Genomic DNA, 109,690 nt, shown 5'->3' with positions numbered 1-109,690 from the left:
CACCAGTACCCGAGAGCAGACTGATCGACATCGCGACAAACGACCTCGGAATCAGCATGTAAGGGGAGCGGACCGGGAAAGACAGGTTGCATCGATGTCCAGTTTCTCGCCGGCGGTTCCGGAGTCCTGGTGGGAGTTCGACATCCGTCCCGAAGGTCGTGACACCACGATCAGGGCCCTTGTCGACGATCGAGTCCGGGCGTCTCCCGAACTCGCTCCGTACCGAACCGACATGAGCGCCATGCTCCGCAAGGTGGCCAAGGACGCCCACGACTCCGGCGCCCTCTACATGGGCTGCATGGCCGAGAACTTCGACGGGTTGCCGCTGTCCGCGGCCGTCACCGTCCTCGGGGCGAAGGACAAACAAGGTGTGACCCTGTCCACTGACCCCCGTACCATCGCCGGCAGCCTGCGCCCCATCACCCCCCGGCGTGAGGGTGACGCCTTGCGCAAGGTCACCACCGTCGAGATCCCGGACGTGGGCACCGCGGCGCGCGCCTACGGCGTGGAGGACGTGCCCGTCGCCGAGGGCGACACCCGTACGCTGCGGATGGTGCTGACACAGAGGTACGTTCCTCTGCCGGGGACCGACAACCAGGTCGTGGTCACCTCGGGGGCCAGCCCCGTGCTGGAGGCTGAGGCCTTCCACGACATCTTTCGACGCTGTGACGAGTACGTTCCTCTTCGTCTGACCGTCCGACCTGCTGGGGGAATCCACATGGGCAAGGGCAAGAGCGACCTCGCGCTCCCGCTGACCGAGCTGGAGAGCTACGGGCGCCGGCTGCGGTCCATCAAGACCCGTCTGAATCACACCAAGAAGCTTTTCGAGTCCTACAGGGACGACATCGGCGACGGCAGCGTCAATGACGCGCTCGACGATTTCGAGTCCAACTGGGAGGACGGGCGTGAGGACATCACGCAGCAGCTGGACGCGCTCGCGAGCATGTCCGATGCCGTGGTGCGCGAGTTCAAGAAGCTGGACGACGAACTCGCCAAGAAGGTGAACGACGCCGTGAAGACCGAGGACAAGCGGGGCGGAAAAGGCGGCAAGGGGGACGGCGGGACGAAGTAGACCGCTGCCCGAGGGACGCGGAAAAGCCCCGGATCCGGAGATCCGAGGCCTCTTGCCGTGCGTGCGTCAGGAAGCGACGGCCGCGTTGAGGTGCAGGTCCGCCGCGATGCCCTGCGGCGAGACGGCGAGGCCCACGCCGCCCCCGACGCCGGCGGTGAGGCCTGCGGCAGTGGTCTCGACGTAGAGACCGGCTGCGGCGCCGGCACCCGCGGTGGCGCCACCCGCCTGACCGCCGGCGATGGTGTCCAGATCGGCGTCGGACATCTGGGCGGTCTGGATCTGCGGGGTGAAGGCCATGGAGGGCGGTTCCCTTCGTTCAAGAATTCGAAGTGCTCGAGCGCGACCGATCAAAGCACGTCGGAAGAAGGCACGGCCAGTCAGTGGTTATGGGTGGGTGTCGGATTTCGGCGACCGAATTCACGGGTGTGACCGTTCGGCCACCGAGGACCTCACGGCCTTCACACCCTCTGCCACTTCGCGATACAGGAATGCGGTCCACGGCGCGAAAACAGGCCAGGATCGGTTTCCGCCCGGCACCACCATGACCTCGTGGTGAACGGTGTGCAGATTCGCCGAATGTTCCGGATCGGCTCAGCCGACCTCGTTCCGCGCCACCGCCTGGCCGCGGACCACCACGTCGCCGCCGTAGAACATGCCCGTGAAGACCGGGGAGTACGTGAGCTGGACCTCGACCTCGACCTGCTCGGCGTTCGCCGCCACGCAGTGGGTCGCTCCGATGTCCGCGCCCGTCATGTCCATCTCGCGGGCGAAGGCCTTCACGCGGGCGTCGCAGTTCTCGAAGTTGATCGGGGCCGGACCACCCTCGTTCTCGTAGAGGGCGTCGCGGTCGATGTCCTGCGCGGCGTAACGGGCGGCCTGTTCTGCGATGTCGGCGGCGCGTTCCCGCTTGGAGATGGACAGGCCGCCGTCGATGACGAACGCGGAGAGGGAGAGGAAGACGAGCGTGAAGATGATGACCGCGCCGGCACCCGAGCCGCGGTCGTCCCACTGTGCGCGGCGGGCCGCCCAACGCGCCCGCCCATACGGCCGGAGGTGTCTCACGCCGACCTCCGGAACGGATCGAGCGGGGAGCTGAAGCTCGACGACAGGGTCGTCGGGACGTCGAGGCCGAGCATGGCGAGCCCCCGCACCTGGCAGCTCACCTCGACCGTGAAGATGGTGTCCGGTTCGAAGCCCTGGCTGGTCTGCGTGACGGACACCGGGCCCGAGCAGACGTCCGCCAGGTTCGCCTCGGCGGCCTTCCTCGCCTCGGCCATGGCCGTCGCGTGGTCCTTCTGGATCGACCCGGCGCGGGCCGCGTCCCGGGCCGCGCCGTCGAGCGCTCCGCGGCCGTCCACGAGCTGGCCGAAGGCCACCAAAACCAGGATGAACAGGATCATCACCGGCGCGAGGATCACGACCTCGACGGTGGACAGGCCGCTGTCGTCCGCGAACCGGCGGCCCTCCTGAACCGAGGGGACGGACACGTCAGTTCCCCTCTTCCTGCACGAACCGCTCCACCGGCCCCACCGACTGCGCGTGCACCGTCAGGTCCAGCCCGGGAAACACCGTCGGTACCCTCGCCTCGATCTCCACGCCCACCGTGTTCTGCTCCGGCTGCACCATCGTCACGTCCGGGGAGAGGACCAACTGCGGGCCCAACTGCCGAATGTAGCTGTCCACGACATCCCGTGCCTCGCCCCGCCACGCGCCCGGCCGCTCGTCGGCCGTGGCACGGGCCTTGCGGGCTCCGGCCTGGGCCGCCGCCTGGGCGACATGGTCGGCGAAGAAGTACAGGGCGAACTGCACGGTCGCGAAGATCATGAAAAAGAGGACCGGGGTGAGCAGCACGAACTCGATCGCGGTCATGCCCGAGTCGCCGCGGGTGGCCGCCCGTCTCCGTGCGGCCCGCACCCAGCGGCGTGCCCGTCTGCTGACGTCTGCCGGCATCCCCGTGAACCCCGTAGCTCCTGAGACGGTCAGCAGGTCTTGCCCGCGTCCGCACCCTTGATGCAGTCGCCGACCTTGTTGGCGCCCTCGCTCAGCGCGGCGTTGATGATGGCGGCCACCACACCGACGATCGCCACGACGACCGCGGAGATGATGACCCACTCGACTGCGGAGGCACCGCGGTCCAGCTCGCCGGAGCGGGCACGCTCGGTGCGGGCCTGGAGGAAGGTGACGAGGAAGTCCACGGCGGGGATGCCGGTGTGGAAGTTACGTCCGTTCATGACGTCTTGTCCTTTCGAAATCGGGTCACGGAGGTTCTGGAGTTGTGAAGGTCGCTGCAAGGCTCATGCACGGCTCACTGCACCTGGAACACCCGCATCGCCGCCGGAAAGATAAGGAACACCAGGAACCCGGCGCACAGCAGCAGCTGCGCCACGAGCATCGACTGGGACTTCTCGCCCGCGCTGCCCTCGATCTCGGCGAGCTCGCGGTGCCGCATGGTCTCGGCACGGGAGGCGAGGGACTCGCGGACCTTGGCACCGTCGTCCGCGACCAGGGCCAAGGAGGCCGAGAGGTCCTTGAGTTCCTCGACGCCGATCTCCTCGCCGAGCGCGCCGAGCGCCTGCCACTGGCTGACGCCGGTGATACGGGCGTCGGACAGGGCGTTGCGGATGCGCTGGTTGGCCCAGCCGTCGGAGACCTCGGCCGCCGCCATCAGGGCCTCGGGCAGACCGCGCCCGCCGGCCAGGCTCATCGACACCAGGTCGAGGTACGCACCGATCACGCGCCGCAGGTCGCGCCGCTTCTCGGCGGCGTCCCGCCGTACCTCCAGGTCGGGCAGGAAGAAGAAGATCACCGCGAAGAGCAGGGCCAGCCAGACCGGGATGATCGGGCTCCTGCCGAAGCCCAGCGTGTAGACGATGGCGAACAGGAACGGGCCGAAGAACAGCCCGGCCACGCCCAGCAGCGCCTTCGTCGCCAGGAACTTCTCCCAGCTGCGGTCCAGCACCGCGAGGTCCGCGCGCAGCGAGCGCTGCTCCCATCCCTGCTGGAGGTAGAACTCCGAGACGCGCAGGCCGACTTCGGCCCGCAGGGCGCCCAGGCGCCCCTTTTCCCGCTCGACGCGGGCCGACTCGTACGCCGAGCCGCGGGCCCGCATCGCGTCGATGCGCGCCACCTGTGAGATCGCGCTGCGCTTGCCGGGCATGAGGGCGCGCACGAGGGCGTAGAGGCCCAGACCGAGGACGGCGCCGACGACGAGCGGCATCGTGAGGTCCATCAGCGAACCCCCTCTTCCTGCGGCAGCCGCTGCGGGGACTGCGCCCCCGACGGCGTCCTCGGACGGACGAACTGGACGGAGGCCTCGTCGCGGACCAGGAAACGCTCCGGCGTCTCGATGGTGGACAGCTTGCGCAGCCACCAGAAGCCGAGCGCGAACAGGCCGCAGACACAGGCCAGGACGAGCTGGCCGACGGCTGTTCCGTACGGCGCCACGAACTCGCGGTTGAAGATCGACAGGCCGAGGACGAAGGCGACGGAGACCGCCACCACGATCTGCACGGACCTGCGGGTCGACGCGCGCTGGGCCATGACCCGCTGACGCATGTCGACCTCCTCGCGGGCCGACTTGGCCAGGGCGCCCAGGACTTGGCGCAGGCCCGGGCCGCGCAGCCGGGCGTTGAGGATGAGGGCCGCGACGATGATGTCGGCGGAGGCGTCGTCGATCTCGTCGGCGAGCTGCTGGAGCGCCTCGGGCAGCGGGGTGCGGGCGCGCAGCCGGTCGACGAGGGCGTCGAGGTGGGGTCGCAGGACGGGGGCCGCGGCGCGGGCGGAGGCCGGGATGGCCTGTTCCAGGCCGACGGCGCCGGCGATGGTGTCGCGCAGGGACTCCGTCCAGGAGGCCAGGGCCTCCACGCGGCGCATGGCGGCCCGCTCCTCACCGGCTCCGCCGAACAGGCGGTCCCAGAAGAAGACGAGGACACCGGCCGCGAGGCCCGCGACGGCCCAGCGGGTGAGCACCAGGACGACCAGGCCGACGATGGCGGCGAGCGAGCCGCGCCGGCCGGCGAAGCGGATGAGCTCGCTCGCCCGCGCGGCGGCCTTCTGCTTCTCGTGGTCGGGCTTGACGGGCAGCCCGCGGACGGCGACGACAAGGAGGGCTAGTCCGCCGCCGACGGCGACACCGCTCCCTATCGAGTACAGGACGGTGGTGGAGAACAGACCGCCCATGGAGCCGAGCGAGCCGATGGCCGCGTACGTGGTGTTCATGCCCGGCTCACCCCCAGGTCCCGGACGGCCGGTAGCCGTGTGCCATCAGTTCCTCCAGGCAGGCTATGGGGGCGTGCGGCACGATCCGGCCGTCGGCGGCCTCCGCGAACACCTCGCTGGACAGCACGCGTCCGTCGACGCCGTTGACCTCGCGGACGGAGGTCACCATGCGCTGGAGGCGGCCGCCGTTGCCGTAGTTGTTGCGCCGCTGGATGAAGACGACGAAATTGACCGCGCCCGCGATCAGCATCTGGCTGGCCTCGATGGGCAGTCGTTCCGTGGCCTGCAGCGCGTAGGTGGAAATACGGTTGAAGACCTCGTGCGAGCTGTTGGCGTGGATCGTGGACAGTGAGCCGTCGTTGCCCTGCGACATCGCGTTGAGCATGGTGACGATCTCGTCGCCGAGGACCTCACCCACGATGACGCGGGAGGGGTTCATACGCAGCGAGCGGCGCACCAGTTCCGCCATCGAAATGGCGCCCTGGCCCTCGGAGTTGGGCAGGCGCTCCTCGAAGGCGACGACATTGGGGTGCAGGTCGGGAAAGGTGTCGAGGCCGAGCTCCAGGGCCCGTTCGACGGTGATGAGGCGCTCGTGCGGTGGGATCTCGTTGGCGAGGGCGCGCAGCAGCGTGGTCTTACCGGCGTTGGTGGCGCCGGCGATCATGATGTTCTTGCGGGCGCGGACCGCGCAGGCCATGAAGTGGGCGACCTCGGGCGACAGCGTGCCGTTGCCGACGAGGTCGGAGATGAACACCTTGCCCATGCGCGCCCGGCGGATGGACAGCGCGGGGCGCCGCGTGACGTCCATGACGGCCGACAGACGCGAACCGTCGGGGAGCCGCAGGTCGAGCTGCGGGTTGGCGGAGTCGAAGGGACGCGAGGACAGACCCGAGTACGCGCCCAGCACCTGGATGAGCTCGATGAGCTCCTCGTCGGTCTCGGCGACGGGATCGCCCTGCACCTCACGGCCGTCGGCGTACCCGACGAACACCTGGTCGCAGCCGTTGATGTCGATGTTCTCGACCTCGGGGTTGTCCAGCAGCGGCTGGAGCCGGCCGACCCCGAACAGCGCGGCGTGCACGGCGGCCGCGTACTGCTCCTCGGTCTCGGCGTCCAGCGGCGTACGGCCCGCGTTGATCTCGGCGCGGGCGTACTCCTCCAGGATCTGGGCGATGACGGCGCGGGCGTACTGCCGCTCGTCCTCCGTGGACATCGGAGTGACGCCCGCGACCTGGTCCTGCCGGCGCTGCTCGGCGATACGGTCGCCGGCGTCCTGGCGGAACCGCTTGACCAAAGTGTGGTCGACAGCGGTCATGCGCCGGCCCCCGCGTGGCCCTGGGCGGGCGGGACGTGGTGGGGCTGGGGTGCGTGGTCGGCCTGGGCGGAGGCGGCCCAGGCCGCGCCGTACTGCTGGTAGAGGTCGGCGGCGACCTTGCGGGCCGAGCGGATCAGCAGCGACTTGTCGAGACGGCCGCGCTTACGGCCGGCCAGCTGGTCGGCGCCGGCCGGGTCGTCGGCGATGGTGCCGACCACGCGGGCGCCGGTCTGGGCGTGCACGAGCATGTCGTTGACCTGCGAGGCGAGCTTGCCGGCCGTGCCGGTGTCGGCGATCAGGACGACGCCGATCATCGGAATACCGAGGCTCGCGGCGCCGCGCGGTCCGCCGTGCAGCTTGCCCGCGAGGGCGGCGGCACGGTCGCGGACACGCGCGATGGCCTCCGGCTCGGTGCGCGAGATGAGCAGCACGAGCGCGGCGTGCGGGAACAGTTCGACGGCCGGGGTGTCGCCGCTGATGCGCCCGCAGTCGGCGATGACGTCGGCGGCGGCGTGCGGGGAGTCCGCGAGGGAGCTGAAGGCGTGCCCGAGGGTCGGCCACAACCCCGCGAGTCCGGCGGCCTGTTCGGCGATCCCGAGCCCGACGAGCACCTCCAGGCCGCCGCTGAGCGGCTGCACGTGGTCCCAGAGCTGGTCGGGCACGAGGCCGCGACGCGCGGTGGCGGCGATGGAGAGCATGCCGGTGTTCGGGTTGAGCGGCCCGCCGTGCGCCGCGGCACTGCGGTAGACGAGGTCACCGCCCGCCGGGTCCGCCTCGGCGAGCAGGACACGCCGCGGCCAGACCGCCGCCAGTGCGACGGCCGCGGTGGTGACGCCGGGGGAACCCTTGTCGGCGGCGAGAGCGATGAGCGCCATGGGTGGAGTGCCGCCTTCTAGTTGCCGGGAACGTGCACGACGGCGACCTGGTTCGCGGCGGCCGCCGCGGCGAGCGCGGCCGCGTCGGCCTGGTCGACGAGAAGGGTGAGCGAGAGGTTGCCCGTGCTCACCGTGGCGTCATCGTCCTCGGCGACGGTGTTCACGCGCGCATTGTCGACGAGGGCGCCGCCGGAGGAGGTGCCGCCCGAACCGCTGTTGCCGTCGGAGCTGTTCGAACCGGAGCCGGTGGAGTTGACGCGGTAGGCGGAGACGATGTCGCCGGCCTTGATGTCCGCGGGGTACGTACCCTCCTTGAGGGCGAGCCCGACGGAGGCCTTGCCCGCGGGGAGGCCGGCCTTCTTGGCGAACATCTGGCCCATCACGACCGTGTCGGAGTAGATCGTGGACTTGGCCTTGAGGGTCTTCAGCGTGTCCAGCTGATCCCACGTGACGTAGTTGATGCTGTCGTCGTCGGCGACCATCACCGGGGTCACGTCGCTGTTGGTGACGGACTCCCCGGCCTGGATCTCCTTCGTCACCTTGACGACCTCGACCCGGTTACCGACCTGCAGCACGAGCATCGTCACGCCCAGCGCGCCCACCAGGATCAGCAGCACCGCCAGCGCGGCCAGCGCCGGTTTGCGCTCGCGAGGAGGGGTGGGAAGCCGGTCACCGACCGACGGCTGAGCCGGAACGGCAGAACGACCTGCGCCCGCCCCCGTACGCTCTTGGATCTTCACGCAACCGCTCCCCGTACACCCAAGAAGATGTCTGTCATGTGCCTTCGCATAGGGACACTTCACCCGCGTCGACCCACACGGAGAAGCACGGGACGGGCCGGACGTACCCGCCCGGCCTGGGCGAATAGCCAGCACTGGGGGTGAGTGTCAAGCCATGGCACCGTATCAGCCGCACATAAGCCCCTCAAGGCGCGCCCGGCCCCACGGGGCGCAGGATGCGGCCTGTTATCCATCTGCAACATCACGGCCATTCAACCCGGCCGCGGCCAGCTCCACATGACGGCAGCACCTGTGCGTCAGCGAACCGGCGTCATCCTCAACACCCCTGCCGCTACGACTGGTTCGTCACCCGTCGACCACCATGCCTGCACGATTCACTCACGAAGTCGGAGTGAGGCGTGGCACAGCCCTGCCACCTGAGGGTGACGGCCGCGAGCGTCGGAGCCGCCCTTTCAGGGCATCGAGACCCAAAAGGTCCAGAAGGTTCACGAGGCCAAGTCCCGGACGACATCACAGTCAACAAGCCGGCCCGTACGCCGTTGGTCCTCGCGATGAACCAGCTGGCCACCGGAGAGCCGCAGACGGATCTGACCCACTGCGCCCGCCAGGGGAGCCGACAGGCCGCGACAGGGACACCCCCCGGCGGTCTCGCGCTCGGTGAGGGCAGCCTCGTGCAGCGTTCTTACTTACATCACGCTCATCACGCACGTCTCCCCGGGCAAGGCCGAGTCGGCGTTTCGGCGGGCTGCCCGAGGGCATGGACACGGGCGGCGAAGCGAACGGCACGGCCTCCTGCGGCTCCGTCACCGCCGAGAAGCCGGTGGCGCAAACCGGCGACGAGTCACATGGGTTCCGCACTACGACGGCCCTCCTGGGCATCACCCACACCGTGCACGCCCAGACCGGCATCAGCGGTGACGTCGTCGCCGTCCACTTCTCCGTCGACGTCCTGGCCATGGTCCAGGGCAGGCCGGGGAACCGCGAAGCTCCCGCCGGCGGTGACGACGGCGCAGAGAGGCGAAGCTGGACTGAAACCACCGGTACGCGAAACCCGTGGGATCTGGAGACGAGTGTGGCCACCGTTGATCATCGGTGTGTGAAGACAAACGATCAGGCGGTGGCCGCAGGTCACAGGGTAGACCCTGCCTGCCGGCAGGAGGCGTTCGAGGGCCTGATGAGCCGGATGGCGGGACGCTTCACACGGGTCGAATCCCGACGCCGGGCCCGGAAAAGCGCAGCAAGGTCGAGATCCTGACCGACGCGCTCAACCCCGTGTCCTTCACGTCGGCGTATCCGCAGAGCAGTTGCCCGAGGTGCAGGGCACCGCATTAGCGAATCGAGCCACCTCGCACCACGGCCCCGGACCCCACGCACCGCGCCATCCAGGGCCGATCCCCACTCGGGCACGATCAGGACACACCGAGCACCCCGAGCGCCCCATACACCTAGAATTGCCCCTCTTCTCGCGGAAGTTCGCGCTGGTGAAACAGGAAACCTCACCGGTACCGTCAGTCCTCAAACTGAACTCTTGTCTCTCACGGGGGAGTCACTTTGAAGCACCGCTCATTGCCCGTTGCTGCCGCACTCATGGCGACGACAGCACTGCTCTTGACGGCTTGCGGCAGCGGGGACGGCGAGTCCGGCAACAACGACAAGATCGCCGGGGTCGGCCAGGGGTCGGAGACGCCGGAGGAGTCGGCGTCCGCCTCGGGGACACCCGCAGGGGACAAGCCGGACGGCGTGGACGTGTCCCTGCCCAGCGACATGGAGTTGGTCTTCGACTGGGAGAAGCCGAAGGACAAGAACGAAGCGGCTGCGATGGACGATGCCGCGAACTTCCTCCGGGCCATTTATCGGGGCGTCGACAAGCGCACGACCAAGGACGCGGCCGTGACGGCATACGCCACAGGCGATGGGTTGCACTATGCCCAGGTGCAGATCAACGAATGGATCAAGGGTGGCTGGACCGCCACCGGAACATTGCGTCACTACGATGCCATCACTCGCTCCGCTGTGAACGGAAAGTCGGTGGAGGTGGCGTTCTGCGCGGACGCAACCGAGTTCTTTGGCAAGGAAATCAAGACCGAGAAAATCCTCAAGACCAAGCCCAGCATTGAGGACTTCGACTATTTCAAGATCGTCATGGTCAAGTTCCCCACCGGTACGAACCTGTGGCAGGCGTCCAAGGTGTTCGTCGAGACGAAGGCGACGAAATGCCAGTGACCGGATCACGACGCACACTTCTCGGAACGGCAGCGCTGACTCTGGCCCTCAGCACCCTCGTCCTCACGGAATCCGCCTACGCGGCAAAGCCGGTGGGATCCGGCAAGGGAGCCAACACGAAGGAGCAAGGCGGCACCAACGAAACCGGCATCTACGCCGCCGCCCGCATCCAGTACTCCGGATCCGTAGCCAAGGGCGGCGGCACCGGAAACGTGACGTCCTCGGACGTCAACTGGACTCCACCGCCGTGCTGGTACGCCCCGTACCTCGGAGCCAAGGACTTCAAGGAGAAGATGTCCAAGGACATCGAGCGGGAACTGAACACACCCGGGATGGGCGGGACCGCGGGTTCGGCGATCGGCGAGAAGAAGCGCCACTACGAAGACGGCTACGGCTGGACCGGCACTCCCGGTTACAAGGACTACAACGTCGAGAACGACGGCAAGGGTATGTTCTGGGCCGGCGTCGAGAACCCCAACGAGCCGGACTACCTCAAGCGGACCTCGTGCACCGACCTCCCCTTCTGGGTCGAGAACGGTGAGGCCCCGCCGCCCCAGTACGAGGAGGCGATCTCACCGGAGATACTCGCCGCTCTCGCCTACCAGCACATGCAGCTTCCCGACACCAAGGTCACCCTCGCTCCGGAGGCCAACACCAAGGTGAACTTGCCCACCTGGGCCTGGCTCGACAAAGCTGTCTTCGACGAGGTCCAGGCAACCGCAGCCCTCAACGTCCCGGGCTTCAACATCCAGGCCACCACCACCGCCAGGCCGGTGTCCCTCAAGCTGGAGCCCGGCACGAAGGACGCCGAGACCTACCCGGCCTCCGGCGAGTGCGTCATCAACGCGGACGACTCCATCGGCGAGCCATACGCCAAGGGCAAAGCCGACCAGACCCCGCCCTGTGGCATCAAGTACCTCCGCTCCTCCGGCGACGGCACATACAAGCTCCGGGCCACCATCACCTGGGAAATCAACTGGACCGGCACCGGCGGCGCCGGCGGCGACCTCCCGAACGGCACCTTCGGCAACGAACAGGCGGTCACCGTCCAGGAGATCCAGGCCGTCAACCGGTGAACCAAAAGCAGCGAGCACACATACGGGGGAAGGGTCATCCATGAGCGACTCGGACCTGACGGTCGACTACGACTTCCTCGCGGACTGCGAGCGCAAGCTAGGGCAGCTCAAGAAGACCTTCGAGGACATCGAGAACCGTCGCGACGACATGGACAAACACTGGGGATCCGGTGAAATAGCCGACGTGATGCAGGACTTCGTCGACAACTGGGACGATTACCGCACCCGGCTCGTCGAATCGCTCGAATCGGTCGGCAAACTCGTGGCCGGTACCAAGAAGGCGTTCGTGAGCTTGGACGACGAGTTGGCCAAGCAGAACAAGAAGAAGCAGAAGAAGTGACACCGACATCCAAGCGCCGTCCGGTCGACTGGCAGCCGCTCTGTGACTCCGACCCCGTGCCCGGTGACCCGGAGGAGATCCGCGCCGAGGTCAAGCACATGGTCTCGGTCGCCGAGAAACTCCGGGAACAGGCCAAGAACCTCAAGGCGATCAGCGACGAGGACACCCTCAAAGGCAAGTACGTCAAACGCCTGCGTGAGGAGTCCGGCACGCTGGAGAAGCACATGCGGGAGGTGGCCGACCGGTACGAGCGCGTGCACGGCCATCTGACCAAGTGGTCGAACGAACTGGAGGACTTCCAGTCGGACGCCGACAAGGTTCTGCACCAGGCGAAGGAGAAGCAGGGCGAGATCGAGGCGGAGAAGAAGAAGGAAGCCGGATCCGCCGAGAAGGGCACGCCCCAGCCCTCCGTCAGCGGCACCGACCACGACCCCCTCCAGTCGTACCGGAACCGGCTGAACAACATCACTGGAGACCGGGACACGCGCGCCGGCCACCACGCCGGGAAGATCCGCGACGAGATCGAAGACGTGATCGAGGACTCATTGTGGGACGACGTCAAGGGCTGGGTCCATGACAATGCCGACCTGATCAAGGCTTTTATCGATGTTCTCGGCTGGATCGCGACGATTGCGGGCTTTGTGGCGCTCGCCATTCCCGGCTTGAATCTTCTCGTCCTCGGCATCGCGGCGCTTACGATCGGGCTCAGACTTCTGCTGGTGGCCTCCGGTGACGCTACCTGGACGGATGTCATCTTCGATGTCGTGGGTGGATTGCTCGTCGTGGGTGGCCTCGGGGCAGCCTCGAAGCTCGCCAAAGGCGCAAAGGCCACCGTGGGTGCCGCTCAGGCCGCAAGGACCGCCGGCCTGAGCCGAGGGCTCAGGGGCGTCAAGAGCGTTCTGGACGACACGGGGCGGATGATGACCAAGATGCCGCAAGGACCGGGGCGGCAAGCCCTCGGAGCGGCTCGTAACGCGATGCGAAAGTCCATCTCCCAGAACGTCGGCTTGGTCGCCAAGGGGCCGCTGAGAGTCAGCCCGTTGTCGACGCTGGTGCATCTCGGTGACAAGGAGATGGCCGGCGTGGCGAAGATGCTGCAGGCGAACAAGGCTGCCTTCCCGGAGGCCGCGGGGGCCGCCGCGGACAAGGCGTACAAGGCCTACCAGGCGGGCCTCGGCGTCGCCTGGACCGGCATGGCGATGGACGTCACGGACAAGGCGCTAGGGAAGAGCGACCTGACAAGCTTGACCGACGAGAAGTTCGGAACCGGCGAAAAGCCATACAACGCGGCGTACTCGGACTGGAAGGACAACACCCTGAAGCCCGCCCCCGACACCCACTGGTGAGGAATGATCATGGACCTCTACTCGGCGCAACGCATCACTGAAGCCGAAGCCGCCCGCACCGGTATCGGCACCGGCCCCAACCGGCGGCTCCGACTGACGCTTTTCATCGGAATGCCCCTTTTTCTACCAGTTTTGGGCATTATGATCCTGGTGCCGAAGTCTCTGATGAATGACGTGCTCTACGTCTATGAGGCCGGGATCGTCGGCTGCCTACTGCACTACGTCTGGGTGTTCGCAAAGTACCCCCGTCATGCACGCCGTCCGCCCTACCTCACACGGGATCTGGCCATGGGCGGCGGCTTCTTTCTGCCCTCACTGTTCTTCGGCTTCTGGCCGGGTATGATCGCCGCCCCGGCCTGGGCCCTCTTCGTAGGCGTTGCCTATGCCGTGGAGGTCATGCGGGGGCGCAATGACCACCGTTGAGCAACGCCGGGCCCCAAACGGCTTCAACCTGGTGCCGCCGCCTGGCTGGGATGTGATTCCGCTGCACACGGGCACCCGGGAAGCGATGGACCGCATCGTCCGCAAGGCCGTGGCGCAGTTGCCCGCCGGATTTCCCAAGGACGACATTCCCCAGGCCCGGCTCAAGCTGACCCAGGAGATGAAGAAGGTCGTCCGCCGGGCCAGCGCGAAGGGAGGAATGACTCTCTACCTCCCCACCGAACGCCTCCACGGCGTCGCCCTGCCCGTCTCGATAGTGGCCTCCGAGCCGATCGAGATTCCGCGGGTAAGGCCCACCAGCGGCCCGGAAGCGGTCCTGGTCGCGCTCGCCTCTGAGACCCCCGGAGCCGAGATACGGGAGCTCGACGGCACCGCGGCACTGCGCTCGGAGCGAGAGGTACCCGCCGACGCGGCCCAGGGCGTCGACGTCGCTCACCGTCGGGTCGAGTACTTCGCACCGATCCCGGACAGCTCGCCTGACCGCTACCTCACCTTTTCCTTCAGCGCCCTGATCGCGCCCGGCTCGGATCCCGCCTTCTACGACACCCTGGTGGAACTGTTCGACGCCGTCATGAGCACATTCCGCTGGAGCTACTCCTGAGGACCTCCCCCACTGCCCACCCCCCGACGAAAGAGACCGCTCATGTCAGACGGCACCCTCTGGAGCGCCGACCTCGGCGCCCCACTCCACATCGACACGGATGCCGACCCATATCTCTGGGGTTATCTTCATCTCCAGATCGACAGACGGACCTTCAAGGAATGGCTGGATCAGCACCTGACCGGCTTGGCCGCCATTCACAACATCGAACTCACCCGTAAGCTCCGCCGCTTCCACAAGGATTTCTACGAGCAGACGATCGTCATCCTGCGGGACAAGCTCCAGGCCGACGAGGCGTTCATCTACCACCCCGTTCCGCTCACCTACATGCCCCTGGTGATGCACGCCACCCGCATCCACTGCGAAGCTCCTGATGCAGCTTCCTGCGAGGGGTTCAGCGCGCCGACCGTGCCGCACCCGGACATTCCCGAGTGGCAGCAGCGCAGCGGCAGCGTTGCTTTCGCCTCCCCGCATCTGGGCGAGGACGGCGTCCGGGTCACCCGCTCCTACCCGGCGGACAGCACCATCATGATGACGTCGGTGACCTATCACTGGCACACCCCGCCCGGCACCCCCGACGTGTGCCTCCGCGGACACCACGACGATCCCGAAGTGATCGCCGCGGCATTGGAGCCACTGGATGACTTCGCTCGGACACTCCGACTTCCCGCGACGGCTCACTGACCGGTGCCCCAACGGCACCATTCGAGCGGTGAGCCGTGACGCCTCTGTCGCTCATGCGGGTCGAGATCACCGGGCCGGCACGGCAGCCCAACTCTGCCAGGAGTACGAGCGGCAACGAGCCGGAGAGGTGGAGCGACCGCCTCTCCGGCCGGCTCGTCCGTCTCCACCCGGCGGCGATTCCGTCGGCGCTGAAAGTCTCTGCAAGCCAGTCCAACGAGATGACGGGGACTGTTCATCGGGATGAATCGGATCGACTTCCAGGATCGCCAGCGCGACGTCGAAGCCGTCAGGAAAGAAGGCGACGCGTAGAAGGGATCCCGCTGCGGCTGTCGTCGGCCCGAGTCCGCAGTTCCTTCCCCAACATCCGTTTGTCCAGATCGCAGCCTGCCGCCCTGCTGCGATCGCACAGCTCCGCCGCGGTGCTCTTGGCCCAGTCCTTGACGTCGTCCGGCGGCTCGAGCGGGAGCGGCACCCAGTCGGTGGGGACGACAATGCCGCATGCGCTGATCTCGCTCATGTCCGCTGTCACCGCCCGCACGACACCCCTTGATGCGCTCGGTATCGGCGCCCGATGGGGCGGGCCACGTGAGCCCGCCCCATCGCTGTGGATCTCCTAGCAGACCGTCACTTGCTCCGAGCCTGCTTGGCCAGTTCCTCGTCGATCTGCTCGAACTTGTCCGCAGCCATGGTCAGGTAGTCGCCCATGCCGTCGAGACCGTCCAGCGTGTCCTTCATGCCGCGCACGAACTCGTCGAAGTTCTCGTCGAACGCCTTCGACGAGCTCTTCGTGACGTAGCCGCCCTGCACAAGGTTGTTGATGTACTTCTTCAGGCCCTCGAGCCTCTCCTGGAGCTTTTCCTTCTCCTTCACGACATGCTTGGCTGCATCCCGCATGTCCTGATAAGTGACATCAAGGTCCTTGGCCATGAAGCCGCTTCCTCTCGCAACGCCGCAGGGCCAACCCCCGTGGCTTCCCTGTTTGCGGACTCACCGACCCGGAAGCCGAGTTGCCGGTCACAGCCGGCCAACCGGTGTGATCGTCCGCTCTTGCGTCAGCAGCTTACGGGTGTGGCATGTGGGGCCACATCCCCGGCTTGTGAACGAGCCGTCATGAAAGCGTGGACGCCGTTGCCATCGGGAACGGCGCGGCGCCTCCCCATTGCCCCGCCGTCGTACCGAGCGGATATCGTCCCTGTACCACTGGGACCCGCGTGACCGAGGGCAGCGGCACGGCGGACCAGCGACAGACACCACAGCGGCCACACCGGCCCAGTGGCACGGGGAGGACAAGTCGTGCGCCTGACTCTGACCGTCGTCGACCCGTACGGCGGTGGCACCGCCGACGTGGTACTCGATGCCGATCCTGAGTCCACCGTGGGGGACATCGCGCAGGAACTGGCCAAGCAGGTGGGGCACAGCGGGGCGCAGGTCATCCCGCTCGGGCAGCACCGGCACGCGCCGGCCGGCAACGCGCCCCTTGTGTACGTGGACGGGTATGCCGTCGATCCCAGCGCAACTGTCGTGGGGTCGCCCCTGCGTGAGGGTGCCGTGGTCAGTCTGCAGGATCCGTCCGGGTGTCTTCCGGGGGAGCCGACCGGGCTCGTCGAGCTGCGGGTCGTCGGCGGGCCCGCGGCCGGGTTCGTGCACCGGCTCGGCGTCGGGCGCTACGACATCGGCAGCGGGGCGGCGTCGTACGTCCGTGTCGACGACCCCGAGGTCGACGCCCGGGCTCTCACCCTCTCCGTCGCCACCGACGGCACCTGCCAGGTCGCCGTGCACATGGACAAGGAGCACGTCACCCTCGACGGCACCCCCCTCGCGCAGGACGAGGACAAGGACAAGGACGAGCCCAGCGGCAGGAAGCGCGGCAAGAAGAAGGAACCGAAGGAGAGAGAAGAGAAGAAGACCGGGCCCACCGAGTGGCCCCTCGGCGCTCAGATCGGCCTCGGCAACACCCTTCTCGAACTCACCCGGTACACACCCCCGAACGCCGCTCTCAAGTGGTCCGACGACGGTATCGGCCTGGACTACAACCGGCCCCCGCGGCTGCGTCCGCCCGAGCGGCAGACCAACTTCCGGCTGCCGTCGTCGCCCCGCGAGTACGAGGCCAGGCCACTGCCCTGGCTGATGGCGCTGACGCCGCTCGTCGGTGCCGTCGTGTCAGTGATGATCTTCCAGCGCTGGTACTACCTGATCATGGCTGCCCTCAGCCCGATCCTGCTCTTCGCCAACTACTACAACGACAAGAAGCACGGGCGTAAATCGCACGCCAAGCAGGTCAAGGAGTACGAGGAGCAGAAGGAGCGGATCGAGAAGGACGCTCAGGACGCCCTGGTCGCCGAGCGGAACGACCGACGGCAGGCCATACCCGACCCGGCGACCGTGCTCGCCCTCGGGACCGGGCCGCGTACGCGTCTGTGGGAGCGGCGGCGCACCGACCGCGATCACCTTCTGCTCCGTTTCGGGACCGGGCAGTTGCCGTCCGAGGTGGTCCTCGACGACCCGGAGCAGGACGACCACCGCCGTCAGGTGACCTGGAAGATCGAGGACGCCCCGGTCGCGCTGCATCTGCGCACGCTGGGTGTCGTCGGTCTGGCGGGGCCCGGGGATTCCGCCCGTGCTCTCGGGCGCTGGGCGGTCGCGCAGACCGCGGCCCTGCACAGCCCGATGGACGTGCAGTTCTACGTGCTGAGCGACAACGCGGCGCGGGAGTCGTGGGACTGGGTGCGCTGGCTGCCGCACGCCCGGCCGTCCGGCGGGCAGGACGTGAACGCGCTGATCGGGACGGACGCCGAGACCGTCGGTGCCCGTATCGGCGAGCTGACGCAGATCCTCGACGCGCGCAGGAAGGCCGCCGAGGAGAACAAGTCGCAGGGCAATTCGAGCTTCGGCGATCCCGACATCGTCGTCGTGTGGGACGGCTCGCGACGCCTGCGGTCCCTGCCGGGTGTGGTGCGGCTGCTGCGCGAGGGGCCGTCCGTGTCCATGTTCGCGATCTGTCTGGACGCCGAGGAGCGGTTCCTGCCCGGCGAATGCCAGGCGTACGTCGTGGCCGAGCCGAAGGCCGAGGAGTCGCAGCCGGCCGCCCAGCAGGTGCAGTCGTCCCAGCAGGTCGCTGGTGGGTTCCCCTCGTTCCAGGCCTGGCACACCACCGCCCATCAGCCCGAACAGGCCCAGCAGAGCGAGAAGTTGCGGCTGCGGGTCGAGGAGGCCGGTGCGGAGCGGCTGAAGGACGTACGGCCCGACTTCGTCTCCGCTGCCTGGTGCCTGCGGCTCGCCCGGTCGCTGTCGCCGCTGCGGGACATCAGCGGTGAGACCGAGGACTCGGCGTTGCCGGGGTCGAGCCGGCTGCTGGACGTGCTGCAGTTGGAGCCGCCGACCAGTGACGCGATCGTGGCCCGCTGGCGGATGGGCGGGCAGTCGACGCTGGCCGTCATCGGTGAGTCGTACGACGGGCCGTTCGGCATCGACATCCGCAAGGACGGGCCGCACGGTCTGATCGCGGGTACGACCGGTTCGGGCAAGTCGGAGCTGCTGCAGACCATCGTGGCGGCGCTGGCGGTGGCGAACACGCCGGAGAACATGACGTTCGTGCTGGTCGACTACAAGGGTGGCGCGGCCTTCAAGGACTGTGTGCATCTGCCGCACACCGTCGGCATGGTCACCGACCTGGACGCCCACCTGGTGGAGCGGGCCCTGGAGTCGCTGGGTGCGGAACTGCACCGGCGCGAGCACATCCTGGCCGCGGCCGACGCCAAGGACATCGAGGACTACCAGGACCTGGTGCGCCGGGATCCGTCGCACCGGCCGGTGCCCCGGCTGCTCATCGTGATCGACGAGTTCGCCTCGATGGTGCGTGACCTGCCGGACTTCGTGACGGGGCTCGTGAACATCGCCCAGCGTGGTCGTTCCCTCGGCATTCACCTGCTGCTGGCGACGCAGCGGCCTTCGGGTGTCGTGTCCCCCGAGATCCGGGCCAACACCAACCTCCGTATCGCGCTGCGGGTGACGGACGGCGGCGAGTCGTCGGACGTCATCGACTCGCCCGAGGCGGGGCACATCTCCAAGAACACCCCGGGTCGCGCGTACGCCCGGCTCGGGCACGCCTCCCTGGTGCCGTTCCAGTCCGGACGGGTGGGTGGCCGTCGGCCCGGTGCGGCCGACCCTGCCCTGCTGATGCCCTGGGTTGGCCCGCTGACCTGGGAGGATCTGGGGCGGGCGGCGCTGGTCAAGCCGAAGGCGGAGTCGCGGGAGGACGAGGAGATCACCGATCTGAAGGTCCTCGTCGACACCATCCGCGACGCCAACCGCTCCCTCGGCATCCCGCCGCAGCACAGCCCGTGGTTGCCGGCGCTGGACGAGACGCTGCTGCTGGACGAGGTGGAGGTGCCCGCGTTCGCCGGTGGGCCCGGGAAGCTGCCGCCGGCGCCGTACGGCATCGAGGACCTGCCCGCGAGCCAGTCGCGCCGCCCGGTCGCCGTGGACTTCTCCTCCTTCGGCCATCTGATGATCGGCGGCGCCCCGCGCAGCGGCCGCTCCCAGGTGCTGCGCACCCTGGCGGGTTCCATCGCCCGTACGCACTCGGTCGCCGATGTGCACCTCTACGGCATCGACTGCGGCAACGGCGCGCTCAACGCCCTGACGCGGCTGCCGCACTGCGGTGCGGTCGTGAGCCGTAACCAGACCGAGCGGGTCGTGCGGCTCGTCAACCGGCTCAAGGGCGAGATGAGCCGTCGTCAGGACCTGCTGTCGGAGAAGGGCTTCGCGGACATCGGGGAGCAGCGGGCGTCGGTCGCCGAGGACGAGCGGCTGCCGCACATCGTGGTGCTGCTGGACCGCTGGGAGGGCTGGGTGCCCACCCTCGGCGAGGTCGACCACGGGTCGCTGACCGACGAGTTGCAGACGATGATGCGCGAGGGCGCGAGCGTCGGCATCCACCTGGTCCTGACGGGTGACCGGACCCTTCTGGTGGGCCGGATCGCGACCCTCACCGAGGACAAGTACGGACTGCGGCTCGCCGACCGCAGCGACTTCTCGGCGCTGGGTATCCCGGCGCGCAAGGTGCCGGAGGAGATTCCGCCGGGGCGTGCGTTCCGCAACGAGTTCGGTACGGAGACGCAGTTCGCGCTGCTCGCGCAGGACACGACCGGTCAGGGGCAGGCCGCGGCGCTGGCGGCGATCGGTGAGGCGGCCACGGCCCGCGACGCCGCCGTCCCCCGCTCACGCCGCCCGTTCCGCGTCGACAGCCTGCCCAGCCGCATCTCCTTCCCGGAGGCCTGGGAGCTGCGCGACCCGGAAGCGTCCCGTTCACGCCTGTGGGGTCTGGTCGGCATCGGTGGTGACGAGATCATCGGCTTCGGGCCCGATCTGGCCGAGGGCGTACCGGCGTTCGTCGTGGCGGGCCCTGCCAAGTCCGGCCGCTCGACGGTGATGATGAACTTCGCGCAGTCGTTCCTGTCCCAGGGCACGCGTCTGGTCGTCGCGGCCCCGCGCCAGTCCCCGCTCCGCCAACTCGACGGCACGGACGGCGTGCTGAAGGTCTTCACCGGTGACGACATCGACGAGGACGAGTTCGAGGAGCTCATCGACCAGGCGTCCCTGGAGGAGCCGATCGCCGTTCTCGTCGACGACGGCGAGCTTCTGGAGGACTGCGACGCAGAGAGCCAGATGAAGAAGCTGGTCTCCCGCGGTGCCGAGCGCGGGCTCGCGCTCGTCATCGCCGGTGACGAGGAGGACGTGTGCAGCGGCTTCTCGGGCTGGCAGGTCGACGCGAAGAAGGCCCGGCGGGGCCTCCTGCTCTCCCCGCAGGAGTCCTCCAGCGGTGACCTCGTCGGTGTCCGCCTCAACCGCGGCATGGTCGGCGGCCAGGTCGTCCCCGGCAAGGGCATGCTGCACCTCGGCGACGGCGAGCTGCGCACGGTCGTCATCCCGGGGTGAGGCGGCGGGCGGGGCGGCCGGTCCGAAGCGGGACGGCTGCCCCGGTCACCGCACCGCCGGCATCCGAGGCTGCGACCGCCCCGACTCCGCGCTCTCCGACCGGTACTGGAGGTCGTCGCCCACCGGCCTGATGCGGACGGTGGTGGCGGCCGGGTTGGCGGCCGGGTTGCAGCCGCTGTGGTGCGTCTTCGCCGTCGCCACCCACGGCACCGCGCCCCCGGGTCGGCGTCCAGGACGGGCGCCGTCCTGGTACCGCCGACCCGGCGCGCGGCCTCGACCTCGCGCCGATGGGGGTTCCCCTGCTGGAGCGCAGCGAGAGTTCGGGGGAGGGCCCGGAACTCCTCGTCCGGCGCGAGGTCGCGAAGTGCGGATGCACGGTCTTCACGGTGACCGTGCGGCCTGGCGACGCTGCGGCCCAGGTAGAGCCGGCCCATGCCGCCGCAGCCCAGCCGGCCGAGCAGCCGGTGGGGCCCCACGGCCGTGGGTTCGTCGACGTCGAGCGGCCGCATGGCGTCGCTCCTCCCCCGCAGGCCCGCGGGGACGCATCCCGGCCCCCGGCACGCCTGCGCTCTCCGGCACAGGGGTGCCGGAGCACCGCCCGGCTCACGGCTGGAGGAGGTCCACCTTCACATCCGCCGGGAAGCCGGTCGTCGGGCCGACCCGCCGCGCGAACTCGGCGACCGCCGCCAGCTGCGCGTCGCCGAAGCGGAAGTCGAGGGTGGTGAAGTAGCGGGCGAGGGTCTCCTCGTCGAAGGCCTCCCAGCGGGCGGCCTGCTCGGCGACCTTGCCGACCTCCTCCAAGGAGAGGTTGCGGGAGTGGAGGAAGGCCTCGTGCACCCGGCGGGTGATGACGGGCTCGCGCTCCAGGTAGTCGCGGCGGGCCGCCCAGACCGCGAAGACGAACGGCAGGCCCGTCCACTCCTTCCACAGCGCGCCCAGGTCGTGCACGGCCAGGCCGAAGCGCGGCCCGTCGAGCATGTTCGCGCGCAGTGCCGCGTCGCCGATGAGGACGGCGGCGTCGGCCTCCTGCATCATCAGGCTCAGGTCGGGCGGGCAGGTGTAGTAGTCCGGCTGGACGCCGTAGCGCTCGGCGAGGAGCAGCTGGGCGAGGCGGACGGAGGTGCGGGAGGTCGACCCGAGGGCGACGCGGGCGCCGTCGAGCTGGTCCAGGGGGACCTGCGAGACGATCACGCAGGACATCACCGGCCCGTCGCAGCCGACGGCGATGTCGGGGAAGGCGACCAGGTCGTCGGCGTGCCGGAGGAACTCGACGAGGGTGATCGGACCGATGTCGAGTTCGCCCTGCACCAGCTTCTCGCTGAGCTTCTCCGGGGTGTCCTTGGAGAGCTCGAAGTCGAGGAGCGTGCCCGTTCTCGCGAGCCCCCAGTACAGGGGCAGGCAGTTCAGGAACTGGATGTGGCCGACGCGCGGCCGGGTGCGAGGATTGTCCACATCGCGAGGCTAGCCCTCGGGGCGCGCGGACCGGCGCGCGGGCCCGCGGTCGGGGTGCGGGCCGCGGTGAGCACCCCTTCCGCCAGTCGGCCGAGGGATGTTCAAACATTCGGGTGACGTGATCTTGACCCCTATTGCATTCCGGAGTCTGCGTGCTAGGCTCGTCGCAAGTTGCAGTTTGGTTTCCCTTGCAGTACAGAGCCTGCGGAGCATGTGACCGCGGGCTCTCGTCATTCTCAGACATATGCACTTGTGCAGAATTCATCTTCACACTTGCTGGTTCTGGAGCAGGGCAACCCTTTTGAAGCCCAAGGAGGGCTTATGGCTACCGGAACCGTCAAGTGGTTCAACGCCGAAAAGGGCTTTGGTTTCATCGCCCAGGAGGGCGGCGGCCCCGACGTCTTCGTCCACTACTCCGCGATCAACGCGAGCGGCTTCCGCTCGCTCGAGGAGAACCAGCAGGTGTCTTTCGACGTCACGCAGGGTCCGAAGGGCCCGCAGGCTGAGAACGTCACGCCGGTCTGATTTGTAGTACCCAAGGAGCCCCGCGCCGCCAGGCGACGGGGCTCCTGCCCTTTTCGGGCCCTTCCGCTCGGTGAATTCTCGGCGAATACAGGCCATGCGACGATGGGCGGATGCGCGACGATCCGGAGAACAGTGGGGAGGCCGGCGGCACCCCTGCCGACGAGTCCCGGGATGGCTCCCCCGCCGACAACGCCCTGGCCACGGGCCTGTCGATAGGCCTCGCCCTCGGCACGGCCATAGGCCTCGTGCTCGGCATGACCGTCTTCGACAACCTCGGCCTGGGGTTGGCCCTGGGCATCGGCTTCGGCACAGCGATCGGAGCCGGAGCGGGGGCGGGTATCGACGCGGGGCGGACCCAGCCGGACCAGAGGGACGGGGAGCCGGGCGAGGGCCCGGTTGTCGGCCCATCGGGCGAGGGCCCGGTTGTCGGCCCATCGGGCGAGGGCCCGGTTGTCGGCCCATCGGGCGAGGGCCCGGTTGTCGGCCCATCGGGCGAGGGCAGGGGAAACACCTCGCCGAGCGAGGACCGCGGAGACCAAGGGCCGCCCCAGAGCTGAGGAGCGCGAGGGCCAGGAAGACGCCTCGCAGAGCGAGAACCGACGAGACCAAGCGCCGTTTTCCCCGAGCTGGGCTGAGGAGCGCGAGGGCCGGGGAGACGAAAGGGCCACCCCAGGGCTGGGCTGAGGAGCGCGAGGACCACGAGCCGGTTCGGCCCGTACGCGCCGGTCGGAGGGACAGGGCTCGCGCTAGGGTCTGCGGCCATGGCCGATGCCGACTTCCTGATCGAGACCCGCAAGTTCTACGACACCGTCGCCGAGGCGTACGCCGTCCACTTCGGCGACCTGGGGGCGGGGACACCACTGGACCTCGGGGTGCTGTCCGGGTTCGCGGGGCTCGTGGGTGAGGGGGGCGAGGTCGCCGATCTGGGGTGCGGGCCCGGGCGGGTGACGGCGTTCCTGGCGTCGCGGGGGTTGTCGGTGTTCGGGCTGGACCTGTCGGAGTCGATGCTCGCGGTCGCTCGTCGTGAGAACCCCGACCTGCGGTTCGTGAAGGGCTCGATGCAGGAGCTGGACCTGCCGGACGGCTCGCTCGACGGTGTCGTGTCCTGGTACTCGACCATCCACACGCCCGAGGAGCACCTGCCCGCCCTCTTCGCCGGTTTTCACCGTGTCCTGCGCCCCGGCGGCCACCTCCTCCTGGGCTTCCAGTGCGGTGACGAACCCCGCCACTACGAGGAGGCCTTCGGCCACCCGGTGGCGCTGACCTTCCGCCGCCGTCGGCCGGAGCACATCGCGGCGCTGCTGGAAGCAGCCGGTTTCACCGTCCGCCAACGGACCGTGCGCGAGCCGGACGAGACGAGCGGTGAGCCGGTCGCCCAGGCGAGCCTCGTGGCCCGCAAGCCGGGGCCGTAGGTCACCCGGGCATCGCCCCGGCCCCACGTGCGACGCCCGGGCGACCGCCGCAGCCGGGCGTGCGCTCCCCAGAGCGAGCCCGCTGCCGACCACGCTGCCGGCGGCTCCCGGCCGTCTCCCGCGCCGACCGGCGCCGGCCCCGGCCCCGCTCCGACCCTGACCCTGGCCCTGGCCCTGGCCCTGGCCCTGGCCCCGAGTCCGACTCTGGCCCCGGCCCTGCCCCAGCCCTGCCCCGGCCCCGACCCTGCCCCGGCCCCGCCTCAGCCCTGCCCCAGCCCCTGCCGCGGCCCCGCCTCAGCCCTGCCCCGGTTCTGCCCCGGCCCCGCCTCAGCCCCGCCTCAGCCCTACAGAACCCCCGCGATGTCCCGCGCCGCGATGTACCCGAACGTCATCGCCGGGCCGATCGTCGAACCCGCGCCCGCGTAACTGTGGCCCATCACGGCCGCGCTCGCGTTTCCCGCCGCGTACAGGCCCGGGATCGCCGAGCCGTCCTCGCGCAGCACCCGGGCCCGGGCGTCCGTGCGGAGGCCGCCCTTGGTGCCGAGGTCGCCGGGGACGATGCGGAAGGCGTGGTACGGGGGGAGCCAGAGGGGGGCCAGGCAGGAGTTGGGGAGGACCGACGGGTCCGTGTAGTAGTGGTCGTAGGCGCTGTCGCCGCGGTGGAAGTCGGGGTCCTCGCCCCGCCGCGCCTGGGCGTTGAAGCGGCTGACGCTGGTGCGCAGGGCCGCCGCGGGGACGCCGATCGAGGCCGCCAGGGCGTCCAGGGTCCACTCCTTGTGGGCGGCGCCGGAGTCGTACCAGGTGTCGGGGAGGGGCAGCGTCGGCAGGACGTCCTTGAAGAGGTAGCGGTTGCGGTAGTTCTGGTCGACGACGAGCCAGCACGGGATGGCCGGTTCGGTGGCGTGGACGTCGTACATGGTGTGCACGACGTCGCTGTAGGGCGCGGCCTCGTTGACGAAGCGCCGGCCCGAGCCGTTCACCAGCAGTCCGCCGGGCAGGGTGCGTTCGGCGAGGCAGAAGTAGGGCTGGCCGGGGACGGGGACGGCCGGGCCCCACCAGGCGTCCTCCATCAGGTCGAGGGCCGCGCCCAGCCGCTCCCCCGCGCGGATGCCGTCGCCGGTGTTCTCCTTGGCTCCGACGGTCCACTCGGTGCCTATGGGCTGCCGCTGGAAGCGTTGCCGCATGGCCGCGTTGTGCTCGAAGCCGCCCGAGCCGACGATGACGCCCCGGCGGGCGCGGACCAGGCCGGGAGCGCCGTCGCGGGTGACGACGGCTCCCGTGACCGTGCCGTTCTCGACGTGCAGGTCCGTCAGGGGCGTGTTCAGCCAGACCGGGACCCCGGCCGCTCGCAGCCCGGCGCGCAGGCCCGCCGCGAGCGCCTGGCCCATGGTCAGGGGTTTCTGGCCGAGCGTCGCCGCCTTGGCGCCGCGGGCGAGGCACTGGGCGGCGACGGCCGCGCCCCGGGCGTTCACGGCGGCGAGGGCGATCCACTTGTAGTCGGCGCTGAAGACCACCATGCCGGCGGGGACGTCCATGTACGGCGGGTTCAGGCGGGCCAGTTCGGAGCCCAGGAGGTTGCCGTCGAACTGGTCCGGCTCGATGGAGCGGCCGTTCGGCAGGCCGCCGGGCAGTTCGGGGTAGTAGTCGCTGTAGCCCTCCATCCAGCGGAACCGGAGCGGGCTGTTCGCCATGACGAAGGAGATCGTCGCCGGGCCGTGGGTGAGGAAGGCCCGCTGCCGGTCGGCGGGGACGTCCGGGCCGACGACAGCGGCGAGGTAGGCGGCGGCCTTCGCGGGGGTGTCGGGCACCCCCGCCGCGAGGAGCACGGGGTTGTTCGGGATCCAGATCCCGGCTCCGGAGCGGGCGGCCGAGCCGCCGAAGGTCGGGGCCTTCTCCACGACGACGCAGCTCAGGCCCTGGCGCGCGGCCGTCAGCGCGGCGGTCATGCCGGCGGCCCCGGAGCCGATGACGACGACGTCGTAGGTGCCGAGCGGGGGTAAGTCGGCTGCCCGGGCGCTCTGGTGCACTCCCGTGGCGACCGCGAGGCCGGCGCCGGCGGCTCCGGCCAGTAGCCGTCTGCGGGACGGTGTGCCGGCAGTTGCTGCGGTGTCCGTGCGTGTGGTCATGGCCGCTCCAGCCCGACGAGAACGCGAAAGGGGTGGGGACTGTCGCGCGAGGGTCTTGCGAAGTCAAGACCCGTGCGGCCCCCACCGCGCCCGCTGCTCGATGCCGATGCCCGCTACTCGAGGCCGATGCCCGCTACTCGAGTCCGATGGCCGCTGCTCGAGTCCGATGGCCGCTCGAGGCCGATGCCCGCTACTCCAGGCCGATGCCCGCTACTCGAGGCCGATGCCCGCTACTCGAGGCCGATGCCCGCTACTCCAGGCCGATGCCCGCTACTCGAGGCCGATGCCCGCTACTCCAGGCCGATGCCCGCTACTCGAGGCCGATGGCCGCGCAGTCCGCCTTGTACTCGGCGGTGCAGATGTCCTTCACGGTGTAGACGCCGTCGGTGATCACCGTGTCCTTGATGTTGTCCTTGGTGAGGGCGACCACCGGGACGAGCATCGCGGGGATGTTCTTCTGCGTCGGGCTGTCGACGGTCTCGCGGGTCAGTGCGGCGAACTCGATCGTGCGGCCCTGGACCTTGGCCACCGCGATCTTCGCGGCGTTGGTCGCCTCCAGCAGGAAGGACTTGTACACGGTCATGTACTGCTCGCCGGAGACGATCCGCTGCACCGCGTCGAGGTTGGCGTCCTGCCCGGTCACCGGCGGCATCTTGGTGGCACCGGCCTCTTGGAGCGCCTCGATGACGGCGCCCGCCATGCCGTCGTTGGCCGAGTAGACGGCGGCGATGTTGTTCAGCCCGACGGCCTGGATCGCCTCCTTCATGTGCTCCTTGGCGATCGCGGGCTTCCACTCCTTGGTGTCGTACTGCTTGACGATGTTGACCTGGCCCTGGAGTTCGCTGAGCGCGCCGTCCTTGAAGCGTGCGGTGTTGGGGTCGGCGGGGTCGCCGTTCATCATGACGACCTTGCTCTTCTCGGCCTTCTCGCCGAGCTCCCCGATGATGGCGCGGCCCTGCACCTGGCCGACGAGTTCGTTGTCGTGGGAGACGTAGGCGTCGATGGGGCCCTCGGCGAGCCGGTCGTAGGCGATGACCGGGATGCCGGCGTCCTTGGCCTTCCGGACGTCCGTGGCGATGGTCTTGGAGTTCAGCGCGTCGACGAGGATGACGTCGACCTTCTCGCTGATCATCTTCTGGAACTGCTCGCTCTGTCTGGACACGCTGGCCTCGGCGTTGGCGTAGCGGACCGTGCCCTGGCCGTCCGTGAGGGAGGCGACCTCCCGCTTGATCAGCGGGTAGTCGAACTTCTCGAAGCGTGCCGTGTCCCGGTCGGGCAGCAGGAGTCCCACCGTGATGTCGTTGCCCTTCTTCGCGGCGGTGTCGTCACTCCCGCCGTCGCCGCATGCGGTGAGGGACAGGGCCGATACGGAGACCGCCAGGGCCATGGAGAGGTGCCGAACGGCGGCCTGACGGGGGTTGCGCGCTATCACTGGTGGTGCCTTCCGATGGGGGAGCATCGTGACGAGGTGGTCGAAAGCCAACGGGCAGACGCCTGGCGTCGTCAAGAACCACGTGTGAAGACATCGCAAAGGTGCCTCACCGCGTATACAAGGCCTCCACCTCGGCGGCGAACGCGCGCAGCACGGCCTCCCGGCGGAGCTTCATGGACGGGGTCAGATGGCCCGCCTCTTCCGTGAAGTCCTCGGGGAGGACGGCGAAGCGGCGGATGGATTCCGGGCGGGAGACCATCTTGTTGGCCTCGTCGACGGCCCGTTGGAGCACGGCGCGCAGTTCCTCGTCGTCGACGAGGAGCCCCGGCGGTACGGGGTGCTTGCCGTTCATCTGGCGCCAGTGGGTGATCCCGGCCGGGTCGAGGGTGATCAGCGCGGAGACGAACGGGCGGCCGTCGCCCAGGACGAGGCACTGGGAGATCAGCGGGTGCGCGCGCAGCCAGTTCTCCAGGGGGGCCGGGGCGACGGACTTGCCGCCCGCGGTGATCAGCAGTTCCTTCTTGCGGCCGGTGATCGTCAGATAGCCCTCGTCGTCCAGTTCGCCGATGTCGCCGGTGGCGAGCCAGCCGTCGGGGGCGGCGGGGGTGACGCCACCGGCCTGCGGGTCCCAGTAGCCGCGCAGCACGTGATCGCCGGCGACGAGGATCTCCCCGTCGGCGGCGATGCGCACGCGCGTGCCGGGCAGGGGCCAGCCGACGGTGCCCAGGCGGGGTTTCAGGGGCGGGGTGACGGTGCTCGCGCCGGTGGTCTCCGTCAGTCCGTAGCCCTCGAAGATCTCGATGCCGGCACCGGCGTAGAACGCGGCGAGGCGGCGGCCGAGCGGGGAGCCGCCGCAGATGGCGTAGCGGACTCTGCCGCCCATGGCGCTGCGGATGCGGCGGTAGACCAGCGGGTCGTAGAAGGCCCGGGCGGTCTTGAGGGCGCGGGTGGGGCCGGGTCCGGTGCCCGTCTGCTGGGCCTCCAGGGCCTCTCCGTAGCGCTGCGCCACCGCCACCGCGCGGTCGAAGGACGTGACCCGGCCGCCGGCCTCGGCCTTGGCGCGGGCGGAGTTGAAGACCTTCTCCAGCATGTACGGGATGGCCAGCAGACAGGTCGGCCGGAAGCTCGCCAGGTCCGGCAGCAGGTGCTCGGCCTTGATGCTGGGCGCGTGGCCCAGCCGTACGCGGGCCCGGACGCAGGCGATGGCCACCATGCGGCCGAAGACGTGGGACATCGGCAGGAACAGCAGGACGGAGGCCTCTTCGCTGGTCTTGGCCCGGAAGACGGGGTAGAGCAGCTCGATGGCGTTGTCGACCTCGGCGAAGAAGTTGCCGTGGGTGAGTGCGCAGCCCTTGGGGCGGCCGGTGGTGCCCGAGGTGTAGACGAGCGTGGCGAGGGTGTCGGGGCCGAGCATGCCGCGCCGCACCTCGACCTCCTGGTCGGGCAGGTGGGCCCCGGCTTCCGCGAGTCGCGCCACGTGGCCCTTCTCGACGACCCACAGGTGCTTGAGGTCGGGCAGGCGTTCACGTTCGGGGCCGAGGGCGGCGGCCTGCGCGGCGGTCTCGGTGACCAGGGCGACCGCGCCGGAGTCCTGGAGGATCCAGCGGGCCTGGAAGACGGAGGAGGTGGGGTAGACGGGGACGGTGACCAGTCCGGCCGCCCAGGCGGCGAAGTCCAGGACCGTCCACTCGTAGATGGTGCGGGCCATGACGGCGACCCGGTCGCCCGGCATCAGGCCCTCGGCGATCAGGCCCTTCGCCACGGCCGTCACCTGGCCGGCGAACTGTTCGGCCGTGACGTCGCTCCAGCGCCCGTCGGCGTCCTTGCGGCTGAGGGCCACGGCACCCGGGTTCGCGCTCGCGTTGTCGAAGGGGAGGTCGGCGAGGGACCCGTGGGTCCACGGCGGGGCCAGCGGCGGTACGGAGGCCTCCCGCACGGCCCCGTCCAGCCGCCGTACCTCGGGCTCGACCAGTACGGGCCCTCCGTACGCGTCACCGTAGGCGGAGGAGGGATACGCAGTGGACACGGGCGGCTCCTGGGGCGTGCAGCGGAAAAAACTGCTTGCTGCATGACGTACGTGCCTCGCACGTCGAGGCGCTCAACCGGCGGAACCCCCAGAAAGGGGTTACTGCCGGTAGGAACGGGATCGTACGGTGCTCACGTGGCGGGTTCGTGCGGGTTCGGGGATGGTCCGGAGCCAGGCCTGTGCATTATCGGGGGTTAGGTGAAGGTTCTTCAGGTTCCGCCCGCCCGCGGCCCTCAGGCCCGCTCCAGGATCGCCGTCACCCCCTGCCCGCCCGCGGCCCTCAGGCCCGCTCCAGGATCGCCGTCACCCCCTGCCCGCCCGCCGCGCAGACGGAGATCAGCCCCCGGGCGGGGGCGTCCCGTTCGGTGAGGAGTTTGGCCAGGGTGGCCACGATCCGGGCGCCGGTGGCGGCGAAGGGGTGCCCGGTCGCGAGGGAGGAGCCGGCGACGTTCAGCCGGGCGCGGTCCACCGTGCCGAGGCCGCGCTTCTCCCAGGCGGCGAGCGTCGCCAGCACCTGGGAGGCGAACGCCTCGTGGATCTCGACGAGGGCGAAGTCGTCCAGGCCGAGTCCGGCCCGCTCCAGCATGCGCGGGACGGCGCGGGCGGGCGCCATGAGCAGCCCGTCCTCGCCGCCGGCCACGTCGCCGCCCACGAAGTCGACGGCCGCCGTCTCGTACGCGGTGAGGTACGCCAGTGGCTCCAGGTCGCGTTCGCGGGCCCAGTCCTCGCTCGCCAGCAGCACGGTCGCGGCGCCGTCCGTCAGCGGGGTGGAGTTCCCGGCCGTCATGGTCGGGTCGGGGTGGTCGAGGCCGAACACCGGCTTCAGGGAGGCGAGTTTCTCCACCGTCGAGCCGGGGCGCAGGTTCTGGTCGCGGGCCAGGCCGCGGAAGGGCACCACCAGGTCCTGGAAGAAGCCGCGTTCGTACGCCGCCGCCAGCCGCTGGTGGCTGGTGGCCGCGAGTTCGTCCTGTGCCGTGCGGGCGATGCCCCAGGCGCGGGCGGTGACGGCGGCGTGTTCGCCCATGGACAGGCCGGTGCGCGGCTCGGCGTTGCGCGGGATGTCGGGGACGAGGTGGGCCGGGCGCACCTTCGCCAGGGCCTTCAGGCGCCCGCCCGGCGACTTCGCCCGGCGGGCCTCCAGCAGGATGCGGCGCAGGGAGTCGTTGACGCCGAGGGGGGCGTCGCTGGCGGTGTCCGCGCCGCCCGCGACGGCCGATTCCGTCTGGCCGAGGGCGATCTTGTTGGCGGCGGCGATGACGGCCTGGAGGCCGGTGCCGCAGGCCTGCTGGATGTCGTAGGCGGGGGTGCGGGGGTGGAGTTTCGAGCCGAGGACGCTCTCGCGGGCGAGGTTGAAGTCGCGGCTGTGCTTGAGCACGGCCCCGGCGACGAACTCGCCGACCGTGCCGGGCTCCTGGAGTCCGTACCGCTCGACGAGGCCGTCGAGGGCGGCGGTGAGCATCTGCTGGTTGGAGGCGGTGGCGTAGGGGCCGTCGGAACGGGCGAAGGGGATGCGCGCTCCGCCGACGATCGCCACGCGCCGCACCGACGGCGACAGCTGCTGAGGGCTCATCTCGACCTGCTCCTCGTCTGTGACGTAGCCTTACCTCGGGTAACCTTACTCCAGAGTAAGCAACTGTGGGCTTCTGTGAGCCGTCCTCGGAACTGGGAGTTGGACATGGCCGACCGCTATCTGCGCTTCACCGGTACCGCGCCCGGCCGCTTCCTCACCCGCCGGCTCGGTCTGCCGCAGCCGGCGGCGCTGACCCGCTGGTCCCCCGAGCGGCCCGCCTTGGACGGCGGTCTGCTGCATCTCACCGCCGGCCGGTCCGCCCTCGGCCTGGCGCCGGTCCTGGCCCGCACGGGCCCCGGCCCGGCCGGCAGCGGCCGCACGGCCGCCGTCGTCCTGGACGCGACCGGCGTACGGGACGTCGAGGGGCTGGCCGAGGTGCACGCGGCCCTGCATCCGGTTCTGCGGTCGGTCGCCCCGAGCGGCCGCGTGGTCGTGCTCGGTGCGCCGCTCGACCCCGCCGACCACCACCAGGCCGCGGCCCAGCAGGCCCTGGAGGGCTTCACGCGCTCCCTCGGCAAGGAGATCGGCCGGGGCAGGACGGTGAACCTGCTCCGGCTCACGGACGCCGCCGCCGCGGAGTCCACTCTGCGCTTCCTGCTGTCGCCGAAGTCGGCGTACGTCAGCGGGCAGGTGATCGAGGTGGGAACACCCCACGAGAGCACTCCCCCCGACGGGGAGCGCCCCCTGACCGGCCGCACCGCCCTGGTCACCGGCGCCGCCCGCGGCATCGGTGAGGCGGTCGCCGAGACCCTCGCCCGGGACGGGGCCCGGGTCGTCGTCCTGGACGTGCCGCAGGCCGAGCAGGACGCCCGGCGGGTCGCCGATCGGCTCGGCGGCACCGCGCTGCTGCTCGACATCACGGCCGCCGACGCGGGCGCGCGGATCGCCGACGCCCTGCCCGACGGCCTGGACCTGCTGATCCACAACGCGGGCATCACCCGCGACCGGCGTCTGGTGAACATGCCGGCCGAACGCTGGGGCTCCGTCCTCGAGGTGAACCTGGGGAGCGTGCTGCGCACCACGGACGCCCTGCTGAAGGACGGGACGCTGAAGCGCGGCGGCCGGATCGTCGCCACCGCCTCGATCGCGGGGATCGCCGGCAACGCCGGCCAGACCAACTACGGGGCGAGCAAGGCGGGCGTCGTCGGGCTGGTCCGCTCCCTCGCCCCGCGCGCGCTCGCGGAACACGGCGTGACGGTCAACGCGGTGGCGCCCGGCTTCATCGAGACGAAGATGACGGCCGCCGTCCCGCTGTTCATCCGCGAGGCGGGCCGCCGTATGAACTCCCTCGCCCAGGGCGGCCTCCCGGCCGATGTCGCCGAGACCACCGCCTGGCTGGCCCACCCGGCCTCGGGCGCGGTCAACGGCCAGGTCGTCCGCGTGTGCGGCCAGAGCCTGCTGGGGGCGTGATGGCCTCCCCCGCCGATCTCGCCCTCCCCCGGTCCCCCTCCCTCGCCCCGCTCCTCGCCCGCGGCGCCCTGCTGTCCCCCTTCAAACGCCCGCGCTCCGACGCGGAGTTCGACCGCACCCGGCTCGTCGTGCCCGGGCTGCGCGTCGACCTCGCGCGGCTCGCGGCGTACGAGCGGGTCTGCGGGTTCCCGACCGGGGAGGACGCGCTGCCGGTGACCTATCCGCATGTGCTCGGGTTCCCCCTGGCCATGCGGCTGATGAGCGGCCGGGACTTCCCGCTGCCGCTGCTCGGCCTCGTCCACACGTCGATCACCGTGACGCGGCACGGCCGGATGCCGGCGAGCGAAGCGTACGAACTCTCGGTGCGTGTCGACGGGTTGGCGCCCCACCGACGCGGCACGCAGGCCACGGTCGTCACCGAGGCGCGCGACGGCGGGGACGTCGTGTGGGAGTCGAGGAGCACGTACCTGGCCCGGCACCGCACGCGGCACCCGGCCGCGGCCCCCCGGGAGACGCGGGCGCGCGAGCCGCTGCCCGAGGTCGCCGAGTGGCGGCTCGCCGGGGACGTCGGGCGCCGCTACGGAGCCGCGTCCGGCGACCGCAACCCGATCCACCTGCACCCGCTCACGGCCCGGCTGTTCGGCTTCCCCCGGGCCATCGCCCACGGCATGTGGACGGTGGCCCGCTGCCTCGCCGCGCACGGCGTCACGGAGTGCTGCCATCTGCGTGCGGAGTTCAGGGCACCGGTCCTGCTGCCCGGGACGGTGACGTACGCGGCGCGGGACGGCCGGTTCGAACTGCGCGGCCGGCAGGACCGGATCCATGTGACGGGGGACGTCTACCCGGCGTGAGGGCCCGGCTGCTCCTCCGGCGGGGCCCAGGGCCGTCCCGCCATGAGGTCGCCGAGCCCGGCCCAGGCGAAGTTCATCATGGTGGCCGCGGTCTGGCGGGCCGTGACGCCGGGGGTGGCGTTGGCCCAGGCGGCGAGCGACTCGGCGGCGCCGACCAGGGCCTCGGCGAGCCCGGCGACCTCGCCCTCGGGCAGGTCGGGGTCGCGGTGCGCCTCACGGGCGCCGGCGAGGATCAGCTGCGTCACGAACGCGACGATCTCCTCGCGCATCGCGGTGACCTCGGCGGCGAACGGCTCGCCGTGCGTGCGCGCCTGGAGGTGCAGGACGGACCACGCGTCCGGGTTCTCGCCGGTGTGCGTGAAGAAGGCGCCGAGGCCTTCCCACAGCTGCCGGTCGGCGGGCAGGTCGCGGTGGACCCCGGCCCGCACCGCCTCGACGAGGGCCCCCGCCTCCCGGCGGATGCAGGCGGTGAAGAGGTCTTCCTTCGAGTTGAGGTACAGGTAGACCAACGGCTTGGACACGCCGGCGAGTTCGGCTATCTCGTCCATCGACGCGGCCATGTAGCCGCGTTGGCCGAAGATCCGCACGGCGGCGTCCAGCATCTGCTGCTCACGGACCGCGCGCGGCATCCGCTTGGTCTTCACGGCACCCATGGCGCTTAGCGTACGGGCCCCCTGGACGGCCCTCGCCCGCGAAACCGGGGAAGGACCGCCCAGGGGGCCCGTCGACGCGTGCGGCCGGTCGGCCCGTCAGGCGGCCGCGGTGACCGGCTCCGCCGCGTCGCGCGGCTCGTCGAGCGGCTCGTCCAGGGAGGAGCCGTCGGCCGTGGCGTACGCCGTACGGTCGAGCAGGTTCTCACGTGCGGAGACCAGAACCGGGATCAGGGCCTGCCCGGCGACATTGGTCGCGGTGCGGATCATGTCCAGGATCGGGTCGATCGCGAGGAGCAGGCCCACGCCCTCCATCGGCAGGCCGAGGGTGGAGAGGGTGAGGGTCAGCATGACCGTCGCGCCGGTGAGACCGGCCGTGGCGGCGGAGCCGACCACCGAGACGAACGCGATCAGCAGGTAGTCGCCGACACCGAGCTGGATGTCGAAGATCTGGGCCACGAAGATCGCGGCGATCGCCGGGTAGATCGCGGCGCAGCCGTCCATCTTGGTCGTCGCGCCGAACGGCACGGCGAAGGAGGCGTACTCCTTCGGCACGCCGAGCCGCTCGGTGACCTTCTGCGTCAGCGGCATGGTGCCCACGGACGAGCGGGAGACGAAGGCCAGCTGGATCGCGGGCCAGGCGCCCTTGAAGAACTGGACGGGGTTGACCTTGGCGACGGTCGCGAGCAGCGTCGGGTAGACGCCGAACATCACGAGGAGGCAGCCGATGTAGATGTCGGCGGTGAACGTCGCGTACTTGCCGATCAGGTCCCAGCCGTAGGTGGCGATGGCGTGACCGATCAGGCCGATCGTGCCGAGCGGCGCGAGCCGGATGACCCACCACAGCGCCTTCTGCAGCAGGCTGAGGACGGACTCGCTCAGGGCGAGGATCGGCTGGGCCTTCTCACCGAGCTGGAGCGCGGCGATACCGGCGACGGCGGCCATGAAGACGATCTGGAGCACGTTCAGTTCGGTGAACGGCGTGATGACGTCGGTGGGGATGATGCCCGTCAGGAAGTCGATCCAGGAGCCGGTGTCCTCGGGCTTCCCGCCGTCCTTGGGCGTGAGGCCGGTACCGGCACCGGGGTTGGTCAGCAGGCCGATGACCAGGCCGATGCTGACGGCGATCAGCGACGTGATCATGAACCAGAGGAGGGTGCGCGAGGCCAGGCGGGCCGCGTTGTTGACCTTCCGCAGGTTGGTGATCGAGACCAGGATCGCGAAGAAGACGAGCGGGGCGACCGCGAGCTTCAGCAGCCCGATGAAGGTGTCGCCGACCTTTTCCAGCGTCGTGACCAGCCAGGACAGGTCCTGGCTGCGGGCCAGCCAGCCGAGCAGCACACCCAGGACGAGACCGGCGAGTATCTGGGCCCAGAAGGGCACCTTGAAGGACTTCGTGTGTGAGGACACGGACTGACTCCGTTGGGGGACGCGTAGGGGAACTGACGTGGGAGACGGCGGGGGGGCGTTACGTCAGGGACGACAGAAAGCGGACGCGCACCGACAGAGATCCACGTGCAGGCGCGCCACGAGCGGAACGCTCAGGGGCGAATGGGACGCGACTGCTGACTTCATACAACGACCTTAACACCGGAGCTTTGAGGACCTCAAAGCCTGGCTTTGACAGGTGACGACTCACACACACCCATACAACGCAAAGCGCCCCGTTTCCGAGCATGTACGGAAACGGGGCGTTGTGAACGCGTGTGAGGGACCCTACGAGGCCTGCCCCTGGACCCGGGTCGTGTCGTCGGCCCCGTCCTCCTGGCTGCGGTTGGCGTCCAGGTTGGCCTTCATCCGGTCGACGCGCTGCGCGACCTGCACGGACGCCCGGTCCCGCTCCTTGCGCAGCACGACGAAGCTGATCGGCGCGGAGATCAGCAGGGCGAGCAGCACCACCCACAGCCCGTTGCTGTCGCCGAGCCCGCGCGGGGCGATGCCGGAGTAGACCGCGCCCCAGACGACCACGAGGCAGCCCACGAAGATTCCGAGGCGCATCAGCGTGTAGCGGAGCATCTCAATCCACTCTTCCGGTTCGAACGGTCGGAACGCACCCAAAGGGGCACCGTCCAGTGAAGCACGACGGGCGGCCGATCCCGCAGGGGGGTCAGGCCAGGGGCAGCAGCATGATGACGTCGTCGCGGTCGTCCCCGGGGGCCACACGGATCGCCCCGGGAATCCGCCCGACCTCCTTGTAGCCGCAGGTGGCGTAGAACCGCTCAAGACCGACACCGCCCCGGCAGGTCAGCCGGATCGCCTCGATCCCGTCCATCCCCCGGGCCGCGTCGGCGGCGGCGGCGAGCAGGTCGCGGCCGTAGCCCCTGCCCTGGTGACGGGGATGCACCATCACGGTGTACAGCCACAGCCAGTGGGTCATCAGGTGGTGCGTGTTGAAGGTCAGGAACGCGGTCGCCGCGACCTGCCCCGCCTCGTCGTGCCCGACGAGCAGTTTGACCCGCCCCTCCGCCATCGAGGCGAAGTGCTGCACCAGCGCGGGGCGGATCTCCTCCCGCGTCACCGGCGGCACGTACCCGACGGCGCCACCGGCGTTGGAGACATCGGTCCACAGATCGAGCAGGCCGTCACGCAGCTCGGGGGTGACGGCGGGATCGAGCGTGAAGGTAAGGGGCATGCCGGGATTGTAGCTATTACGCCAGGGTGTCCGCCGCCACTTTCAGGTCCGACACCAGCCCTCGGTAGGCCGCCTCCCGGTCGTCGGACCGCAGCACCGACGACGGATGCACCGTCGGCACCAGCCGCTCCGGCCTCCCGTGGATCTCCTCCTCCAGCACGGTGCCGCGCACCTGCGTGACCCGGAAGGAGGACCCGAGCAGCGCCTTCCCGGCGGTGGCCCCCAAGACGACGATCAGCTCCGGCTCCACGACCGCGAGCTCCGCGGCGAGCCAGGGCCCGCACGCGGTCATCTCCCGCAGGTTCGGCGCCTTGTGGATCCGCCGCTTGCCGGGCTCGGCCCGTGTGAACTTGAAGTGCTTCACGGCGTTGGTGACATAGGCCTCGGAGGGGTCGATGCCGGCCTCCGCCAGAGCCCGGTCCAGCAGCTTCCCGGCCGGCCCGACGAACGGCTTCCCCTGCCGGTCCTCCTGATCCCCGGGCTGCTCCCCGACGAGCATGACCCGGGCGTCCTTGCTCCCGTCGCCGAACACGGTCTGGGTGGCGTCCCGGTGCAGCGGGCACCCCCGACAGTCGGCAGCGGCCTTCCGCAGAGCGGGAAGACCGCCGCGCTCGGGCAGAAACGGCTCGGCGGTGTAGGCATCCTCAGGTGCCCCGGTGCTCACCATGCCGTCCGGGTACCCCCCTCAGGGGCGCGGGACCCTGCCGATGTACGGCTCCGCCGCGGGGCGCGAGCAACCCCCACGCACCCGCACCCGCACCCGCACCCGCACCCGATCAGACCCGCATCGGCACCCGCACCCGATCAGACCCGCATCGGCACCCGCAAACGATCAGACCCGCATCGGCTGCGGCGACTCGCGGCGCTCCGGGTCAGGACCCTCGTACTCCCGGATGATCTCGTACCGCGTGTTCCGCTCCACGGGCCGGAACCCGGCATCGCGGATCAGATCGAGCAGATCCTCACGCGTCAGCTTGTTCGGCGTCCCGTAGTTGTCCGCGTCATGAGTGATCTTGTACTCGACGACCGACCCGTCCATGTCGTCGGCCCCGTGCTGCAGGGCAAGCTGCGCGGTCTGCACGCCGTGCATGACCCAGAAGACCTTCACGTGCGGCACGTTGTCGAACAGCAGCCGCGACACGGCGAAGGTCTTGAGCGCCTCGGCGCCCGTCGCCATCTGCGTCCGTGCCTGGAGCCGGTTGCGGACCTTGCCGTCCTGCATGTCGACGAAGTCGTGCTGGTAGCGCAGCGGGATGAAGACCTGGAAGCCACCGGTCTCGTCCTGGAGCTCGCGCAGCCGCAGCACGTGGTCCACGCGGTGCCGGGGCTCCTCGATGTGCCCGTACAGCATCGTGCACGGGGTCTTCAGACCCTTCTCGTGCGCGAGCCGGTGGATGCGGGACCAGTCCTCCCAGTGGGTGCGGTGGTCCACGATGTGCTGCCGGACCTCCCAGTCGAAGATCTCGGCGCCGCCGCCGGTCAGGGACTCCAGACCGGCGTCGATCAGCTCGTCGAGGATCTCCGAGGCGCTCATCCCCGAGATGGTCTCGAAGTGGTGGATCTCCGTCGCCGTGAAGGCCTTCAACGACACGTGCGGCAGCGCCGCCTTCAACTCCCGCAGCGACCGCGGGTAGTACCGCCACGGCAGGTTCGGGTGCAGCCCGTTGACGATGTGCAGCTCGGTGAGGTTCTCCGACTCCATCGCCTTCGCGAGCTTCACGGCCTCCTCGATCCGCATCGTGTACGCGTCCTTCTCCCCCGGCTTGCGCTGGAAGGAGCAGTACGCACAGGAGGCCGTGCACACGTTGGTCATGTTGAGGTGCCGGTTGACGTTGAAGTGCACGACGTCGCCGTTCTTGCGGGTGCGCACCTCGTGCGCCAGGCCGCCGAGCCAGGCCAGGTCGTCCGACTCGTACAGCGCGATGCCGTCCTCACGGGTCAGGCGGACGCCCGCCCTGACCTTCTCCTCCAGCTCGCGCTTGAGCCCGAGATCCATGCCCACACCTTTCATCGACAACGCCCCAACCGTACGACTACTCCTCTTCCGGCAGCTCTCCGACCCGGTTCTCCCACTTGGTGGACAGCACGATGGTGGTACGCGTCCGCGAGACACCCTTCGTGCCGCTGAGCCGCCGGATGATCTTCTCCAGGCCGTCCACGTCCGCCGCCCGCACCTTGAGCATGTACGAGTCGTCGCCCGCGATGAACCAGCAGTCCTCGATCTCCGAGAGGTCCTTCAGGCGCTGCGCCACGTCCTCGTGGTCGGTGGCGTCCGAGAGGGAGATGCCGATCAGGGCGGTGACACCGAGGCCGAGCGAGGCGGCGTCGACGGTGGCCCGGTAACCGGTGATGACTCCGGCCGCCTCCAGCCGGTTGATGCGGTCGGTGACACTGGGTCCCGACAGTCCGACGAGGCGTCCCAGCTCCGCGTAGGAGGCCCGGCCGTTCTCCCTCAGGGCCTGGATGAGCTGCCTGTCCACCGCGTCCATTGCGATCGAAGCCTTCCGCTGAAGTTGTCGTTGAGTCAGATGAGGTTCGGGTGCCGCTCAGCCGTCGCGGTGCGCACCGCCGCCGAGTTCACCCTGCCAACGGCGGTAGAGCCGGTGCGGCACGCCCGCCGCGTCGAGTACGCGTCCGGCGACGAAGTCCACCAGGTCCTGGATGTGCGTCGCGCCCGCGTAGAAGGCGGGTGAGGCGGGCACGACCGTCGCGCCCGCGTCGTCGAGAGCCACCAGGTGCCGCAGGGTCTGGCCGTTCAGCGGGGTCTCGCGCACGGCCACGATCAGCTTGCGTCCCTCTTTGAGGGTCACGCTCGCCGCCCGCTGCAACAGGTCCTTCGACAGACCGAGCGCGACCCCGGCCACACTCGCCGTCGAGGCGGGCACGATGAGCATGCCCTTGGTGGGGTACGACCCCGAGGAGGGCCCGGCGGCCAGGTCGCCGGCGCTCCAGTGGCGTACGGCGCCGATGTCGACGGAGAAGGTGTCCGGCTTGCCGTCGGCGCCCCGGGACAGCCATTCCCGCAGGTCGGCCTGCCAGTGGGCGTCCCGGAAGGAGATCCCGGTCTCGTCCAGCAGGGTGAGCCGGGAGGCCCGGGACACCACGAGGTCGACACTCTCGCCGGCGGCGAGGAGGGCCCGCAGCACAGCAGCGGCATACGGGGTGCCGGAGGCCCCGGACACCCCTACGATCCAAGGCGTGCGTGGCATCTCGCCTGGCTTGACTGGGTTCACAACACCGAGCCTATCCGGCGTCGCACGGGGGAACCGGCCAAGGGGGGCGGGCCGTTGCACGGGAAGGACGAGCGAGCGCTGGGGGTCGCCATGTCGGATACCGGAGCCGGGTGGTCGGCGAGAGACCGTGCGCCGGCCGCGGGGAAGCTGATGCTGGCCTGGGTGGCGCTGCTATGGCTGCTGGAAGTGGTGGACGTGGCGACCGGCCATGCGCTGGACGGCTTCGGTGTCACCCCACGCGACCCGTCCGAGCTGGCCGACGTCGTGCCCTCGGCCTTCGTCCACTTCGGCTTCGCCCATCTGGCCGCGAACACCGTGCCGCTGCTGGTCCTCGGCTTCCTCGCCGCGCTCACGGGCCTGCGCCGGTTCCTGCTGGTGTGCGCGCTGATCGTCGTCGTGGACGGCCTGGGCGTCTGGCTCATCGCCCCGGACCGCACCAACACCGCGGGCGCCTCCGGCCTGATCTTCGGCCTGTTCGGCTTCCTCCTGGTCAGCGGCTTCGTCGAGCGGCGCCCCCTGGGTGTCCTGGTGGGGGTCCTGATCGCCGCGGTCTGGGGCGGCTCCATCCTCGCGGGCCTGGCCCCCACCCAGACGGGCGTCAGCTGGCAGGGCCACCTGATGGGCCTGCTCGCGGGGGTGGCGGCGGCGTTCCTGTTCCGCCGCCGCCCGCAACAAGGGCGCTTGCCCATCGCACCGTGATCAGACGGTCAGACCCCGCACCAGCAGGTCCAGCAACGCGCACACGAACAGGGCGATGCCGATGAAGCCGTTGACGCTGAAGAACGCACGGTTGACGCGGGACAGGTCGTGGGGGCGGACGATCGAGTGCTCGTACAGGAACGCTCCGGCCACTATCAGCAAGCCCAGCCAGAAGAACGCGCCGGCGTCGGTGGCGAGGGCGTACCAGACGAACAGGGCCGTCGTCAGCGCGTGACAGACCCGGGCACCCCAGATCGCCGACGGGATACCGAAGCGGGCGGGGACGGACATGACGCCGATCTCGCGGTCGGTCTCCACGTCCTGGCAGGCGTAGATCAGGTCGAAGCCGCCGATCCAGATGCCCACGGCCAGACCGAGGATCACCGCGTCCCAGGACCACTCCCCCGAGATCGCCAGCCAGCCGCCGATCGGGCCCATGGCCTGGGCGAGGCCGAGGATGGCCTGCGGGAAGTTCGTGAACCGCTTGCCGTACGGGTAGACCACCATCGGGATCACGGCGATGGGGGCCAGCGCCAGGCACAGCGGGTTGAGCAGGGCCGCCGCGCCGAGGAACACGGCCAGGGCGATCAGCGCACCCGTCCAGGCGTGCTTCACCGACATCGCGCCCGTCACGAGCTCGCGCTGCGCCGTGCGCGGGTTCCGGGCGTCGATCTCCCGGTCGATGATCCGGTTGACCGCCATCGCGAAGGTGCGCAGGCCCACCATGCAGACGGTGACCAGCAGCAGCCGGCCCCAGTGGACGTTCCTGTCCCACTGGTACATCGCCGTGAGCGCGGCGATGTAGGCGAAGGGCAGCGCGAAGACCGAGTGCTCGATCATCACCAGCCGGAGAAACGCCTTGGTGCGTCCCGGCTGCGGGATCGCGGCGGAAGCGGAGGTCACAGCCCGTACTCCTTCCAGCGGCGGTCCACCTTCGCCGCCGTCTCAGGGTCCGACTCGACCATGTCGGGCCAGCCGCCGTCGCGCGTGTAGCCCTCCTCGGGCCACTTCTTCGTCGCGTCGATACCGGCCTTGCCGCCCCAGAACTGCTGGTAGGAGGCGTGGTCCAGGTGGTCGACCGGGCCCTCGACGATCGACAGGTCGCGGGCGTAGTCCGTGTTGCCCAGCGCCCGCCAGGCGACCTCGTGCAGATCGTGTACGTCGCAGTCGGAGTCGACGACCACGATCAGCTTGGTCAGCGACATCATGTGCGCGCCCCAGACGGCGTGCATCACCTTCTGCGCGTGCTTCGGGTACTTCTTGTCGATCGAGACGATCGCGCAGTTGTGGAAGCCGCCCGCCTCCGGCAGGTGGTAGTCCACGATGTCCGGCACGATGATCTTCAGCAGCGGAAGGAAGAAGCGTTCCGTCGCCCGCCCCAGCGGCCCGTCCTCCGTCGGGGGCCTGCCCACGACGATCGACTGGAGCAGGGGCCGCTTGCGCATCGTGATGCAGTCGATCTTCAGCGCGGGGAAGGGCTCCTGCGGCGTGTAGAAGCCGGTGTGGTCACCGAAGGGCCCCTCGGGCAGCATCTCGCCCGGCTCCAGCCAGCCCTCGATCACGACCTCGGCCTGTGCCGGAACCTGGAGCGGCACGGTCTTGCAGTCGACCATCTCGATCCGCTTGCCCGCGAGGAACCCGGCGAACAGGTACTCGTCGATGTCCCCGGGCAGCGGTGCGGTGGAGGCGTACGTCACGGCGGGCGGGCACCCGAAGGCGATCGCGACGGGCAGCCGCTCTCCCCGGCGCGCGGCCACCTGGTAGTGGTTGCGGCTGTCCTTGTGGATCTGCCAGTGCATGCCGATGGTGCGCTTGTCGTGCCGCTGGAGCCGGTAGAGGCCCAGGTTGCGCACGCCGCTGTCCGGGTCCTTGGTGTGCGTGAGCCCCAGGTTGAAGAACGACCCACCGTCCTTCGGCCAGGTGAACAGGGCGGGCAGCTGGTCGAGGTCGACATCGTCCCCGGTCAGGACGACCTCCTGCACGGGGCCGTCCTTCACCTTCTTCGGCGGCACGTGCGTCATCGCGCCGAGCTTGCCGAAGGCCTCCCGCACACCGACGAACCCGTGCGGCAGCTCGGGCTTCAGCAGCCCGCCGATCCGCTCGGAGATCTCGGCGTACGACTTCAGCCCCAGGGCCTTCAGCAGCCGCCGGTCCGTGCCGAACACGTTCATCGCGAGGGGCATGCTCGAACCGCGCACGTTCTCGAAGAGCAGGGCGGGGCCGCCGGACTTCTGCACCCGGTCGACGATCTCCCCGACCTCCAGATACGGGTCGACCTCGGCCTTGATGCGCTTGAGGTCACCCTCGCGCTCCAGCGCCCGGAGCAGGGAGCGAAGATCGTCGTAAGCCATGGGGTCCAGTATCCCCGAGCGGCTACGCTGGCCGGGAACCACCCACCGCTTTGCTGAGAGGCCGCGCATGCTCCGGGTACTGATGTTCCTCGTGCCGCTGGCGCTGAGTGTGTACGCGTTCATCGACTGCATCAGCACCAAGGACGACGACATCCGCCACATGCCCAAGCCGCTGTGGGCGATCCTGGTGCTGCTGTTCCCCCTCGTCGGGTCGATCTCCTGGCTGATCGCCGGCAAGAAGCGGGTGCCCGCGGCGGAGCGTCCGCGGCGGTGGGTCGCGCCCGACGACAACCCCGACTTCCTGAAGTCGCTCGACGAGGACACGAAGAAGGACGACGACCCCAAACGCGACGAGTCCTGAACCCGGCGGTTTCCCACCGGCCTGTGAAACGACTTGCCCAGCGGCACACGCATAGTCGTCAATGGTGTTCACGCAGTCACGACTGCCCCACCGCACACGCCACCGCTCAGGGGGACCACATGGAAACACACCAGCCACCGGGCCAGTACGACATCCCACCCCCGCCCGCCACTCCGCCCCGGTCGGTCACCGACGTCGAACTGCGTGTGGGCAAAGGGCTGTTATGGGTCGGCGGAGCGGCCTACCCGCTGCGCAACATCGCCCGGGTATACACGTTCACCCTCCATCCCAAGCGCAAGGAGGCGGTCATCCGCTTCCTCGCCCGCACCGGGATCATCCTGGCCGCGGCGGTCGGCCTGTCGATCATCGCCGGCCTGACCGTCCTCGCGGACGAGGCCACCGCCGGCGGGCTCCTCGTCTTCGTATGGCTCGTCGCGGGCGCGGCGCTGATCTACTCCTTCGTCGACATGCTCTCCGTACTCACGGCACAGTCGCACTACGTCCTCGCCGTCGAGACGGCCGGCCCGTCCACCGCGATGGTGACCAGCGGGAATCCGCAGCACCTGGACCAACTCGTGGGCTACGTCGCCGGTGCCCTGGAGAATCCGGACACCGAGTTCCGGGTGACCGTGGAGCGGCTCACGATCAGCTCGCCCACGAACTACCACTTCGGCGACAACGTCAACATGTACGGCGGCAGCGGGAACGTGGGGATCGCGGCATGAACGGCAACAATTACTACTACGGCGACAACGTCAACATGCACGGCGGCAGCGGCAACACGGGCATCGTGAAGAACGGGGCCGCGGGTGACACGGACCCCGCCCTGCGGCTGGCGCTCGCCGAACTGATCCGTGAGGTACGCGAGTTGCGCGACCAGCTGCCGCAGCCGAGCGCACAGCTCATCGACGACTCCCTGCCGGTGCTGGCCGCGGACACGGCGCCGCCGGCCGAGCGGCACCGTGCACTGATGGCCGTCGCCGCGATCGCCGCGGCCGTCGGGGCCGTGGGGCAGCCGGTCGCGGAGGCCGCCAACCGGATCCTGCAGATGGTGAGCGGACAGTAGTCAGCGCACGGAGCCGACGAACGCCGACCAGGCGGACCGGGTGACGACCAGCACCGGTCCGTCAGGGTTCTTGCTGTCGCGCACGGGGACGATTTCGGGGAAACCGGGGGCTATTTCTATGCAGTTGCCGCCGTTGGCGTCGCTGTAACTGCTTCTGATCCACTTCGCCGCGCTCAGTTCGGGCTTCTTCATGATGCTCGTACCTCTCCATCACGTCGCTGATCAGGGCGGCGGACTCGGGGGCTGACGGAGCGTCGGCCCTGAGCACATCATAGGAGTGGCTGTGTCGTGCGTAGAGGGCCGGATCGTCGCTGAAGTGGCCTCGATCCAGGGACTCCGAGTAGACCCACCGGTGACCATCAGGCAGCTCGATCAGCGACATTGAGCCACTGGGGCGGAACAGGCCGAGGCGGTCTGCGGGAGCGACCTGAATGCGAATATTGGGTCGCCGCCCGACGTCGAGCAGGTGCGCGCACTGGTCTCTCATGAGGCCCGGGGTGCCGACCACGTTGCGCAGACAGCTTTCGTCAAGGACGACGAGGTACAGCGGACCCCCTCCCGTCAGGAAGCGCTGCTGGCGGCTCAGTCGGGCCCGTACCCGCTCCTCCAACTCCTCGCCGCTCACGAGCCGCGAGAACAGGGCCCGTGCGTAGTCGGCTGTCTGCAACAACCCCGGAATGACGCGCTCCTGGTACTCCCGGAGGGTCACCGCCTCCTCATCCATCTCCGCCCGCCGCCGGAACCAGTCCGGATGCTCCACCTGCGGATACCAGTCGATCCGGCCCCACAGCCGATACAACACCCCACCCGTGCACAGCAGTTCGTCACAGGACTTGGCGAAGGCGTCCTGCGGAACCCTCGTACCGGCCTCCACCCGCGCCACATGCGAGCGGTCGCACGGGATCTGCCGTGCCAGGGCCTCCTGCGTGAGCAGGGCCGCCTCGCGGAAGTGCCGCAGCACCTCGCCGAACACGGCCGCCGTGCTCGCTCCCGACTCCGCCCCGCCGTTCCGTCGGCTCACGGCTTCCCCCTCCGTGACAGTGCACCGGTGTCACACGCAAAGCATTGATCCGGACCGTTCCCCTGCGCAACGCTCAGTACACCCAGAGTGACGGAGGTGCGCGAAATGGAACCGGGAACGCTCGTCTACGACCCTCGGACGGACAGGGTCGGCGAGTACCAGGACAGGACCGGCCCGTATGTGATGCTGCGCCCGGTCGGCGGCGGCCGGGAATGGCAGGCCGACCCGGCGCGGATCCGCGAGGCGACCCCGGAGGAACGGCTCAGGGCGGGGGTGCGCGCGGCCAACGACCGTTCCAGGGAGGGGCTTTCGTCGGACCCCATCCGGCCTCCGCTGCCGGTGCGGGGATGCGCGGCCTGTGAGGAGCTGGCGCTCCGGCGTGACCGGGCACGGGCGGCGTACGACGGCAGTGCGGTGACGGACGCGAACGTGCTGCTGCGCCAGCACCAACGTCAGGAACACGGTGGGGAGTCGACCGGCCGCAGGCTCTTCCGGTACGTGCCGTACACGATCGTCCAGGACCCGTCCGCCCTGCCCGAGTACGAGGCACGCTGCGTCTCGGGCGAGGAGGCGGACTGCGGGGCCGGCTCCGGGGTCCGCTCGGCGCCGGCCGAGGTCGAGGAGTGGCAGCGCAGGCACACCCAGGAGACCCGGCACCTGCGCTACCGCCGCTGTTTCGCCGACTACGCCGTGCTGGAGCGGCAGGGCTGACGCCCCGGCCGGTGCCCGTCAGGAGCGGCCGGTGATCTTCCGCAGCTCCGGCGGGAGTTCCTTGACGGACTCGGCGACGACGAGACGGTACTCGCCGGGGTCCTCGGCCACCGCGACGGCGACGGCCGGGTCCACCCCCCGCACGGCGAACGCCGTCATCAGGGCCGGCCCCTCTCCTTCGTCACCGTCGCCGGGGGTGTCGTCGCACCCCGGGCGGGTGGCGCTGCCGAGCGGCTCCCCCACGGGGACGTCCGTCTCCGCGCGGCCCAGGTATCTGCGGTCGCCGTACTCGACGACGTACGCGCAGGACGCCTCGGCGCGCCCGCCGCCGTCCGTGGACACCACCGTGCAGCCCACGGACAGCGGGAGCAGAACCGCCGCGAGCAGCGCTCGTGCTGGGCCTTGACCGGCGCGTGGGGGTGTCGCCTTCATGGTGGGCCTCCTTCGGGAGCGTGCGCTCCTGCTCGGTGGATACGCAACGAAGACGTGGGCGGACGCCGATCGGTTCGTCCCGGGCGCTCCCTGGGAGATCAGCCGTCCCCCGGCCGCCCGCCCCTGGGACCGGAGTCGGTCAGCCAGGGGGAGGCGTGCACGACGTCGAGGTTGTGCTCGACGGTGACGACCGAGTGCCCCGCGTCGACCAGGCATGGGAGGACGTCGAGAAGGCGGGCGGTGTCCGCGCGGTGCAGGCCGGTCGTCGGTTCGTCGAGCAGGTACAGGGCGTGTCCGGTCGTCCGCCGTCCCGGTTCCCTGGCGAGTTCAGGCGCTGTGCCCCGCCGCCGGAGGAAGTGGTGGCGGGCCGGCCCAGCGCTGCACGGGGTACCGGGTCCACGAGCCGGCCGATGTGCGCGACGCCCGGCTCGTGCCCACCCCGCGCCGCAGCCACTGTCCGTTCGCTCAGATCAGACCGGTGCTGGAGAGGCTGCGGCGGGAGGGCGGCGGTGCGGCGCTGCGGGCGGCCGTCGCGGCCCGCGGTCAGGCGCTGACGGCCCGCACCAGGATCATGATCGAGGGGGCGGGCGCCCTGCACGCCCACCTCGACCGGTTCACCGCCGCCGGGACGGCGACAGGATCGACAGCGGATGGGCCGGGGCCGTCGGCCGGGTGATGAGGCCGGCGCGGCCGGCGGACGGCTCGGTGCCGCCGGTGATCCGGTCGGCGACGGCCGAGAGGCACCCGGCAACCTCGTCCGCCGCACGTGCGGCGATGACCGGGCCGGGTTACGGAGCGGCTCGGACAGGTCATGGATGAGGCCATGGACCAGGCACAGGCCCGCGCGTGGCTCACCACCGCCCTGGAGGAGGCCCGCACCGGCCTCGCCGAGGGCGGCATCCCCATCGGCGCCGCGCTGTACGGCCCCGGCGGGATTCTCCTCGGCCGCGGCCACAACCGCCGCGTCCAGGACGACGACCCCGCGATGCACGCGGAGACGGCGGCCTTCCGAGCGGCGGGACGGCAGCGGTCGTACCGGGGCACGACGATGGTGACCACCTTGTCGCCGTGCTGGTACTGCTGCGGACTGGTCCGGCAGTTCGGCATCTCCCGGGTGGTGATCGGCGAGGCGACCACCTTCCGGGGCGGGCAGGACTGGCTGGCTCGCCACGGCGTGGAGATCGTCCTGCTGGACGACCCCGAGAGCGTCGAGCTGATGCGCGCCTTCGTCATCGAGCATCCGGACCTGTGGAGCGAGGACATCGGCGGCTGAGAGGGATGTCCCCGACCGCCCTCCGGAGTGCTCGCCCTGTGGGCTGCCTGTGGTGCGCATGCCGCTGTCCGGACACCGACATCGCGCACAAGAACCCGTCCCTGTACGCGACCCGGCTGCGGGAGGTGATCACCAGCGTCGCGCGGCAGGGCTGATACTGGCGGCGGCCGGCTTGCCAGGCGCCCATGGCCGCCGGACAGCAGGAGCCCGTCGCAGGCGCCTCGTGCTTGCCGGGGTCAGATGACCGGGGCGCCGGTCAGCGTGCAGGGCAGGCCGTTGCCGGTGCGGTGGTGGTGACGGTGGTGCCACCGGAGGGCCCCGGGTTGGGACTGACCGAAGAGACCACAGCGGCAGCCATGGCTGTACTCCTTCCGACAAGGCGACTCGCGGCTTGATCCCATGCGGAGCCGGGTCGTCATATGGCCGGCGACCCGTCCGGGCGGAGGGGGGACTTCCGCCCGGACGGGAGATCATCGCCCCCTGCGGCGGAGGCTGGGGGTGGGTCAGATGCCGGGTCCGGCGACGTAGGTGAAGGCGCGGCTGTACTCCTCGCTCTCGGTGGGGACATGCGAGGAACCGGCGCAACGGGCCGACCAGCCGCCGGCGGCAGCGTCACAGGGACAAGACCATCACACGGTCAACGCCACCAGGCCAGGGAGAACGAACAGAGACGCTGCTCCGCCGTGGCCACGGCCAAGCACGCTGCAGCCTCCCGGCTTCTCCTGTGGGCAAAGAGAAAACCGGCACACGGCTGCCCCTCTCAAGCGTTCCCCCGGCACGGGGATGGGCAGCCCGCCGGTTCACACTCTCAGTGACCCACACACCCGACGGGGTGACAAGACCCACCAACCCCAACCACCCGAACGGAGTAACCGTGACTGGCGCAGGCCGGTCGTCGTCGTAACACCGGCTTCCTGGACCGGCCAACCCCCGATCACCTCTTGGCCCAAGGCATATGGGCCCCCACGAAGGTCCCTGCCTCTCATTGCATCTGCCGGTGCCGGGAGCCCTCCATCGCGCGTTCGGAGCACGTGGAGGACGATGACCCACCGGCACTTCAACCCCGCTGATCTAGCGGCGATTTTGGGATTCGCGTCGGGCTCGCGGCGAGCCCTTCACGCGCGAAAGCGTCACGTTTCCGGGTGGCAGGGGCGCACATAATGCGCTGGGCCATCCGTGTGAGGTGCTCTGATGCGCATTGTTGTCGCCACGGCGCAAGGGGATTATCGGAGACGGATCCAACCGGTGGGCCGTCCTTCTCGCCGGGGGGTGCGGCAGTCGACCACCTGCAGCTTTCCCGGGAAAGCCTGGGTGATCACAACGACATACCGCGATGGGCACCCTGGTGGAGAAATGGATCCCGTCAGCCGGTGCTGCTTGCAGCACCGGCTGACGCAGCAGATCACACTGCCTTCCCGCCATCACGTAGTGCGGGAATTCGATCCGCCGACGGCGAGACCGCATTCCGCGCCAAAGACGGCGCAGTCGCTCGGGCAACACCGACAACAGTCATTCGGAAAACGCAAACAGCAATCGCTCCGACAGCGTGTCGGATGCCGGAACCAGGCTGTCCACGGCCGCGTCGTTGCCCATGCCAACGCCGGCCGGCCGGACCGCACACGCCCACGTCACCCGTACCGACGCGGAGCCCGGCTGGTCCCCGGCCCGGAAAGGAACGCCGTAGCGGTCCGGGCGGCGGACGAGCCCTCCCTGCCCTGCCCTCGCACCCGCAGTGCTACACACCGGCGTAGGAGTGCTTGCCCGAAACGAAGATGTTCACGCCGTAGTAGTTGAACAGCCAGCAGCCGAAAGCGATCAGGGCCAGGTAGGCGGCCTTGCGGCCCTTCCAGCCGGCGGTCGCGCGGGCGTGCAGGTAGCAGGCATAGGCGACCCAGGTGATGAAGGACCAGGTCTCCTTCGGGTCCCAGCCCCAGTAGCGGCCCCAGGCGTCACCGGCCCAGATGGCGCCCGCGATGATCGTGAACGTCCACAGCGGGAAGACGGCCGCGTTGACGCGGTAGGAGAACTTGTCGAGGGAGGCGGAGGAGGGCAGCCGCTCCAGGACGGAGGTCGCGAAGGTGCCGGGCGTACCACCGCTCGCCAGCTTGCTCTCGTAGGAGTCCTTGAAGAGGTACAGGATCGTGGCGACCGCGCCCACGTAGAAGACCGCGCCGCAGAAGATCGCCGTCGAGACGTGGATGTACAGCCAGTACGAGTGCAGGGCCGGGACCAGCTGGTCGCTGGCGGTGTAGAGGACCGTGACCGCCAGACCCAGGTCGAGCAGGACCGAGGTGATCAGGAACAGGCCGAGCCAGCGCACGTTCTTCTTCAGGGCCAGCAGCCCGAGGTACACGCCGACCGCGACCGTGGAGAACGTGATGTTGAACTCGTACATGTTGCCCCACGGCGCCCGCTCCACCGACAGGGCGCGGGTCAGGACACCGCCGAACTCGATCAGGAAGGCGAGCACCGTGAGGGAGATGGCGATCCGGCCGTACAGGTCGCCCTGCTCGTCCCCGCCGTGCGCCCCGGGGCCGTCCGGCACGTCGCGCCGGCCGGCCGCGGTCCGCACGGTGACCTTCGGCCGCTCCAGCACGGCGGTGCCACCGGCCTGGTTCACGGTGACGGCCGGTGCCTGCTTGGCGTCCGCCTCGGTGGTGAGCGCGGCCGCGGTCCGGGCGACCTTGCTGCGGCTGCCGAAGAGCCATTCGGCGATGTACGCGAAGAAGGCCAGGGTGTAGACGGCCATCGCGGAGTAGATCAGCACATTGCTGATGCTCGCGAGGTTTTCGTTGGTGGCGGCGGCGAGAGTCACTTCTCAGCCCCTTCGGCAGGTACGGGGGTTGCGGTACCCGGCTCCTGAGCGGTGTCGGGGGAATCTGCGGGGTCGTCCGGGCCGGGCGCGCCCGGTGCCTGGTCGTACAGGACTCCGGCGAGGTCGCCGAGCTCCTCGGGGACCTTGGCGGACTCGCTGCGGCCGAGGCCGGCCATCTCGACGACGGTGACGCCGTCGGCGCCCTTGACCGCGCGCACCCAGACGCGGCGGCGCTGGATGAACAGGGAGGCGGCGAGGCCGCCGATCGCGGCGAGGGCACCGGCGAGGGCCCAGCCGCTGCCGGGCTGCTGGGCGATCTGGAAGCCGGCCCACTCCTTGATGTCCTTGCCGAAGGTGACCGAACCGGCGCCGTTCGGGAGGGTCATGGTCTCGCCGGGCTTCAGCAGCTTCTTGAACAGCTTGCCCTGGGAGTCCTTGAACTCCTTCATGTTGGTGCGGTCCATCTGGTACACGCTCTGCGGGATGCCCGAGTCGGCCCCCAGGTCGCCGTGGTAGGCGGACAGCGCGAGCAGCGGATTGTCCAGCGCGGGGAACTGCGACAGCATCGTGCCGCTGGCGGAGCCGCCGAAGGTCGGCACGAAGAACGCGTTGAAGCCGAGCTGCTCCTTCTTGCCCTGCTGGTCGCGGTAGCCGTCGAGGACCTTGACGACACCGGAGGAGGTGACGTTGGCGTCCAGCGGCAGCAGCGGTACGGCGTCGTCGAAGACGACCTTGCCCTTGGCGTCGCGGACGGTGATGACGGGCGCGTAGCCGTGGCTGACGAGGTAGACCTTGGAGTCGCCGATCTCCAGCGGGTGGTTCACCTCGATGGTGTCGTTCTCGTCCTTGCCGTAGGCGCCCGCGCTGTAGGTGAGGTCGGCCTTGAAGACGCGGGGGGTGCCCTTGTTGGGGCCGGTGCGCTCGTAGGCGCCGGTGAACTGCTTCAGGTTGAAGCTGAACGGCACCAGGTCGTCGGACGTGAAGAGGTTGCCGGACTTGAAGTCGTCGTACTGGGTGAGGGTGTTGGAGAACCCGTCGCCCTCGACGACGAGCTTGTTGCCCTCGGACTTGTACAGCTGGCCCCAGGCGAAGGCGATCAGCATCACGATGAGGGCGATGTGGAAGACGAGGTTGCCCGTCTCGCGCAGGTAGCCCTTCTCCGCGGCGACGGCGTCACCGGTGAGGTGGGCGCGGAAGCGGCGCTTCCTCAGCAGGGCCAGCGCGGCCCGGTGGACCTGCTCGGGTTCGGCCGTGGTGCGCCAGGTGGTGTGGGCGGGCAGCCGGTTCAGCCGCCGGGGCGCGCCGGGCGGCAGGCCGCGCAACTGGCCCACGAACTGCCAGGTGCGGGGCACGATGCAGCCGATGAGGGAGACGAACAGCAGGATGTAGATCGCGGAGAACCACACCGAGCCGTAGACGTGGAACATGCCGAGCTTGTCGTAGACGTCCGAGAGGGTCGGGTGGGCCTTGCGGAAGTCGGCGACCTTCGTCTCGTCCTGGCCGGACTGCGGGATGAGCGAGCCGGGGATCGCGCCGAGGGAGAGCAGCAGGAGCAGCAGCAGGGCGACCCGCATGGAGGTCAGCTGCCGCCAGAACCAGCGGACCCAGCCGATGACGCCCAGGGCGGGGAGGTGGGGCGCGTCCTCCTTGGGGGCGGTGGACAGCTGGGAGCCGGCGTCGCCCAGCTCCCGGTCCTCGGCGGCGGACGGGGCCGGGTCGGAGGCGGTGGTCTTGCTCATCGATCAGATCCCCACAGTGAAGCCGTCGGACCAGACCTGCATCTCCTGCACGATGCGGTCCCACGCGCCGGTCAGCAGCAGCAGACCGGTCACGATCATCATGGTGCCGCCGACCCGCATCACCCAGACGTAGTGGCGCTTGATCCAGCCGAAGGCTCCCAGGGCCTTGCGGAAGGCGACCGCGGCGAGCACGAAGGGCACGCCCAGGCCCAGACAGTACGCGATGGTCAGGACGGCTCCGCGTCCGGCGCTGCCCTGGTCCAGGGCGAGTGTCTGCACGGCGGACAGTGTCGGGCCGATGCAGGGCGTCCAGCCGATGCCGAACAGCGCACCGAGCACCGGGGCGCCGGCGAGACCGGCTGCCGGCTTCTTGTGGAAACGGAACTCGCGCTGGGTGAGCCCGGGCATCAGGCCCATGAAGAAGACGCCCATGAGGATCATGAAGACGCCCAGCACCTTGGACAGGACGCCCCGCTCCTCCTGGAGTGTCTGGCCGAAGTATCCGAAGAGGGCCCCACCGGAGACGAACACGGCCGTGAAACCCAGCACGAACAGGGAGGCGCCGGCGACCATCCGGCCGCGCCGGGCCTCGGCCAGGTCGGTGCCGCTGACCCCGGTGACGTAGGAGAGGTAGCCGGGGACCAAGGGCAGCACGCAGGGCGAGAAGAAGGAGACGAGTCCGCCCAGCAGCGCGATCGGGAGGGCCACCAGCAGGGCACCGTTGAGTACCGTGCCGTTGGGGTCCGCGACCGCGGCGAGCGTGGTGACTGCGCTCACGTCACTACTCCGCTCACTTCTCGGCGACGACCGGCTTGAGCATCTTCAGCAGCCGTTCCTCGCTGAGCGCGGACAGCGAGCGGGCCGCGATCTTGCCGTCCCGGTCGAGCACGAGCGTGGAGGGGACCGTCTGCGGGTTGAGCGTGCCCTTCTCGAAGCGGAGCATGAGCTTGCCGGTCGGGTCGTACAGGCTCGGGTAAGCAATCCCGAAGTCCTCCTCGAAGGCGGCGGCGGACTTCAGGTTGGTGTCCCGGGTGTTGATGCCGACGAACTGCACGCCCTTGCCGGCGTACTCCTTGGAGACCTTCGCGAAGTTCTTGGCCTCGGCGCGGCAGGGGTTGCACCAGGACCCCCATACGTTGAGGACGACGACCTTGCCCTTGTAGTCGGCGACGTCGAGGGTCTTGCCGGCGACGGTCTTGCCGGACAGGTCGGGGGCCGGGGTGCGCTTGCCCTCGGCGACCGTGGCGACGCCGTCGGTGCCGGTGACGAAGTTGGTGTTGCCGCCCCCGCCGGAGGTCCCGCCGGAGCCGCACGCGGAGACGAGCAGCGCGGTCGCGGCGAGCCCGGCGATCAGGGCGGCGTCACGGCGGGCACGACAGGTGCGCCCGGTGGCACGCGGCGAGCGGTCGGAGCGCAGGGGGGCACGGCTGGCGGCACTCATGTGAAAAGTTTCGCATGCCCGTTCCGGGGTTCTCGCCCACCCCCCTTGCGGGTGGAAAACCGCATTTCAGGCAGCGTCCTTCGAGGCGCCTGAGCTCGGTGTGGCGGTCCGGCCGGTGAACTCCCGCCAGCCACCGGCCGGCTGCTGTCCGACGCCGAGCGTGCGGAGCTTGTCGAGCACCTCGGGCTTCTGCACGTCCAGCCAGTCGGTGAACTGCCGGAAGGAGACGAGACGCACATCAGCACCCTTCTCCTTCTCCCGTGCGATGTGCTTGAAGGCCTCTTCGACGGCGTCCATGTAGAGGCCGCCGTTCCACTGCTCGAAGTGGTTGCCGATGAAGAAGGGTGCCCGATTTGTCTCGTATGCCCGCTTGAAGCCCTGGATGTACGCCTGCGCCGACTGCTTCCGCCAGCCCGGATAGTTGTGGGCCGGGGCCTTCGTGGAGTTGAGGGACTGGTTGGCCAGCATGTTGTAGTCCATCGACAGGACCTCGAAGCCGCGCCCGGGGAAAGGTATCTGCTGTAGGGGCAGGTCCCATATGCCCTGACGCTTGCCCGGCCAGACCTGGAGGCCGCCCGGCGAGGAGGCGTCGTAGCGCCAGCCGAGCTCGCGGGCGGTGGGCAGCAGGTTGTCCCGGCCGAGCAGACAGGGCGTACGGCCGCCGACGAGCTCCTTGTCGTAGTCGAACGGCAGCGACGGCAGGTCGGTCCAGCCGGTGTTGGTGCGCCACTCCTTCACGAAGGATTTCGCCTGGTCGATCTCGCTGCGCCACTGCTGGGGCGTCCAGTTCTTGACCGAGCCGTGGGACTCGCCGCAGAAGTGCCCGTTGAAGTGGGTGCCGATCTCGTGGCCTTCCAGCCAGGCCCGGCGGACGTTCTTCAGCGTGTCCTTGATGTGCGCGTCGGTGAGGTAGCCGATGTCGGAGGCGCCGCGCGGGTTGTTCGGCGGGTCGTAGAGACGCTTCTTCGACTCGGGCAGCAGGTACAGCCCGGACAGGAAGAAGGTCATGCTCGCGCCGTGCTCCTTGGCGAGGTCCAGGAAACGCGGGAAGAGGCCGTTGCCGACCTCGCCGGCGCCGTCCCAGGAGAACACGACGAACTGCGGCGGGGTCTGGCCCGGCTCCAGCGGCTCGGGCTTCGCGGGCTGGTGGGGCTGCTTGCCGGTGTGGGCGGTGGAGCCGTCGCCGATGGGACGGGCGGCGGGCTTGGGCTTCGGCTTCGATCCGCCCTGGGCGGAGTCGCCGCCGGAACCGTCGGCGCGGCCGGAATCGTCCGAGCCCGTGAGACCGCCGCAGCCGGCGAGCGAGACAGCGGCGGCGGCTCCCGCGCCGATTCCGAGCATTCCCCTGCGGGAGAGAGCGCGCATGGCATCCCCGATTCGTACGTCGTGCTGGTCACCCAGTGAGAGGACGTGACGAACGAAGAGGTTCCGCCGGAATGCGCAGATTCCGTAATGAAGCAGTCGTAAGCGATCAGAAGGGGCCGAACCGAAGGTGCCTTCACGCCTACCGAGCGCCCCGCGCGGGCGCACCCACCCCCGTCCACCACTCCGGCGACGAGCCCGCGAGCATGCGCTTCCCGCCGCCTCCCGGCCACCGGGGCGCGCGTCCGCGACGGCGTCCAGCCACCAGGCCATCATGAACGGCCCCGGCTACCGTCCGGACAAGCGCCCCGGGAACCCCACCGACAAGCACGCCAAGCCGTCGGTCAGGTAGCCGCCGTCGGCGTCCGGGGCTGGGGAATCACGTGACCGGGCTTGAAGGCCGCTACGGGCGAGTATGGAGGGGCGGCGAGTGGTCACCGGCTCCGCGACGTCGTCACTGGGGCCGGAGACGCTGCCCGTTCAGGGCGCTCTCTCAACGACTTCAAGAGTCGTATATAGGAACTGTTGAACCGAGCGCCTTTGTCCATGTAGGCAGCCCCGACCATGGCGCCTTCCCGGAGGTACGCGACGAGCACCCCCTGGTCCAGTTGATCCAGATCTCCGCAGACGGTCTCCATCGAATCCGAGATCTTCGGGTTGCCGGCAATCTGGATACGCAGGCCGAGTACTTCCGTGGACATGCTGGGGAAGTATCCGATCCGGGAGGTCGCCGAACCGTACCCCAAGGCCGACGCCAAAGACCTGCCCGCAAGATCACCGGTGTCGATCGCATTCTTCCAGAATTCCATGCGCGTAAGGTTGCCGACCGTCCACGGGTCAGGGTAACGAGCTATGTCCCCGGCCGCGAAAACATTCGACCACGGTGACACACGCATGTATTCATCGACGCGCACCCCGTCGGACAAATCCAGACCATTCCCATGCAACCATTCCACATTGGGAACACTTCCGATCGCCTCGATGAAAAGAGATCGGTCGGGTGGTCCGGAAGCGGGCTCCGGATTCGACGGTGCAACGTCACAGAGCAGTTCTCTCGCGGAATCGCCCGTCAAGAACCTGATGCCGTGCTGAACGAGCCAGCGACCAAGCGCCATCGCGACACGCTCACCCAGGACGCTCTCGAACGGCCCGCGTCGCAGCGCTTCCAGCATGAGGACTTCACAGCCGTACTCTCTGGCCAGCGAAGCCAGCTCGCAGGCGACGAAGCCGGCGCCTACCAAGGTGACCTTGTCGCTCGTCTGGAGCCGATGGTGGATGTAGCGCGCATCGCCCAGACCACGCAGGGTCCGATGCGTGTGAAGCTCGCACTCCCCGTCGCCCCGGAACGAGGCACGCGGGCGTACACCTGCGGCGATCACCAGGCCGTCGTACTCGAATGTCTCACCTGTGCTCAGATGCAGAATCCTGTCACGCAGGTCCGCGGCCTCGACCCTGGTACCGAGGCGCCAGGTCAGCGCGTCATTCTCGGCCCCATTCACCTTCACATCCTCGGCGATCGTCATGTCAAGGGCATCCGACAAGGGATACCGCTTCTTCGTCAGACCCGGCCGATTGTAGGTTCGGTGAGCCTCGTCCCCGAAAATGACGATCCTGGCGTCCGCCTTGCATGTGAGTATCGCCTTGGCCGCCCGCAGTCCGGCTATACCGGAGCCGACTATGCCGATACGCGGCCGCCCATCAACCGCCGACGGCATCACGATTTCAGAAAGATCGCTTGCAGAGGGCAGGAGTCGACAGCGTCCTCGATGTCACTGACGTTCTCCTCATCGAACACTTCCTGATATTGAAGCTCCCCATCGGCGTCGAGTTCGAAGTTGGTCGGGGCCGAGATCGCGCACTGTCCATGGTTCTGGCACTTGACCCTGTCGACGAAAATCTTCATGGTCCCTGATCTTCCATCGCTCGTCCCTTTCGCCGGCCCATGCTCCGGCGATCATGACCCTACGAGCCTCCGCGCGGCGAAGGGAAGCAGTGACGGGTGGCCTGAAGCGGTCCTGACCTGTTCAGGCCGGTGGCGGGCCGGCCAGGGGCCGGGTCGGCGAAGCCGGCGCGCTGCGCTGTGTTTCTCCAACCGTCGGCCGGGCACCCGAAGTCGACCTTGGGGGGTGGAGAGCATACGGAGCCCCGGGTTGCGCAGAACCATATACGGTGGTTCGCGTATGCTTGCCCTGCAGGAGTCAACCGGCTAAGGTGGTTCCATGGCGGTGGTTTATTTCCCTGAGTTCCGTCTGGGCAAGGTGCTCGCGACCAGCTTCACGGGGACCCTGTCGGAGCGTTACGGCGAGACGCTGGAGCGCATCCCCGTGCCATCCCGGCTGGCGGACTGGCTGGAAGTCCATGGACTCGCCGTCGACGCCTGCAGCCATTCCCAGCTCGACCACGCCCGGGAGCTACGGGAATCGATTCACGCAGCCGCCACCGCCGTCGCGAACCAGGACCCGCCTCCCTCGTCGGCTGTCCAAGTCATCAATGACTGCAGTATCGACGGTCTGGCCTCGGCGATTTTGACGCCCGAGGGCAAGCGGGAATGGCGGCTGGCTTCTGCTTCCGCAGAAGACGCGCTCAGCGTGATCGCCGCCGATGCGATCAGCCTCCTGGCGGGAGAACGAGAAGGAAAAATTTCGTTGTGCGCATCGCCGACGTGCCGAGCCGCCTTCTTCGACACCAGTCGCGGCCACACCCGCAGATGGTGCGACATGAACACGTGCGGGAATCGTGAAAAAAAGGCACGCTTCCTCGCCAACAAGCGCAAGCAGTCAAGCCTTTCCGACTGACCGTGCCGTCCGATCGCCGGTCATCGTGATTTCGTGGTAGCGAGACTTCCGCGCTTCGTGGTCTCGCTACCGCACGCTGTTCACAAGGGGGAGTCACATGTTCGATGTTCTGGGAATGGACGCCACGGCCGAAGTGGTCTACCGCGAGATGCTGGCGCACCCGCAGGACGGTGTGGCCGATCTGATGCGCCGTCTCCAGATGACCGAGCACGCTGTATTGACAGCACTCGACACCCTCAGCGAACTGGCGTTGATACGGAGTTCCTCCGAAGACCCCCGGAACTTCCACGCAGTTGAGCCACACCTGGCCGCGGACATTCTGCTGGCGAGGCAGCGAGCCGAGCTCGCCGCGCAACAGAAACGTGTACAAGAGGCTCAGGCTGCCGCTGTACGCCTCAAATCGGAGTTCACCCGGGGCAGGGAAGAGTTACTTCGCCTGAACGGGGTCGACTGCGTCCGCGACTACCTGGCGACTCTGTACGACAGGGTCGAGGAGGAGCTGTTGACCTTCGCTCCGGGCGGAGCCCAGACGGCGGCCAATGTGCGCAGTTCGCGGCCCCTCGCCGAGAACCTGCTCGAGCGCGGCGTGCGGATGCGCACCGTCTATCTGGACAGCGCCCGCAACGACCCCGCCACGGTGGCGCACGCGGAGTGGCTGGCAACGCTCGGCGGGCGGATACGGACCGTCCCCTGCTTACCCAACCGCATGATCATCTGCGACCGGAGGATCGCCGTCGTCGCCGCCGACTGTGATGACACCGCTGCCGGGGCGGTGGTTCTGCAGACACCAGGAGTGGTCTCCTCTCTGTACGCCCTGTTCGATTGTGTCTGGCAGTCCGCCCGGCCGATGGCCGCGACCGCCTTACCCGCGGATACGCAGAGGCTGAATCCACAGCAGACGGAGGTCCTGCGGCTGTTGTCCCAAGGGCACACCGACGAATCCGTCGCGGCCCGGTTGGGTGTGTCGGCTCGCACGGCACGCCGCATCGCCACGAAACTCATGGACCACCTCGGCGCACGAAGCCGCTTCCAGGCCGGTGTTCACGCGGTCGCGAGGGGGCTCATCCGGCCATGACGGCCCGTGTGCTCGTCGGTCGACACGTGTGGAAGGGTTGACGATCCGAAGAGGACAATTGCCTCATGTATCTTGTCCATCTCGCTGTCTCCCCTCCGGGTGACGCCCCCCTGCCTGCCGAGATCAGGCAGATGCTGGAAGCCACCGCACCGGACGTCCTCGAACACGTCAGCGTGCATCTCCAGTCACGACCTCACCCCGTCATCGGTCTCTTCCTGCGCGTCGCGTCTTTGAACGAGGCCGAGTCGACCGCGGAGCAGATCTGGGTGCGCGCGGCCACCGCCTGCCCCCAGCTGGCCGAATGGTGCCTACGACGCGCTGAAGCGCCGCTCATGCGCTACGAGACGGATTGAGATCTCTCAGCCTGATCCGATCCGTATCAGGGTGTCCCCGCCGGCGAGCAGGATGACGCCGCCGCCCTGCTGCTGAGCGATCTCCTCACAGTCATGCCTCACGGGCAGCCAGGCGCGAGGCCCGCTGCCGCCGCGCCTTCCGTGTGGATGCCCTGATGGCCTTTTTCCTGCTGCCGTCACGAACGCTCGACGGTACCGCTGCGCCGGTTGGCCACCACGCGAATGTGGACCTTTCCATAAGTTTGATTCATGATGCACGGGGAATATCGCGGCGCCTGCGCCCCATTGGACGGACACCCCGTTCGTCCAGGGCCTGAATAGGTCAGGACCGATTTAGTCCAACCGCTAGTTCTTCCTTTGCCGCGCGACGGCTCGCAGAATCGTGATTGCTGGAGAACGGACCAGTGAGAGAGGCGAGCGATGAAAGAGCGGACATCCACCTCAGGCAGCTCACTCGCGAGGGAGCAGGCCGTAAGCCGCCGGCTCGATGACGGCGGATGGCAGTGATTGCATGACCACCTCGAATGGCCACATCCAGGGCAATACGATGGCGGCACTCGCCGACGAGTTCGGCACCCCGCTGTTCATCTACGACGCGGACATCCTGGAAGACACGTATCGCAAGCTGCGCGGTGTGCTCCCCGACCGTGTCGATGTGTTCTACTCGCTCAAAGCCAACCCGAACGTCAGTGTCTGCGCACTGCTGAACTCGTTCGGGGCCGGCGCCGAGGTTTCCTCCTATGCAGAACTGGTCACCACTCTGCGAGCCGGGGTCGCACCCCAGGACATCATCTTCCTCGGTCCCGGCAAGGACGAACGAGAACTCACCGCGTGCATCGAAGCCGGCATCCACGCGATTGTCTGCGAATCACTGGACGAACTCGACCAGTTGGACTCGCTGCTGGCAACCGCTGGCCGTGACGAGTTCCCGGTGCTTTTGCGAGTAAACCCTGCCTTTGGCAGCAAGGGGTCAGGACTGGCCATGGGGGGCAAGCCCCGGCAGTTCGGCATCGATGAAGCCGAACTGCGTGAGTCCAAGGACCGACTCGCAGCCCTGCGGCACATCCGGGTGAAGGGGGTGCACGCCTACATGGGGACGCGCTTCCTGAACCACGAGGACGTCGTCCACAACACCCGGCAGATCCTCGCCACCGCGGAGGACCTGGCAGGACGACTCGGCTTCCCCCTGGAGACCGTGGACTTCGGCGGCGGGCTCGGCGTCGCCTACTTCGACAACGAGGAGGACCTGGACCTCGCCGCGCTGGGAACCGGACTGGCGGACGTCCTCTCCTCCTTCTCCGCGCGCAACCCGCACTGCCGGATGATCATGGAGCTGGGCCGGTTCCTGACAGCCATGGCCGGCACTTACCTCATCCGGGCCCGCTACGTGAAGAACTCCATGGGGGAGAGCTTCGTGGTCGCCGATGGCGGCACCAACCACCACATGGCCGCCGTCGGTGTCGGAAGCTTCGTCAAGCGCAACTTCCCGATCCGCCACGTGGGGAACCGGGCCGCCGGGGCGCTGCGGCCCTACAGCGTGACCGGGCCGCTGTGCACACCCAACGACGTCATCGCCAAGAAGGTCCAGCTGCCGGAGGTGCGGCCGGGGGACCTGCTGGCAGTGGAGCGGTCCGGGGCCTACGGACCCACCGCCTCACCCGGACTCTTCCTCAGTCACGGTTTCCCGGCCGAGGTGATGGTGCACCGCGGGCGGGCCCATCTGATCCGGGAACGCGACACCACGGAGGATCTGCTGGCCAAGCAGCACCTCGTCGACTTCCGCACCGCGTCCGGATGACCGCCGTGGCAAGCCGGGCCGCCCGGGTCGGGCTGGATGTCCTGGACTGCTCGGAACTCCGCCGCCTGGTCGAGCGGCCCTGGTTCCTGCGCTTCAGTTTCGCCCCGGAGGAACTGGTCCATGCCGAGACCCTCGGCGACCGTCGGCGCCTGGAGTTCCTCGCGGGCCGTTTCGCCGCCAAGGAGGCCATCCTCAAGGTCTTGGGCATCGGCTTCCTCCAGGGCGTGGCGCCGCGGGAGATATGCGTGGAGCACACACCGCATGGCGCCCCCGTCGTCCGCTTCCGCGGGAGAGCCGCCCGATTGGCCCCGCCCTCCGTCTCCGTGTCCATCACCCACAAACAGTCCGTAGTGGCCGCGGTCGCCATCGGCATCCCCGACGCCGGCGGTGCGGCAGCCGCAAACGGACGCACAGCATCCACAGAGCTGAAGGAGCCTGACGCCGTGTCGCCGCCCAGCACCAGCACGACAGCCCCCGCCCAGCGCAGTGCCCGCGATGAACCAACCCCGCCGACCACGGCCTTCCTCCGCGTACGAGTCGGCCAGGAGGAAGCCCATTACGGGGGTGACCTGGTGGACGGCGCCCGCATCCTGCGACTGTTCGGCGATCTGGTCACCGAGATCACCATCCGCACGGACGGCGACGAGGGGCTGCTGGCCCAGTACAGCGATGTCCGCTTCGCCGCGCCCGTGAAGCCGGGCGACTACATCGAGGCACGCGGGCGACTGGTGCGACAGACCAGGCTGCGCCGGGTGGTCGAACTCGAGGCGCACAAGGTCCTCAGCGCCCGCCCGGGAACGGCAGAGAGCGCCGCCGCTGTACTCGACACCCCCCAGCTCGTCTGCTCCGCCACCGCCACCACCGTCGTCCCCTACCGCAGGACGGACACGGCGACCGACCCCGACCCCGTTGCCGAGGAGAGCTGATGGCCCGTACAGCGCAGCTGCTGCATGAACTGCTGGAGGCGGCCGCTGAGCGCAGCCCTCGATCTGCCGCGTTGAGTTCGCAGAGCCGCAGCCTGACCTACGGAGACCTCGCCGACGCCAGCACCAGGATGGCCGCACTCCTGCAACGCGAAGGACTGCGGCGCGGCGACCGGATCGTCGTCACCGCGGCCGACGGGATCGGCATCGCCGTGCTGCTCTACGCGGCCTCCCGCCTGGGCGCCGTCTTCAGCGTGCTGCACGAACAGGTACGCGGCGGGCCTTTGGAACATGTGCTGCGGGACTGCGAACCCAAGCTGCTGGTCTCCGACGATCCCGATGCGGGGCGGACCGCCGCCGGGCACGATGTGCGCTTCCTCGAGCTCGACGAGCTCGTCCGGACCGCGCTCGACGCGGGCACCGACGTGTCGCTCACCCCCAGTGGACAGAGCGCCTTGCCCGTGGACCCGGTCAGCCTGATCTACACCTCGGGTACCACCTCGCTGCCCAAGGCCGTGGTCAGCACCCACCAGCAGGTGCTCTTCGCGGTCTCCGCGATCCAGGAGTGCCTGCGGTATCGCAGCGACGACGTCGTGTACTGCCCCCTGCCGCTCTCCTTCGACTACGGCCTCTACCAGGTCTACCTCGCGGCACTGAGCGGTGCCCGGCTGCACCTGGGCACGGTCGCCGAGGTCGGTCCCCCGCTGCTGCGCAGCCTGGAGGAAGCCGGGGCGACCGTGCTGCCCGCCGTGCCCTCCATCGCCGATCGGCTCGCCTGGCTGCTACGCCGCAGCAGCGGAGGACCGAGCCGCCTGCGGCTGCTGACCAACACCGGAGCGGCCCTGTCCGACACCACCATGTCCGCGCTGCGTGCCGCACTGCCCCAGCTGAGGATCCAGGTGATGTACGGCCTCACGGAGTGCAAGCGCACGGCGATCATGCCGCCGGACGGAGACCTCGACCATCCGGGATCCTGCGGACTGCCGCTGCCGGGCACCGAGGTCTTCGTCATCGACGACGACGGGAACCGGCTGCCTCCCGGACAGACAGGCCAGTTCGTCGTGCGCGGCCCGAACGTCATGGCGGGCTACTGGAAACGCCCCGAACTGACCGCCGAGCGTTTCCCCCGTGCGGAGGGACTCTTCCCCGAGCTGCACACCGGCGACTACGGCTGGCTGGACAAGGAGGGCTACCTCTACTTCTCCGGCCGCCGGGACGACCTGTACAAGGAGCGGGGATTCCGTCTCAGCGCCACCGAGGTGGAAGCCGCCGCGACCCGCGTCGACGGGGTGACCTCGGCCGCCGTGCTGCCGCCCGAGGGCAAGCGGGGCGCGCTCCTCGCGGTGGTCGCCGACATCACCGCGGACGAGGTGCGCGAGGGCATGCGCGACCACATCGAGCCCTTCAAGATCCCGCGGCGCTGCGTCCGCCTCGACGCCCTGCCCACCAACGGCAACGGCAAGGTCGACCGCAAGAAGCTGGCCACTCTGATCGAACAGGGCTCCGCCGCCCCGGTCACCGGCGAGGTCCCGCAGGCCGGCCTCGCCCATTGATCCTCTTCCCACCCGACCGCAGCAACTCCTCACACCACCGAAGGACATGACCATGGATCGCCAGAATGTCGTCACCGCCCTCGAGAACGCCCTCACCGACGTCCTCGAGCGCCCCGTCACCGGCCTCACCGGCGACGTGAAGCTCTTCGACGATCTGCACCTCGACTCGACCACCATGCTCGAGATGCTGATGGCCCTGGAGGACTCCCTCGGCCTGGTCGTCGACCCGGAGGACCTGGACGCGGACGACTTCGTCTCGGTGGACACCTTCACCGACTTCGTCCTCCGAACGCGGCTCGAGCAGGTTTCGGCATGACGCTCATCCAGCCCGACCTGAGCGTCTTCACGACCCTGGAGTCAGAGGTACGCAGCTACTGCCGCAGCTGGCCCACCGTGTTCGACCGGGCGCAGGGCAGCCGGATGTACGACGAGGACGGGCACGAGTACCTGGACTTCTTCGCCGGCGCCGGATCCTTCAACTACGGCCACAACAACCCGGTGCTGAAACGCGCCCTGCTCGACTATCTGGAGCGCGACGGCGTCACCAACGGCCTGGACATGTCGACCACAGCCAAGCGCGCGTTCCTCGAGTTCTTCCAGAACATGATCCTGCGCCCGCGGGACCTGCCCTACAAGGTCATGTTCCCGGGCCCGACCGGCACCAACGCCGTCGAGGCCGCCCTCAAGCTGGCGCGCAAGGTCAAGGGGCGCGAGACGGTCGTCTCCTTCACCAACGCCTTCCACGGCATGTCACTGGGCGCCCTGGCAGTGACCGGAAACGCCTTCAAACGGGCCGGCGCCGGTGTACCGCTCGTGCACAGCGCTCCCATGCCCTTCGACCACTACATGGGCGGGAAGACACCCGACTTCCTGTGGTTCGAGCAGTTGCTCCGGGACCACGGGTCGGGGCTGGACAAGCCGGCCGCGGTGATCGTGGAGACGATCCAGGGCGAGGGTGGCATCAACGTCGCCCGCCCGCAGTGGCTGCGCGGCCTCGCCCAGCTCTGTCAGCAGCACGACATGCTGCTGATCGTCGACGACATCCAGATGGGCTGCGGCCGCACCGGGGGGTTCTTCTCCTTCGAGGAGGCCGGCATCACCCCGGACATCGTCACCCTCTCCAAGTCCATCAGCGGGTACGGACTGCCCATGTCCCTCTGCCTGTTCCGACCGGAGCTGGACGTCTGGGAGCCGGGCGAACACAACGGCACGTTCCGCGGCAACAACCCGGCCTTCGTCACCGCGGCCGCCGCCCTCAACACCTACTGGGCCGACGACAAGCTGAAGCAGCAGACCCTGGCAAACGCCCGGACCATCGAAGCCGCCCTGCGCGACATCGCCGCGTACCACAGCGGATCCGCCTACCGCGGCCGCGGGATGGTGTGGGGCCTGGAGCTCTCCGACCCCCGGCACGCCGGCCGCGCCACACGCCGAGCCTTCGAACTCGGCCTGCTCATGGAGACCTCCGGAGCACATGGCCAGGTCGTCAAGTTGCTGCCCCCGCTGACCATCACCGGCGACGAACTCGACCACGGGCTGCGCATCCTGCAGCGCGCCGTCTACGAAACGGCATGACAACGCCCGGTGCCCCCGCTGGAGAAAGGATTCACCCCGCCATGACGGCCCACCCGCTGCTGACAGAGATCGAGGCGGTCTGACCATGACGATCAACGCCACCTCCGCAGCCGGCGCAGACCAGAGCACTGCCGCGAACAAGCGGGCGGTCTTCCGGCCACCGGTGCCCGAGGACGGCCCAGCCGTGTGGAACCTGGTCGAGAACACTCCCGGCCTGGACTCCAACAGCGTCTACTACTACACGCTGTGGTTCCGGGATTTCGCTGACGGTTCGCTGATCGCGACCGTGGACGACGAGATCGTCGGCTTCCTCACCGGCTACCGCCGCCCCGACGATCCCGAGACCTACTTCGTCTGGCAAACCGCCGTCAACCCGCGCCACGGCATCCCCTTCCTCGGGGTGAAGCTCTTCCAGGCCGCGGCCGACCAGCAGGTGGCCCAGGGCGCCCGGTACGTCGAGGCCACGGTCTCCGCCGAGAACAAGGCGATCCTCATGGTGCTGAAGCAGTTCGCCAAGAAGCACTCGGCTCACATCGAGACACAGGTGCTGTTCCCCAGCAACCTCTTCCCCGACGGCCACCACGACGAGGTCCTCTACCGCATCGGCCCGTTGACCGCTGGCTGATTCGGCGGCATTCGACGATCAGGAGTCGTTTCCCATGGCGCAGCAACCCACACCTCTGCACCTCGACATCAATGACGCGCACTTTCGCATGGACTCGGAAGAGGTGCGGAAGGCGCGAGCTGCACACTGGTACGCAGAAACCGACTGGGGCATTGCCGTCCTCTCGTACGAGGACAACAGCTTCCTGCTGAAGAACCCCCGTCTGACGCAGGGGTCGGCCAAGTGGCCGGCTCATCACGGCGTGTTCGAGGGGCACTTCGACAGCTGGTGGAAGAAGACCCTGCTGGTGTTGGAGGGCGACGAGCACAACAGGATCCGACGCCTGGTGAACCCCGCGTTCTCTCCGCGCCGGATAGAGCCGTTACGTCCCCGGTTCCGATCCCTGGCGGACAGCCTGATCGACGAGTGGATCGAAGACGGGCAGACAGAGTTCGCCAGTCGCTTCGCCGCGCCGTATTCGACCAGGATCCTGTGCATGATGCTGGGCATCGACGAGGGCGACTGGAAGAAGATCAATCGGCTGGCGTCCACGATCGGGCTCGGTATCGGCGTCACCATCCAGGAGAACATCGCACAGATCGACGAGGCCGTCGTCGAACTCACGCGATATGCGGAGTCCTTGGTGAAGAGCAGGAGGGAGTCACCTCGGAACGACATCCTCAGCACCCTGGTGGAAACGCGGGACGAGGATGACGGCAGGCTCTCGGATCAGGAGCTGATCAACCTCATCATCCTGCTCATATTCGCGGGGATCGACACGACCCGTAACCAGCTGGCGCTGGCTGTCGAATCCTTCTCGAGGCAGCCGGACCAGTGGGAGAAGCTGGCCGCGGACCCGGACCGCTACTCTGCCAAGGCTGTCGAAGAAGTGCTCCGGGTCAATCCGATCAACCGTTGGACCACGCGCGAGGCGGCGGAAACGTTCCAATACAAGGATCGCAGGATCGAGAAGGGCACGACGGTCCACCTGTTCACCCTTTCATCGGGCACCGATCCCGCCGAGTTCGACAATCCGGACCGTATCGACCTCGACGCCGACCGCTCGCCTCATTTCGCGTTCGGTGGCGGCCTGCATCACTGCCTGGGGCATTTCGTCGCACGGGCGGACATGAATGTGGCCCTCTCGGCAATGGCGACGCGGATGACCGATCTACGGGTGGGGGAAGGCGCCGAGTGGCTGCCCGACTCCGGAAACACGGGTGCGAGGAAACTGCCGATCACATTCACTCCGCGTTCCTGAATTCTGCGAACGGCGAAGCTCCTGGTGGACGGGTCCACAGGCAAGACGGCCCATTCCCATCAGGAGCTTCGCGTGTATGCTGGAACCACCTCAGATGGTTCCACCTCGACTGGGAGGTCTCATGACATCCTCCAAGGCAGGCATCGGGTGCTCGGGCCCCGCCGACGGCAGCCCGGCGTGGAGTGATGGCCCCCGGCACTGCGGAGTGCGCGCACGCGACGCCAGGGCTGGAGGTCGCTGACCATGGTGGACCTGACGGTGCTGCCGGGCTATGTGGCAGTGATCCTGCTCTTCCTCGGTCCCCCCGGGCCCGATATGGCCTATATGCTCGCAGTGGGCCTCGAAGGCGGTCGCCGGGCCGCGGTGAAAGCCATTCTCGGCATCGGAACCGGCATGAGTGTCTACGCCGCCGCCGTCGTCGCCGGCTTGGGAGAAGTCGCGCGATCGTACCCATTAGTACTGGACACGCTCAGGATTCTGGGTGCCGCGTATCTCCTATGGCTGGCATACGTGACGATGCGTCACGCACGTCGCGCGATCAGTGGGCGCAGTGATATCACGGCCGGACGCTGGTATCTGCGAGGCGTCTTCGTCAGCATCACGAATCCGAAGATCATTCTCTTTTTCCTCGCGGTGCTCCCGCAATTCATCGGAGGCGCGGACAACCCGGCATTGCAGATGGCGATCCTGGGCGCGATCAACGTTCTGATGGAAGTGATCCTGTACGGATGCATCGGAGTTCTGGCGGGATTCTTTCACGCGCGTCTTGTCGACTCGACCAAAGCAACGACCGTGCTGAACTACATTGCGTGCGCGGTTTATGTCGTGTTGGCCGGGACAATCTTCGGCGAGATCCTGCTGGCTTGATCGTCACTGCATGGCATCGGATCGTGTCCTGAGGCCAAGAAACGCCATCGCGGTATCCGCGGAGCCGAGCAGACGGCCGTCGGCCGTGGCTTACCCGCGGGCCGGCCGCTCCGGCAGCCGACCCGCGGGCCACGCGCTACGCGCCGAAGGCCTTGTTCTGGCCCTTCACCGGCTTCGCACCGGCGAGGAGGTGGGCCGGGACCAGATCGCGCGCCGGTTCGCTGTAACCGACGGAGACGATGCGGTCGCCCCGGTACGTGAACGTCGTCAGCGAGGCCAGCGTGCACTGGCGCTTGCGCGGGTCGTGCCACAGGCGGCGGCGCTCCACGTACGACCGGACGATCCAGATGGGCAGCTGGTGGCTGACCACGACCGCCTCGTGCCCGCGGGCCTTGTCCTTCGCCGCGCCCAGCGCGCTCATCATGCGGACGACCTGGTCGACGTACGGCTCGCCCCAGGACGGCCGGAACGGGTTCACCAGGTGCTTCCAGTTGCCGGGGTTGCGCAGCGCCCCGTCCCCGACCCCGAACGTCTTGCCCTGGAAGATGTTGTCGGCCTCGATCAGCCGCTCGTCGGTGGCGAGGTCCAGCCCGTGCGCCTTGGCGATCGGCTCGGCCGTCTCCTGCGCACGCTCCAGCGGCGAGGCGACGACATGCGTCACATCGCGGCCGGACAGGTGCTCGGCAACCCGGTCGGCCATGCGGCGGCCCAGGTCGGAGAGGTGGTATCCGGGCAGACGGCCGTAGAGGATGCCGTCCGGGTTGGCGACCTCGCCGTGCCGCATGAGGTGGACGACGGTGATGTCCTCGGCGCTGTTGTTCTTCCCGTCGCTCATGCCGTCGCCTCCGCCGCCGCACGGGCCGCCGCCGGGAGGGCGTCGGCGATCCGCTGCACGGCCCGTTCGTCGTGCGCGGTGGACACGAACCAGGACTCGAAGGAGGACGGCGGCAGGTAGACACCGTTCGCGAGCAGCGAGTGGAAGAACGCGGTGAAGCGGAAGGACTCCTGCGCCTTGGCGTCCTCGTAGTCGCGCACGGGCCGGTCGGTGAAGAACACGGAGAACATGTTGGAGGCGCTCTGCAGCCGGTGCGCCACGCCCTCCTTGGTCAGGGCGTCGGTGACGAGCCCCTGGATCTCCTGTGACACGGCGTCGACCTTGGCGTACGCCGCGTCGTCGAGGAGCCGCAGCTGGGCGAGTCCGGCCGCGGTGGCGACGGGGTTACCGGAGAGGGTGCCGGCCTGGTAGACGGGTCCGGCCGGGGCGAGGTGGGCCATGACGTCCGCGCGTCCACCGAAGGCCGCCGCGGGGAAGCCGCCGCCCATGACCTTGCCGAAGGTCATCAGGTCGGGGACCACGCCGTCGACCCCGAACCACCCGGCGCGGCTGGTCCGGAAGCCGGTCATGACCTCGTCGGAGATGTAGAGGGCGCCGTTGCCGGAGCAGATGTCCTTCAGGCCCTGGTTGAAGCCGTCGGCGGGCGGTACGACGCCCATGTTGCCCGGGGAGGCCTCGGTGATCACGCAGGCGATCTCGCCCGGGTGAGCCCGGAAGGCCTCGCGGACGGCGTCGAGGTCGTTGTACGGCAGGACGATGGTGTCGCCGGCCTGGGCGCCGGTGACGCCCGGGGTGTCGGGCAGCGCGAAGGTCGCGACGCCGCTGCCGGCCGCGGCGAGCAGCGAGTCGACGTGCCCGTGGTAACACCCGGCGAACTTGATCACCTTGGTGCGCTGCGTGAACCCGCGCGCGAGCCGGATCGCGGACATGGTCGCCTCGGTCCCGCTGGACACGAGCCGCACCTGCTCCAGCGGCGCGACGCGGGAGACCATCTCCTCGGCGAGCGCGACCTCGCCCTCACCGGGCGTCCCGAAGGACGTGCCGCGGGCGACGGCCTCCTGCACGGCGGCGATGACCTCGGGGTGCGCGTGCCCGAGGATCATGGGCCCCCAGGAGCAGACGAGGTCGACGTACTCCCGTCCGTCCGCGTCGGTCAGATAGGGGCCGCTGCCGGACACCATGAACCGCGGTGTGCCGCCGACGGCTCGGAAGGCCCGCACCGGTGAGTTCACGCCGCCGGGCGTGACGGCCTCCGCGCGGTCGAACAGAGCCTGCGAGGCCGGTGCTTCATACGGATATGCCAGTTCGCTCATGACCTGCGACTTCTCCGACCTTCTCCGACGTAGTCGGGCTCCGGGTGCCAGTGACTTGTTCAGGGTAGGCCAGGGGGGTGGGGGGACGGGGCGTGGGACAACCGGCCCCCCGGTGCCCGTCGTCTGCGAGACTGGTACCTGATACACACAGCTCAAGCGGCCAGGGGTGGCCGGAGGCCGCCAAGCTCCCGCGGTCAGATGTTTCGGCGCACGTTTCGGCGGGCGGCCGTGGGGGAGGTCACTGACACGATGATCGGGTTGCGCGGCGGGGGCGACGCGTCCTAGAAAAGCAGTCGGGTGGAGATATGCATCGCGGTGGCGGACTGGGCGAGGGGACTGACGACCTCGGTCCTCGACGTGCCCGGCGGGGAAGGCACCGGCGCGAGGCGGAGGACGCTCAGGAGCCGCGTCAGACACAGGGTTCACCGAGTGAACCGGAGCGTGCCGCCGGACGTACTGAACGCCGGATGGACGATCTTCGGGCCGGGAGCAGCGGGAATGGTGGTCGGGTGGGGGTGACGTACAAGTACTTCGGCGCGCCCGACGGGGCGACCGCGGCCCGCGTCCCGATCTCGATGCGTCCCGAGGAGCTCGGCGGCGACGAGCTCGGTATGAACGGCATGTTCACGAAGATCAAGCCGGAGACCATGGCGGCGATGGTCCTCACGGGCATCGAGGGCGTCCCCCTGCACAAGGTCCCGCCCCTGGAACTGGTCGTCCTGCACCCCGACTACGCAGTGGTCAAGCTGCCCATGACGGTCGTCGACCCCCTGCGTGGCATCGGCGAGGAGGCGGTCGGAGCGGCTGCCTTCATCTGGTCGACGGTCCCGGACCGGGGCGGCCCCCGCGACGCGTTCAACGTGTACCAACTGCTGCACGAGTGGCAGGACTTCAGCCACCGGCTGCACGAGGCGGGGCACCAGCCGTACTGCCTGGTCTGGCCCTGAGCTGACGTTCTTCGTGTTCGGCGGGGTTTTCGGACCCCGCCTTCGTCGTGTGCCGCAACACCTTTGCGCCCGCGCGAGCACCCCGTGCACCGCGCCGCCGCCTCGACTCATCGCCCGGCAGCCCTCAAGCGGGCGTCGCGGTTGACGGCGTCGAGGACCCGCCGTCCAACTGCGGTGTCTCTGCGTCCACGGCCGCACCTGCGCCGCTCTGCCGGCGCTCGGCATGCCTGTGCCCCTGCTCGCCCCCCGGATCACGGCCGGTGCGAGCGGTGGGGCGAGGCGCACGTCCCCGGCGGGGCCTCGGGTTCAGGCGTCAACGCCGCACCGCTCCCCGCCCCTTGAGGGGCGTGCCAGGGGGACACCCGCGCGGGAACCGACTGCTCCCGCGTGGATGTCCGCTGCCGGGTCGGTGGCTCAGTGGTCGGAGTAGCTGAAGTCCCCCACGGTCCAGGCGCTGACATCCTCGATGGCGACGCGGTACATACCGCCCGTCTCCGGGATCCCCACCGTGCCCTGGAGGATGCGGGCGACATGGAAGTGCAGATGCGTGGGCGGACCGTCCTTCTTCGTGGGGGTGTCGAAGACGGTGGAGAACTCGCCGAGTCGGGCGGAGTTGGTCAGCACCTCCGAAACCCTCTGCCTCCACACGGCTTCTGGGGCCAGCCGACCGGTGATGACAGCACCACCGGCGACCACGGTCAAGGACATCTGGTTGCTCTGCCCCGACTCCACAAGGGCAGCGATGTCAACGATCAGCTCGTCAGGCTTCCGCATGGGACCGGATTCTATGCACCGGCCCGTCCGGGTGCCTCGGGTGGTGGCACTACCGAGACGTAACGGGCGTCCCCGGTGGCGCCGCCGGAAGCCCGGGCGTCCCGGGCGCCGTGGGTGGCCGCTCGGTGCGCGGAGATCGGCCGACCCGGAACCTCACCGCCGAGCAGACCAAAATCTATGCTCGCTGGAGTAGACATTCTTCGCTCGACTCTTTATCGTTTCTCTCGTAGCCGAGATCCAGTGAGGCCCGGCAGACACGAACTGCCGGGCAGCAGTACCCGCATGACGGTGCGGTGGCGGAGTTTCGAAGCCAGGTGGTTGCACGACGGCGACGGAACTGGCGACCGGACCGGGTGGCCCGCAGGACGAGGGGCCGCCATCAGCAGTACGCAGTTCCCGTTTGGCAAGTGATCGATTCAGAGGGAAGAACGGAGGACGCGAGCGCCATCAGGATCGCCCGGGCGCCAGAGATGGGTCCGGGTGCCGCAGGACATCGATAGGCAGGTGGTCTCCGGTCACGCATCCGCGATCCCCGCACCCCCGTCGCAGTATCGGACGGCAGGGCGGAAACAGAAGGCCGGCGAGGTATTAGGGCCGGCAGATGGTGTTGTAGTCCCTTCGGGGCCCTGGTGCCGTACGGCGCCAGGGCCCCTCTACGCGTTCCACCAGAGAGGTGAGATGACAGCAGACGAGACACTGGGCCGTCTCGACGACGACCACTACCCCGCGTACACGACGGGCCGGGCCGCCGCGTTGCTCGGCACCACTCCCGGCTTTCTCCGTGCCCTCGACGAGGCTTCCCTGATCACACCCCTTCGCTCCCGGGGCGGCCACCGCCGCTACTCCCGCCACCAACTCCGCACCGCCGCCCGCGCCCGTCGGCTCGTCGACCAGGGCACGCCCATCGAGGCCGCCTGCCGGATCATCATGCTCGAAGACCAGCTCGAAGAAGCCCGGCGCCTCAACTCCGAAGAGCTCCGCGCCGACGGATCGCCCCGTCCGTCGACCGCCGCCCGAGGCGTGATGGCCGGAATGTGAGAGTCCCTCCCCCGAGGGGCAGGATCGGTACGCGTCGTGGGGTCGCACCAGGGCATCCCGTGACGGGCGGGACGAGTACGGCGGCCGTCGCCGACCGTGACCTGAGGGGGCCCTTGTGCGTGATCTCGCGGACTCGATCGAATCGATGGAGCAGCTCGCCACCGTCTGGCGGACCATGGTGCTCGACCGGGATCCGCATGCCGATGTGCGGGACCTGCCCGGCATCGCCGTGCGGTGGGCCGACTGCCGGTTCGCCTTCTGGAACTGCGTGACCCTGACCGATGTCGGCGCGGACGCCGGGCTGCTGAAGCAGCGGCTGAACGAGACCGCCGAGATCATGCGGTCCAAGACCCACGCAGGGTTCCTGTGGGTCTTCGAGGATCTGCTCGGCCCCCGGGCACGCGCCGGGCTCGGGGAAGCCGCCGAACAGGCGGGCCTGCGCTACGCCTTTCCCGGTACCGGCATGGCGGGAGACCTGCTGCCGATCCCCGAGCCCGTCCACCCCGAGCTGACCTTCGTGCGCGTGACCGACGACGACCTGCTGCGGGCCTACGCGGACATCAACTCGCGGGCCTACGGATTCCCGCTGGAGGACGGACGGGACGGGCTCGCCGGATCCGCGTTGTGGAAGAGCCGGGTGTTCGCGTACCTGGGCCTGCGGGACGGAGTCCCCGTGACCTGCGCCGCCGCAATCGAGGCCGACGGACGGCTCTTCGTCGCGCTCGTCGCCACCGATCCGGCGTGGGAACGGCGGGGGTACGCAGAGGCCGTGACCCGCAAGGCGCTCCACGAAGGGGCCCGGGCCACCGGGCTGACCCGGGCGACGCTGCACGCGACCGCCGCCGGAGCGCCCGTGTACCCGCGGATCGGGTTCCGGCCCAACTCCCCGATGCGGTTCTACGCCCTCGGCGACTGACCGGCCCACCGCGCCGACGCGCCCGCCCCGCGCGACGCCCCGGGGGCGGGCCAGGAGGTCGCGGTGGACGACCGGGAACCGCCGTACGGCCACATGAGGGTCGTCGCGTACGACGGGGTCACGGGACCGACGGCGCCCGGCGCACGGGGCCCGCCGAGTCAGTCGAGCCCTCCGCCCACCGTGAACCCGATCGCCGTCCCGCCGCCCTCCCGCCGGAAGGCGAAGGGCGCTCCCCCGTGCGCGAGGGCGACCTCGCGGACGATGGACAGACCCAGCCCGGAACCCGGCAGGGAGCGGGCGTCGGCGGCGCGGTAGAACCGGTCGAAGATCCGGGTGAGGTCGCTGTCGGCGATGCCCGGGCCGCGGTCGAGGACCTCGACCCGGATCCTGCCGGGCCGGGCCGGACCGGAGACGACGATCTCGATGGGCGCCCGGCCTCCCTGGTCGAACTTCACCGCGTTCTCGACGAGGTTGGACAGTGCCCGGGACAGCATCCCGGCCCGCCCGTCGGTCGTGGTGTCACCGCTCGCGCGCAGCAGGATCTGCCGGCCGCTGCGGCGCCGGGCCACCCCCGCCACCTCCTCGGCGATGTCGGCGACGTCCAGCCGGCGCGACGGCTCGGTGCCGGACTGCCCGGCCGCGAGGTCCACCAGCTCGTTGACCAGGTCGGTCAGTTCCCTGGCCTCCTGGCCCAGGTCGGCGACGAGTTCCTCCCGCGTTTCGGGCGGGAGTTCGTCGATCCGGCGCAGCAGGGAGATGTTCGTGCGCAGCGAGGTGAGCGGCGTGCGCAGCTCGTGGCCCGCGTCCTGCACCAGGCGGCGCTGGTCCTCCTCGGACTGGGCGAGCCGGCCCAGCATGCGGTCGAAGGCACGGCCGAGGCGGCCCACCTCGTCGTGACCGGCCACCGGCACCTGGATGCCCAGCCGGCGGGTGCGGGCGACGTCCTCGGCGGCGTCGGTCAGCACGACCAGGCGGCGGGTGATCCGCCGGGCCAGCCACCAGCCGAACAGCCCCGCCCCGACCACCACGGCGGCCATCAGCAGCAGGGTCCGCTGCTGGAGCGCCCGCAGCAGGTCCTCGACGTCGCTGAACTCCTGCGCGACCTGCACCGCGCCCCGGCCGCCGCCGAGGGAGACGGTCGCGACGCGGTAGACGTCGTCGCCCACGTCGACGTCCTTGTGCTCGGCCACCCGCCCGGAGTCGGCCGCGGCGGCGATCCGCGCGTCGGTGCCGGTGACCGGCAGGCCCGGGCTGCCCGCGTCGACGACGTGCCCGTCCGGGCCGAGCACCTGCACGTCCGTGCGGGCCGGACGCACCAGGTCGTGGCCGGGCGCGGCGGACGAGAAGTCGCCGGGTGTCATGTGGTTCTGGCGCACCTCGTCGCGCAGGTCCTGCACGACCTCGTCGAACACCGTCTGCTGGTCCACCCGCACCAGCCGGGCGGCGGCGCTGTAGGACAGGATGCCGACCAGCATCGTCACGGCCGCCGTCACCGCCGCGAACGACACCGCGAAGGTGGTGCGCAGCGACACCAGCTTCGGCCGCCGCCCGCTCAAGCGCCGGCGCAGGCGGCCCACTCAGTCCTCCCGCAGCACGTAACCCACGCCGCGCACCGTGTGGATCAGCTGCGGCGCGTCCGGCTCGTCGAGCTTGCGGCGCAGATAACCGACGTAGACGGCGAGGTTCTTGGAGCCGGGCCCGAAGTCGTATCCCCAGATGCGGTCGTAGATCGTCGAGTGGTCGAGGACGATGCCCGTGTTGCGCACCAGCAGTTCCAGCAGCTCGAACTCGGTGCGGGTCAGCTCCAGCTCGCGCGCCCCCCGCCAGGCCCGGCGGGCCTGCGGGTCCATGCGGATGCCGGCCGCCTCGATGAACCGCTCCGGGAGCGGCTTGGGCATCTCGGCCGCCGGCGCGCTCCCGGCGCCCACCGGGCTGGTACGGCGCAGCAGGGCGCGCAGCCGGGCGAAGACCTCCTCCACGTCGAAGGGCTTCACCACGTAGTCGTCGGCGCCCGCGTCCAGGCCGGCGATCCGGTCGGCGGTCTCCACGAGGGCCGTCAGCATGAGCACCGGCGTCCGGTCGCCCTCGGCGCGCAGCACCCGGCACACCTGGAGCCCGTCGATGCCGGGCATCATCACGTCCAGGACGAGCACGTCCGGACGGTTGCGGTGGGCCTTCGCCAGCGCCTCGACGCCGTCGGCGACCGCCATGACCTGGTAGCCCTCCAGGGTCAGGGCACGCTCCAGGGCGTGGCGGATGGCGCGGTCGTCTTCGGCGAGCAGCACGGTGTGGGGCACGCGTCCAGTGTGCCAAGCCGCCCAGTCCCGGGGACCGTGTGCGCTGCGCCGGAGCGTCCTTCTTACTGCCCTCTCACCACTGCCCTCTCACCAGGGCCCACGCACCCGGGAGCCGGGCCCTACCGGCCTCTCACCCCCGGGGCGGAGGCGAGCCGGGCCGCGTGCGTCGGGGCGTCCGGCACGTCCGCCGGGCGGCCCACGGCGAACTCCTTGCGCAGCACCGGCACGACCTCCTCGCCGAGCAGGTCGATCTGCTCCAGCACGGTCTTCAGCGGCAGCCCGGCGTGGTCGACGAGGAACAGCTGCCGCTGGTAGTCGCCGGCGTACTCGCGGAAGGCCAGCGTCTTCTCGATGACCTGCTGCGGGGAGCCGACGGTCAGCGGCGTCTGGTCGGTGAAGTCCTCCAGCGACGGCCCGTGCCCGTACACCGGCGCCACGTCGAAGTAGGGCCGGAACTCGCGTACCGCGTCCTGCGCGTTCTTCCGCATGAAGACGTGCCCGCCGAGCCCGACGATGGCCTGCTCGGGCGTCCCGTGGCCGTAGTGCGCGTACCGCTGCCGGTACAGCTCGACCATGCGCTTGGTGTGGTCGGCCGGCCAGAAGATGTTGTTGTGGAAGAAGCCGTCGCCGTAGAAGGCGGCCTGCTCGGCGATCTCCGGCGAGCGGATCGACCCGTGCCAGACGAACGGCGGTACGCCGTCCAACGGGCGGGGCGTGGCCGTGAAGCCCTGCAGGGGCGTACGGAACTTCCCCTCCCAGTCGACGACGTCCTCGCGCCACAGCCGGTGCAGCAGGGCGTAGTTCTCCACGGCGAGCGGGATGCCCTGCCGGATGTCCTGCCCGAACCAGGGGTAGACCGGGCCGGTGTTCCCCCGCCCGAGCATGAGGTCGACCCGGCCGTCGGCCAGGTGCTGGAGCATCGCGAAGTCCTCGGCGATCTTCACCGGGTCGTTGGTGGTGATCAGGGTCGTGGCCGTGGAGAGGATCAGCCGCTCGGTGCGGGCCGCGACATAGCCGAGCATCGTGGTCGGCGACGACGGCACGAACGGCGGGTTGTGGTGCTCACCGGTCGCGAAGACGTCGAGCCCCGCCTCCTCGGCCTTCAGCGCGATGGCGACCATGGCCTTGATCCGCTCGCGCTCGGTCGGTATCCGGCCGGTGGTCGGGTCGGGCGTGACGTCGCCGACGCTGAAGATCCCGAACTGCATGGTCGCTCACCCTCCGCCTTGTTTACAGTTCAACTATACCGGGAGAACGGCGGTCCCCAGCGGGCTGTTCCCCGTGCGCGGCCCGGCCGGTCCGCGCGAGCAGCCGCCCGAACGCCGACGCGTCCTCGCCCTTCGGCGCCGGCTCCCCGAACCACACCCGTCTTCCGGCCGCCGGCGCCGGCTCGCCCACCGCGTCGACCGGCTCCGCCACGACCGCCTCGCCCGTGCCCGGGAACTCCTGGCCCGTCGCCCGCGCCAGGTCCCACCCGTGCGCCATCGGATCCGGCAGCGCCATCGAGCCGACCAGCCGCGCGGGCATAGCCATCCCCCGGGCCTCGATCCGGACGCGAACCGCCAGGGCTGTCCGCGACGCCCCGCCGCCCGCGACGCCCGGCACGCACTCGCGCCGGGCATGCGAAGCTGGCCGCCATGTTCGTGCTCCGTTCCGCCGCCCTCTTCGTCCTGGCAGCCCTCCTCGAGATCGGCGGCGCCTGGCTCGTCTGGCAGGGCGTGCGCGAGCACAAGGGCTGGCTCTGGGCGGCCGGCGGCGTCCTCGCGCTCGGCGCCTACGGCTTCGTCGCGACGTTCCAGCCCGACGCGCACTTCGGCCGCGTCCTCGCCGCCTACGGCGGGATCTTCGTCGCCGGTTCGATCCTGTGGGGCGTGGTCGCCGACGGCTACCGCCCGGACCGCTGGGACGTCACGGGCGCGCTGGTCTGCCTCGCGGGCATGGCCGTCATCATGTACGCCCCGCGAGGCAGCTGACCGGACGCCGGCCGGACGCCCGGGGCCTCAGAACGGCTCGTCCGGCATCAGCCCCAGTTGCCCGAGGAAGTCCCTCTCGTCGAAGTACAGCCGGTAGTCGACGATCCGCCCGTCCTTCACCGTGGCGATGTCCACCCCGCGGATCCGGATCTCCTTCTGCGTCGGCGGCAGCGTCTCACCGTTGGGCAGCTCCAGCGGCCCGGTGTTGCGCCCGCTGAAGATCCCCTCGTCGATGGCCGTGTCACCGGCCTCGTAGGAGTGCAGCACCTCGAACCTCGCCTCGGGGACCGCCTCGGTCATCGCCCGCCAGTACTCGACGATCGCGTCGCGCCCGCGCAGCTCCCCCTCGTCGGGGGTGAAGGCGACCGCGTCCTCGGCGTAGAGCTCACCGAACACCTTCAGGTCGGCGTGTGTGGTGACCGCGTCCGTCAGCCGGTCCATGACCTCACGTGCCTCACCCATGATCCACCTCCTGGAGAACAGGGGACCACCCGGTCTCAATTCTCCCACCGCGGGGCCCACCTATCCTGGCCGGAAGCACCCGCGCACCATCCGTCCGCACACCCACGCCCGAGGAGCTCCCATGGCCCCCGCCGCCCCGCCCGCAGCCTCCCGCATCGCCGTCGTCACGGGTGCGAGCAGCGGAATCGGCGCCGCCACGGCCCGGCAGCTCGCCGCGGCGGGCTACCGCGTCGTCCTGACCGCGCGGCGCAAGGACCGCATCGAGGCCCTGGCCGAGGAGATCACCGCGGCCGGCCACCAGGCCACGGCCTACCCCCTGGACGTCACGGACCGCGCGGCGGTCGACGAGTTCGCCACGGCGTTCAAGACGATCGGCGTGCTGGTCAACAACGCGGGCGGCGCACTGGGCGCCGACCCGGTCGCGACCGGCGACCCGGCCGACTGGCGCCAGATGTACGAGACGAACGTCATCGGCACCCTCAACCTCACCCAGGCCCTGCTGCCCCAGCTGATCGCGAGCGGTGACGGCACGGTCGTGGTCGTCTCCTCCACCGCCGGGCACGGCACCTATGAGGGCGGTGGCGGTTACGTGGCCGCCAAGCACGGGGCCCACGTCCTCGCCGAGACCCTGCGCCTGGAGATCGTCGGCCGGCCGGTCCGCGTCATCGAGATCGCCCCCGGCATGGTCAAGACGGACGAGTTCGCCCTGACCCGCTTCGGCGGCGACGAGGACAAGGCGGCCAAGGTCTACCAGGGCGTCGCCGAGCCCCTCACAGCCGACGACGTCGCCGAGACGATCACGTGGGCGGTCACCCGCCCCGCCCACGTCAACGTCGACCTCCTGGTCCTCCGCCCCCGCGCCCAGGCATCGAACACGAAGGTGCACCGGGAGTCGTAGAGCGGGCCGGTCAGCCCTTCACGCAGACGACCTGCTTGATCTGCGCCACGACCTCCACGAGGTCGCGCTGCTGGTCGATGACCTGCTCGATCGGCTTGTAGGCGCCGGGGATCTCGTCGACGACACCGGAGTCCTTGCGGCACTCCACACCCTGGGTCTGCTGCTCCAGGTCCTTCGTGGTGAACCGGCGCTTGGCCGCGGTGCGGCTCATGCGCCGCCCCGCGCCGTGCGAGGCCGAGTTGAAGGACTTGGCGTTGCCGAGGCCCTTCACGATGTACGAACCCGTGCCCATGGAGCCGGGGATGATCCCGTACTCGCCGGAGCCGGCCCGGATCGCGCCCTTGCGGGTCACGAGCAGGTCCATCCCGTCGTAACGCTCCTCGGCCACGTAGTTGTGGTGCGCGCTGATCTCCGGCTCGAAGGTGGGCTTGGCCTTCTTGAACTCCTTGCGGATCACGTCCTTCAGGAGCGCCATCATGATCGTGCGGTTGTGCTTCGCGTACTCCTGCGCCCAGAACAGGTCGTTGCGGTACGCCGCCATCTGCGGGGTGTCCGCCACGAAGACGGCGAGGTCACGGTCGACCAGGCCCTGGTTGTGCGGGAGCTTCTGGGCCACGCCGATGTGATGTTCCGCCAGCTCCTTGCCGATGTTCCGGGAACCGGAGTGCAGCATCAGCCAGACAGAACCGGTTGTATCCGTGCACACCTCGACAAAGTGATTGCCACCGCCGAGCGTTCCCATCTGCTTCACAGCACGTTCCTGACGGAACTTGACCGCTTCCGCAACCCCGTCGAACCGTCCCCAGAACCCGTCCCATCCGGCGGTGGCCAGCCCGTGGAAGCGCCCCGGATCGACAGGGTCGTCGTGCATCCCCCGCCCCACCGGAATCACCTGCTCGATCCTCGACCGCAGCCGGGACAGATCGCCGGGCAGGTCGTTCGCCGTCAGGGACGTCTTCACCGCCGACATTCCGCAGCCGATGTCGACGCCCACCGCCGCGGGGCACACCGCGCCCTGCATCGCGATGACCGAGCCGACCGTCGCACCCTTGCCGTAGTGCACGTCGGGCATGACGGCCAGGCCCTTGATCCACGGCAGGGTGGCGACGTTCCGGAGCTGCTGGAGCGCCGATTCCTCGACCGAGGCCGGGTCGGCCCACATCCGGATCGGTACCTTCGCACCCGGCATTTCTACATACGACATAACGCCCTCAATCCCCCGTAAGCGAGTAGAAGTCTTCAACAGCAAATACCGGAGCCAAGGTCAACGAAAGGGAAATCGGACCGGCGTTCACGGCTGTGCGTGCGATACACATTGTGTTCATCGCCCGCCCTGCGGCGGCAAGCCAATATCCGTCTCGAGAGGGGCCACCACGTGCAACGGAAGGCGTACGCACCCGGTATCGCCGTGCTCCTCGCGGCGGTGCTGGCCGGCTGCACCGGCGGCTCGGCCGACGGTGGTTCGCCGGACGACTCCAACCCGGGTGACACCGGCACGGCGTCGCCCGCCGCCGAGCCCGGCCGCTACCGCACCCTGCCCGACCCCTGTGCCGTGGTCAGCGAGAGCGCGCTCGACGAACTCCTCCCCGGCATCCGGCGGATCCGCGACGAGGAGCAGCGCGAGAAGGTCTACGAGGGCGAGCCGACGAGCACCTTCGACACCGACCGCAAGGTCGGCTGCCGCTGGAAGGTGGACTCCCCGGACGCCACCGACCATCTGCTGATCGACTTCGAGCGGGTCGTCTCCTACGACAACGCCGTCAGCGACGCCGGCCGGGCCGAGCAGCTCTTCGCGGAGCAGGAGGCCTCGGCCCACCTGCCCGCGCCGACCGCCACCGAGACGGCGGTCAGTGGCAGCACCCCGGCGGGCGGTTCGGAGGCGTCCCCGAGCGGTTCGCCTTCCGCGTCCGGCTCCTCCTCGCCCTCGGCGTCCCCTTCCGCGCCCCCGACCGACCTGCAGCCCCGGGTGCTGGAGGACCTCGGCGACGAGGCCTTCCTCGACGACGGTCTGAACAGTTCCGGTTCGACGGCCAAGCAGCGGACGGTGACTGTGGCGTTCCGCACGTCCAACGTCATCGTGACCATCGAGTACGCGGAGCAGCCGACGACCGTCGGCGTCGTCCCGGACAGCAAGGAAATGCAGGACAGGGCGCAGAAGCTGGCCTCCCAGCTGGCGGATTCGCTGAGCGGCTGAGGCCCCTTCACGGCCCCTTCACGAGGACCCGGAAAGCGTGGGAAGGAAGAACACACCGTGGCCCCACCGCGTACCGTGACCACTCGGACCCGTTCCGACCGCAGGGAACCACGAGCGTCATGAGTGAAGGAACCATGCAGCGACGAGCACAGCGAGACCAACCAGCGAAGCGCCTCAACCGCGTCCTTGTCTGCGCGGCCGCCGTCCCCGTGATGCTGGTCGCCGCCGGCTGCTCCTCGGACTCCGGCTCCGGCGACAGCACGGACAAGGCCGGGAAGGCCGCGGCTTCGGCGTCGGCGTCCGCGAGCCCGTCCCCGACGGTGCAGGCGGCGGCGTACGGCAAGCTTCCGGAGCCGTGCAAGGTGTTCTCGAAGAAGACGCTGAAGGACCTCGTGCCGGAGGGGAAGTCCGGCAAGGAGGGCACCTCGGACGACATCTCGACGCGTGCCAGCTGCTCCTGGAACAGCCTCGACAACAACGGCGTGAAGGGCTCGCAGTTCCGCTGGCTCAACGTGTCGATGCTGCGCTTCGAATCGGACGTCACCCGCGGCCCGGCCGACAAGCTGGCCCAGCAGTACTTCGAGAAGCAGGTCCAGGAGGCGCAGGCCGTCGAGGGCGCGAAGAGCGTCAAGACCGAGCCGGTGACGGGCACGGGCGACCAGGCGACGGCCGTGCGCTACGACCTGAAGAAGAAGGAAGGCACCTTCAAGCAGCAGACGATCGTGGCACGCGTCGAGAACGTCGTCGTCACGCTCGACTACAACGGCGCCGGTCTGGCCGGCGACAAGACGCCGAGCGGCGAGGACCTTCTGAAGGACGCGAAGAAGGCCGCCAAGGAGGCGGTGGCCGCGGTGTCCGACGCGAACGGCACCGGCGGCGGCAAGGCGAGCGCCGACCCTTCGAAGACGCCGTCGAAGTCGCCCTCGAAGTCGCCGTCCGGGTCGGCTTCCAAGGAGGCCTCGGACGAGCCCTCGAAGGACGCCTCGACGTCGCCGTCCAAGAAGCCGGCGTCGAAGAGCTGAACCGTCCCGACGGGAACCGGCCACCCGTCCTCCGCACACATGTGCCACCCTGTTGCGCGCAACAACACGCAAGGGGAGGGGAGTACGGGTGGCCGCGCCACTGCAACTGACTCGGATGCACCGCGTTCTCATCGGCGTGGTCGTGGCCGGCGCCGTGATCATCGCCGGTATCGGCTTCGCCGGTTCGTACGCGGCGGTTCGCGAGTTGGCCCTGAAAAAGGGCTTCGGGAACTTCTCCTACGTCTTCCCGATCGGCATCGACGCGGGCATCTGCGTCCTGCTGGCCCTCGATCTGCTCCTCACCTGGATCAGGATTCCGTTCCCCCTGCTGCGTCAGACGGCCTGGCTGCTGACGGCGGCGACGATCGCGTTCAACGGCGCCGCGGCGTGGCCGGATCCGCTCGGTGTGGGCATGCACGCGGTGATCCCGATCCTGTTCGTGGTCTCGGTCGAGGCGGCCCGGCACGCGATCGGCCGCATCGCGGACATCACGGCCGACAAGCACATGGAGGGTGTCCGCCTCACCCGCTGGCTCCTCTCCCCCGTGCCCACGTTCCTCCTCTGGCGCCGCATGAAGCTGTGGGAGCTCCGCTCCTACGAGCAGGTCATCAAGCTGGAGCAGGAGCGTCTGGTCTACCAGGCGCGGCTGCGGTCGCGGTTCGGCCGGGCCTGGCGCCGGAAGGCACCGGTGGAGTCCCTGATGCCGCTGCGGCTGGCGCGATACGGGGTGCCGCTGGCCGAGACGGCCCCCGCGGGGCTGGCGGCGGCGGGCATAGAGCCGGCGCTGATCCCCCCGGCGCCGCAGCAGACCGAGCTGGCCGCGGGCGGTCGCGCCGCAGCTCCGGCGCCCGTCCCGCAGCGGACGGCACCGCCCGCCGAGCAGCGGCCGCAGCTCGAGGGCAACCGCGGCGCCGAGCAGCCGGCGAGCGCCCCGGAGCCCGAGCAGAGCCCGTGGTTCAACACGCCCCGCGAGGTCGAGTACCAGGGCGGCTACGACCCCGACTACGACCCGGCGGAGCAGTACGCCCAGTGGATCGCGGAGCAGCAGGAGGCCGAGCGGTACCAGGCCCAGTTCGAGCAGGAGCCCTCCCCGGAGGACACCGGCGGCTTCCCCATCCCGGTGGGCCCGGGCCGCACCCGTGAACTGGGTGACGGCGGCGGCGCCCCGCTCCCCGGCGCCGCGCCGGTCGCGGAGCCGGACGAGGAGGCGTACTACCAGGTCTTCAAGCAGTCGATCAACGGCAGCTACCCGACGCCGAATCAGCTCGTCGACAACATCGAGGCGGAGTACGGCATCCGGGTCGACACCACGGATGCCAAGCGCATGGTCGACCGCTTCAGCGGTCGCCACTACAAGGAGATGGAAGAAGAGCACATCGCCTAGCCGCGGCTGGTGCCGGAATCACACCTTCGCTCCCTCCCCTTGCGCTTGCGCGCAGCCCCCGGGTGCGACCGCGCCCGGGAACGGGCGGCCGCCGCGAACCTGGGCGCCTCGGGATCCCCGGAGCGCGACGTCATCCGCCGCGCGCGACGAAGGGGCCCTCCCGGCGGAGGGCCCTTTCCGGCTACTGGCCGAGCAGCGACCGCACCCGGTCCTGCCCCACCGCCAGCAGCAGCGTGGGCAGCCGCGGCCCGGTGTCCCGTCCGACCAGCAGGTGGTACAGCAGGGCGAAGAAGGACCGCTGGGCGGTCTTGATCTCCGGCGGCAGCTCCTTCGGCGTGGCGTCGGCGGAGAACCCGGCCTGCACCTTCGGCACGCCGTAGACCAGGTGCGTCAGCCCGTCCAGCGACCAGTGGCCGGCCAGCCCGTCCAGCAGCAGCCGCAGCGACTCGCGGCCCTGCTCGTCCAGCGACTTCAGCAGCTCGGCGTCCGGCTCGTCCCGCACGATCGTCCGCTGGTCGGCGGGGACGTGCGTGTTGATCCAGGCCTCGGCCTTGTCGTAGCGCGGGCGGGCCTCGTCGAGCGAGGTCAGCGGCTGCTCCGGGTCCAGCTCGCTGAGGATGCGCAGCGCCTGGTCCTCGTGGCCGGCGGTGATGTCCGCGACGGACGCCAGCGTCCGGTACGGCAGCGGCCGGGGCGTTCGCGGCAGCTCACCGGCGGCCGTACCCACCGCACGCGCGTGCGCGGCCACGTCGGCCGGCAGGGCGCTGCCGTCGGCGACCTTGGCGTCCAGCCGGTCCCACTCGTCGTAGAGCCGCTGGATCTCCTGGTCGAAGGCGACCTTGAAGGACTGGTTGGGCCGGCGGCGCGCGTACAGCCAGCGCAGCAGCTGCGGCTCCATGATCCGCAGGGCGTCGGCCGGGGTGGGCACGCCGCCCTTCGAGGACGACATCTTCGCCATGCCGGAGATCCCGACGAAGGCGTACATCGGCCCGATCGGCTGCTTCCCGCCGAAGATCCCGACGATCTGCCCGCCGACCTGGAACGACGAGCCCGGCGAGGAGTGGTCGACACCGGAGGGCTCGAACACGACGCCCTCGTACGCCCACCGCATCGGCCAGTCGACCTTCCAGACCAGCTTGCCGCGGTTGAACTCGTTCAGCCGGACCGTCTCCGAGAAGCCGCACGCGGTGCAGGCGTACGTCAGCTCGGTGGAGTCGTCCTCGTAGGACGTGACGGTGGTGAGGTCCTTCTCGCAGTTGCCGCAGTACGGCTTGTACGGGAAGTACCCGGCGGAGCCGGAGCTGCCGTCGTCCTCGGCGGCCGCGCCGGAGCCCTCGGCGGCCTCCAGCTCGGCCTCGTCGACCGGCTTCTGCCCCTGCTGCTTCTTGGCCGGTGCCTTCTTCGTGCGGTACTGGTCGAGGATCGCGTCGATGTCGCCGCGGTGCCTGATGGCGTGCAGGATCTGCTCGCGGTACACACCCGAGGTGTACTGCTCGGTCTGGCTGATCCCGTCGAACTCCACGCCGAGCTCGGCCAGCGACTCGATCATCGCGGCCTTGAAGTGCTCGGCCCAGTTGGCGTGCGAGGAGCCCTTGGGCGCCGGGACGGACGTCAGGGGCTTGCCGATGTGCTCGGCCCACGACTCGTCCACGCCCGGGACCCCGGCCGGCACCTTGCGGTACCGGTCGTAGTCGTCCCAGGAGATCAGGTGCCTCACCCGGTGGCCCCGGCGGCGGATCTCGTCGGCGACGAGGTGCGGGGTCATGACCTCGCGCAGGTTCCCCAGGTGGATGGGGCCGGACGGCGAAAGGCCGGACGCGACGACGACGGGTTTGCCCGGGGCCCGGCGCTCCGACTCCTCGATGACCTCATCCGCGAAACGGGAGACCCAGTCGGTGGTCTCGGTGCTCTGAGCCACGATCGGCACGTCCTTCTTTCTGCATCGGGCAGCCGGTACGGTCGCACGGCTGACCGCATCATTGTCCCAGACCACCTCGCGCCCGGAAAAACGGCTTTACCACCATGGGATACTGGCGGTGACCATCGATTCCCTCGAGGAGAACGGCACCCCTACCTATGGCCTCGGTCACGTCCCTCAGCGACTCCGTCCACCAGCGCCTCGCGGCGGCCCTGTCGGCAGCCCTGCCGCAGGCCGGCTCCGCGGACCCGCTGCTGCGACGAAGCGACCGGGCCGACTTCCAGGCCAACGGGATCCTGGCCCTCGCGAAGAAGGAGAAGGCCAACCCGCGCGAGCTGGCCACGCAGGTCGTCTCCCGGGTCGAGTCGGGTGAGCTGATCAAGGACGTCGAGGTCTCCGGCCCCGGCTTCCTGAACGTCACCGTCACCGACCGTGCGATCACCCAGAACCTCGCCGCGCGCTACGCGGACGACACCGGCCGCCTCGGCGTGCCGCGCGCGAAGCGGCCGGGCACCACGGTCATCGACTACGCCCAGCCGAACGTGGCGAAGGAGATGCACGTCGGTCACCTGCGTTCCGCGGTGATCGGCGACTCGGTGGTGCAGCTGCTGGAGTTCACCGGCGAGCGGGTGGTCCGGCGTCACCACATCGGCGACTGGGGCACTCAGTTCGGCATGCTCATCCAGTACCTGGAGGAGCACCCGCACGAGCTGGACCACGAGTCCGGTGAGGTGAGCGGCGAGGAGGCGATGTCGAACCTGGACCGCCTCTACAAGGCCTCGCGGGGGCTGTTCGACTCCGACGAGGAGTTCAAGACCCGTGCCCGGCGCCGGGTGGTGGACCTCCAGGCGGGCGACCCGCAGACCCTCGCCATGTGGCAGAAGTTCGTGGACGAGTCGAAGATCTACTTCTTCTCCGTCTTCGAGAAGCTGGACATGGAGATCCGCGACGAGGACATCGTCGGCGAGTCGGGGTACAACGACATGCTCGCCGAGACCTGCCGCCTCCTGGAGGAGTCGGGCGTGGCGGTCCGTTCCGAAGGCGCCCTCTGCGTCTTCTTCGACGACGTCAAGGGCCCGGACGGCAAGCCGGTCCCGCTGATCGTGCAGAAGTCGGACGGCGGCTACGGCTATGCGGCGACCGACCTCTCGGCGATCCGCGACCGGGTCTTCGACATCAAGGCGAACAGGCTCCTCTACGTCGTGGACGCCCGGCAGTCGCTCCACTTCAAGATGGTCTTCGAGACGGCCCGCCGCGCCGGCTGGCTGAACGACGACGTCGAAGCGGTCCAGCTCGCCTTCGGCACGGTCCTCGGCAAGGACGGCAAGCCGTTCAAGACCCGTGAGGGCGAGACGGTCCGCCTGGTCGACCTGCTCGACGAGGCGATCGACCGTGCCTCGGCCGTGGTCCGGGAGAAGGCCCAGGACCTCTCCGAGGAGGAGATCGCCGAGCGGGGCACCCAGGTGGGCATCGGCGCGGTGAAGTACGCGGACCTGTCGACGTCGGCGAACCGCGACTACAAGTTCGACCTGGACCAGATGGTCTCGCTCAACGGCGACACCTCCGTGTACCTCCAGTACGCCTACGCCCGGATCCAGTCGATCCTGCGCAAGGCCGGCGAGGCCCGTCCCGCCGCCCACCCGGAGCTGGACCTGCACGCGGCGGAGCGTGCGCTGGGCCTGCACGTCGACTCGTTCGGGGAGACGGTGGCGGAGGCGGCGGCGGAACACGCCCCGCACAAGCTGACGGCGTATCTGTACCAGCTGGCGTCGCTCTTCACGACGTTCTACGACAAGTGCCCGGTGCTGAAGGCCGAGACGCCCGGGCAGATCGAGAACCGTCTGTTCCTCTGCGACGTCACGGCCCGCACGCTCCACCGTGGCATGGCCCTGCTGGGCATCCGGACGCCCGAGCGGCTCTGAGCCCGGCTCCTGACGACAGCCCCGAGGGCGGCACTCCCCACCGAGTGCCGCCCTCGGGCGTCACGGGCGGCGGGCCGGGCGGGGGCACGACGGCGCGGCAGCCGGGTCCCCTGCCGTACGGGGCCTGCGCTGGGCGGTGGTGTTCGCGCCGTCCAGGGCGCTCCCGGATGACGTCCGCGTGCCCGGTGTGCTGGGCGGTCTCCGCGAGGGGAACGTGTCCTTCTCGGACATCCGGTGCCGGCCCATGCCGGGCATGTCCTCGGGCAGTTCACCGTCGCCCTCGGCGATGATCCGCGTCCCCGCCCCCTCTCCCTGGGCCGGGTGCTTCACGATCCCGCCGAGGGCCGGCTCACTCACGGTCGTGCACGGTGCGGCCCTGCGCGTCGGTGCGTCCGCGCACGGTGAGACCGTGCGGGCCGCGCTCGCCGCCGTACCGCCGCGCGGGCCTGCGCACGAGTCCGGCGACGGTCATGACAGGGCGGCTTCGGCCGCGGTGACGCCTGGTGCCCCGCAACCTGAGGACGTACGTGCCGCCTACCAGCAGGTTCCGGGATCCGAACGCCGGGCGCGCACGGACTCGGGCCCGGAACCCAGGGTTCATCCCTTGGCGCCGATGGCCGCGTAGACGTTGATGTCCGCGTCCGTGACGTCGTTGATGTCGCGGTAGCGCACCTTCTCGATCTCCTCGAGCCCGGCGAGGAAGGACTCCTCCGGCTGCTCGGGGACGGGGGCGGCGTGGTCGGGCCGCCAGCGGTGCGCGGGGACGACGCCCGGGTCGGCGATCTTCAGGCCGTTCTCCGTGAAGAACCGCTCGACGTCGGCCCGGGACCGCAGCACGAAGGTGAACCCGCGCTCGGTGTAGGTGCGCTGGACCGCGCGGATGTTCTCGGGGTTGAGGTCCTCGGTGAGGTGGCTCAGCACCAGCCGGCTGCCGGCGGGCAGTTCGTCGAGCAGTCCGCGCACCAGCGGATACGCCTCCTCGTCCGCGACGAAGTGCAGGATCGCGACCAGGCAGAGCGCGACCGGCCGGTCGAAGTCGATGGTTTTGGCGGCCTGTTCGAGGATGCGGGCCGGGTCCCGCAGATCCGCGTCGATGTAGTCCGTACGCCCCTCGGGGCCGCTGGTCAGCAGGGCGCGTGCGTGCGCGAGCACCACGGGGTCGTTGTCGACGTACACGACCCGCGACTCGGGCGTGATGCGCTGCGCGATCTGGTGCACGTTCTCGGCGGTGGGCAGGCCGGTCCCGATGTCGAGAAACTGCCGGATGCCGTCCTGCTCCACGAGCGTGGTCACCGCGCGCCGCAGGAAGTCGCGGTTGTGCCGCACGTCGAGGTACCCGCGCGGGTTGGCGGCCAGCGCTGCGGCGGCCGCGTCCCGGTCGACCGGGTAGTGGTCCTTGCCGCCGAGGAAGACGTCGTAGACCCGGGCCGGGTGCGCCTTGCTGCTGTCGATCCTCCTCCGCAGCTCGGCGGGGTCCTGGCTGAGGGCGTCACCGGACATGGATGTCTCCCTGAAGAGTAGGTGGTTCAATCAGCAACCACTACGGCGGTCAACAACCTAACGGTTCAAGTGATTTGATGGTGCCCGTGCAGACCCACCCACGAGCGACGACAACCCTCTGGCGCCCCACCGGCCCCGTGGAACTGGACCTGGTCCGCGCACTCGACTGGCGCGCCTGGCCGCCCCGGCTCCCCGAGCAGCCGATCTTCTACCCGGTCCTCAACGAGGACTACGCGATCAGGATCGCCCGCGACTGGAACGTCAAGCACGACGGCGCCGGATTCGTCACCCGCTTCGAGGTCGAGACGGACTTCCTGGCCCGCTACCCGGTTCAGCAGGCCGGCGGTCGCACCATCCTCGAACTGTGGGTCCCCGCCGAGGAACTCGACGAGTTCAACGCCCACATCGTCGGAGAGATCGAGCTGGTCCACGAGTTCCACTGAGCCCGCACCTCAGGACTGCTCCGTAATCCCCTTCCCTGACCCTTCTCACCGCCCAACGGGACTCGTCGGCGGGACGCCCGGCGCGCCGCTCGTACGGAAGGGTGGGCCCTGGACCTTCACGTTCAGCCTGCCCGCAGGGCACAAACAGCGCGGCGGCCGCGAGGCTCACGACGCGGGGGAACGGCACGAGGGCGGATACGCCGGGCGGCACCCTGACGGTCAGCTGAAGGCTGCCCGTCAGGGACGACGCGCCGGCCTACTGAACCTTGAGCTTCTGGGCCACTTCGGTGGCCCAGTAGGTCAGGATGCTGCGCGCACCGGCCCGGCGGATGCCGGTCAGCGTCTCCAGGATCGCCCGGTCCCGGTCGATCCAGCCCTTCTCGGCGGCGGCCTCGACCATCGAGTACTCGCCGGAGATCTGATAGGCGACCACCGGCACGTCCACGGCGTCCGCGACCCGGGCGAGGATGTCCAGGTAGGGCCCGGCCGGCTTGACCATCACCATGTCGGCGCCCTCCTCGAGATCGAGGGCGAGCTCACGCAGCGACTCCCGGGCGTTCGCGGGATCCTGCTGATACGTCTTCCGGTCCCCCCGCAGGGACGAGCCGACGGCCTCCCTGAAGGGCCCGTAGAAGGCGGAGGCGTACTTCGCGGTGTAGGCGAGGATGGCGACGTCCTCCCGCCCGATCTGGTCGAGGGCGTCGCGGACGACCCCGATCTGCCCGTCCATCATCCCGCTGGGCCCGACCACATGGGCGCCGGCGTCGGCCTGCACCTGGGCCATCTCGGCATACCGCTCCAGGGTCGCGTCGTTGTCGACCCGCCCCTCGGCGTCCAGCACCCCGCAGTGCCCGTGATCGGTTGTCTCGTCGAGACACAGATCGGACATGACGAGCAGATCATCGCCGACCTCGGCCCGCACGTCCCGCAGGGCGACCTGGAGAATCCCGTCCGGGTCGGTCCCCGGCGTCCCGAGCGCGTCCTTCTTCGACTCCTCCGGCACGCCGAACAGCATGATCCCGGAGATCCCCGCCGCGACCGCCTCCGCGGCGGCCTTCTTCAGACCGTCCCGGGTGTGCTGCACGACCCCCGGCATCGCCGCGATCGGCACGGGCTCGCTGATGCCCTCCCGCACGAAGGCCGGAAGGATGAGGTCAGCGGGGTGCAGCCGGGTCTCGGCGACCATCCGACGCATCACGGGGTTGGTCCGCAACCGCCGCGGCCGAGTACCGGGGAATGATCCGTACGTCGTCATGCCCTCTACGCTACGCCCGCCCGAAAAGCCTGGATGCCGACGCGATGTCGGCGTGCTCGTGCCCCGCCGGACAGGCCCACCGTCCCACCATGCGCCCGCCACCGGGCAGGTCCATCCTGAGAACACAAGGACCCCGACGGCCCACTGCGTCGCCGCCGCCGTCCCTCCGTACCCGCCCCCACGGAGGACGCGATGACCGCCCCCCACCACACCCCGGACCTCTTCGCCCTGTCGGACATCGACGGCCCCGTCCTGCGTCCCGGCGAACGCGGCTACGCCGACGAAGTCACCGGCTTCAACCTGGCCGCCCTGCACACCCCGGACGTCGTCATAGGCGCCACCGGCACCGACGACATCGTCACCGCCATGCGCTGGGCGAACGCCACCCGCACCCCCGTCGCCGTCCAGGCCACCGGCCACGGCGCCAACTTCCCGATCGAACAGGGCCTGCTGATCAGCACGGCCCGGATGACGGACGTCCAGGTGGACCCCACCGCCCGCACCGCCACCATCGCCGCGGGCGCGAAGTGGAGTCACGTCATGGCCGCGGCCGCACCCCACGGCCTGGCCGGTCTCTGCGGCACCTCCACCGACGCGGGCGTCATCGGCTACACCCTCGGCGGCGGGCTCCCGGTCCTCGGCCGTGCCTACGGCTTCGCCGCCGACCTGGTCCGTTCCTTCCAGGTCGTCACCCCCGACGGGCACCTGCGCGAGACGGACGCCCGGCACGAACCGGAACTGTTCTGGGCCCTGCGCGGCGGCAAGGGCAACGTGGGCGTGGTGACCTCGCTGATCGCCGAACTGCTCCCGCTCCCCCGCCTCTACGGCGGCGGCATCCACTGCCACGCCGAACACACCGAGACCCTGCTGCGGGCCTGGACGGACTGGACCCGCACCGTCCCCGACGAGATGTGCAGCATGTTCTCGGTCTTGCGCCTGCCGCCCATCCCCCAGATCCCCGAACCGCTGCGCGGCGGCTTCTGGGCCCGGGTCGCGATCGCCTGGCCGGGCGACACGGCCGAGGGCGAGGCACTGATCGCGCCGCTGCGCGCAGCCGCCCCCGTGGCCGTCGACATGGTCGAGGAGATGGACCACGCGGCCCTGGACCGCATCCACATGGAGCCCCAGGACCCGCTCCCGGCACGGGAGTGCTGCCTGCTCCTGCGCGACCTGCCCCCCGACGCCATCGGCACGTTCCTGGAACAGGTCGGCCCGGGGGCGGGTGCCGACCACCCGCTGCTGGTCGCCTCACTGCGGCACATGGGCGGCGCCCTGGCCCGCCCCTCGGCCGTCGAGGACGCCGTCTGCGCCCGCGACGCCGGCTACTTCATGGAGTCGGTCGGAATCATGCCCGCCCCGCCCGTGGCCGAGGCCGTCGAACAGGCGACGCGCCGCCTCTACACCGCCATGGCCCCCTACGGCACGGGCCGCACCATGGTCAACATCCACGGCACCCCGGGCGACGAACAGGACCGCGCCCGCGCCTGGACCCCCGAGGTCTACGCACGCCTGCGTCACGACAAGGCCACCTACGACCCTGCCAACCTGCTGCGCTACGGCCACGCGGTGACTCCCGCGTAGCCGCAGCGACAGAACCGGACGGGACTACGTCGTCGAACGCCTCCGCCGCGCCCCCGGCCGCCGCTCGCTCGGCCGCGTCACCGGATCCCCGGCCTCCAGGGCCGCCGCCCGGCGCTTCGCACCGAAGTCGGCCAGGGCTTCGGCCAGCTTGTGGACGGACGGCTCGGGAGCCATCACGTCCACCCGCAGCCCGTGCTCCTCGGCGGTCTTCGCCGTGGCCGGGCCGATACAGGCGATCACGGTGACGTTGTGCGGCTTGCCGGCGATGCCGACCAGGTTCCGCACGGTCGACGACGAGGTGAAGAGAACGGCGTCGAACCCGCCGCCCTTGATCGCCTCACGCGTCTCCGCCGGCGGCGGCGAGGCCCGCACGGTCCGGTAGGCCGTGACGTCGTCGACCTCCCAGCCGAGCTCGATCAGCCCGGCCACCAGCGTCTCCGTGGCGATGTCGGCGCGCGGCAGGAACACTCTGTCGATCGGGTCGAAGACCGGGTCGTAGGGCGGCCAGTCCTCCAGCAGACCGGCGGCCGACTGCTCACCGCTCGGCACCAGGTCCGGCTTCACACCGAACGCGATCAGCGCCTTCGCCGTCTGCTCGCCGACGGCCGCGACCTTGATGCCCGCGAAGGCACGCGCGTCGAGCCCGTACTCCTCGAACTTCTCCCGCACCGCCTTGACCGCGTTCACCGAGGTGAAGGCGATCCACTCGTAGCGGCCGGTCACGAGCCCCTTGACCGCACGCTCCATCTGCTGGGGCGTGCGCGGCGGCTCGACGGCGATCGTCGGCACCTCGTGCGGCACGGCCCCGTACGACCGCAGCTGGTCGGAGAGCGACGCCGCCTGCTCCTTCGTCCGGGGAACGAGCACCTTCCAGCCGAACAGCGGCTTGGACTCGAACCACGCGAGCTGGTCGCGCTGGGCGGCGGCGGAACGCTCACCGACCACGGCTATCACCGGCCGGCCGCCGTCGGGCGAGGGCAGCACCTTGGCCTGCTTCAGCGTCTGCGCGATCGTGCCGAGCGTGGCGGTCCAGGTGCGCTGCCGGGTGGTCGTACCGCCGACGGTGACCGTCATCGGGGTGTCCGGCTTGCGCCCGGCGGAGACGAGCTCGCCGGCCGCCGCGGCGACGGAGTCCAGCGTCGTGGACACGACGACCGTGCCGTCCGACGCCCCGACCTCCGTCCAGCACCGGTCCGACGCCGTCCGCGCGTCCACGAACCGCACGTCCGCGCCCTGCGCGTCCCGCAGCGGCACACCGGCGTAGGCGGGCACACCGACGGCGCTCGCGATACCGGGGACGACCTCGAAGGGCACCCCGGCGGCGACGCACGCCAGCATCTCCTCGGCGGCGTACGTGTCGAGGCCCGGGTCACCGGACACCGCACGCACGACCCGCCTGCCGCCTCGCGCGGCCTCCATGACAAGATGTGCGGCATCCCGCACCGCGGGGACGGGCGCGGTGGTTGACGTGCCGTCAACTACCGTCAGCTGGGGCGCTCCTGTGCCCGGAGCCGGATCCTGGGAAGGATCCGTGTCCGTGTGGACCTCGGAGACGCCCTGCCTGGCGTGCTGACGTACGACGTCGAGCACCTCGTGCTCGGCGACGAGTACGTCCGCGTTCGCCAGCGCCTCCACGGCGCGCAAGGTCAGCAGTCCCGGATCTCCGGGTCCGGCACCCAGGAAGGTGACGTGCCCGTGTTCGGGACCGGCGGAAAGGGCGGTGGGGCTCACTGTGCTCGCTCCCCCATCAGACCGGCCGCGCCCTGGGCGAGCATCTCGGCCGCGAGTTCGCGACCGAGCGCCATTGCCCCGTCGTGCGTCTCGGGCACGGGACCGGTGGTGGACAGCTGCACCATGCGCGTGCCGTCGGTGGTCCCGACGACGGCGCGCAGGCGCATTTCCTTGGCAATCTGCCCGTCGGCCTGGGGGTCCCCCCGCTCAAGCGGATCCGAGAGTGGGGGCAAGTCGGCCAGCGCGCCCACAGGGGCGCTGCAACCGGCTTCCAGGGCGGCGAGCAGTGATCGCTCGGCCGTCACGGCGATCCGCGTGAACGGGTCGTCGAGTTTGGCGAGCGCGGCGACGAGGTCCGCGTTGCCCGCGGTGCACTCGATCGCCAGGGCCCCCTGGCCGGGGGCGGGCAAAACCGTGTCGACCGACAGGAAGTCGGTCACCTCGTCACCGCGGCCGATCCGGTTCAGCCCGGCGGCGGCCAGCACGACTGCGTCGAGTTCGCCGCTGCGCACGAATCCGATGCGGGTGTCGACGTTGCCGCGGATCGGAACCGTCGCTATGTCCAGGGCGTGGCTGCGGGCGTACGCGTTGAGCTGCGCCATGCGGCGCGGCGAGCCCGTACCGATGCGGGCCCCGGGGGGAAGGTCGGTGAACTTCAGCGCGTCCCGGGCGACGATCACGTCCCGCGGGTCCTCCCGGACGGGCACGGCGGCCACGACCAGGTCGTCGGGCTGCGTGGTCGGCAGGTCCTTCAGCGAGTGCACCGCGAAGTCGACCTCGCCCTTGAGCAGCGCGTCGCGCAGGGCGGTGACGAACACGCCGGTGCCGCCGATCTGGGCGAGCGCCTCACGCGAGACATCGCCGTACGTGGTGATCTCGACGAGCTCGACGGGCCGTCCGGTCACCCTGCTCACGGCCTCGGCCACTTGCCCGGACTGGGCCATGGCGAGCCTGCTGCGCCTGGTGCCGAGCCTCAGCGCCTTGTCAGTCATGCCGGCCCTCGGTCTTTCTCGGTGGTGCTGTCCTCGGCCCGGGAGACGGCGGCAACCGTCTCGGGGTCGAGGTCGAACAGGGTCCGCAGCGCGTCCGCGTACCCGGCGCCGCCGGGTTCGGCCGCGAGTTGCTTGACCCGTACGGTCGGCGCGTGGAGCAGTTTGTCGACCACGCGCCGCACGGTCTGGGTGATCTCCGCTCGGTGTTTGTCGTCGAGACCGGGCAGCCGCCCGTCCAGCCGGGCGATCTCGCCGGCCACGACATCGGCGGCCATGGTGCGCAGGGCGACCACGGTCGGTGTGATGTGCGCGGCCCGCAGTGCTGCCCCGAACGCCGCGACCTCGTCGGAGACGATACGCCGGACCTGGTCCACATCGGCAGCCATCGGAGCGCCCGCGGAGGCCTCCGCCAGCGACTCGATGTCCACCAGGCGCACCCCGCCCAGCCGGTGCACGGCCGCGTCGATGTCGCGCGGCATCGCCAGGTCCAGCAGAAAGAGTACGGGCTCGGGCCGCTGCGGCTCCTCGACCGGCTCGGGCCGGCGCCGCTCGGGGATGCGTCCTACGGTGGCGACGGTCGCGGCGAGCGCGGCGATGGCGTCGGTGTCCGCGGCCGGGTCGAGCGTGCCGGGCGTTCCCGGCCGGGCCGGGCCGGGCGCACGCTGGGCGCCGCCCACCGTGCCGTTGTCCACCCACGCCGCGTGCTGCTCCAGGTCGGCGGCGGCCATTCCGGCCACGGCGGCCTCGCCCAGCACGGAGAATCCGGCGGTGCCCTGCACCGAGGACAGCTCCAGCGGGCAGCCGTCCTCGCTGCCGAGGCTGGTGCCCGAAGCACCGCCCCGCTGCGCGCCGGGCCCGGTCGCGGAGCCGGGCTCGCCGCCCGGCGCCCCCGGTCCGTCCTCGCCGGGCACGGCCCGCGGCGCGGGCGTACGTCCCTCGACCGCCTCGGCGACCGACTCGGCCGTCAGGACCAGGCCCGTCGCGCCGGTGCACGAGACGGCGACGTCGGCACGTGTCAGCTCGGCCGGCACCGACTCCATCGGTATCGCTCGGGCCGCCACGTCCGTGTCGTCGCCCTCCATGAGGATCTGGGCGAGGCGCTCGGCGCGGTCGACGGTGCGGTTGGCGACGACGATCTCGGCGACCCCGGCCCGCGCGAGCGTGGCCGCGGCCAGGGAGGACATCGACCCGGCCCCGATGACCAGGGCCTTCTTGCCCCGGGCCCACTGCTGTACGTCGCCGCCCCGGGCCAGCTGCTCCAGGCCGAAGGTGACCAGGGACTGGCCGGCGCGGTCGATGCCGGTCTCGGAGTGGGCGCGCTTGCCGACCCTGAGGGCCTGCTGGAACAGGTCGTTCAGGAGGCGGCCGGCGGAGTGCAGGTCCTGCGCCCGGGCCAGGGAGTCCTTGATCTGGCCGAGGATCTGCCCCTCGCCGACGACCATCGAGTCCAGGCCGCAGGCCACCGAGAACAGATGGTGGACGGCGCGGTCCTCGTAGTGCACGTAGAGATAGGGAGTGAGCTCCTCCAGACCCACCCCGCTGTGCTGGGCGAGCAGCGTGGACAGCTCGGCGACACCGGCGTGGAACTTGTCCACGTCGGCGTAGAGCTCGATGCGGTTGCAGGTGGCGAGCATCGCGGCCTCGGAGGCCGGTTCGGCGGCGACCGTGTCCTGGAGCAGCTTGACCTGCGCGTCCGCGGACAGCGCGGCCCGCTCCAGCACGCTGACCGGGGCGCTGCGGTGGCTCAGCCCGACGACGAGAAGACTCATGCCGGCATCACGGCGGGCATGTCCCCCTCGGGCCCCTGGTCGGCGGAGTCGCTGCGGCGGGCTGCGGCCGGGACGCCACCGTCGGAGGCGGCCTCCTCCCCGGCCTTGCGCTGCTCGTGGAATGCGAGGATCTGCAGCTCGATGGAGAGGTCGACCTTGCGCACGTCGACGCCGTCCGGCACGGACAGCACGGTCGGCGCGAAGTTCAGGATGGAGGTGACACCGGCGGCCACGAGCCGGTCGCAGACCGCCTGGGCGGCACCGGCGGGAGTGGCGATGACACCGATCGACACGCCGTTGTCCTGGATGATCTTCTCCAGGTCGTCGGAGTGCTGCACCGGGATCCCGGCGACGGGCTTGCCGGCCATGGCCGGATCGGCGTCGATCAGCGCGGCGACCCGGAACCCGCGGGAGGCGAAGCCGCCGTAGTTGGCGAGGGCGGCGCCGAGGTTTCCGATACCGACGATCACGACCGGCCAGTCCTGGGTGAGCCCCAGTTCGCGGGAGATCTGGTACACGAGATACTCGACGTCGTAGCCGACACCCCTGGTCCCGTACGACCCGAGGTAGGAGAAGTCCTTGCGCAGCTTCGCGGAGTTGACCCCCGCCGCGGCCGCGAGCTCCTCGGAGGAGACCGTGGGAACCGAGCGCTCCGACAACGCGGTCAGAGCGCGGAGGTACAGCGGAAGCCGGGCGACGGTGGCCTCGGGAATCCCTCGGCTGCGGGTCGCCGGTCGGTGAGTTCGGCCAGTTGCCACGGTGCTCCTGCGGGTAGAGCGGGGCTGTAGGCGGTCATACGTCCCTACATGACCGCCCCGTCGAATGCAGGCTATGCCTTTGTGAACGCGTGCACAAAGATGGTGTCCGATTTGCCCGGCCAACGTGACCGGGGTCACGCGCCCCCGGCGCACGCGCAGGGAACCGGCGCATACGCACCACCGTTCCTTGTCTTTCGAGGGCAAAACCGCACACTCTCCTCAGCGAATCCCGCCCCCGAGACCAAGTCACCATCGATCCTAAGCGACCCGGCGGCCTCTTTGGACTGATCGGTCAGTCGCTCACTGGGTGGGATCAGTCGGTCAGCGCCTTGCGCAGGCGGTCCTCGTTCACGCGCCAGAACGTGTGCTGCCTGCCGTCCACCAGTACGACCGGGATCTGCTCCCAGTACTGGTCGTGCAACTCCCGATCCTCGGTGATGTCCTTCTGCTCCCAGGGGACTCCGAGATCGCCGCACACCTTCTCCACAACGACCTGTGCGTCATCACACAGATGACAGCCGGGCTTGCGGATCAGGGTGACGAGCCGGTCTCGAGGGGGCCTGCGGCGGAAGAGGGGACTCATGTCGGCCATTGTCCCGCGCCAGCGGACAAACGGAACCCTCGCGAAAGCGCCAGGAGGCGCGCCGGCCCCCATCCGCCGGGCGCGGCATCTTTGACGACACGCTTGCCGAGAGTTCACAGGGTCCCAACCTCTCGGCTCCGGAACCACCGAACAAACTGGCTATGCTCACGCCATGGCCGCTCTCGGATGGCTCACTCCCCGTAGGCGCTCCGCCACGGCGCGGAGCGTTTTGGCAGGCGAGGCCTCGGCGGAGGCAGCACGCAAGTCCTCACAGGAAGTCGCCGGCTCGACCGAGGAACCGCAGTTCCCGGTCCACGGCGACGACCGGGCCGCCGCCTTCTTCGACCTGGACAACACCGTCATGCAGGGCGCCGCCCTCTTCCACTTCGGACGCGGTCTGCACAAGCGGAAGTTCTTCGAGACGCGCGACCTCGCGAGGTTCGCCTGGCAGCAGGCATGGTTCCGCCTCGCCGGGGTCGAGGATCCCGAGCACATGCAGGAGGCCCGCGACTCGGCCCTGTCCATCGTCAAGGGCCATCGCGTCGCCGAGCTGCAGTCGATCGGCGAGGAGATCTACGACGAGTACATGGCCGAGCGCATCTGGCCCGGCACCCGCGCCCTCGCCCAGGCCCATCTGGACGCCGGCCAGAAGGTGTGGCTGGTGACGGCCGCCCCCGTCGAGATCGCCACGGTCATCGCCCGCCGCCTCGGTCTGACCGGCGCCCTCGGCACGGTCGCCGAGTCCGTCGACGGCGTCTACACCGGCAAGCTCGTCGGGGAACCGCTGCACGGCCCCGCGAAGGCCGAGGCGGTCCGCGCCCTGGCCGCCGCCGAGGGACTGGACCTCGGCCGCTGCGCCGCCTACAGCGACTCGCACAACGACATCCCGATGCTGTCGCTGGTCGGCCACCCGTACGCCATCAACCCGGACAGCAAACTGCGCAAGCACGCCCGCCGGCTGGAGTGGCGCCTGCGCGACTACCGCACGGGCCGCAAGGCGGCCAAGGTCGGCATCCCGGCCGCGGCGGGCGTCGGCGCGGTCGCCGGCGGGACGGCGGCCGCCATCGCCCTGCACCGACGCCGCCGCTGACCATCCGATCAATCCGGAACACCATCGTTTGCGGGATGACAAACCCCGTAAATCCAACTGGCGTACCCCCACAACCTCGTGTTCAGTCCTCTTGGCTGCACACGGCCACAACACGCCCTGGACTCAGCCGCAATCCGAACCTTTTCGATCAACAAGCGTTCACCTTCCGGCACTGGATCCGGCGTCAATCGGTTACGGAAGCGACGTAATCGATGATTTGAGCAACTCGGTGTAGCAGCGCCTGTACGAAGCGTTATTCTCCTCAGACGCAATCCGGTACCCCTCCGTCGCTACGACGGGTGAAAGGTCCCGCACTGCTCGTGATGGAAGCTCTGCCTCTGGGAGTCCCGTGTACCCACACGTCGGGGTTGACGCCTCGGGCCTGGCTACGCTGCGTACAACGGTCCAAGACCTGTTGCGCGGCTTCGTCCCCACCGCGTACGCCGTCCCCGCATTCGCCACCGCCGCGCCCGTAGGCCCTTGCTACGCACTGGCCGACGGCAGCGCCGCGGTCGGCAGACGAGGGCGCCCGTCCGGCGCGGCCACCGCACGCCGGCCTGCCGCTGACAGCGACAGCGCCCGGATGATGGATCTCGTGGAGCGTGCCCAGGCGGGCGAGTCCGACGCCTTCGGCCGTCTCTACGACCAGTACAGCGACACCGTCTACCGGTACATCTACTACCGGGTCGGAGGAAAGGCGACCGCCGAGGACCTCACCAGCGAGACCTTTCTGCGCGCCCTGCGCCGCATCGGCACCTTCACCTGGCAGGGCCGTGACTTCGGCGCCTGGCTCGTCACCATCGCCCGCAACCTCGTCGCGGACCACTTCAAGTCCAGCCGCTTCCGCCTCGAGGTCACCACCGGCGAGATGCTCGACGCCAACGAGGTCGAGCGCTCCCCCGAAGACTCCGTCCTGGAGTCCCTCTCCAACGCCGCCCTGCTCGACGCCGTACGGCGGCTCAACCCCCAGCAGCAGGAGTGCGTGACGCTCCGCTTCCTCCAGGGCCTCTCCGTGGCCGAGACCGCCCGGGTGATGGGCAAGAACGAGGGCGCCATCAAGACCCTCCAGTACCGGGCCGTCCGCACCCTCGCCCGGCTCCTCCCGGAAGACGCCCGCTGACACCCCCGCACGGACGGCGACACCCAACTCACGTTCCGTGACAGTCCGTTGACTTCGGCATCCGATCAGCCGTCGTCCGTAACCCAAGTGCCACGCCGCTCGTTGTGCGGGATGCAGGCTCCCTGTGGTCACCCCCTGGCCGACTCCGATCACTCGATCGTGTGGTCGTGGTCAGGGTGTGCAACCCTCAGGACCCCCTGGGGAGTCGACCGTCATGACGAGAGGAGGTGCCGCCAGTGATCGCGAACGTATCGGCGCACCGGCGGGCGAACGCCTTCGCCCAGGCCCTGGAGGAGCAGTCCGAGCAGGGCACGGCGGCCGAGCAGCCCGAAGGATCGGCACCGGCCCCGGCAGCCGCCGAATCGAGCGAACAGGCCCGCCATCTGGCGCTGGCCTCGGGTCTCGGCGCGTTGCCCAAGCCGGAGCTCGACCCGGAGGTCAAGGTCGTCCAGCGGGCCCAGCTGGTGGCCGCGTTCGAGGCCATGCTGCAGGAGGGCACCGTGGGCGGCGGGGCGACGGACCGTGCGGTCCCCGAGCAGCGCTCCCGGACCCGTGGCGCTCACCGCGCGAGTTCGCTGAAGAGGTTCCGGCCGCGTTCCCGGCTCGCCAAGGGCCTCACCGCGGGCGGACTCAGTGTCGGGGTGGCCGCGAGCGCCTTCGGCGGCGTCTCCGCCGCCAGCTCGGACGCCCTGCCCGGTGATTCGCTCTACGGCCTCAAGCGCGGCATCGAGGACGTCAAGCTCGGCCTCGCCGACGGATCGGACGAGCGCGGCCGGGTCTATCTCGACCACGCCTCCACCCGGCTCAGCGAAGCCCGGCGTCTGATGGAGCGCGGCCGCAGCGGCCCCCTGGACCACGAGTCCCTCGGCGAGATCCGCCGCGCCCTGTCCGGCATGCGGCACGACGCGTCGGAGGGCCACCGGCTGCTGAGCGAGGCGTACGAGCACGACCCGGACTCGCTCGGCCCCATCCAGGCCCTGTCCGCGTTCTCCCACTCCCACCGCGAGGCCTGGGGGGAACTGCGCGAACGACTGCCCGTTCAGCTCGGAGACGTCAGCGAGCAGGTCTCCTCGGTGTTCGACGCCATAGAGGAGGACGTCGCCCCGCTGCGGTCCCTGCTGCCCGAGCCCCCGGCCACGAGCGGCGGCGACGGCGAGCGGCAGGGTGCCTCCGAGGCGGCCCCCAGCGGCTCCTCCGGCAGCGACCGCTCGACCCGCCCGAGCGACAGCGGCGACAGGCAGAGCGACGAGGGCCGCACCGGCAGCGGCAGCCCGAGCCGTTCGGCCGGCTCCGGCTCCGGCAGCGACGGCCTGCTCGGGGGCAGCACCGGCGGCCTACTCGACCCGCCGAAGGACAAGGGCGGCGAGGCGAGCACCTCCCCGTCGGCGGAAGGCAACACGCCGGTCCCCGAGCCCGACGTGACGCTCCCGCCGCTGCTGCCCGGGCTGCTGCCCGGTCTGGGCGTCGACAGCGAGGACGCGGACTAGGCGACGGCGCGAGAGTGGGGGCGCCCCTTGGAGCAAGGGGCGCCCCCGTCGTCGTACACGGCGAGGATCAGAGGAAGACCGACCGCTGCTGCACCAGCAGCTTGGCCCCTCCTGTCTGCGGCCCTCGCACTTCTCCGCAGAGTTCGGACAGCTGCGCCGGACTCGGCCGGGCGGCTCCGAGCGACCGGCGGCTGTCGCGAACGTCGGAGTCAGAAGAACACCGACCGCCGCTGCACCAGCAGCTTGTACAGCGTGTGCTGGATCTGCTCCCTGACCTGGTCGGTCAGGTTGAACATCAGCATCGGGTCCTCGGCCGCCTCCGGCGGATAGCCGTCCGTGGGGATCGGCTCGCCGAACTGGATCGTCCACTTGGTCGGCAGAGGGATCGCCCCGAGCGGGCCGAGCCACGGGAAGGTGGGCGTGATGGGGAAGTACGGGAAGCCCAGCAGCCGCGCGACCGTCTTGGCGTTGCCGATCATCGGGTAGATCTCCTCCGCCCCCACGATCGAGCAGGGCACGATCGGCGTGCCCGCACGCAGAGCCGTCGAGACGAAACCACCGCGTCCGAAGCGCTGCAGCTTGTAGCGGTCCGCGAAGGGCTTGCCGAGACCCTTGAACCCCTCCGGCATCACCCCGACCACTTCACCCTGTTCCAGCAGCCGTGCCGCGTCCTCGGCGCACGCCAGGGTGTGACCGAGCTTGCGGGCCAGCTCGTTGACCACCGGCAGCATGAAGACCAGGTCCGCGGCGAGCAGCCGCAGATGCCGGCCCGCCGGATGGTTGTCGTGCACGGCGACCTGCATCATCAGCCCGTCCATGGGCAGCGTGCCGGAATGGTTGGCGACGATCAGCGCGCCGCCCTCGGACGGGATGTTCTCGACGCCCTTCACCTCGACCCGGAAATACTTCTCGTACAGCGGGCGCAGCAGGGACATCAGGACCTGGTCGGTGAGCTCCTCGTCGTAGCCGAAGTCGTCGACCTCGTAGTCCCCGGTGAGGCGGCGGCGCAGGAAGGCCAGGCCGCCCGCGATCCGCCGCTCCAGCCCGCCGTCGCCGTCCCGGGAAGGCTCCGGCGGCTGCTCCTCAGAAGTCACAGGAACATCATCCTGCGGATCCGCCCTGGTGGGCAGGGGCTGCACCTCGCGGACCGGCACGGACTCCGTGCCCGGGCGGCGGTTCCCGGCGCTCCGGCGCCGCTGGGGGCGCTGCGCGGCGCTCCCGCGGGACCGGTCGTCGTCGAACGGAATGACCTTGGCGTCCGCCATCGTTGATGCGCTCCTCAGTTGGCGCTCTGCGTCGGGGAGTGTCCGCCGCCCGCGAGAGGCAGGTCGGCGATCCGGTCCACGGCCCCCGCGAGGGCCTCCGGCGGAAGAAGTCCGGGACCCTGGCTCCGGGCGAAGTCCGCGAACGTCTCCGCGGTCGTGTATTTGGGCTGGAATCCCAGCGTCTCGCGCATCTGGCCCGTCGCCACGACCCGGCCGTGGGTGAGCAGCCGGATCTGCTCGGGCGAGAAGTCCGTCATACCCAGCGTACGCACCAGTGAGCCCGCCCAGGTGACGGCCGGGAGCAGCAGGGGCACGGTGGGACGCCCGAGGCGCCGGGAGCACTGGGAGAGCAGGAGCACGCCGTCGCCGGCGATGTTGAAGGTGCCGCTGTTGAGCGTGCCCCGCCGGGGTTCGTGCGAGCCGATCCGCAACACCTCGATCACGTCGTCCTCGTGCACGAACTGCAGCCGCGGGTCGTAGCCGAACACGGTCGGCAGGACCGGCAGCGCGAAGTACGAGGCGAGCGGTGTGTCGGCGGCCGGGCCCAGGATGTTGGCGAACCGCAGCACGCACACGGCCACATCGGGCCTGCGGCGCGCGAAGCCACGGACGTACCCCTCGACCTCGACGGTGTCCTTGGCGAAGCCGCCGCTGGGCAGGGACTTGGGCGGGGTCGTCTCGGTGAAGACGGCCGGGTCGCGGGGTGCGGAGCCGTAGACGTTGGTGCTGGACTTCACGACCAGTCGTCGCACGGCCGGGGACTTCTGGCAGGCACCGAGCAGCTGCATGGTGCCGATGACGTTGTTCTCCTTCAGGGACGTCCGGTTGCCGCTGCCCAGCGGCGTGCCCGTCACGTCCAGGTGGACGATCGTGTCGGCACCCGTCTCGGCGAGCACGCGCGCGATGGTGGGCTGCCGGATGTCGGCCTGGACGAAGTCCGCACCACCCAGATGGTGCTCGGGCGGCACCGCGTCCACGGCGACGACCCGGTCCACCTCGGGGTCCCGCTGGATCCGCCGGACGAACCGGCCCCCCAGCTGGCGGGCCACTCCGGTCACGAGCACGACCTTGCCCAAGATCAGCGCCTTCCTTCCAGAACCTCTTGTCCCGCGCGTTCCCCCGTGGGGCCAACTTAGCGGGTCGTCGTCGCGCTGTGATGACCGCCTGATGCGTGAAGTGACCGAAGCCGGCCGGACGGCGGGAGGGGATATGCGTGTGGCCCCCCACCGGTGGTGAGGGGCCACAGCAACGCTCTCGCGGCGTCCGCGTCGCGAACTTACTTCTTGTTGCGACGCTGAACGCGCGTGCGCTTGAGCAGCTTGCGGTGCTTCTTCTTCGCCATCCGCTTGCGCCGCTTCTTGATAACAGAGCCCACGACTACCCTCGCTCACTTCTCATCACTCGGTGTTTGGGCGCCATGGGCCCATACGACCTACGAGGGGTCAGCCTACCCGTCCGAGCGCTGAGGTCGTAATCGAGGAGGCCGGGGGGATCCCGACGTGCCCTGTGGGGATCACCCCGGCCCTGCCGTCAGGCGGTTTCCACCCCCACATAGCTCTCGCGGAGGTACTCGTGAACCGCTTGCTCCGGGACGCGGAAGGACCGCCCCACACGGATCGCGGGCAGATGACCGCTGTGCACCAATCGGTACACGGTCATCTTCGACACTCGCATCACCGAGGCGACTTCCGCCACGGTTAGGAACTGAACCTCGTTCAGAGGCCTCTCGCCAGCTGCAGCCATGACACACCTGAACCTTCCGCACTCGACGGCCACCGGCTTCCCCTTCCGGTGACTCTTCGTCGCTGCGTGCTCACTCCCCAATGTAGGGGCCAGTGATGCGAGTGGGGAAGAGGTGCACCCATCGGCGGCCTACTGTGACAGACACGCCCGATTGAGTACGTAGCGGGTAAGCGGCAGGTAGTAATCAGACCGCACGCCGTCATCAAGCGGAACGACGACCGACACGGACCCCTCGGCCTCTCCCACGAACAGCGCCGGGTCGTTCGTATCGGCCGGCCCGATGGCCTCGAACCCCAGCTGACCTGCTCCGCAGACCCACCCGTGGTCCCCGATCACGAGCTCGGGAAGAGGGCCACCGGCCTCCGCGCAAGCGGCCAGTACGGTACGAACCGGGAGAGGTGAGTGCGTATGTGCGCCGGGCTCACAACCGGGGCGTTCCGCTCCCGAGGTCCGCACGAGCGCGACTCCTCGTACGTAGTCGAGGTTGTACGTGCGTAGGCCGAACCGGGTCGTTATGTCGACACGGCGACCCTGCGCGGGGGTGAGGACGGCACATCCCGCCGCCGACAGCGCGTCTGCCAGAGCGCCGTAGAAACCGAGCAGGGTGTGCGGGTGCCCGGTGCCGAGGAGCACGGGGGCACGGCGCCGGGCGGCCTCGGCGAGGCGTTCCGCGAAGGCGTCCAGCGCCGCCAGGGTCCGCTCCGGATCGATCACGTCCTGGCCGGAAACCTGCCGGGAATCGGCTGAAACACCGCACCGGTCCGCCATCAGCTCGATCAACTCCCGCTGCCGCCACGGCCCTTCGGGATCGATACCGAGCAGCACACGAGGGTCCCGGGCGGCGAAGAGCCGGTAGCTGCGCAGGCTCGCCTCGCGAGAGGTCGCCACGGTCCCGGCGAGCCGTGCGCCCACCAGATGCGCACGCAGGGCTTCGGTGGTCAGCACAGGAAGATCGTGCGTGATCGGCGCTCCGCCTGTCCCGGGAACCGCCGAACACCGCACGGTCGGCCTACGGCGGGCCTCACCGCCTCACGCCAGCAGCCCCCGCAGCGGGAACACCGCCCGCCGGGCCGCCAGCACCGCCTGGTCCAGCCGGTCCGCGGGATCGTAGCCCTCCTCCCAGCCGCTCCAGGAGACGGGCCAGCGCCCGTCCGTCATCCGGGCCGGGGCCAACTGCCGCGTCTTGGCGAACACTTCCTGCCGCCAGCCCTCGGGGATCATCACTTCGGGCTCCACGGCCCGGCCGGCCGCGATCGCGACCAGATGCGTCCACGAGCGCGGCACCACGTCGACCACCGCGTAGCCGCCCCCGCCCAGGGCAACCCACCGCCCGCCGGCGTACTCGTGCGCCAGGTCGTGACAGGCCATCTGCACCGCCCGCTGCGCGTCCAGCGACACCGCCAGGTGCGCCAGCGGATCCTCGAAGTGCGTATCGGCCCCGTGCTGCGTCACCAGCACCTGCGGCCGGAAGTCCGCGATCAGCTCCGGCACGACCGCGTGGAACGCCCGCAGCCACCCCGCGTCCCCGGTCCCGGCCGGCAGCGCCACGTTCGCCGCCGAGCCCTCCGCGGAGTCCGCCCCGGTCTCCTCCGGCCACCCGGTCTGCGGGAACAACGTCCGGGGATGCTCGTGCAGGGAGATCGTCAGCACCCGCGGGTCATCCCAGAACGCCGCCTGGACCCCGTCCCCGTGATGCACGTCGACGTCGATGTACGCGACCCGCTCGGCCCCGAGCTCCAGCAGCCGCGCGATGGCCAGCGAGGCGTCGTTGTAGATGCAGAACCCGGACGCCCCGCCCGGCATCGCGTGGTGCAGCCCGCCCGCGAAGTTCACCGCGTGCAGCGCCTCACCGCGCCACACCGCCTCCGCCGCCCCCACCGACTGCCCGGCGATCAGCGACGACACCTCGTGCATCCCGGCGAACGCCGGATCGTCCAGCGTCCCCAGCCCGTACGACTGATCCGCCGCCGCCGGATCCACCGACGCGGCCTTCACCGCGCCGATGTAGTCCTCCCGGTGGACCAGCCGCAGCGTCGACTCCCCGGCCGCCTTCGCGGCGACGACCTCCACCTCGCGGTCCAGCCCGAAGGCGCCGACCAGTGCCCGGGTCAGGGCGAGCCGGACCGGGTCCATCGGATGCCCCGGACCGAAGTCATAGCCCGTTACTGCCTCGTCCCACATCAGCTGTGCGCGGCCGCTCATGCCCGCCACCGTATCGGTCCGGTGGAGCCGCGAACGACCGGGCGTACACCAGCGTCACCAGCACCAACACCATCGGCACGAGCATGGCCCCTCGGTAGCTCCACAGATCTCCGAGCGCCCCGACCAACGGCGAACCGATCAAGAACCCCACATAGTTGAAGACATTCAACCGCGCGACAGCCGCGTCCGAAGCCCCGGGGAACAGCCTGCCCGCCGCCGCGAACGTCTGCGGCACCAGCACGCACAATCCCAGTCCCAGCAGCGTGAACCCCAGCATCCCGAGCCACGCCCCCGGCGCCACGGCCACCACGGCGAACCCGCCCGCCGCCACCAGCGCTCCACCCCGTACGACCGCCGCGGCCCCGAAGCGCCGCACCCCGAGGTCCCCGATCGCCCGCCCCAGCAGCGTGGTGACCATGTACACGTTGTACGGCACCGTCGCCATCTGCTCGGAGCTGCCCAGCACGTCCTGGAGGTACTTGGCACTCCAGTTGGAGACCGTCGAGTCCCCGATGTACGCGACCGTCATCACCAGACACAACGGAAACAACCACTTGAAGACGACCGCCTGCCCCTCCCCGGTCTTCTCCTCCCCCGCAGGCGCCACGTCCCGGTCGTCGACATACCACCGGCTCCCCACCAGCACGGCCGGCAGCAGCACCAGCACGACCGGCAGGTACGACACCCACAACGCGAGCTGCCAGTGGGCCCCCACCCACGCCAGCGACGCCCCGACGATCCCGCCCAGGCTGTACGCCGCGTGGAAGCTGAGCATGATGCTGCGTCCGTACGACCGCTGGAGGCTCACGCCGAGCATGTTCATCGACGCGTCCAGCACCCCGACGGCGAGCCCGAACGCCGCCAGCGCCACCCCGAGCTCCACCATCCGCTCCCCGGCCCCGACGCCGAGCAGCGCCAGCAGCACCACCGGCTGGGACCACCGCAGCAGCAGGCTCGGCCGCACCCGCTTCACCAGCCGCTCGGTGGTGACGCTCCCGACCCCGGCGAGGATCGGCACCGCGGCCAGAAACGCGGGCAGCAGCGCGTCGGAGACCCCGTACCGGTCCTGGATGGCCGGGATCCTCGTCACGAGCAGAGCGAAGGCGACTCCCTGCGCCAAGAAGCTGAACGCCAGCGAGGCCCTGCCGCGCCGCAGCACATCAGTCATGGCGGCGAGCGTAGGGCCCCGGCTTACCCGTGGGTAGATCCAGCCAAAGATGAATGTGCCTCACCTACGCCGCCGTTGGGCTCGAGCGGTCAGGGTGTCAGACGAGCAGACCGGTCAACTCGGCCATGTCGGAGAAGAGTTGATTGGCCTCGGCGAGCTTCTCCGCCGGTGTCATGGCGGTGAACCCGTACACGTCCATGCCGGCCGCGACGGCCGCCCGCACCCCCAGCGGACTGTCCTCCACGACGACACACCGCCCGGGCGCCACGCCCATCCGCTCGGCGGCGTACAGGAACAGGTCGGGGGCCGGCTTGCCTCGCCCCACGTCCTGCGAGCTGAAGATCCGGCCCTCGTCGAACCACCGGTCGAGCCCTGTCGTCCGATGCCCCACCCGGATCCGCTCATGACTCCCGGAGGACGCGACACAGTACGGCACCCCGTCCGCGGTCAGCTTCTCCAGGACGTCGGAGGCCCCGGCCACGGCCACCAGTTCCCGCTCGAACGCCGCGAACACCCGCGCGTGAAAAACGTCGTCGAAGTTCTCCGGGAGCCGCTGCCCGGTCCGCTCGAGTACCAGCTCATGGATCCGGTGCATGGCCGAACCCATGTAGTCCCTGATGGACTCCTCGTACGAGGTGGGGTGTCCCAGCTCGGTGAGGTACGCCGCGAGCAACCGGTTGGAGATGGGCTCACTGTCGACGAGTACGCCGTCATTGTCGAAGATCACGAGGTCATAGCGCATGAATGGAGCCTAAACGCAGAAAACCCCCGCATCCGAAGATGCGGGGGTTTTCCCAAAAATTGTTCGGCGGCGTCCTACTCTCCCACAGGGTCCCCCCTGCAGTACC

The 109,690-nt window shown here is 69.8% G+C and carries 111 protein-coding genes and 4 pseudogenes; 48 read left to right on the top strand and 67 right to left on the bottom strand.

Annotated features, from left to right (window positions below; all coding sequences use genetic code 11):
• Positions 1-94: 94 nt before the first annotated feature.
• A pseudogene (locus ACIQHQ_RS24025) lies at positions 95-692 on the top strand (hypothetical protein).
• A 26-nt stretch (positions 693-718) separates the two neighbouring features.
• Entirely contained in the window at positions 719-1,072 is a 354-nt protein-coding gene (locus ACIQHQ_RS24020; protein WP_402614829.1) for a hypothetical protein, read from the top strand.
• A gap of 66 nt (positions 1,073-1,138) precedes the next feature.
• Here the strand turns inward: ACIQHQ_RS24020 and ACIQHQ_RS24015 are convergent, their stop codons facing one another.
• The 10 genes from ACIQHQ_RS24015 to ACIQHQ_RS23970 form a co-directional block, all read right to left on the bottom strand.
• Positions 1,139-1,369, bottom strand: coding sequence for a hypothetical protein (locus ACIQHQ_RS24015; protein ID WP_402614826.1), 231 nt, complete (start codon positions 1,367-1,369; stop codon positions 1,139-1,141).
• 294 nt (positions 1,370-1,663) lie between these two features.
• Positions 1,664-2,134 (bottom strand): pilus assembly protein TadG-related protein, encoded by a 471-nt coding sequence (locus ACIQHQ_RS24010; RefSeq protein WP_402614823.1) that lies wholly within the window; start codon positions 2,132-2,134, stop codon positions 1,664-1,666.
• Positions 2,131-2,559, bottom strand: a complete 429-nt coding sequence (locus ACIQHQ_RS24005) for a TadE/TadG family type IV pilus assembly protein (RefSeq protein ID WP_402614820.1) — start codon at positions 2,557-2,559, stop codon at positions 2,131-2,133. Before ACIQHQ_RS24005 ends, ACIQHQ_RS24010 begins: the two co-directional genes overlap by 4 nt.
• A gap of 1 nt (position 2,560) precedes the next feature.
• The gene (locus tag ACIQHQ_RS24000) at positions 2,561-3,022 is read right to left on the bottom strand and encodes a TadE family protein (RefSeq protein ID WP_402614817.1); all 462 of its coding nucleotides are present in this window, start codon (positions 3,020-3,022) and stop codon (positions 2,561-2,563) included.
• 29 nt (positions 3,023-3,051) lie between these two features.
• Positions 3,052-3,303 (bottom strand): hypothetical protein, encoded by a 252-nt coding sequence (locus tag ACIQHQ_RS23995; protein WP_010041603.1) that lies wholly within the window; start codon positions 3,301-3,303, stop codon positions 3,052-3,054.
• A 74-nt stretch (positions 3,304-3,377) separates the two neighbouring features.
• A complete protein-coding gene (locus ACIQHQ_RS23990) occupies positions 3,378-4,301 on the bottom strand; it encodes a type II secretion system F family protein (protein ID WP_402614813.1) in 924 nt (307 codons plus the stop codon).
• On the bottom strand, positions 4,301-5,251 hold the full coding sequence (locus ACIQHQ_RS23985) for a type II secretion system F family protein (protein ID WP_402615328.1): 951 nt from the start codon (positions 5,249-5,251) through the stop codon (positions 4,301-4,303). The genes ACIQHQ_RS23990 and ACIQHQ_RS23985 overlap by 1 nt, the downstream gene beginning before the upstream one ends.
• A gap of 46 nt (positions 5,252-5,297) precedes the next feature.
• Entirely contained in the window at positions 5,298-6,605 is a 1,308-nt protein-coding gene (locus tag ACIQHQ_RS23980; protein ID WP_402614811.1) for a CpaF family protein, read from the bottom strand.
• Complete coding sequence (locus ACIQHQ_RS23975) at positions 6,602-7,480, bottom strand: hypothetical protein (RefSeq protein ID WP_402614808.1); 879 nt, start codon at positions 7,478-7,480, stop codon at positions 6,602-6,604. Before ACIQHQ_RS23975 ends, ACIQHQ_RS23980 begins: the two co-directional genes overlap by 4 nt.
• A 17-nt stretch (positions 7,481-7,497) precedes the next feature.
• Positions 7,498-8,220 carry a hypothetical protein gene (locus tag ACIQHQ_RS23970; RefSeq protein WP_402614805.1) on the bottom strand — a complete coding sequence of 241 codons (723 nt, stop codon included), beginning with the start codon at positions 8,218-8,220 and terminating at the stop codon, positions 7,498-7,500.
• A 757-nt stretch (positions 8,221-8,977) separates the two neighbouring features.
• On the opposite strand from ACIQHQ_RS23970, the gene ACIQHQ_RS23965 reads away from it, so the two are divergent.
• From ACIQHQ_RS23965 to ACIQHQ_RS23930, 8 genes are all read left to right on the top strand, one after another.
• Positions 8,978-9,475, top strand: a complete 498-nt coding sequence (locus tag ACIQHQ_RS23965; protein WP_402614802.1) for a hypothetical protein — start codon at positions 8,978-8,980, stop codon at positions 9,473-9,475.
• A 296-nt stretch (positions 9,476-9,771) separates the two neighbouring features.
• Positions 9,772-10,443, top strand: a complete 672-nt coding sequence (locus ACIQHQ_RS23960; RefSeq protein WP_402614799.1) for a hypothetical protein — start codon at positions 9,772-9,774, stop codon at positions 10,441-10,443.
• The gene (locus ACIQHQ_RS23955) at positions 10,434-11,519 is read left to right on the top strand and encodes a hypothetical protein (protein ID WP_402614796.1); all 1,086 of its coding nucleotides are present in this window, start codon (positions 10,434-10,436) and stop codon (positions 11,517-11,519) included. The genes ACIQHQ_RS23960 and ACIQHQ_RS23955 overlap by 10 nt, the downstream gene beginning before the upstream one ends.
• 40 nt (positions 11,520-11,559) lie before the next feature.
• Positions 11,560-11,859: a hypothetical protein gene (locus ACIQHQ_RS23950; protein WP_402614793.1), complete on the top strand. Its 300-nt coding sequence runs from the start codon at positions 11,560-11,562 to the stop codon at positions 11,857-11,859.
• 98 nt (positions 11,860-11,957) lie between these two features.
• The gene (locus ACIQHQ_RS23945) at positions 11,958-13,205 is read left to right on the top strand and encodes a hypothetical protein (protein WP_402614791.1); all 1,248 of its coding nucleotides are present in this window, start codon (positions 11,958-11,960) and stop codon (positions 13,203-13,205) included.
• A 9-nt stretch (positions 13,206-13,214) separates the two neighbouring features.
• Entirely contained in the window at positions 13,215-13,628 is a 414-nt protein-coding gene (locus tag ACIQHQ_RS23940) for a hypothetical protein (protein WP_402614789.1), read from the top strand.
• Entirely contained in the window at positions 13,615-14,247 is a 633-nt protein-coding gene (locus tag ACIQHQ_RS23935) for a hypothetical protein (RefSeq protein WP_402614786.1), read from the top strand. Before ACIQHQ_RS23940 ends, ACIQHQ_RS23935 begins: the two co-directional genes overlap by 14 nt.
• Before the next feature lie 42 nt (positions 14,248-14,289).
• Entirely contained in the window at positions 14,290-14,931 is a 642-nt protein-coding gene (locus tag ACIQHQ_RS23930) for a hypothetical protein (protein ID WP_402614783.1), read from the top strand.
• A gap of 286 nt (positions 14,932-15,217) precedes the next feature.
• On the opposite strand, the gene ACIQHQ_RS23925 is transcribed toward ACIQHQ_RS23930, so the two are convergent.
• A complete protein-coding gene (locus tag ACIQHQ_RS23925) occupies positions 15,218-15,448 on the bottom strand; it encodes a hypothetical protein (protein WP_402614780.1) in 231 nt (76 codons plus the stop codon).
• A gap of 107 nt (positions 15,449-15,555) precedes the next feature.
• Positions 15,556-15,858 carry a WXG100 family type VII secretion target gene (locus tag ACIQHQ_RS23920; RefSeq protein WP_402614777.1) on the bottom strand — a complete coding sequence of 101 codons (303 nt, stop codon included), beginning with the start codon at positions 15,856-15,858 and terminating at the stop codon, positions 15,556-15,558.
• Between the two features lie 366 nt (positions 15,859-16,224).
• Between ACIQHQ_RS23920 and ACIQHQ_RS23915 the strand changes: the two genes are divergently transcribed.
• Positions 16,225-20,868, top strand: coding sequence for an FtsK/SpoIIIE domain-containing protein (locus tag ACIQHQ_RS23915; protein ID WP_402614774.1), 4,644 nt, complete (start codon positions 16,225-16,227; stop codon positions 20,866-20,868).
• Between the two features lie 45 nt (positions 20,869-20,913).
• Here ACIQHQ_RS23915 and ACIQHQ_RS23910 read toward each other — a convergent pair whose 3' ends face one another.
• From ACIQHQ_RS23910 to ACIQHQ_RS23900, 3 genes and pseudogenes are all read right to left on the bottom strand, one after another.
• A complete protein-coding gene (locus ACIQHQ_RS23910; RefSeq protein ID WP_402615363.1) occupies positions 20,914-21,069 on the bottom strand; it encodes a hypothetical protein in 156 nt (51 codons plus the stop codon).
• Positions 21,058-21,377, bottom strand: a pseudogene (locus ACIQHQ_RS23905) (hypothetical protein); the annotation flags it as partial. The pseudogene ACIQHQ_RS23905 and the gene ACIQHQ_RS23910, both read right to left, overlap by 12 nt.
• A gap of 94 nt (positions 21,378-21,471) precedes the next feature.
• The gene (locus ACIQHQ_RS23900; RefSeq protein WP_402614771.1) at positions 21,472-22,320 is read right to left on the bottom strand and encodes a menaquinone biosynthetic enzyme MqnA/MqnD family protein; all 849 of its coding nucleotides are present in this window, start codon (positions 22,318-22,320) and stop codon (positions 21,472-21,474) included.
• Between the two features lie 321 nt (positions 22,321-22,641).
• On the opposite strand from ACIQHQ_RS23900, the gene ACIQHQ_RS23895 reads away from it, so the two are divergent.
• The 3 genes from ACIQHQ_RS23895 to ACIQHQ_RS23885 all read left to right on the top strand — a co-directional run bounded on the left by ACIQHQ_RS23895 (position 22,642) and on the right by ACIQHQ_RS23885 (position 24,257).
• Positions 22,642-22,845, top strand: a complete 204-nt coding sequence (locus tag ACIQHQ_RS23895) for a cold-shock protein (RefSeq protein ID WP_003992177.1) — start codon at positions 22,642-22,644, stop codon at positions 22,843-22,845.
• A 110-nt stretch (positions 22,846-22,955) separates the two neighbouring features.
• A complete protein-coding gene (locus tag ACIQHQ_RS23890; RefSeq protein WP_402614770.1) occupies positions 22,956-23,402 on the top strand; it encodes a hypothetical protein in 447 nt (148 codons plus the stop codon).
• Between the two features lie 204 nt (positions 23,403-23,606).
• Entirely contained in the window at positions 23,607-24,257 is a 651-nt protein-coding gene (locus ACIQHQ_RS23885) for a class I SAM-dependent methyltransferase (protein ID WP_402614767.1), read from the top strand.
• A gap of 344 nt (positions 24,258-24,601) precedes the next feature.
• Here ACIQHQ_RS23885 and kstD read toward each other — a convergent pair whose 3' ends face one another.
• The 4 genes from kstD to ACIQHQ_RS23865 all read right to left on the bottom strand — a co-directional run bounded on the left by kstD (position 24,602) and on the right by ACIQHQ_RS23865 (position 31,411).
• Positions 24,602-26,383: a 3-oxosteroid 1-dehydrogenase gene (kstD, locus tag ACIQHQ_RS23880; RefSeq protein WP_402614764.1), complete on the bottom strand. Its 1,782-nt coding sequence runs from the start codon at positions 26,381-26,383 to the stop codon at positions 24,602-24,604.
• A gap of 310 nt (positions 26,384-26,693) precedes the next feature.
• Entirely contained in the window at positions 26,694-27,770 is a 1,077-nt protein-coding gene (locus tag ACIQHQ_RS23875) for a sugar ABC transporter substrate-binding protein (protein ID WP_402615325.1), read from the bottom strand.
• Between the two features lie 151 nt (positions 27,771-27,921).
• A complete protein-coding gene (locus ACIQHQ_RS23870; RefSeq protein WP_402614761.1) occupies positions 27,922-29,841 on the bottom strand; it encodes an AMP-dependent synthetase/ligase in 1,920 nt (639 codons plus the stop codon).
• 280 nt (positions 29,842-30,121) lie between these two features.
• Positions 30,122-31,411 (bottom strand): acetyl-CoA C-acetyltransferase, encoded by a 1,290-nt coding sequence (locus ACIQHQ_RS23865; RefSeq protein ID WP_402614758.1) that lies wholly within the window; start codon positions 31,409-31,411, stop codon positions 30,122-30,124.
• A 105-nt stretch (positions 31,412-31,516) separates the two neighbouring features.
• On the opposite strand from ACIQHQ_RS23865, the gene ACIQHQ_RS23860 reads away from it, so the two are divergent.
• Together ACIQHQ_RS23860 and ACIQHQ_RS23855 are read left to right on the top strand one after the other, a co-directional pair.
• A complete protein-coding gene (locus tag ACIQHQ_RS23860) occupies positions 31,517-32,821 on the top strand; it encodes a 3-oxoacyl-ACP reductase (RefSeq protein ID WP_402614755.1) in 1,305 nt (434 codons plus the stop codon).
• Positions 32,821-33,672 carry a MaoC family dehydratase gene (locus ACIQHQ_RS23855; RefSeq protein WP_402614753.1) on the top strand — a complete coding sequence of 284 codons (852 nt, stop codon included), beginning with the start codon at positions 32,821-32,823 and terminating at the stop codon, positions 33,670-33,672. Before ACIQHQ_RS23860 ends, ACIQHQ_RS23855 begins: the two co-directional genes overlap by 1 nt.
• Here ACIQHQ_RS23855 and ACIQHQ_RS23850 read toward each other — a convergent pair.
• The 9 genes from ACIQHQ_RS23850 to ACIQHQ_RS23810 form a co-directional block, all read right to left on the bottom strand.
• Positions 33,660-34,325, bottom strand: a complete 666-nt coding sequence (locus tag ACIQHQ_RS23850; protein ID WP_402614750.1) for a TetR/AcrR family transcriptional regulator — start codon at positions 34,323-34,325, stop codon at positions 33,660-33,662. The two genes, ACIQHQ_RS23855 and ACIQHQ_RS23850, sit on opposite strands and share 13 nt — an antisense overlap.
• Positions 34,326-34,421: 96 nt before the next feature.
• Positions 34,422-35,732: a dicarboxylate/amino acid:cation symporter gene (locus tag ACIQHQ_RS23845; RefSeq protein WP_402614747.1), complete on the bottom strand. Its 1,311-nt coding sequence runs from the start codon at positions 35,730-35,732 to the stop codon at positions 34,422-34,424.
• A gap of 63 nt (positions 35,733-35,795) precedes the next feature.
• Positions 35,796-35,897: a putative leader peptide gene (locus ACIQHQ_RS23840; RefSeq protein ID WP_402614744.1), complete on the bottom strand. Its 102-nt coding sequence runs from the start codon at positions 35,895-35,897 to the stop codon at positions 35,796-35,798.
• Positions 35,898-36,038: 141 nt separating this feature from the next.
• Positions 36,039-36,338, bottom strand: coding sequence for a DUF4229 domain-containing protein (locus ACIQHQ_RS23835; RefSeq protein ID WP_402614741.1), 300 nt, complete (start codon positions 36,336-36,338; stop codon positions 36,039-36,041).
• Positions 36,339-36,429: 91 nt separating this feature from the next.
• Positions 36,430-36,954 carry a GNAT family N-acetyltransferase gene (locus tag ACIQHQ_RS23830; RefSeq protein WP_402614738.1) on the bottom strand — a complete coding sequence of 175 codons (525 nt, stop codon included), beginning with the start codon at positions 36,952-36,954 and terminating at the stop codon, positions 36,430-36,432.
• Between the two features lie 16 nt (positions 36,955-36,970).
• Entirely contained in the window at positions 36,971-37,621 is a 651-nt protein-coding gene (locus ACIQHQ_RS23825) for a UdgX family uracil-DNA binding protein (protein ID WP_402614735.1), read from the bottom strand.
• 165 nt (positions 37,622-37,786) lie between these two features.
• Complete coding sequence (mqnE, locus tag ACIQHQ_RS23820; RefSeq protein ID WP_402614733.1) at positions 37,787-38,950, bottom strand: aminofutalosine synthase MqnE; 1,164 nt, start codon at positions 38,948-38,950, stop codon at positions 37,787-37,789.
• 37 nt (positions 38,951-38,987) lie between these two features.
• Positions 38,988-39,443, bottom strand: coding sequence for an Lrp/AsnC family transcriptional regulator (locus ACIQHQ_RS23815; protein WP_283973329.1), 456 nt, complete (start codon positions 39,441-39,443; stop codon positions 38,988-38,990).
• Between the two features lie 57 nt (positions 39,444-39,500).
• Positions 39,501-40,163, bottom strand: a complete 663-nt coding sequence (locus ACIQHQ_RS23810; protein WP_402614730.1) for a UbiX family flavin prenyltransferase — start codon at positions 40,161-40,163, stop codon at positions 39,501-39,503.
• Positions 40,164-40,277: 114 nt separating this feature from the next.
• Between ACIQHQ_RS23810 and ACIQHQ_RS23805 the strand changes: the two genes are divergently transcribed.
• A complete protein-coding gene (locus tag ACIQHQ_RS23805; protein WP_402614727.1) occupies positions 40,278-40,886 on the top strand; it encodes a rhomboid family intramembrane serine protease in 609 nt (202 codons plus the stop codon).
• Here the strand turns inward: ACIQHQ_RS23805 and mqnP are convergent, their stop codons facing one another.
• Together mqnP and ACIQHQ_RS23795 are read right to left on the bottom strand one after the other, a co-directional pair.
• A complete protein-coding gene (gene mqnP / locus ACIQHQ_RS23800; protein ID WP_402614724.1) occupies positions 40,887-41,789 on the bottom strand; it encodes a menaquinone biosynthesis prenyltransferase MqnP in 903 nt (300 codons plus the stop codon).
• Complete coding sequence (locus ACIQHQ_RS23795; RefSeq protein ID WP_402614721.1) at positions 41,786-43,237, bottom strand: menaquinone biosynthesis decarboxylase; 1,452 nt, start codon at positions 43,235-43,237, stop codon at positions 41,786-41,788. The genes mqnP and ACIQHQ_RS23795 overlap by 4 nt, the downstream gene beginning before the upstream one ends.
• Before the next feature lie 67 nt (positions 43,238-43,304).
• Between ACIQHQ_RS23795 and ACIQHQ_RS23790 the strand changes: the two genes are divergently transcribed.
• The 3 genes from ACIQHQ_RS23790 to ACIQHQ_RS23780 all read left to right on the top strand — a co-directional run bounded on the left by ACIQHQ_RS23790 (position 43,305) and on the right by ACIQHQ_RS23780 (position 44,664).
• Positions 43,305-43,598: a PLD nuclease N-terminal domain-containing protein gene (locus ACIQHQ_RS23790; RefSeq protein ID WP_402614718.1), complete on the top strand. Its 294-nt coding sequence runs from the start codon at positions 43,305-43,307 to the stop codon at positions 43,596-43,598.
• A 119-nt stretch (positions 43,599-43,717) separates the two neighbouring features.
• The gene (locus ACIQHQ_RS23785; RefSeq protein WP_402614715.1) at positions 43,718-44,323 is read left to right on the top strand and encodes a DUF6232 family protein; all 606 of its coding nucleotides are present in this window, start codon (positions 43,718-43,720) and stop codon (positions 44,321-44,323) included.
• Complete coding sequence (locus ACIQHQ_RS23780) at positions 44,320-44,664, top strand: hypothetical protein (RefSeq protein WP_402614712.1); 345 nt, start codon at positions 44,320-44,322, stop codon at positions 44,662-44,664. The genes ACIQHQ_RS23785 and ACIQHQ_RS23780 overlap by 4 nt, the downstream gene beginning before the upstream one ends.
• Here ACIQHQ_RS23780 and ACIQHQ_RS23775 read toward each other — a convergent pair whose 3' ends face one another.
• Both ACIQHQ_RS23775 and ACIQHQ_RS23770 read right to left on the bottom strand, forming a co-directional pair.
• A complete protein-coding gene (locus tag ACIQHQ_RS23775; RefSeq protein ID WP_402615323.1) occupies positions 44,665-44,778 on the bottom strand; it encodes a DUF397 domain-containing protein in 114 nt (37 codons plus the stop codon).
• Positions 44,726-45,685, bottom strand: a complete 960-nt coding sequence (locus tag ACIQHQ_RS23770; RefSeq protein ID WP_402614709.1) for a Scr1 family TA system antitoxin-like transcriptional regulator — start codon at positions 45,683-45,685, stop codon at positions 44,726-44,728. Before ACIQHQ_RS23770 ends, ACIQHQ_RS23775 begins: the two co-directional genes overlap by 53 nt.
• 105 nt (positions 45,686-45,790) lie before the next feature.
• Here ACIQHQ_RS23770 and ACIQHQ_RS23765 point away from each other — a divergent pair.
• Positions 45,791-46,153: pseudogene (locus ACIQHQ_RS23765) on the top strand (hypothetical protein); the annotation flags it as partial.
• A gap of 261 nt (positions 46,154-46,414) precedes the next feature.
• Here the strand turns inward: ACIQHQ_RS23765 and ACIQHQ_RS23760 are convergent.
• Positions 46,415-46,828 carry a DUF6281 family protein gene (locus ACIQHQ_RS23760; protein ID WP_402614707.1) on the bottom strand — a complete coding sequence of 138 codons (414 nt, stop codon included), beginning with the start codon at positions 46,826-46,828 and terminating at the stop codon, positions 46,415-46,417.
• A 373-nt stretch (positions 46,829-47,201) separates the two neighbouring features.
• Between ACIQHQ_RS23760 and ACIQHQ_RS23755 the strand changes: the two are divergent.
• Together ACIQHQ_RS23755 and ACIQHQ_RS23750 are read left to right on the top strand one after the other, a co-directional pair.
• A pseudogene (locus ACIQHQ_RS23755) lies at positions 47,202-47,504 on the top strand (MerR family transcriptional regulator); the annotation flags it as partial.
• A gap of 147 nt (positions 47,505-47,651) precedes the next feature.
• The gene (locus tag ACIQHQ_RS23750) at positions 47,652-48,101 is read left to right on the top strand and encodes a nucleoside deaminase (RefSeq protein ID WP_402614704.1); all 450 of its coding nucleotides are present in this window, start codon (positions 47,652-47,654) and stop codon (positions 48,099-48,101) included.
• Between the two features lie 1,735 nt (positions 48,102-49,836).
• On the opposite strand, the gene ccsB is transcribed toward ACIQHQ_RS23750, so the two are convergent.
• From ccsB to ACIQHQ_RS23715, 7 genes are all read right to left on the bottom strand, one after another.
• Positions 49,837-50,916, bottom strand: a complete 1,080-nt coding sequence (gene ccsB / locus ACIQHQ_RS23745; protein ID WP_402614701.1) for a c-type cytochrome biogenesis protein CcsB — start codon at positions 50,914-50,916, stop codon at positions 49,837-49,839.
• Positions 50,913-52,655, bottom strand: a complete 1,743-nt coding sequence (locus tag ACIQHQ_RS23740; protein WP_402614698.1) for a cytochrome c biogenesis protein ResB — start codon at positions 52,653-52,655, stop codon at positions 50,913-50,915. The genes ccsB and ACIQHQ_RS23740 overlap by 4 nt, the downstream gene beginning before the upstream one ends.
• 3 nt (positions 52,656-52,658) lie before the next feature.
• A complete protein-coding gene (locus ACIQHQ_RS23735) occupies positions 52,659-53,432 on the bottom strand; it encodes a cytochrome c biogenesis CcdA family protein (RefSeq protein WP_402614695.1) in 774 nt (257 codons plus the stop codon).
• Between the two features lie 13 nt (positions 53,433-53,445).
• Entirely contained in the window at positions 53,446-54,096 is a 651-nt protein-coding gene (locus ACIQHQ_RS23730; RefSeq protein WP_402614692.1) for a TlpA family protein disulfide reductase, read from the bottom strand.
• Positions 54,097-54,162: 66 nt separating this feature from the next.
• A complete protein-coding gene (locus ACIQHQ_RS23725) occupies positions 54,163-55,461 on the bottom strand; it encodes a polysaccharide deacetylase family protein (protein ID WP_402614689.1) in 1,299 nt (432 codons plus the stop codon).
• 431 nt (positions 55,462-55,892) lie between these two features.
• Positions 55,893-57,173, bottom strand: a complete 1,281-nt coding sequence (locus ACIQHQ_RS23720; RefSeq protein ID WP_402615320.1) for an NAD(P)/FAD-dependent oxidoreductase — start codon at positions 57,171-57,173, stop codon at positions 55,893-55,895.
• Entirely contained in the window at positions 57,173-57,361 is a 189-nt protein-coding gene (locus ACIQHQ_RS23715; RefSeq protein ID WP_402614686.1) for a ferredoxin, read from the bottom strand. Before ACIQHQ_RS23715 ends, ACIQHQ_RS23720 begins: the two co-directional genes overlap by 1 nt.
• Positions 57,362-57,677: 316 nt before the next feature.
• On the opposite strand from ACIQHQ_RS23715, the gene ACIQHQ_RS23710 reads away from it, so the two are divergent.
• From ACIQHQ_RS23710 to ACIQHQ_RS23660, 11 genes are all read left to right on the top strand, one after another.
• Entirely contained in the window at positions 57,678-58,253 is a 576-nt protein-coding gene (locus tag ACIQHQ_RS23710) for a CGNR zinc finger domain-containing protein (protein WP_402614683.1), read from the top strand.
• A 97-nt stretch (positions 58,254-58,350) separates the two neighbouring features.
• Positions 58,351-59,328: a LuxR C-terminal-related transcriptional regulator gene (locus ACIQHQ_RS23705; RefSeq protein ID WP_402614680.1), complete on the top strand. Its 978-nt coding sequence runs from the start codon at positions 58,351-58,353 to the stop codon at positions 59,326-59,328.
• A 65-nt stretch (positions 59,329-59,393) separates the two neighbouring features.
• On the top strand, positions 59,394-59,681 hold the full coding sequence (locus ACIQHQ_RS23700) for a hypothetical protein (protein WP_352098984.1): 288 nt from the start codon (positions 59,394-59,396) through the stop codon (positions 59,679-59,681).
• A 511-nt stretch (positions 59,682-60,192) separates the two neighbouring features.
• Complete coding sequence (locus ACIQHQ_RS23695; protein ID WP_402614678.1) at positions 60,193-61,479, top strand: type III PLP-dependent enzyme; 1,287 nt, start codon at positions 60,193-60,195, stop codon at positions 61,477-61,479.
• Positions 61,476-62,405, top strand: a complete 930-nt coding sequence (locus ACIQHQ_RS23690) for a 4'-phosphopantetheinyl transferase superfamily protein (RefSeq protein WP_402614676.1) — start codon at positions 61,476-61,478, stop codon at positions 62,403-62,405. The genes ACIQHQ_RS23695 and ACIQHQ_RS23690 overlap by 4 nt, the downstream gene beginning before the upstream one ends.
• Entirely contained in the window at positions 62,405-63,955 is a 1,551-nt protein-coding gene (locus ACIQHQ_RS23685; protein ID WP_402614673.1) for a class I adenylate-forming enzyme family protein, read from the top strand. The genes ACIQHQ_RS23690 and ACIQHQ_RS23685 overlap by 1 nt, the downstream gene beginning before the upstream one ends.
• 52 nt (positions 63,956-64,007) lie before the next feature.
• Positions 64,008-64,271, top strand: coding sequence for an acyl carrier protein (locus ACIQHQ_RS23680; RefSeq protein ID WP_402614671.1), 264 nt, complete (start codon positions 64,008-64,010; stop codon positions 64,269-64,271).
• Positions 64,268-65,530, top strand: a complete 1,263-nt coding sequence (ectB, locus tag ACIQHQ_RS23675; RefSeq protein ID WP_402614668.1) for a diaminobutyrate--2-oxoglutarate transaminase — start codon at positions 64,268-64,270, stop codon at positions 65,528-65,530. The genes ACIQHQ_RS23680 and ectB overlap by 4 nt, the downstream gene beginning before the upstream one ends.
• A gap of 85 nt (positions 65,531-65,615) precedes the next feature.
• Positions 65,616-66,155 carry a diaminobutyrate acetyltransferase gene (gene ectA, locus ACIQHQ_RS23670; RefSeq protein ID WP_402614665.1) on the top strand — a complete coding sequence of 180 codons (540 nt, stop codon included), beginning with the start codon at positions 65,616-65,618 and terminating at the stop codon, positions 66,153-66,155.
• A gap of 34 nt (positions 66,156-66,189) precedes the next feature.
• Complete coding sequence (locus ACIQHQ_RS23665) at positions 66,190-67,395, top strand: cytochrome P450 (protein WP_402614662.1); 1,206 nt, start codon at positions 66,190-66,192, stop codon at positions 67,393-67,395.
• Positions 67,396-67,638: 243 nt separating this feature from the next.
• Positions 67,639-68,262 (top strand): LysE family translocator, encoded by a 624-nt coding sequence (locus ACIQHQ_RS23660; RefSeq protein WP_402614659.1) that lies wholly within the window; start codon positions 67,639-67,641, stop codon positions 68,260-68,262.
• 136 nt (positions 68,263-68,398) lie between these two features.
• On the opposite strand, the gene ACIQHQ_RS23655 is transcribed toward ACIQHQ_RS23660, so the two are convergent.
• Both ACIQHQ_RS23655 and hemL read right to left on the bottom strand, forming a co-directional pair.
• Positions 68,399-69,097 carry a histidine phosphatase family protein gene (locus ACIQHQ_RS23655; RefSeq protein ID WP_402614656.1) on the bottom strand — a complete coding sequence of 233 codons (699 nt, stop codon included), beginning with the start codon at positions 69,095-69,097 and terminating at the stop codon, positions 68,399-68,401.
• Positions 69,094-70,410 (bottom strand): glutamate-1-semialdehyde 2,1-aminomutase, encoded by a 1,317-nt coding sequence (hemL, locus tag ACIQHQ_RS23650; RefSeq protein ID WP_402614653.1) that lies wholly within the window; start codon positions 70,408-70,410, stop codon positions 69,094-69,096. Before hemL ends, ACIQHQ_RS23655 begins: the two co-directional genes overlap by 4 nt.
• A 509-nt stretch (positions 70,411-70,919) precedes the next feature.
• Here hemL and ACIQHQ_RS23645 point away from each other — a divergent pair.
• Positions 70,920-71,357 (top strand): hypothetical protein, encoded by a 438-nt coding sequence (locus ACIQHQ_RS23645; protein ID WP_003974483.1) that lies wholly within the window; start codon positions 70,920-70,922, stop codon positions 71,355-71,357.
• Between the two features lie 414 nt (positions 71,358-71,771).
• Here the strand turns inward: ACIQHQ_RS23645 and ACIQHQ_RS23640 are convergent, their stop codons facing one another.
• Positions 71,772-72,131, bottom strand: coding sequence for a hypothetical protein (locus ACIQHQ_RS23640; RefSeq protein ID WP_390991608.1), 360 nt, complete (start codon positions 72,129-72,131; stop codon positions 71,772-71,774).
• Positions 72,132-72,809: 678 nt separating this feature from the next.
• Here ACIQHQ_RS23640 and ACIQHQ_RS23635 point away from each other — a divergent pair.
• Together ACIQHQ_RS23635 and ACIQHQ_RS23630 are read left to right on the top strand one after the other, a co-directional pair.
• Positions 72,810-73,169: a MerR family transcriptional regulator gene (locus ACIQHQ_RS23635; RefSeq protein WP_402614649.1), complete on the top strand. Its 360-nt coding sequence runs from the start codon at positions 72,810-72,812 to the stop codon at positions 73,167-73,169.
• Between the two features lie 115 nt (positions 73,170-73,284).
• The gene (locus ACIQHQ_RS23630) at positions 73,285-74,085 is read left to right on the top strand and encodes a GNAT family N-acetyltransferase (RefSeq protein WP_402614646.1); all 801 of its coding nucleotides are present in this window, start codon (positions 73,285-73,287) and stop codon (positions 74,083-74,085) included.
• 158 nt (positions 74,086-74,243) lie between these two features.
• Here ACIQHQ_RS23630 and ACIQHQ_RS23625 read toward each other — a convergent pair whose 3' ends face one another.
• From ACIQHQ_RS23625 to ACIQHQ_RS23610, 4 genes are all read right to left on the bottom strand, one after another.
• Positions 74,244-75,662, bottom strand: a complete 1,419-nt coding sequence (locus ACIQHQ_RS23625; RefSeq protein WP_402614643.1) for an ATP-binding protein — start codon at positions 75,660-75,662, stop codon at positions 74,244-74,246.
• Complete coding sequence (locus ACIQHQ_RS23620; RefSeq protein ID WP_402614641.1) at positions 75,663-76,382, bottom strand: response regulator transcription factor; 720 nt, start codon at positions 76,380-76,382, stop codon at positions 75,663-75,665.
• A gap of 119 nt (positions 76,383-76,501) precedes the next feature.
• Entirely contained in the window at positions 76,502-77,590 is a 1,089-nt protein-coding gene (locus ACIQHQ_RS23615) for an LLM class flavin-dependent oxidoreductase (RefSeq protein WP_402614638.1), read from the bottom strand.
• Positions 77,591-77,612: 22 nt separating this feature from the next.
• The gene (locus ACIQHQ_RS23610; RefSeq protein ID WP_402614636.1) at positions 77,613-77,909 is read right to left on the bottom strand and encodes a hypothetical protein; all 297 of its coding nucleotides are present in this window, start codon (positions 77,907-77,909) and stop codon (positions 77,613-77,615) included.
• Positions 77,910-78,019: 110 nt separating this feature from the next.
• Between ACIQHQ_RS23610 and ACIQHQ_RS23605 the strand changes: the two genes are divergently transcribed.
• Positions 78,020-78,355, top strand: a complete 336-nt coding sequence (locus tag ACIQHQ_RS23605; RefSeq protein WP_402614633.1) for a YnfA family protein — start codon at positions 78,020-78,022, stop codon at positions 78,353-78,355.
• 27 nt (positions 78,356-78,382) lie between these two features.
• Here ACIQHQ_RS23605 and ACIQHQ_RS23600 read toward each other — a convergent pair whose 3' ends face one another.
• Positions 78,383-78,817, bottom strand: coding sequence for an ester cyclase (locus ACIQHQ_RS23600; RefSeq protein WP_402614630.1), 435 nt, complete (start codon positions 78,815-78,817; stop codon positions 78,383-78,385).
• Between the two features lie 121 nt (positions 78,818-78,938).
• Here ACIQHQ_RS23600 and ACIQHQ_RS23595 point away from each other — a divergent pair, with 121 nt between their 5' ends.
• Positions 78,939-79,715: an SDR family NAD(P)-dependent oxidoreductase gene (locus tag ACIQHQ_RS23595; protein WP_402614627.1), complete on the top strand. Its 777-nt coding sequence runs from the start codon at positions 78,939-78,941 to the stop codon at positions 79,713-79,715.
• Positions 79,716-79,725: 10 nt separating this feature from the next.
• On the opposite strand, the gene ACIQHQ_RS23590 is transcribed toward ACIQHQ_RS23595, so the two are convergent.
• The gene (locus ACIQHQ_RS23590; protein WP_402614624.1) at positions 79,726-80,919 is read right to left on the bottom strand and encodes an RtcB family protein; all 1,194 of its coding nucleotides are present in this window, start codon (positions 80,917-80,919) and stop codon (positions 79,726-79,728) included.
• 171 nt (positions 80,920-81,090) lie between these two features.
• On the opposite strand from ACIQHQ_RS23590, the gene ACIQHQ_RS23585 reads away from it, so the two are divergent.
• The 3 genes from ACIQHQ_RS23585 (at position 81,091) to ACIQHQ_RS23575 (ending at position 84,315) form a co-directional block, all read left to right on the top strand.
• The gene (locus tag ACIQHQ_RS23585) at positions 81,091-81,909 is read left to right on the top strand and encodes a DUF3558 domain-containing protein (protein WP_402614621.1); all 819 of its coding nucleotides are present in this window, start codon (positions 81,091-81,093) and stop codon (positions 81,907-81,909) included.
• Between the two features lie 134 nt (positions 81,910-82,043).
• The gene (locus tag ACIQHQ_RS23580; RefSeq protein ID WP_402614619.1) at positions 82,044-82,931 is read left to right on the top strand and encodes a DUF3558 family protein; all 888 of its coding nucleotides are present in this window, start codon (positions 82,044-82,046) and stop codon (positions 82,929-82,931) included.
• Between the two features lie 115 nt (positions 82,932-83,046).
• Positions 83,047-84,315 carry a DUF2637 domain-containing protein gene (locus tag ACIQHQ_RS23575; protein WP_402614617.1) on the top strand — a complete coding sequence of 423 codons (1,269 nt, stop codon included), beginning with the start codon at positions 83,047-83,049 and terminating at the stop codon, positions 84,313-84,315.
• Positions 84,316-84,496: 181 nt separating this feature from the next.
• Here the strand turns inward: ACIQHQ_RS23575 and lysS are convergent, their stop codons facing one another.
• On the bottom strand, positions 84,497-86,242 hold the full coding sequence (lysS, locus tag ACIQHQ_RS23570) for a lysine--tRNA ligase (protein ID WP_402614614.1): 1,746 nt from the start codon (positions 86,240-86,242) through the stop codon (positions 84,497-84,499).
• A gap of 149 nt (positions 86,243-86,391) precedes the next feature.
• Here lysS and argS point away from each other — a divergent pair, with 149 nt between their 5' ends.
• Entirely contained in the window at positions 86,392-88,155 is a 1,764-nt protein-coding gene (gene argS / locus ACIQHQ_RS23565; RefSeq protein ID WP_402614612.1) for an arginine--tRNA ligase, read from the top strand.
• A 60-nt stretch (positions 88,156-88,215) separates the two neighbouring features.
• On the opposite strand, the gene ACIQHQ_RS23560 is transcribed toward argS, so the two are convergent.
• The 3 genes from ACIQHQ_RS23560 to ACIQHQ_RS23550 form a co-directional block, all read right to left on the bottom strand.
• Entirely contained in the window at positions 88,216-88,512 is a 297-nt protein-coding gene (locus ACIQHQ_RS23560; protein ID WP_402614610.1) for a hypothetical protein, read from the bottom strand.
• The gene (locus tag ACIQHQ_RS23555) at positions 88,505-88,627 is read right to left on the bottom strand and encodes a hypothetical protein (protein WP_402614607.1); all 123 of its coding nucleotides are present in this window, start codon (positions 88,625-88,627) and stop codon (positions 88,505-88,507) included. Before ACIQHQ_RS23555 ends, ACIQHQ_RS23560 begins: the two co-directional genes overlap by 8 nt.
• 125 nt (positions 88,628-88,752) lie before the next feature.
• On the bottom strand, positions 88,753-89,655 hold the full coding sequence (locus ACIQHQ_RS23550; protein WP_402614604.1) for an SAM-dependent methyltransferase: 903 nt from the start codon (positions 89,653-89,655) through the stop codon (positions 88,753-88,755).
• Positions 89,656-89,741: 86 nt separating this feature from the next.
• Between ACIQHQ_RS23550 and ACIQHQ_RS23545 the strand changes: the two genes are divergently transcribed.
• Entirely contained in the window at positions 89,742-90,098 is a 357-nt protein-coding gene (locus ACIQHQ_RS23545) for a hypothetical protein (RefSeq protein WP_402614602.1), read from the top strand.
• A 256-nt stretch (positions 90,099-90,354) separates the two neighbouring features.
• Here ACIQHQ_RS23545 and hemB read toward each other — a convergent pair whose 3' ends face one another.
• Positions 90,355-91,353, bottom strand: a complete 999-nt coding sequence (gene hemB, locus ACIQHQ_RS23540; protein WP_402614599.1) for a porphobilinogen synthase — start codon at positions 91,351-91,353, stop codon at positions 90,355-90,357.
• 192 nt (positions 91,354-91,545) lie between these two features.
• On the opposite strand from hemB, the gene ACIQHQ_RS23535 reads away from it, so the two are divergent.
• The gene (locus ACIQHQ_RS23535) at positions 91,546-92,934 is read left to right on the top strand and encodes an FAD-binding oxidoreductase (protein ID WP_402614597.1); all 1,389 of its coding nucleotides are present in this window, start codon (positions 91,546-91,548) and stop codon (positions 92,932-92,934) included.
• Positions 92,935-92,958: 24 nt separating this feature from the next.
• Here ACIQHQ_RS23535 and ACIQHQ_RS23530 read toward each other — a convergent pair whose 3' ends face one another.
• The 5 genes from ACIQHQ_RS23530 to ACIQHQ_RS23510 all read right to left on the bottom strand — a co-directional run bounded on the left by ACIQHQ_RS23530 (position 92,959) and on the right by ACIQHQ_RS23510 (position 98,776).
• A complete protein-coding gene (locus tag ACIQHQ_RS23530) occupies positions 92,959-94,665 on the bottom strand; it encodes a uroporphyrinogen-III synthase (RefSeq protein ID WP_402614594.1) in 1,707 nt (568 codons plus the stop codon).
• A complete protein-coding gene (gene hemC, locus ACIQHQ_RS23525; protein WP_402614591.1) occupies positions 94,662-95,657 on the bottom strand; it encodes a hydroxymethylbilane synthase in 996 nt (331 codons plus the stop codon). The genes ACIQHQ_RS23530 and hemC overlap by 4 nt, the downstream gene beginning before the upstream one ends.
• Positions 95,654-97,426: a glutamyl-tRNA reductase gene (locus ACIQHQ_RS23520; protein WP_402614588.1), complete on the bottom strand. Its 1,773-nt coding sequence runs from the start codon at positions 97,424-97,426 to the stop codon at positions 95,654-95,656. Before ACIQHQ_RS23520 ends, hemC begins: the two co-directional genes overlap by 4 nt.
• A complete protein-coding gene (locus ACIQHQ_RS23515) occupies positions 97,423-98,184 on the bottom strand; it encodes a redox-sensing transcriptional repressor Rex (RefSeq protein ID WP_402614585.1) in 762 nt (253 codons plus the stop codon). The genes ACIQHQ_RS23520 and ACIQHQ_RS23515 overlap by 4 nt, the downstream gene beginning before the upstream one ends.
• Positions 98,185-98,497: 313 nt before the next feature.
• Positions 98,498-98,776: a glutaredoxin family protein gene (locus ACIQHQ_RS23510; RefSeq protein WP_086603661.1), complete on the bottom strand. Its 279-nt coding sequence runs from the start codon at positions 98,774-98,776 to the stop codon at positions 98,498-98,500.
• 163 nt (positions 98,777-98,939) lie between these two features.
• Between ACIQHQ_RS23510 and ACIQHQ_RS23505 the strand changes: the two genes are divergently transcribed.
• From ACIQHQ_RS23505 to ACIQHQ_RS23495, 3 genes are all read left to right on the top strand, one after another.
• Positions 98,940-99,857 carry an HAD family hydrolase gene (locus ACIQHQ_RS23505; RefSeq protein ID WP_402614582.1) on the top strand — a complete coding sequence of 306 codons (918 nt, stop codon included), beginning with the start codon at positions 98,940-98,942 and terminating at the stop codon, positions 99,855-99,857.
• Positions 99,858-100,206: 349 nt separating this feature from the next.
• Entirely contained in the window at positions 100,207-100,977 is a 771-nt protein-coding gene (locus ACIQHQ_RS23500) for an ECF subfamily RNA polymerase sigma factor, BldN family (protein WP_306928396.1), read from the top strand.
• Positions 100,978-101,213: 236 nt separating this feature from the next.
• Complete coding sequence (locus ACIQHQ_RS23495) at positions 101,214-102,464, top strand: DUF5667 domain-containing protein (protein WP_402614578.1); 1,251 nt, start codon at positions 101,214-101,216, stop codon at positions 102,462-102,464.
• 209 nt (positions 102,465-102,673) lie between these two features.
• Here the strand turns inward: ACIQHQ_RS23495 and ACIQHQ_RS23490 are convergent, their stop codons facing one another.
• The 8 genes from ACIQHQ_RS23490 to ACIQHQ_RS23455 all read right to left on the bottom strand — a co-directional run bounded on the left by ACIQHQ_RS23490 (position 102,674) and on the right by ACIQHQ_RS23455 (position 109,584).
• Positions 102,674-103,729 carry a lysophospholipid acyltransferase family protein gene (locus ACIQHQ_RS23490; protein ID WP_402614576.1) on the bottom strand — a complete coding sequence of 352 codons (1,056 nt, stop codon included), beginning with the start codon at positions 103,727-103,729 and terminating at the stop codon, positions 102,674-102,676.
• 14 nt (positions 103,730-103,743) lie between these two features.
• Positions 103,744-104,805 carry an NAD-dependent epimerase/dehydratase family protein gene (locus ACIQHQ_RS23485; RefSeq protein ID WP_402614573.1) on the bottom strand — a complete coding sequence of 354 codons (1,062 nt, stop codon included), beginning with the start codon at positions 104,803-104,805 and terminating at the stop codon, positions 103,744-103,746.
• A 200-nt stretch (positions 104,806-105,005) separates the two neighbouring features.
• Complete coding sequence (locus tag ACIQHQ_RS23480; RefSeq protein ID WP_003948845.1) at positions 105,006-105,104, bottom strand: 30S ribosomal protein bS22; 99 nt, start codon at positions 105,102-105,104, stop codon at positions 105,006-105,008.
• Between the two features lie 155 nt (positions 105,105-105,259).
• The gene (locus ACIQHQ_RS23475; RefSeq protein WP_004984898.1) at positions 105,260-105,472 is read right to left on the bottom strand and encodes a helix-turn-helix domain-containing protein; all 213 of its coding nucleotides are present in this window, start codon (positions 105,470-105,472) and stop codon (positions 105,260-105,262) included.
• A gap of 129 nt (positions 105,473-105,601) precedes the next feature.
• On the bottom strand, positions 105,602-106,417 hold the full coding sequence (locus tag ACIQHQ_RS23470) for a phosphatase (protein WP_402614570.1): 816 nt from the start codon (positions 106,415-106,417) through the stop codon (positions 105,602-105,604).
• 84 nt (positions 106,418-106,501) lie between these two features.
• A complete protein-coding gene (locus tag ACIQHQ_RS23465) occupies positions 106,502-107,674 on the bottom strand; it encodes an acetoin utilization protein AcuC (protein ID WP_402614567.1) in 1,173 nt (390 codons plus the stop codon).
• Positions 107,625-108,842, bottom strand: coding sequence for an MFS transporter (locus ACIQHQ_RS23460; protein ID WP_402614564.1), 1,218 nt, complete (start codon positions 108,840-108,842; stop codon positions 107,625-107,627). The genes ACIQHQ_RS23465 and ACIQHQ_RS23460 overlap by 50 nt, the downstream gene beginning before the upstream one ends.
• 97 nt (positions 108,843-108,939) lie before the next feature.
• On the bottom strand, positions 108,940-109,584 hold the full coding sequence (locus tag ACIQHQ_RS23455; RefSeq protein ID WP_402614561.1) for an HAD family hydrolase: 645 nt from the start codon (positions 109,582-109,584) through the stop codon (positions 108,940-108,942).
• Positions 109,585-109,690 lie beyond the last annotated feature (106 nt).

The organism is Streptomyces sp. NPDC092370, from assembly GCF_044755265.1.
GTDB lineage: Bacteria > Actinomycetota > Actinomycetes > Streptomycetales > Streptomycetaceae > Streptomyces.
This window is presented reverse-complemented; position numbering and strand designations above follow the sequence as displayed.

What these genes read in the sequence shown, in the direction of transcription:
- ACIQHQ_RS23520 (WP_402614588.1), bottom strand. Translation starts at nt 97,426, where the DNA reads ATGAGTCTTCTCGTCGTCGGGCTGAGCCACCGCAGCGCCCCGGTCAGC.
- ACIQHQ_RS23950 (WP_402614793.1), top strand. Translation starts at nt 11,560, where the DNA reads ATGAGCGACTCGGACCTGACGGTCGACTACGACTTCCTCGCGGACTGC.
- ACIQHQ_RS23665 (WP_402614662.1), top strand. Translation starts at nt 66,190, where the DNA reads ATGGCGCAGCAACCCACACCTCTGCACCTCGACATCAATGACGCGCAC.
- ACIQHQ_RS23785 (WP_402614715.1), top strand. Translation starts at nt 43,718, where the DNA reads ATGGAAACACACCAGCCACCGGGCCAGTACGACATCCCACCCCCGCCC.
- ectA (WP_402614665.1), top strand. Translation starts at nt 65,616, where the DNA reads ATGACGATCAACGCCACCTCCGCAGCCGGCGCAGACCAGAGCACTGCC.
- ectB (WP_402614668.1), top strand. Translation starts at nt 64,268, where the DNA reads ATGACGCTCATCCAGCCCGACCTGAGCGTCTTCACGACCCTGGAGTCA.
- ACIQHQ_RS23790 (WP_402614718.1), top strand. Translation starts at nt 43,305, where the DNA reads ATGCTCCGGGTACTGATGTTCCTCGTGCCGCTGGCGCTGAGTGTGTAC.
- ACIQHQ_RS23780 (WP_402614712.1), top strand. Translation starts at nt 44,320, where the DNA reads ATGAACGGCAACAATTACTACTACGGCGACAACGTCAACATGCACGGC.
- ACIQHQ_RS23595 (WP_402614627.1), top strand. Translation starts at nt 78,939, where the DNA reads ATGGCCCCCGCCGCCCCGCCCGCAGCCTCCCGCATCGCCGTCGTCACG.
- hemL (WP_402614653.1), bottom strand. Translation starts at nt 70,410, where the DNA reads ATGAGCGAACTGGCATATCCGTATGAAGCACCGGCCTCGCAGGCTCTG.
- ACIQHQ_RS23855 (WP_402614753.1), top strand. Translation starts at nt 32,821, where the DNA reads ATGGCCTCCCCCGCCGATCTCGCCCTCCCCCGGTCCCCCTCCCTCGCC.
- ACIQHQ_RS23990 (WP_402614813.1), bottom strand. Translation starts at nt 4,301, where the DNA reads ATGGACCTCACGATGCCGCTCGTCGTCGGCGCCGTCCTCGGTCTGGGC.
- ACIQHQ_RS23750 (WP_402614704.1), top strand. Translation starts at nt 47,652, where the DNA reads ATGGACCAGGCACAGGCCCGCGCGTGGCTCACCACCGCCCTGGAGGAG.
- ACIQHQ_RS23610 (WP_402614636.1), bottom strand. Translation starts at nt 77,909, where the DNA reads ATGCCCGCGCGGCTGGTCGGCTCGATGGCGCTGCCGGATCCGATGGCG.
- ACIQHQ_RS23925 (WP_402614780.1), bottom strand. Translation starts at nt 15,448, where the DNA reads ATGAGCGAGATCAGCGCATGCGGCATTGTCGTCCCCACCGACTGGGTG.
- ACIQHQ_RS23940 (WP_402614789.1), top strand. Translation starts at nt 13,215, where the DNA reads ATGGACCTCTACTCGGCGCAACGCATCACTGAAGCCGAAGCCGCCCGC.
- ACIQHQ_RS23535 (WP_402614597.1), top strand. Translation starts at nt 91,546, where the DNA reads ATGACCGCCCCCCACCACACCCCGGACCTCTTCGCCCTGTCGGACATC.
- ACIQHQ_RS23895 (WP_003992177.1), top strand. Translation starts at nt 22,642, where the DNA reads ATGGCTACCGGAACCGTCAAGTGGTTCAACGCCGAAAAGGGCTTTGGT.
- ACIQHQ_RS23875 (WP_402615325.1), bottom strand. Translation starts at nt 27,770, where the DNA reads ATGGCCCTGGCGGTCTCCGTATCGGCCCTGTCCCTCACCGCATGCGGC.
- ACIQHQ_RS23615 (WP_402614638.1), bottom strand. Translation starts at nt 77,590, where the DNA reads ATGCAGTTCGGGATCTTCAGCGTCGGCGACGTCACGCCCGACCCGACC.
- ACIQHQ_RS23840 (WP_402614744.1), bottom strand. Translation starts at nt 35,897, where the DNA reads ATGAAGTCAGCAGTCGCGTCCCATTCGCCCCTGAGCGTTCCGCTCGTG.
- ACIQHQ_RS23865 (WP_402614758.1), bottom strand. Translation starts at nt 31,411, where the DNA reads ATGAGCCCTCAGCAGCTGTCGCCGTCGGTGCGGCGCGTGGCGATCGTC.
- ACIQHQ_RS23995 (WP_010041603.1), bottom strand. Translation starts at nt 3,303, where the DNA reads ATGAACGGACGTAACTTCCACACCGGCATCCCCGCCGTGGACTTCCTC.
- ACIQHQ_RS23640 (WP_390991608.1), bottom strand. Translation starts at nt 72,131, where the DNA reads ATGCGGAAGCCTGACGAGCTGATCGTTGACATCGCTGCCCTTGTGGAG.
- ACIQHQ_RS23935 (WP_402614786.1), top strand. Translation starts at nt 13,615, where the DNA reads ATGACCACCGTTGAGCAACGCCGGGCCCCAAACGGCTTCAACCTGGTG.
- ACIQHQ_RS23555 (WP_402614607.1), bottom strand. Translation starts at nt 88,627, where the DNA reads ATGACCGTCGCCGGACTCGTGCGCAGGCCCGCGCGGCGGTACGGCGGC.
- ACIQHQ_RS23575 (WP_402614617.1), top strand. Translation starts at nt 83,047, where the DNA reads ATGCACCGCGTTCTCATCGGCGTGGTCGTGGCCGGCGCCGTGATCATC.
- ACIQHQ_RS23660 (WP_402614659.1), top strand. Translation starts at nt 67,639, where the DNA reads ATGGTGGACCTGACGGTGCTGCCGGGCTATGTGGCAGTGATCCTGCTC.
- ACIQHQ_RS23930 (WP_402614783.1), top strand. Translation starts at nt 14,290, where the DNA reads ATGTCAGACGGCACCCTCTGGAGCGCCGACCTCGGCGCCCCACTCCAC.
- ACIQHQ_RS23505 (WP_402614582.1), top strand. Translation starts at nt 98,940, where the DNA reads ATGGCCGCTCTCGGATGGCTCACTCCCCGTAGGCGCTCCGCCACGGCG.
- ACIQHQ_RS23455 (WP_402614561.1), bottom strand. Translation starts at nt 109,584, where the DNA reads ATGCGCTATGACCTCGTGATCTTCGACAATGACGGCGTACTCGTCGAC.
- kstD (WP_402614764.1), bottom strand. Translation starts at nt 26,383, where the DNA reads ATGACCACACGCACGGACACCGCAGCAACTGCCGGCACACCGTCCCGC.
- ACIQHQ_RS23655 (WP_402614656.1), bottom strand. Translation starts at nt 69,097, where the DNA reads ATGAGCGACGGGAAGAACAACAGCGCCGAGGACATCACCGTCGTCCAC.
- ACIQHQ_RS23795 (WP_402614721.1), bottom strand. Translation starts at nt 43,237, where the DNA reads ATGGCTTACGACGATCTTCGCTCCCTGCTCCGGGCGCTGGAGCGCGAG.
- ACIQHQ_RS23760 (WP_402614707.1), bottom strand. Translation starts at nt 46,828, where the DNA reads ATGAAGGCGACACCCCCACGCGCCGGTCAAGGCCCAGCACGAGCGCTG.
- ACIQHQ_RS23590 (WP_402614624.1), bottom strand. Translation starts at nt 80,919, where the DNA reads ATGTCGTATGTAGAAATGCCGGGTGCGAAGGTACCGATCCGGATGTGG.
- ACIQHQ_RS23980 (WP_402614811.1), bottom strand. Translation starts at nt 6,605, where the DNA reads ATGACCGCTGTCGACCACACTTTGGTCAAGCGGTTCCGCCAGGACGCC.
- ACIQHQ_RS23695 (WP_402614678.1), top strand. Translation starts at nt 60,193, where the DNA reads ATGACCACCTCGAATGGCCACATCCAGGGCAATACGATGGCGGCACTC.
- ACIQHQ_RS23580 (WP_402614619.1), top strand. Translation starts at nt 82,044, where the DNA reads ATGCAGCGACGAGCACAGCGAGACCAACCAGCGAAGCGCCTCAACCGC.
- hemC (WP_402614591.1), bottom strand. Translation starts at nt 95,657, where the DNA reads ATGACTGACAAGGCGCTGAGGCTCGGCACCAGGCGCAGCAGGCTCGCC.
- ACIQHQ_RS23835 (WP_402614741.1), bottom strand. Translation starts at nt 36,338, where the DNA reads ATGCTCCGCTACACGCTGATGCGCCTCGGAATCTTCGTGGGCTGCCTC.
- ACIQHQ_RS23715 (WP_402614686.1), bottom strand. Translation starts at nt 57,361, where the DNA reads ATGAAGATTTTCGTCGACAGGGTCAAGTGCCAGAACCATGGACAGTGC.
- ACIQHQ_RS23465 (WP_402614567.1), bottom strand. Translation starts at nt 107,674, where the DNA reads ATGAGCGGCCGCGCACAGCTGATGTGGGACGAGGCAGTAACGGGCTAT.
- ACIQHQ_RS23810 (WP_402614730.1), bottom strand. Translation starts at nt 40,163, where the DNA reads ATGCCACGCACGCCTTGGATCGTAGGGGTGTCCGGGGCCTCCGGCACC.
- ACIQHQ_RS23725 (WP_402614689.1), bottom strand. Translation starts at nt 55,461, where the DNA reads ATGCGCGCTCTCTCCCGCAGGGGAATGCTCGGAATCGGCGCGGGAGCC.
- ACIQHQ_RS23685 (WP_402614673.1), top strand. Translation starts at nt 62,405, where the DNA reads ATGGCCCGTACAGCGCAGCTGCTGCATGAACTGCTGGAGGCGGCCGCT.
- ACIQHQ_RS23710 (WP_402614683.1), top strand. Translation starts at nt 57,678, where the DNA reads ATGGCGGTGGTTTATTTCCCTGAGTTCCGTCTGGGCAAGGTGCTCGCG.
- ACIQHQ_RS23635 (WP_402614649.1), top strand. Translation starts at nt 72,810, where the DNA reads ATGACAGCAGACGAGACACTGGGCCGTCTCGACGACGACCACTACCCC.
- ACIQHQ_RS23825 (WP_402614735.1), bottom strand. Translation starts at nt 37,621, where the DNA reads ATGGTGAGCACCGGGGCACCTGAGGATGCCTACACCGCCGAGCCGTTT.
- hemB (WP_402614599.1), bottom strand. Translation starts at nt 91,353, where the DNA reads ATGACGACGTACGGATCATTCCCCGGTACTCGGCCGCGGCGGTTGCGG.
- ACIQHQ_RS23965 (WP_402614802.1), top strand. Translation starts at nt 8,978, where the DNA reads ATGGACACGGGCGGCGAAGCGAACGGCACGGCCTCCTGCGGCTCCGTC.
- mqnE (WP_402614733.1), bottom strand. Translation starts at nt 38,950, where the DNA reads ATGGATCTCGGGCTCAAGCGCGAGCTGGAGGAGAAGGTCAGGGCGGGC.
- ACIQHQ_RS23510 (WP_086603661.1), bottom strand. Translation starts at nt 98,776, where the DNA reads ATGGCCGACATGAGTCCCCTCTTCCGCCGCAGGCCCCCTCGAGACCGG.
- ACIQHQ_RS23460 (WP_402614564.1), bottom strand. Translation starts at nt 108,842, where the DNA reads ATGACTGATGTGCTGCGGCGCGGCAGGGCCTCGCTGGCGTTCAGCTTC.
- ACIQHQ_RS23920 (WP_402614777.1), bottom strand. Translation starts at nt 15,858, where the DNA reads ATGGCCAAGGACCTTGATGTCACTTATCAGGACATGCGGGATGCAGCC.
- ACIQHQ_RS24000 (WP_402614817.1), bottom strand. Translation starts at nt 3,022, where the DNA reads ATGCCGGCAGACGTCAGCAGACGGGCACGCCGCTGGGTGCGGGCCGCA.
- ACIQHQ_RS23700 (WP_352098984.1), top strand. Translation starts at nt 59,394, where the DNA reads ATGTATCTTGTCCATCTCGCTGTCTCCCCTCCGGGTGACGCCCCCCTG.
- ACIQHQ_RS23955 (WP_402614796.1), top strand. Translation starts at nt 10,434, where the DNA reads ATGCCAGTGACCGGATCACGACGCACACTTCTCGGAACGGCAGCGCTG.
- ACIQHQ_RS23740 (WP_402614698.1), bottom strand. Translation starts at nt 52,655, where the DNA reads ATGAGCAAGACCACCGCCTCCGACCCGGCCCCGTCCGCCGCCGAGGAC.
- ACIQHQ_RS24015 (WP_402614826.1), bottom strand. Translation starts at nt 1,369, where the DNA reads ATGGCCTTCACCCCGCAGATCCAGACCGCCCAGATGTCCGACGCCGAT.
- ACIQHQ_RS23680 (WP_402614671.1), top strand. Translation starts at nt 64,008, where the DNA reads ATGGATCGCCAGAATGTCGTCACCGCCCTCGAGAACGCCCTCACCGAC.
- ACIQHQ_RS24020 (WP_402614829.1), top strand. Translation starts at nt 719, where the DNA reads ATGGGCAAGGGCAAGAGCGACCTCGCGCTCCCGCTGACCGAGCTGGAG.
- ACIQHQ_RS23705 (WP_402614680.1), top strand. Translation starts at nt 58,351, where the DNA reads ATGTTCGATGTTCTGGGAATGGACGCCACGGCCGAAGTGGTCTACCGC.
- ACIQHQ_RS23490 (WP_402614576.1), bottom strand. Translation starts at nt 103,729, where the DNA reads ATGGCGGACGCCAAGGTCATTCCGTTCGACGACGACCGGTCCCGCGGG.
- ACIQHQ_RS23885 (WP_402614767.1), top strand. Translation starts at nt 23,607, where the DNA reads ATGGCCGATGCCGACTTCCTGATCGAGACCCGCAAGTTCTACGACACC.
- ACIQHQ_RS23815 (WP_283973329.1), bottom strand. Translation starts at nt 39,443, where the DNA reads ATGGACGCGGTGGACAGGCAGCTCATCCAGGCCCTGAGGGAGAACGGC.
- ACIQHQ_RS23850 (WP_402614750.1), bottom strand. Translation starts at nt 34,325, where the DNA reads ATGGGTGCCGTGAAGACCAAGCGGATGCCGCGCGCGGTCCGTGAGCAG.
- ACIQHQ_RS23860 (WP_402614755.1), top strand. Translation starts at nt 31,517, where the DNA reads ATGGCCGACCGCTATCTGCGCTTCACCGGTACCGCGCCCGGCCGCTTC.
- ACIQHQ_RS23550 (WP_402614604.1), bottom strand. Translation starts at nt 89,655, where the DNA reads ATGTCCGGTGACGCCCTCAGCCAGGACCCCGCCGAGCTGCGGAGGAGG.
- ACIQHQ_RS23600 (WP_402614630.1), bottom strand. Translation starts at nt 78,817, where the DNA reads ATGGGTGAGGCACGTGAGGTCATGGACCGGCTGACGGACGCGGTCACC.
- ACIQHQ_RS23730 (WP_402614692.1), bottom strand. Translation starts at nt 54,096, where the DNA reads ATGAGTGCCGCCAGCCGTGCCCCCCTGCGCTCCGACCGCTCGCCGCGT.
- ACIQHQ_RS23830 (WP_402614738.1), bottom strand. Translation starts at nt 36,954, where the DNA reads ATGCCCCTTACCTTCACGCTCGATCCCGCCGTCACCCCCGAGCTGCGT.
- ACIQHQ_RS23605 (WP_402614633.1), top strand. Translation starts at nt 78,020, where the DNA reads ATGTTCGTGCTCCGTTCCGCCGCCCTCTTCGTCCTGGCAGCCCTCCTC.
- ACIQHQ_RS23475 (WP_004984898.1), bottom strand. Translation starts at nt 105,472, where the DNA reads ATGGCTGCAGCTGGCGAGAGGCCTCTGAACGAGGTTCAGTTCCTAACC.
- ACIQHQ_RS23720 (WP_402615320.1), bottom strand. Translation starts at nt 57,173, where the DNA reads ATGCCGTCGGCGGTTGATGGGCGGCCGCGTATCGGCATAGTCGGCTCC.
- ACIQHQ_RS23890 (WP_402614770.1), top strand. Translation starts at nt 22,956, where the DNA reads ATGCGCGACGATCCGGAGAACAGTGGGGAGGCCGGCGGCACCCCTGCC.
- ACIQHQ_RS23945 (WP_402614791.1), top strand. Translation starts at nt 11,958, where the DNA reads ATGGTCTCGGTCGCCGAGAAACTCCGGGAACAGGCCAAGAACCTCAAG.
- ACIQHQ_RS23805 (WP_402614727.1), top strand. Translation starts at nt 40,278, where the DNA reads ATGTCGGATACCGGAGCCGGGTGGTCGGCGAGAGACCGTGCGCCGGCC.
- ACIQHQ_RS23975 (WP_402614808.1), bottom strand. Translation starts at nt 7,480, where the DNA reads ATGGCGCTCATCGCTCTCGCCGCCGACAAGGGTTCCCCCGGCGTCACC.
- ACIQHQ_RS23690 (WP_402614676.1), top strand. Translation starts at nt 61,476, where the DNA reads ATGACCGCCGTGGCAAGCCGGGCCGCCCGGGTCGGGCTGGATGTCCTG.
- argS (WP_402614612.1), top strand. Translation starts at nt 86,392, where the DNA reads ATGGCCTCGGTCACGTCCCTCAGCGACTCCGTCCACCAGCGCCTCGCG.
- ACIQHQ_RS23985 (WP_402615328.1), bottom strand. Translation starts at nt 5,251, where the DNA reads ATGGGCGGTCTGTTCTCCACCACCGTCCTGTACTCGATAGGGAGCGGT.